Below are 111,384 nucleotides of genomic sequence, written 5' to 3'. Positions count from 1 at the left end.
GGGTGATCGACTCGGCGCCCGCCTTCACCGCGTACACGTCGATGTTGTCGGCGGCGATGCCGAGCAGCGCCTCGTCGAACGTCTTCGCGAACCCCTCCTCGTTCTGCCGGTTAAACAATGCCGCGACCGTCCATTCGGGGCGGATGATCGCCGTCGTGCCCAACTCGTAGGGGAGCATCGCGCGCGCGTCGGCATCCAGCGAACGGTAGCGTTCCCCGATGGCGGACACGCCCTTGCACCCCTCGAATTCCGGGAGCTTCCCAAGCTCGTGGAGCATCCTGTCGTTGAGATACTTGTACAGGAACGATTCGGTGATGATCTTGTATTCGCTGCTGTCGTTCGCCAAGCCGAAGTCGGCGCATACGGTCTTCAGCTTGTCGATCATGGCGAGGGTGCTGTTGAGGATCGCGGTGTTCATCCGAGGTGGTTCTTCCTTTCGTCGGAGTACTCATTGTAAAGCCTGTCGATGGTCGTGGCGACCACGGTCGGCGAGCAGGTCGCGCCGTTCTCCCTGAACGCGCCTATCACCTTCGGGCCCAATCCGCGTTTGAACGCCGCCGGCTGGTCGAGCGCCGCCGTATTGCTTTCCACCATCAGGTCGATCGACCGTTTCATGGCGGTCAGGATGTCGGCGAGCCTGCGGTCGCTGTCGACCGGCGTATCGGCGTCGCGCATCATGGCCTTGTGGATGCGCATGTATTTCTCGTCGCCGTCGTACTTGCCGGCGATCAGGTCGTTCCGGCGGTTGAGCTCGTCCATCTGCCGTTTGAGTTTCTCGAGTTCGGATATCAGATCGGTTATCTCGCCGGTGGTGATCTCCTCCATGTTGGCCCGGCGGAGTTTGTCTCCGAGCTTGTCCATGAGATTCACGAATTGGGGATCATGATTGTCCCTGTTGTTCCGGAACGAGCCGCCCGTGTTTCTGATCGCGGTCCTGAGCCTGTCGGCCACGACCAGCTCCTGCGTGTCGCGGCGTTCGAAACTGAACTCCAGGTTCTCCAGCAGGATGTTGAGCGCCCCGGTGGAGAGTCTGCCGGCGGCGAGCGCCTTCTTCCGGTTGATGCGGTCGATGCGCAGGTTCACTTCGTTGAGCAGGCTTTGGAACATGCCGATGTCGAAATGATCGCCGAGCTCGTCGTGCCCGTACAGCGAGGCGAGGTTGCGCAGCTCCTTGTAGCGTTCGAGGGCCTTGCGGATCCTGTGGAGTTCGTCCTCGTCCTCTATGGCGGCCATCTCCTTCGTGAAGGCGAGCATGTTGGTCGTGCTGTACGGCCACAGCGTCGTCTTGATGTCGTCGAGATCGGCCGCGATGGCCTTCGGATCGTCGAACATGCTCGCGTACCGTGAGGCGTCGTCTCCGAACTCGTCGTTGAGCTCGCGCAGATAATCGTGGTTCGCCTTGTCGAATTGCTTGGCGATGTCCACGAAGTCGACCACGAACCCATGGTCCATGTTCTTGTACGGGCGGTTCACGCGGGTGAGGGCCTGCAGGAGGTTGTGCGCTTCCAACGGCTGGCAGAGGTACATCTTCTTGAGCCTGGGCGCATCGAATCCCGTGAGCAGCATCTTGTACACCACGAGGATGTCGATCTCGCCGCGCTTGAACCGCAGCTGGGCATCGCGCTGATCCTCCTTGGATCCTTCGTCGTAGAGCACGAGCGCGGAGGAGACGTCGGTGTCGTAGCGTTGCAGCGCGGCGAAGATGTTCCTCGCCTGCCGTGACGTCCGTGCCACGACCATCGCGCCGATGTTGTCACATTCCCGTCCAAGCGCGATACGCGACTGCATGAGGTCGTCGACGATGTATTCCGTCAGCGGTTCGACGAAACGGGGATGTTCGCACACCGCGCTCGTCTTCACGAGCTTGTCGACCTCCCGCAGAGTCTCCATGATCTCCTTCATCCGCACCTTGAACCGGGGGCGGACGTCCTCGCGCAACAGGCGCAGCGTATAGCCGTCGGCGATGGAACGGTCGTAGAAGTACGTGTGGATGTAGTCGCCGAACACCTGCTTGGTGTCGGCGCCGTTCTTCTGCCTGATGAGCGGCGTGCCGGTCAGGGCGATGCGCACCGCGTCACGATCCGCGTTGACCAGCGCGGACAGGAAGCTTTTGCCGGGCTTGTAGTCGCGGTGCGCCTCGTCGATGAAGAACAGTCGTTGCGTGTCGAGCCCGTATTCGGTCTGCAGGGCGGTGGCGTCCTCGTTGAATTTCTGGATGTTCACCACGGCGATCTTCGCCGCGGCGGCGACATCCGTGTCGGAACGCCCCATCGCCCAGGCGGATGGTTCGCGCAGCAGTTTTACGAAAGCGTCCCTCGAATCGGCACGGAGCACCTGCGCGCCTCGCGCCGTGAACTCGTCGGCCGCCTGGTTCGCCAGATCGATGCGGTCCACGATGAAGAACGTGTGCAGGATGCGGCCGCGATGCTGATAGTAGTCGCGCAGGTAGCGGGCGAGCAGGAACGCCAGCTCCGTCTTGCCGCTGCCCTGCGTATGCCAGATCACGCCCTGCCTCGTTCCGGCGTCCAGCATGCGACGCACCGCCTGCGATGCGAAGAACTGCGGGTAGCGCATGATGTGCTTCTCGATCACGCGGATGCCGTCGTCGTTCGTGTACTCCTTGTAGCACAGGCCGTAGCGCAGCAGGAACATGAGACGGTCATGGGAGAACAGGGAGGCGATGATCGCGTTCGCGGGATTCTCCGGCGCGACCGATCCCTCCCATTCGGGAGTGCGCCATTGGCTGATGAGATTGTTGTCCCGGAGGATCGTCCTCTCCGTCTCGTCGTTCCGCGGCCCGAGCGAGGCGAGCGGACCGTCCCCGCCATGCTCCTCCTCGCGGAAACGGTTGAGTCTCACACCGCCGTATGCGGCCGTCGCATAGAACGACCCCTGCACCGGTTCGCGGTCGGAGTCGTCGTAGGGTTCATTGTTGCTGAACGCCATGATCTGCGTGATGTTCGCGAACCGTCGGAAGGCGGGATTGCGGAACCGCACGCGCATCCGATCCCGTTCGGCGAGGATGCCGTTGCGGTTGCCGATACGCTTGACCTCCATGAAGCACAACGGCATGCCGTTGATCAGGAAGGTGATGTCCGGACGGAACTCGTCGTCGCCGTTCGCATACGTGAGCTCGGTGACGACGGTGAAGTCGTTGCGGTCGACGTCGTCGAAATCGACGAGCCGATAGCCGTCCAATCCGGATCGGACGGCCGCGAGGAACGAGCGTCCCAGATCCTCCGCCGCGAGCATGACGGAGATCCTGCGGATCAGGGACCGTGCGCGCCCGTCATCGACGGGCTTGCCGGGATTCAGGCGACGGAGCGCGTCCGTGAACGGTTCGTAGAAGATGTTGGTGTCCGGATCGTAGTCGATGCCGGGCTTGTCGCGGCGGATGGAACGGTACCGCCATCCGAGCCGCGTGGCATGGGCCAGCGCCGGAACCTTCACATATCTATCCTCGGGACCATGCATCCTCGTCTCCATCCTCGTCGAAGCGCGCTCGTTCCATGATACCGTCACGTGTCGCGATGCAATGCGCGCATACCCGGCGATTGGGCGCGGGCATTGGACACCGCCGGGCCAGGGTGTTTCGATGGGGGATATGAGCCTGAACACCACCACCTGGCATACGATCCGCGAGGCGTCGCTCGCCTCCGGACTGCCGGAATCCACGTTGCGGTACTACGAGCAGATCGGCATCATTCCGCCGATCGCACGCGACCCGTCCGGGCGTCGCGCCTATTCGGACGACGACCTGACCCGACTCACGACGATCGCATGCCTGTCCGCCACGGGCATGCCGCTCGAATCGATGCGCGAATACCTGCGCAACTCGCAGGACGGCGCGGCGGGCGCGCGGCGGCAGATCGAACTGCTCGACGCACAGGCGCTGCGGCTCGCCGCACGTGCCGAGGCCATCCGCATGCAGCAGGCGTACGTCTCCTTGAAGACCCTCTACTGGCGGGCCATCGCGGAGGGGCGGGACGACGACGCGCAGGCGCTGCTCGACGAGCATCGCGACGTTATCACGCAGGTCAGGCGCCTCCAGACACAGGCCCAGACCGGCCGGTAGGACGACGCGGGGCGCATCCGGCGCGACGGGAGTACAGTATCGTTCCGTGATTCAGAAGCATGCAGGAATCGGAAGGGCCTCGGCCGACGCGAAATACCGGCAGATGACGCAAAGCCCCGTCAAGCCGCTGATTCTGCGGCTGTGCATCCCGGCGGTCGTGTCGAATCTGGTGACCACCGCATACAATCTGACCGACACGTTCTTCATCGGCCAATTGGGCACCTCGCAGTCGGGCGCGATCGGCATCGCGTTCTCCATCATGACCATCCTGCAGGCGCTCGGCTTCTTCTTCGGCAACGGTGCGGGCAATTCGATGAGCCGCGAACTCGGCAAACGCAACGACGAACGCGCCTCCAAGCTGCTCGCCATCGGATTCGCGGGCGCCGTGCTCTCCGGTCTCGTCGTGACCATCGTCTGCCTCGCCACGCTGCGACCGCTGGTCATGGCGTTGGGGTCGACCGCGACCATCGCCCCGTACGCGGTCACCTACCTGACGCCCATCCTCGTGGCCGCGCCGTGCGTGTGCGGCTCGTTCGCCCTGAACGGCCTGCTGCGCTATCAGGGCCAGTCCGCGTTCGGCATGATCGGCCTCGTCGCCGGAGCACTGCTCAACTTCCTGCTCGCCCCGTTGTTCATCTTCGTGGCCCACATGGGCATCTTCGGCGCGGGCCTCGCCACCGGCATCTGCCAGACGGTGAGCTTCATCATCCTCACCGTGATGAGCGCACGGTTCGGCGTGCTGAAGCTGTCGCTGCGCAACTGCCGTCCCGACCCGCTGCTCCTGCGCGAGATCGCGGGAGGCGGCCTGCCGTCGCTGGTCCGGCAGGGGGCCGGCTCGATCGCCACCACGTGCGTGAACATCGCCGCCAACCCGTTCGGAGACGCGGCCATCGCCGGCATGGCCATTGTCATGCGCATCATGCTCGGTGCGAACTCGGTCATCATCGGTCTCGGTCAGGGATTCCAGCCCGTCTGCGGCTATAACTACGGTGCCGGGAAGTTCGCGCGTGTGCGCGAGGCCTACTGGTTCTGCGTGAAGCTCGCCACCGGCGTGCTTCTCGTGCTCGCCGTGGCCATCTGGATCACGGCGCCGCAGCTGGTGGAGATCTTCCGCTCCGACCCGGCCGTGGTCGCGGTGGGCGTCGCCGCCCTGCACTTCGAATGTGTGACGGTCGTGCTCAACGGCGTCAACATGATGGGCAACATGATCTCCCAGACGCTGGGCAAGACCGGCATCGCCTCGTTCCTCGCCGTATGCCGCACGGGCCTCTATCTCGCGCCGATCGTGCTCATCCTGCCCCACTTCCTCGGCGTGACCGGCGTCGAGGTCGCCCAGTCGGTGGCGGACATTCTCACGTTCGCGACGACCATCCCGTTCATGCGCCACATCCTCGGCAAGGTGCTGCGCTGAGGCGGCCCCGTCGTCTGGCCGTCGCGTTCTCCGGCGGATGGCGGAGGTCAGCCTCGGGCGGAACGCGGCGGCGCGCATCCGTGCCGGCCGCTATCATGGCTGGGTATGTCGAAACGAGGTGAGAAGTAAGGTATGAGCCTGATCGAGATGATGATTCTCGGATTCCTGTCCGAGAAGACGATGTGCGGCTACGAACTGCGCAAGAAGATGGAGCAGCTGCAGGGCGACATGCGCCGGTTCAGCGACGGCGCCATCTACCCGGCGACCGGCCGTCTCGCCAAGGCCGGTCTCATCTCCGAGCAGACGGACGTGCGCGACGGCCGCCAGCGTCACCTGTTCACGTTGGAGCCGGCCGGCCGTGAGGCGCTCGTCGAGGCGTTGAAGACCGCGGACGGCTTCATCCTCACCGATTTCAACCGTTGGCGCGTCGTGCTCACCTTCCTGTCCGTCGTGCCTGACAAGGCCGACCGGGACGCGGTGCTGCGCCGCCGCTACGACCTGCTGTCCGGCGGCGACGTGCATTTCTTCTACTGTGACGCGGGCAGCGGGCCCGCGTCCACGGTCTTGAGGCCCGCGGCCTCGATGAACGCGGCGACGGACTTCTTGGCCGCGTCGTCGTCGGAGGCGAGCTGGACGACGGTCGGCGCGCCGTCGTTGACGCCGGTGGCCAGGGTCGCGGCGAAGGTCGTGTTGAAGCCCTTGACGACCTTGGACTGGGGCAGTTTGCCGGCCAGCCATTCGGCGGCGGACTTCGCGCCCTCCGGCAGCGCCAGGTCGAAGGTGGTGAAGTCGATCGGGTTGGACACGTCGACGATGGTCTTGCCGGCGAACTGGCCGGCGTAGGCGGCGAGCGTCTCCTCGTAGGCGGGGAACGGCAGGGCGAGCACGACGATGTCGCCGGTGACGGCCTCGCCGAACTTCGCGCCGGCGACGCCGTCGGCGGCCGCCGCGGCCTTGTCCGGGTTGCGGTCGATGACCTGCACGGACGCGCCGGCCTTGACGGCGATGCCCGCCACGGCGGATCCGATGTTGCCCGCGCCGAAAATGGTGATGTTGCTCATGATGGTTTCCTTCCGGTGGTGTTGTTCCGTTGTCGTTCTGCTCGTCGCTGCCGGCGGCGGTGCGGTTGCCGTTCCCGTCGCCCTCGCGTTGGTCATCACTCTATTCGAGGTATAGAGATATTTCAAGCTGAGATATATCGAATCAATGTATGGCTGGTTGTAGAACGGCGGAATTCCGCGGGTGGTGCGCGGGGTGATCGCCGTTCGCCGCCGGCGTGTCGTTTCGAGATATATCGAAGCGAGGTATCATGGTGGGCATGATGAACACGATAGAACTCATGACGTTGGGATTTCTTTCGGAAGGCCCCGCATGCGGCTACAGGCTGCGCAAGAAGATGGAGCAGCTCCAGGGCTACATGCAGGCGGTCTCCGACGGCACGCTGCACGCGGTCACCGGCCGCTTCGTCAAGGCCGGGTACATCGGCGAGACCCACACGGTCGTCAACGGGCGGCGCCTGCGTGAATTCCATCTCGAACCGGCCGGCCGCGAGGCGCTCATCGCCGAGCTCAAGGGCACGAGCGGGTACATGCTCACCAACATCACCAAATGGGCGGTTGTCATGTCGTTCCTGTCCGTCATCCCCGACGAGGCGGACAGGAACGCGGTGCTGCGCCGCCGGCTCGACTCGCTCGCCGAAGCCGACGTGCGCCGCCTCTACAGCGACGGCGAAGGAACCATCGACAACGACAAGGTCGAAGACAGGTACCGTCGCGCCATCATCGCCGTGCACGACGCCGAGATCGACGCCGAACGCGCGTGGCTGGAACGCGAGCTCGGCGTCCGCGGATGATCCGGACACCGAAGCCCATGCGACTCCACGTCACGCGACGAGCATGAACCCGGCGGCCGCGGCGAGCGGAGGGGCGACGACGCTCGCCAGCAGATAGCCGGCCGCGGTGGGGTAGCGGCGCTTGCGGAACAACGTCACCATCTCGTTGATCGCGGTGGAGAACGTCGAGAAACCGCCGAGGAAACCGGTGGCGAGCATCAGCCGCCACGACTCGTCCAGTCCGCCGACGAGCGCCGCCGCGGCGACGAGTCCGGCGAGCAGTCCCGCCAGCAGGTTGATGACGAACGTGGACATCGGGAACGCGCGCGTCCAATACGTCTTGACGGTCGTGTCGAGCAGGTAGCGGCAGGAGGCGCCCAGGCCGCCGGACAGGCAGACGAGCACGGGAAGGAACATGGCCATCGTCACGCCTCCTTCCGCGCGTCGGAGACGGAGCCGGAGGCGACGCCGGACGCGGCGAGACGCCCGCCCGCCCATGCCCCGATCACGGCGCACAGGATGCCGAGCGTGAACGTCACGACGAGATACAGGACGCCGACGCCCGTGTCGCCCGAACGGATCGCGGTGAAGCACTCCAACGCGAGCGTGGACATCGTGGACAGCCCGCCGCACAATCCCATGCCGAGCCCGCGGCTCGCGTACTCCCTGCCTTGCGCGCCGAACCGTGCGGTGAAGCGCGTGGAGCCGGCGAGGAACGCGGTCAGCCCCGCGTACAGGAGGCAGGCGAGCAGGTTGGCGGCCAGGGTACCGGTATGGAAGTCGCCGGCCGCGGGAATCAACGTGAACGTGTAGCGCAGTGTGGTGCCGATCGTGCCGCCGACGAAGACGACGGCGAGGATGTCGGGGTGGATCTGGGGTATGCGATGACCCATGTCGTTGCCTTTCCGGATGCCGCCGCGGTCCGCTGAAGACACGACGGCCCCTAAGGGAGGATCGTGTAGGAACTATCAGCGGTAATGCGGTTCGGAAAACGGGTTTCCGGGCGGGTTCCATCGCCTGCGTGCAAGCCTACTCCACGGCGCGACAATGCGGCGGCATATGCGCAGGGATACCATAAACGGACACCGTGTCGTCCGTTTCGCATAATCAAAACAGACGACACGGTGTCCGTTCAGCGGTTGGCGTCAGCCGAGGTCCCGATCAGCGGCGCCAATGGCGACGATGGCTGATGATGCGCTTGCCTCCGACGCCGGCCTTGCCGTTCGGGCCCCACGGACCGCGCGCCTCGGCCTGCAATTGCCTGAGATGGTGCTTCATGGCGAGGAGCATGATGTGCGTGTCCTCGAGGCCGAGGTGGCGTTCCGCGTCGTCCTCGCGCAGCGCGCCCTGGCGCTTCGCGTACGCGTCGAGGCGGTTGTCGCCGTCGGGATGCTCCTCGCTGGGGATGGAGCCCTCGTCCCACAGGCGGCTCATCGGCAGCGTGTCGATGATGGTCACGTGGCCGTTGCGGTACGCCTCCGCATAGCCCTTCACGTTGAGCATGAAGAAGCTGTGTTCGAACGTGGCCATGTGCGCGACGAACGGCTGCGCGGTCAGGCGCTTGAGCAGGTCGGCCTGCGCTTCGGCGTCCTCGTCGAACATCGGATAGCCGGCGCCGACGCGCTGCTTGATGTCGATGCCGGTCAGCTGGATGATGAACGGGTTGCCGTGGCGCGCCGCCTCGTCGGTCACGCCGAACGAGAACCGGTGCTGGTCGTAGGCGTCGCCGCCCTCGTAGTAGTCCTTGTCGTACTCGTAGCCGGTGGGGGCGTCCGCCGGGCGGGGGGACTTCATGTTCATGTATTCGAAGCCCACGTCGATGATGTACGCGCGGTACGGTTCGGTGCCGTTCGTCTCCAGGTCGATGCCCATCACCTTGTCCACGTCGCGGCCCGGCAGGAACACCTCGCGCCAATAGTCCTTCGGCCGCGCCGCCTCACGGGCCGCCACATGCTCGGCGGCCCGGTGGCGCGACTTCTCGAAGCGCGCCTCGGGCACGGCGGTCTCGTCGCGGTTCACCTGCTCGACCGTCGGCACGGCGGGATTGTCGTCGTTGATGACCGGCTGGCCCTCGATGAGATAGTCGTTGCTGCCCTGGTCGGAGCTCGACTCGATCGGCGCGGACTCGTCCGGGCCCGCCTCGACGGAGCCGTTCCTCACCTCGTCGGCCTCGAACAGCGCGTGCTCGCGGTGCGCCCGCGCCGCCTCGCGCTTGGCGCGGTCCGCCTTGCGGCGTTCGGCGCGCGTGTTGACGATCTCGGCCGTACGGTCCTGGATGTCGTCGACGACCACGCCCTCCCTCGCGGGCGTGAGCACCGGCACGGTGACGCGCTGGCGGTCCTCGTCCTCGACGGTCCACAGGCCTTCGGCGATGCCGCGGTCGCGCAGCAGCGCGATCTGGTCGTTGAGGCGACGGTCCGCGTAGGCGAGCGCGCGCGGCAGGTCGTACGTCTTGATTCTGCGGTCGAAGTCGCGCATGAACGTCATGCTCATCTTCGCGATGACGGCTTCGAGTCGGTCGCGAATCGCGAGATCCTCCTTGAGCAGGTCGTGCACGCTGGACGCGGCGCCCGCCTCGAGGTCCTCGGGGGAGGCCACGCCGATGCCGTGCTCCAGGTCGAGCGAACGCACCCAATCCCAATCGATGTCGTTGTCGTCCGCGTCCTTCAACATGATGTACGACCACTGGCTGATGCTGTCCTTCGCCTCGGTCAGCCACGAGCGGTCGATCGCATATCCACTGTTTTCCATTGTTTCTTTGCTGTTTTCTTCGCTACTCATACTCATTCATACCTGCGGGAGCCTTGTCCCGGCCCCTCCATGGTAGCGCTCACGGCGGTGCTTGTGCGGGAATCGCCGGAAACAATGGGCAAACGGCGGGTGGCGTGGACGGTTCCGTTCCCACCGCCCGCCGTCGCGTCCGTGGAGGATCCCCGCGCTCAGCGCACGCCGCGCATGTCCCGCGGGCGGAACTGGTCGGCCTCGGTGAAGCAGGTGCGATACGTCATCGCCATGATGAGCCCGTCGGCGACGAGCGTCAGCGCGGCGATGGCCGCGAACACGACGAACTGGTATTTCGCGGCCTCCAACGGGTCGCCGCCGGCGATGACCTGGCCGGCCATCATGCCCGGGATCGTGACGATGCCGCAGGAGGCGAGCGTCGCCATCGTCGGCAGCAGTCCGAGCCTGATCGACGAGACGATGGACGGCCGCGCCGCCTCCCACGCGGTCGCACCGAGGGCGAGCATCGTGTCGATCTCGTCGCGCCGCTCGTCCATGCTCTCGTAGAACCGGCTCAGGCCGACGGCGAGCGCGGAGACCGTGTTGCCGAGCAGCATGCCTGTCAGTGGCACGACGAGTTGCGGCGCGTACCACGGGTGGGGGCGCACGACGAGTTCGGTGACGAGCGCGATCATGAGCAGCATCGTGATGGTCAGGCTCAGCAGCACCGGGCCGGCGAGCCCCTTGGGCACGCCTTTGGCGCGCGACAGGGTGATCTGCACGGCGGCGACGAGCATCACGCCGATCGTCGCGAACACGAGGAACACGTTGTCCGCGCGGATCACGTAGCCGACGACGAATCCCATCGCGCACAGCTGCAGGAGCGCCCGGCAGGCGGACCACAGGAGGGAGCGGCCGATGCCCATGCGCATGAGCCCGCTCACGCCGGCTGCGACGGCCACCATCGCCATCGCCACGGCGAGACCCCAGATGTCGATGTCGTACGCGTTGCCGCTCATGCCGTCTCCTTCCCGTCCGTCGCTCCCGTCGCGCGTTCCGCCGCGTCCGCCCATGCGAGCGCGCCGTCGGCCAGCGTGGCGACGCGCGAGGCGCGCCCGTCCGGAGGCCGGTGCCGGATGCGCACGATCGCCATGCCGCGCCCGGCCGCATACGCCATGATCGACGCGACCTTGGCGGCGTTCCCGTCGTCCAGTCCGGCGTCCACCTCGTCGGCGAGCAGCACCTGCGGCCCGGTCAGCAGGGTGCGGGCGAGCGAGACGCGCGCCGCCTGACCGCCGGACAGGTCGTGCGGCCGCCGCGTCAGATCGATGTCCCCGCATCCCATCGCGTCGAGCGTCTCCCGGATGCGCGCGTCCGGCAGCATATCCCGTGCGGCCGCCGCGTCGTCGCGGAACAGGCGGGCGAACCGGCCGACAAGACCGCCCCGCCGGCCGTCGTCCCGCGCGTCGGCGCGCACGGCGAGCGTGAACGGCAGCCGGATCGCATCCGCCACCGTCTCTCCCGGCAGAATCGGCTTCTGCGGCAGGTAGGCGACCTCGCGCCGCCACCGTTGCGGCGTGAACGATCCGGCGTCGCGCCCATCCAGCGCGAACGAGCCCGACGCATGCGGATTGAGGCGCGCGAACGCCGTCAGCAGACTGCTTTTGCCCGAACCAGACGGGCCCACCAGATCGACGATCTCGCCGCGGCCGATCGCGAACGACAAGCCGGCGAAGACCGTCCGGTCGCCGTCCGGCGACGGCACCGTGCACGACACCCGTTCCGCGGTGAAGAGAGGGGAATCACATCGCATACCGCGCACGATAACGCCGCGGGCGCCGCCGGGCCAACCGCCGCCGCGTTTCTTAGCGGTTCCTAAGCCGGCCGGCGGTCTGATATAACCGTAAGAGAATCCCCGATTCCCTATGAGGTGAGATGCGCATGGACATGACGACGCACGCGACGGCGACACCGGAGACGCCAAGACCGGAGACGCCAAGACCGACGGCGGCCGCATCCCCGGAACGACTGCTCCTGCCCGCCGTCCTCCTCATCGAGGACGACCCGAACCTCGGCGCCATGACCGCCGAGATGCTCGCCGCCGACTACCGGACCGACTGGGCGCAATCGGTCGGCGAGGCGAACCGGCTCATGGCGGGCGCGCGATACGACGCGCTCATCGTCGACCGTCGGCTGCCCGACGGCGACGGGCTCGACCTCATCCGCATGCTGCGCGGCACCGGCGTCACCACGCCCGCGCTCATCCTCACCGCGCTCGCCGAAGTCGACGACATCGTCGAAGGCCTCGATGCCGGCGCCAACGACTACCTGACCAAACCGTTCCATTTCGTCGAACTCGAAGCGCGCCTGCGCGCCCTCCTGCGCGGCTTCCACGCGCAGGCCAACGGCGTGATGGTCGGCGACTGGCTGCTCAAACCCGATGCCAACGTCATCGAGGACCCGGACGGGCGGGCCGTGCCGCTCACCGACGTCGAGACGAAGCTGCTCGCCATGCTCGCCACCTCGCCCGACCACGTGTTCACCCGCGAGGAGCTGCTCGCCGGCGCGTTCTCGCCCGGCAGCGACCTCGGCGCCGTCGACGTGTACGTCTCCTACGTGCGCGGCAAGACCACGCGCCGCATCATCGACACCGTGCGCGGGCGCGGCTACCGCATCGGAACACCGGAAGGATGAGAACCATGCCATCGGACAAGGGACGCGCGCGGCTCATCAGCCTGCGCATGACCATCGCCATGGCCGCCATCACCGCGATCGGCGGCATCCTCTTCACGCTCGGCGTGCTGCTCGGCTCGCGCCACGAAATCACCGAACGGGGCCTCGACCCCGACGCCATGAGCGTCACCCGGCAGTTCGGCTCCGGCATGATGGTCATCGACACGAGGAAAGCCGTCGCGTTCACCCTCCTGTTCGTCGTCGGCGTGATCGCCGCGGTCGCCGTCGTCGGACGCTACTACGCGCGCAAGGAGGTCGAACCGCTCGAACGCGCGTTCGAACTCCAGAAGGACTTCGTCGCCGACGCCAGCCACGAGCTCAAGACGCCGCTCGCCGTGATCGCCACGCGCATCGACCTCATCGACTTCCGCCGCGCCCACGGTGGCGACATCGACGGGCCGATCGCAGCATTGCGCGGCGACGTCGACCGCATGACCGCCATCATCACCGACCTGCTCGTCGCCGCGCGCGGCGCCGTCAACGCCGAACCCGTCATGCTCGCCGACGTGGCCGACCAGTCCGTCGAGGAGGTGCGACCGCTCGCCGAGACGCGCGGCGTGAACCTCGACGTGCGCGTCGACGGGGAACGCGGCCGGCTCGTCGTGCGTGGCAACGCGATCGGACTGTCCCGATGCCTCGTCGCCGTGCTCGACAACGCCATCGCCCACTCGCCCGATGGCGCGAAGGTCACGATCTCGACCGGATACCTGCACGGCGGGCGGGCCGTCGTGCGCGTCACCGACCACGGTGGCGGCATCGGCGACGACCCGGAACGCCTGTTCCGCCGGTTCGCCCGCGACGACGACGGCACCGCGCACCAGGGCTACGGTCTGGGCCTCGCGCTCGCCCGCGACGTGGCGACCCGGTACGGCGGCGAACTCGACGTGGAATCCACGTCGCCAGCCGGCACCACGATGCGCCTCACCCTGCCGCTCCTGGACGGGGAGGAATGACGTCCGGCGGCCTTCCCGGTGTCACAGGTCGCGCACCGCGCCGATGAACAACGGCACGCCGTCCGGCGTGGCCAATTCGTAGAGGAACGGCCGGTCCACGTCGAACGTGACCTCGTCGTCGATGGGCGCCCCGGCCGTCTCCACCTGGATCTGCGTGAACGCGGCCGCTTTCGCGCCCTTCTCGTGCACATCGATGCGCGTGCCTTGGATGATCTCGCCGATGAACGGATTCCCCGGCAGCCCGTCCGGCTCCATCATCCCGGAGAAATCCGCCGTACTCGACGAGAACGCGTCCGTCACGCCCAACGTCCGGAGCGTCTTCTCGGCGCTCTCCGGGGAGAACGCGTTCTCGATGGAGAAGCGCGGCAGCTTCAGGTCCACGCTTGTCGTCGCGGCCGTCACCTCCGGGACGGCGTTCCCGGCGGCGTCGGTTCCGGCCTTCGCGCCGCAGGTGGGCGCGTCGCCGCCGGTCTCGCGCGCGGAGCACGTGGACATCGCCCATTCCAGCCGCGCCGAGTCGGAAGCGAACTCGTCGAACCGTCCCTCGGCGGGCAGCAGCACTGTCAGCGCGCCGCCGTTGTCGAACGGGATGGAGACGCGCCGCCACGAGCCGTCCGCCGCCTCCGCATAGCCCATCGAATCGAACGTATGCGCCATCATCGGCACCACATGCTCGCGGGATGCGCCGTGGAACGTCCGGTCCTTGGTGTTCGTCTCCTCGAACGGTGTCTCCCAGCGGCCGTCCGCGTAGACGGTGTCGATGAGCGTCATCATCGTGTCGGCGTTCAACCGGATGTCCGGTTTGAGCATGCCGTGGGTGTTGTCCTCGATCCATTCGGACATGCGCTTCTCGGCGCGCGCGTCGAACGTGAGGGATTCCACGTCGGCGTCGAACCTTTCCTGCGCGGCACGCCGGAACGAATCCTTGAGCGTGTAGCGGCCATCCACCCACATGGAGTCGTGCACGTCCATCACGGACCGCGCATCGTCGTACCGGCCGTTGACCGACGAGCGCAGCGACATGTAGTCCCCGTCGCCGAGACCCTTGGCCCCGAGCGTCTCGTCCAATTGCGTGCGCGTCGCGCCGCCGGCGCCCTGCGCGGCGAGCGCGAGCGCCATCCACATCGACGTGGGGGAGTAGTTGACGTTGCCGTCGTCGTCGCCGTTCGCCGCGTCGAGGAACCCGGGCGCGGAACGGTAGGCGAACCCGGTGACGGCGTCGATCGCGGTCTGCGTCGCCGGCGAGGCCGGTTTCCTGCGCATGAGCGCGACGGTTCGGGCGCCGTCTCCCAGCGTCCACCAGACGGTCCCGCCTCCGCCGATCGCGATGACCGCCGCCAGCAGCGCGGCGAGGATGATGCGGACGCGTTTCGCGCGGCGCGGGGACCGGGATGTGTGTGAGGCGCGTGACGAGCCTTCGACCGGCGCGGTCGGCGCGGACGTCGTGACGGTTGTTGATGGTGTCGTGTCATGGTCTCGCGTGGACATGGCGATCTCCCTCGATCCGTCGATGCTGCTCGCGTTACCTCCCGCGATACCGCCATCGTATCAGCGGGCGTCACCCGCTTCCGTCGTCTCCCGTGCGGATGCGTTTCGCTCCACGTCGGCGAGCTCGGCGATGCGGTCCACGAACGCGGCGACGGTTGGCGTGGGGTCGGTCGGGTAGAGCAGACCGTACTGCATGCCGACCGGTTCGGGCCAGTCCACGGCCACGTTGACGAGCTGCGGGTGCACGTCGGCCCACATCGGTTTGGAGATGAGCAGGTCGCCGGTCCGGGCGCACTCGTTGAACACGTCCAGATCGTAATGGTCGATGTCGGCCAGTTCGATGCCGCCGGCGCGTTCGAACAGGTCGCGTGCGACGTCGTCCGTGCCGTTGCCGCGCGGCAGCATGCGTATGCGCGTGCCGGCGAGGTCGTCGAGCGTCACCCTGGCGCGGCGGGCGAGCGCATGGCCGCGCGGCACGGCCAGACACAACGGTTCGTAGGACAATGCCAGCGTCCCGCATACGCCGGTCCAATGATCGGGTGCGAACGCGGTGGCGATCACGTCGATCGTGCCGCCGAGCCGGGCGATGATGTCGGTGATGGACGTGCTGCCGTCCGGCAGGGAGACGAGTTCGAGGCGGATGCCCGCGGTGCGGCCGGCGTCATGCTGCCACAGGTCGAGGATGCGTCTTCCCGGACGCAGCATGGAGATGCCGAGCCGCACCGGCACGGTGTCCGGGCTGGCGCGCCGCCGCGCCCTGCGGATGATCTCGTCCGACCGGCGGATCAGATCGCGCGCCCCCTCCACGAGCTCCGCACCGGCCGGCGTGGGGGTCACGCCGCCGTGCGAGCGGATGAACAAGGTGAGCCCGTATTCCGTTTCGAACGTGTTGACCTGTTTGGCGACCGCCGGCGTCGAGATGTGCAGGAGGCGCCCCGCCTTCGCGAAACTGCCCGTCTCCGCCGCCGCCACGATCGCGTCCAACCGTCTGTCGTACATCGTCGTCCTTTCCGTCCGTCCGGACGTTTCATCTGCGCCCCCTTCAGGGGGAGCTGCCGGCGAAGCCGGCTGAGGGGGTGGGCGTGAACCCATGGTTCATGCGATATGAACCATAATCACTCACATTCCAACGTTCCCAACATCCCACGCGCCGTACCATATCCTACGCGATAACCGATATGACATTCCGATCCATAGCGTAAGGAGAGCACGACGACCACTTCATCGACCGTTTCATCGGCCCCGGCGACGGCTTCGTCGTCGACGGTCCCGTCCGACCGCACGCGGGCCATCGTCCGTTCCGCGCCGTTCGCCACGGCGGCGGCGTCCATCGCCTCGTTCCTTGTCGGCATGGACGTGCTCATCGTCAACGTGGCGCTGCCCACCATCAGCCGTGACCTCGGCGGCGACATGGCCGTCCAGCAGTGGGTGGTCGACGGCTACAGCCTCCTATTCGCCGCGCTCCTCCTCCTGTGCGGCAACCTCGCCGACCGGTGGGGCGCCAGACGCGTGTTCGTCTGCGGGGCCGCGCTGTTCGCCGCCGCATCCCTGTTCAGCTCGTTCGCATGGTCGATGGGTGCGCTCGTCCTCGGCCGATGCCTGCTCGGCGTGGCGTCCGCCCTGATTCTGCCTGCCTCCATGGCGCTCATCAACGAGACGAACCCCGATCCGAAGCGGCGCGCCTGGGCGCTCGCCCTGTGGGGTGCGGGCGGCGCGAGCGCGTCCGCCGTGGGGCCGCTGCTCGGGGGACTCCTCACGCCAATCCACTGGAGCCTCGTGTTCGCGGTCAACGTGCCGTTCTGCCTGCTGGTCCTCGGCCTGTGCACGCGCGTCACGCCCTCGCCTCGCCGCGCCAAACGGTTCGACTGGGTGGGGCAGGCGCTCGCATTGTCCGGCCTCGTCGCCCTCATCGCCGGCGTCATCGAAATCGGCGCCCTCGGCATCGCCTCGCCAGCCGCGTGGACGCTCGTCGGCGTCGGCGCGATCCTGCTCGTCGCGTTCGTCCGCTCCCAGGCGAAGGTGCGCACGCCCATGATGCCGTTGGGACTGTTCCACGTGCGCGGCATGCAGGTCGCGCTGCTCATCGGATTCGTCATGATCTTCAACTGGTACGGCATGGTGTTCATCTGCACGCTGTTCCTGCAGAACGGGCTCGGCTTGGGCGCCTTCGCCGCCGGACTCGTGTTTGTGCCGTCCGCGTTCGTCACCATCGCCGGCAACCTCGCCGGCGGCCGCATCATCACCGCACGCGGATCGAAGTTCTCGATCACGCTGGGGCTCGCGATCATGATCGCCGGATTCCTGTTCGAATTCTGCTACCCGTCGCCGATTCCCGTATGGGCGATCGCCACGGGGCTGAGCGTCGTCGGATTCGGCGCGGCCATCACCACGCCGGCGGCTGCGGGCGTGGTGCTCAAGAGCGTCGACCCCGCGCAGGCCGGCATCGCCTCCGCCATGTTCAACACGTTCCGCCAGGTCGGCGGCGCGGTCGGCGTGGCCGTGTTCGGCGTCAACGCCACGTTCCTGCCCTCGCTCACCATGGCCCTGCGCGCCGTGTTCCTCGCCTCCGCCCTCCTGCTCGCCCTCATCCTCGCCTTCGAACTCCTACGCTGGCGCGACCGCTGACGCGCGTCAGGGGCGTCGCGCTGCACCGCGTCAGCGGGAACCGTCGAGCAGCCCCATAAGAGCGGTCGGGGTGATACAAATCTCCGGGAAGTGTTCGATGAGCTGCCGGTCCGATGTCACCACATGACGGCTTCCCGCATGCTGTGCGGCGGCGATAATGAGATCGTCCTCGAAATCGTCGTGCCGTGCGCGAAGAGCGAGGGCGGCGTCGCACGTCTCCCGACCGACGGCCGCGACATCGCATAGCGCACGAGCCTGCTCGACGCAATGCCATGGTATCCGCCGGATGAGCATGCGAATCGTCCCGTCCTCGAGCGGGGATTCCTCCGCACCCTCCTTGGATGGGGAGGAATCCTCTCCTGTATGCCGGATCGTCGCGAATTCCCGTCGAAGGGTCGCCTCGGCGACATAGGCGATGTCCTTCAATGATGTCGCCGCGCACCGCAGGACGACGTCATGCCGGACGCAGGCCCTGAGCATGGCCGTCGCCTGCTCGGACCTGTTCCGGCGCATGAGGTGATCCAGCAGCACGTTGGTGTCGAGAAAAACATCGCGCGGCGGGTCCGGTGTGACGGCATGTCCGGAGAGCCGGGTGTTTTCGATGGAAGCGGGGGAGGCCGACATCATTCACTCCTCTCCATGGCGAGATAGTCGTCAAGCATCTGGTCGTACATGGCGTCACGAATCTGCTTGGACGTCATACCGCCGAACGCGGATGCGAACGGGTCTGCGGGCCCGTCGGCCACGCCGGCCGCCGCCAGCTCCCGTTGCAGACATCCGGCGGAATCCTCGACGATCGTCATCCTCCGCCGGCGTTCCTCCTCGCGCGCCCGCTCCTCGGCCGAAGTCTCCAACCGGGGAACCTGCCGCCTATCGGCGATATACGCCCACAGCGACCGGACCACGTCGCTCGCCGAAACGCCGCTCCCGCGCAGCACGGCATCGACGTCGTCCTTCAGCTGTGCGTCGATGCGCACATTCATCTGCACCGTCGCCATGGGTGAGCTCCTTCCGTAGGCTCGCATGTTGCTATACAGTATAGCAATATGCGGTGAAGGGTCTTCGGAATGCTCATATCCACGTGTCATACGTCATACAATGGCGCATGAAATCCGTATGACTAGACATGCGTCCGCAAGGGACTCATGGAGGAGGTTCGACGATGAGCAAGGGGATCGACGACATCAGGACGGTGGCGAACGTGGGCACGGGCACGATGGGGCATGCCATCGCGCTCCAGTTCGCGCTCGCCGGATACGAGACGCGACTGGTCGGCCGCAGTGACAAGTCGCTGGACCGTGCGACGACGAACATCCGCCGGGACGCGACGGCGTTCGCCGACGCGGGACTGCTCAAGCCCGGTGAGACCGTCGACGACGTGCTCGCCCGCATCACGCCGGTCGTCGGCTACGAGCGGGGCGTCGCCGGCGCGGACTTCGTCATCGAATCCGTGGCCGAGAACCTCGACGTCAAGAAATCCGTGTGGGCCGAGGTGGAACGGTTCGCGCCCGAGGACGCGATCTTCGCGACCAACACGTCCGGCCTGAGCCCGACGGCCATCGCCTCGGCGCTGGCACGTCCCGAGCGTTTCGTCGTCGCCCACTTCTGGAACCCCGCCCAGCTCATGCCGCTCGTCGAGGTCGTGCCGGGGGAGAAGACCACGAAGGAAGTGGTCGACACGACATTCGACCTCATGACGCGCATCGGCAAGAAGCCGGCCCGGCTCAACAAGGAGTCGCTCGGCTTCATCGGCAACCGTCTCCAGATGGCCGTGCTGCGCGAGGAGTTCCACATCATCCAGGAGGGCATCGCCGACGCCGCCACCGTCGACGACGTGATGAAATACAGTCTCGGCCGCCGCTGGAACCTCGTCGGCCCGGTCGCCAGCATCGACCTGGGCGGGCTCGACGTGTTCTACAACATCAGCACCTACCTGTTCGACGACATGGACAACGGCACCGGGCCGAGCCCGCTGCTCGCCGAGAAGGTCAAGGCCGGCGACCTCGGCGCCAAGACCGGCAGGGGATTCTTCTCCTGGCAGGGCGAGGACGGCAGACGCGTCATCGCGCAACGCGACCAGGTGCTGCTGCGCGCGTTGAAGGACGACGCGGCGGAGGGCCGCTGAGAATAGCGCTCGGCTATCATCATGTTCGCGATGCGGACGCATCCGCGGACCGCATGCGTCCGCATCGCTAGCGTGAGTCGCATGGTCGTATGGGATTCGGAACAGTATCTGCGGTTCAAAACGGAACGCACGCAGCCGTCACGCGATCTGGCGATGCAACTGCCGCCGGACGACGGGACGGTCACGCGCCTCATCGACATCGGCTGCGGACCGGGCAACAGCACCGCCGTGCTGCGCGAACGCTACCCGCACGCCTCGATCCTCGGCGTGGACAGTTCGCCCGAGATGATCGCCGCCGCCCGCGAAGCACACCCGGACATCGACTTCGCCCTGTGCGACATGTCGAAACCGGGCCAGACCGCCGCCCTGCCGCACGATTTCGACGTGGTCTTCTCCAACGCGTGCATCCAATGGGTGCCCGACCATGCGCGCCTCATCCCCGCGATGCTCGGCCTGCTGAAGGAGGGTGGCACGCTCGCCGTGCAGACGCCGATGAACTACGAGGAGCCCATCCACCGCATCATCGGCGAACTCGTGCACTCGCCGGCGTACGCGGACCGGCTCCCGCAGGCACGCGAGTTCTTCAACCTCACGCCGCCCGAATACTGGGAGCTGCTGCACGCGCACGCCGCGCGCTTCCGCATGTGGACGACCACCTACATGCACACCCTGCCCTCGCACGAGGCCATCATGGACTGGTACCGCGGCACCGGACTGCGCCCCTACCTGCAGGCGCTCGCCGACGACGCGGCGCGCGAGGCCTTCGAGAACGAGGTGTTCGTTCGCGTGCGCGACGCCTATCCGACCCGATCCGATGGGAGCATCATCTTCCCGTTCCCCCGGTTCTTCTTCACCGCCGTCAGGTAAGCCGGGAACGCCGTCGACACAACATTTCGAGAGGAAAGGAGAACCGGCATCATGGTCACTTCGAACAGGAGCCGCGTGGTCGTCGTCGGCACGGGCAGCGTCGGCGCCGCGGTGGCGAGCGCCATCGTCCAACAGGGGTTGTGCAACGAGCTCGTGCTCGTCAACCATCATCCCGAGAAGGCGGAGGGGCTGGCCATGGATCTGGCCGACGGATCCGAGTTCCTCGGCAGGTTCGTGACGATCCGTGCCGGCGGCTGGGAGGACTGCCGTCGCGCCGACGTGGTCGTCGTCGCCGCCGGGCCGAAGCCGAAACCGGGGGAGACGCGCATGCAGGAGCTCGGCGCCGCCATCGACATCGTCGACCCGATTCTGCGCCATATCAGGGATTCCGGGTTCGACGGCATCCTCATCATGGTGTCGAACCCGGTCGACGTGCTCAGCTGGTTCGCGTGGAGGCGCACCGGACTGCCGCGCGCGCAGGTGTTCGGCTCCGGGGCGGCGCTCGACACGTCGCGCATGAAGACGATCATCGGCGAGACCACGCGCCTCGACCCGCGTCTCGTCTCCGGCTACGTGGTCGGCGAACACGGCGACAGCCAGTTCGTGCCCTGGTCCACGGTCTCGTTCATCGGCAAATCGTTCGCGCAGTATCTGGAGGACAACCGTTTGCGCTATCCGGGCGTCACGCTCGCCGGCATCGAGGAGGAGACGCGCCGCCGCGGACTCGACATCAAGGGGCTGCGCGGCGGCACCAGCTACGGCATCGCCGCCACGGTCGCGGGGCTCGTGCGCATGATCCTGTGGAACGAGCGCGGCGTCGTATCCGTGTCCACGCTCATCGACGGCGAATACGAGTACGGCGAACACGACGTGTTCCTCTCCCTGCCCGTCGCGCTCGACGGCGATGGCGTGGGCGACTTCGTCGACCTGCACCTGAGCGACGAGGAGCTCGCGAAGTTCCACAGGTCCGCCGCCGTGGTGCGCGACCACTGCCGTCTCATCGCCGACCGGCTGTAGACGTTCGTTGTCGGCGAACGTGGCTAACGTTCGGACTCATGTGTACCTTGCGCTGCGCCTCATCGCCGGACAACAACGCCCCGGTGTACGCGCCCGGCTTCATCTGACATACGGTCCCGGCACGCCGTCGCCGCACCGTCCATGACGGACGGTCGGCACGGTATGCCGGTTCGACCGTATGCATGCCATGCACGGTACGGAACGGACGACCGTGCGGAACGATGAAGTGAAGGAACACCCATATGTCCGATACCTCTGAACCGACCATGCCCTTCGAACCGGAGACCGATCCGCGGGAGTCCGGTTGGACGCGTCGCGTCGCCCTGCTGCTCACCGGACAGGCGTTCTCCCTGCTCGGCTCCAACATCGTGCAGTACGCCCTCTGGTGGTGGATCGTGCTGCAGGAGAGAAGCGGCTGGTCCATGCTGCTCGCCACCCTGTTCGGCGTCATGCCGCAATCCCTCGTGTCGATCTTCGGCGGATCGATGGCCGACCGCTACCGGCGCAAGCCGCTCATCATGCTGCCCGACCTCATCATCGCCGGCGTCACCGTCATGCTGTCGTTCGCCTTCGCGCACGGATGGGCGAACCTGGCCATCCTGTTCGTCGTCCTGTTCATCCGCTCGGCCGGCGGCGGCGTGCAGACGCCCGCCATCCAATCGTTCATCCCCGACATCACGCCGGCCGGCGGACTGCTGCGCGTCAACTCGATCTACGGCATGATCAACTCGGCCAACATGCTCGTCGCGCCCGCCATCGCCGCTGTGCTCATCAACGTGATGCCCCTATGGTCGATCCTGCTCATCGACGTGACGACCGCGGTCATCGGCGTCGGCTTCGTCGCCCTCATCCGCGTGCCGGAACGACGAGGGGAAACCGTTGCGTCGCCGACACCGGTCGCGGGCGTCGCGGCGGACAACGCGCTCGTCTCCGGCATCCGCCGCGCGTTCGCCGACCTCAAGGCCGGTCTCGTCTACACGATGCGGCAGCCCCGCCTCAAAGGCGTGGTGTTCGGCGATGCGCTCACCTGTTTCGTGGCGGTCGCGCCGATGAACCTGACGCTCCTGCTCATGACCCGCGAATACGATGGGCTGGACTTGGACCTCGGGTTCGTGAACCTCACGACCGCCTCCGACAAGCTCGCCGCCAACGAGCTGAGCTGGAGCGCCGGCATGCTGCTCGGCGGCCTCATCATGTCCACCATCGGCGTGAAGGTCATCCGCGACAACATGCGCGTGTCCGCATACGCCATCGCCGCGGTCGGCGTCACGATCGTCGGGCTCGGGCTCGCACCCGGACTGCTCGCCTACCTCGTCATCAACATCCTGTGCGGCGTCGCCTGGGGCATGTGCGCCGCGCCGATGCGCACCGTCATGCAATCCGAATCCGATCCGTCGATGGTCGGCCGCGTCTTCGGCCTCGACACGACGCTCGCCACGCTCGGCATGCCGCTCGGAATGCTGATCTTCGCGCCGCTCGCCGATCTGATCCCGATCGCGTGGGTGTTCGTGGCCAGCGGCCTGCTCGCCCTGCCCGTCGCCTGGTACGTGCTCGGACAGGCGCGCGTCCGGTGAACGGATGCAAGAATGGAACGTATACGTATGGATGATCCTGCGGACCGCATGATTCCCGCGGCTCCCGCGCCCCCAAGCGTCGGCGTGACGTTGCGGCCGCTGCGACGCGACGACCACCCGGCGCTCATCACGATGATGCGACGCATGTGGTACGCCGACCCCACGATGGGCGACGACTGCGCGCGCCGTCTCGCGACCATCGACCTGCATCACGGCCTATCATGCTCGACCATCGCGACCGTCGCCGTATACGGCGGCAGGGTCGTGGGCATGATCCTGGCACGCGTCGACGCGAAGGCGTCGCCCCTGCGATCCACACCGTTCAACCGGCGCGTCCGCCGCGTGATACGCGAATCGTTGCCGCTGCCGTTCACGGCGGACGGCAGGCGCGGCATCCGCGACGCGCTCGACCTGATCGCCGTAGACAGGCGGCTGATGCGCGGGCTCGGAAAACGCTACGACGCGGAAGTGGTGCTGTTCCTCGTCGACGAGCGGATGCGCGGCAAGGGAGTGGGACGCCTGCTGTTCGACCACGCGATCGGACGATTCCACGCGCAAGGCGCACGCCGGTACTTCCTGTTCACCGACACCACATGCGATGCGGGCTTCTACGACCATCGCGGCCTGACCCGCATCCGCGAGGAACGACAGGAACACCCCGACGGCACCGCAGACGCGTACTACCTCTACGAGGACGAGGTGCGGGAACCACGGAGTGGCGGACACCACCCCGGCCGGTAGAATCGTCGCATGAGGCTCAAGGCATGGAAGCGATGGACGGAATGGCCGCTGATGGCGCTGTCCGTCATGTTCCTCGTCGCCTACTCATGGGAGATCCTCGCCGGCACGCACATCCTCCTGTGCGAGACCGTCATCAACGCGATCTGGATCATGTTCGTCGTCGACTACGCCGTCTCGCTGTGGCTCGCCGAAGACCGGTGGCGATGGTTCACGCGCAACCTGTTCGCCCTCGCGACCATCGCGCTGCCCATGCTCAGACCGTTGCGCCTGCTGCGTCTGCTCACCGTGCTCCACGTGCTCAACCGCACCTCCGGCATGGCGGTGCGCGGACGCATCGCCGTCTACGCGTTCGGAGCCGTCGGCATGCTCATGTACGTGGGCGCGCTCGCCGTCTACTCGGTGGAACGCGGGGAGCCGGGCACGACGATCGACGGGTTCGGCACGGCCCTGTGGTGGGCGTTCGTCACCGTCACCACCGTCGGCTACGGCGACGTGTCGCCGGTCACGTTCCAAGGCAAGCTCATCGCCGTGGCATTGATGTTCGCCGGCATCGCATTGATCGGCATCGTCACCGCCACGCTCGCCTCGTGGATCGTCGACCAGGTCAGCTTCGAGGCGCACCGGCGAGAAACGGAAGGACGGAAAGCAGGGGAGATGCGTGCGGCGGCGGTGACGGATTCCCCAGTGGATTCCGCCGAGGAACTGCGCGCATTGCGCGAACAGGTGCGCGAGCTCACCGCGTCCGTCGCTTCTCTGCGCGAGGAGCTCGCGTCGCGGGACCGGTAGTCGCGCATGCCCCGTGGAATGGCCGGTAGACGTGCGAGTGCCGTTGACGGCGGATCGTCGCGCCGTCGTCACGGCATCCGGGCACGTGGATACGACCGATCTGGGCGCGTTCATGGCGTTGCTGGCTGAGGCCGCGACCGTGTGCGACCGTGTGAACGAGTATCGGACGAAAACAAGGAGGTAAATCATGGCATGCGTTGATGTGCGGTGCATTTCGGAGACGCTTACCGTCAGTGGCGGGGCCAGCAGACTGCCGGACGGGGGTGCCTCGTGGAAGTCGGGCAATCGGAAATCGTCGGTTACGACAACTTCCGGAATCTGCCGATGCCGATGTCGCGGGCGACCAATCATCTACCTTTTTGGTATATGATTTATACCATCTGATTACCGTTAGGAGGTTGTGATGGCTAAAGTGATTGCCAATGTCGACGACGACGTGAAGACGCGTGCCGCCGCCCTGTACGAGTCCATGGGCATGACATTAAGTACCGCGGTGAATATGTTCCTTCGCCAGTCGATTCTTGATGAAGGGATGCCGTTCACTCCGACACGTCGCGCGCCGGACGGATACCCGGTTCCGCCGAGACATTCCGCGTACCTGTTCGACAAGTCGAAAACCACCGGGCATGTGATCCTGCCCGCCGATTGGGACGACCCGGAGGATGCGGTCTATGACCGCTACGCAGACAAGTGAACCGCGCCTGTACGACGTGTGGCTGATGTGGGTGGAATTCCCCGACCATCCCGGCGTAGGCAAGCCGCGCCCCGTCGTCATCACCGACATAGACGGCGATTTGCTGTCCGGCATCGTCGCCAAGATTACCGGCAACATGTCGTGGGATGAAGCCGGTGACGTTCCGCTTCTGGATTGGAAGGCCGAGGGATTGGACAAGCCATCGCTCGTGCGATGCTCCCAGCGCTTCTATTTCAACCGAAGTGAGCTGTTGAGGCGTTTCGGTCGTCTGTCGCTAAGGGATGCGGAACATGTCAACGATGGTCTTGCGGCTTCGCCGGACGTTCCGCCGCATAGACGACGGGCGTAAGCCAAGTCTTATTATCCACCAAACCGCATCATGGGTGTGCCTGTGATGCCGTTTATGGCGGGTTTCATACATCAAACCGATGCTGTGGCGATCCTTCGTTTCACAATCGCCCATAATTCGCTGCCGCGCACGGCTTCCCACCATTCGCGCCCTTTCCATGTGAGAGGACCGATGGTGGCGCGGTATGCTTCGGCATCGCGAGGACGTCGCCGAAGCCTGACGAATGGGGAAGGCCGGTCCCGTCGTGGGAATCGGCCTTCCATGGTTCTCTTTTTCGCAGTGGTTCCGGGCGCTACTTGGTCAGGAACGCTTTGTAGTCTTCGACGGCCTTGGCCAGCGCCTCGTCGGTGATGCCGAAGGAGGCGAAGGTGACGAACGGCTTAACCCATGTGGCGTTGATGTGGTTGGCCGTGCCCTCGAACGGGACGAGCACCTGGTCGATGGTGAACTTGTTGTCGCCCTCCGGCTGATACTTCGACTCCGGGGAGCCGGTGGAGACGGCGACGGCGAACTCCTTGCCTTCGAACGCGTGGCCTTCGGAGCCGTACGCCCAGCCGTGCTCGAGCACCTCATCCTCCCACTCCTTGAGCAGGGCGGGGGAGGAGAACCAGTAGAGCGGGAACTGGAACACGATGCGGTCGGCGGCCTCGACCGCCGCCTGCTCGGCTTTCACGTCGATCCTGCCATCCGGGTAGAGCGCGTACTCGTCGCGCACGATCACGTTAGCCAGTTCGCCGGCGGCGTCGGCGAGCGCCTTGTTGACGTGGGACTGTCCGTTCAGGGACGGGTGGAACACGAGGACCAGGGTCTTCTTCATACGTTGTCTCCTTGCTGTGTGGTCTTGTCTCGCTCCAAGTCCTTCATATATCTCGAAACGAGAGGTTGTATCAATCAATACCATGTTCGTCCGTGACACGCCGCCGCGAGGTCGAATACGTTCTGGGCGAACAGGCCGATGCCCGAGCCGCACGGGCTGGGTGCGCCGATGACGCTCGTGACGGCATGTCCGCTCCGGCCAATATGGTTGGCGACCATGTGTTCATACTGCATGATGACGATGGCGCGTTTCGCGTCCAAGCCCGCGATCTGACGGAAGGTCGGAACCCGAAGCGGTCCCCGGCGTATCCCCATCGCGGGTACGCCGACATCGTCGTATGCATATTGAAGTCGCGCATCCCGGATTGGCGGCGTCTCCGCCGTCGGACCCCGCTCGCGCATGACAAGAGGAACACGTAATGTCTCAGAATCCCTCGGAACAACCAGGCCGAATCATCGCCGACCCCGTATTCCCGTCCCCTCCGACGGACGAGCCTGCCGAATATGGATGGGTACGCCGCGCCGCACTGCTGCTCACCGGACAGGCGTTCTCGCTGCTCGGCTCCAGCATCGTCCAGTTCGCCATCTGGTGGTGGATCGTCCTGCAGACCCGCACCGGCTCAGCCATGCTGCTGGCCACCCTGTTCGGCGTCCTGCCGCAGGCGCTCGTCTCCGTCTTCGGCGGACCGTTGGCCGACCGCTACAACCGCAAGGCCCTGATCGTCCTGCCCGACCTCGTCATCGCGGCCGTCACGGCCCTGCTGTCCATCGCGTTCGCGACCGGCTGGGCCAGCCTGTCGCTGATCTTCGTGGCGCTGCTCATCCGCGCCGCCGGAGCCGGCATCCAGCAACCCGCCGTGCAGTCGTTCATCCCGGACATCGTCCCGGAGAAGGGGCTCCTGCGCGTCAACTCGATCTTCGGCGTCATCGACTCCGCGAACCGCATCGCGGCGCCGGCGATCGCCGCCGTGCTCGTCAACGTGGCGCCGCTGTGGTCGATTCTGCTGGTCGACGTGACGACCGCGGTCATCGGCGTCGGCTTCGTCGCCCTGATCAGGATGCCCGCGACACCGAAGGGCATCAGGACCGCGACGGACACGGCCGGAACGGACGGCGGCGAGACCTCGGGCCGGTCGGCGGAGCCGCTGCCGCTCGCCGTGCTGCGCCGCACGTTCGCCGACCTCAGGGCCGGCTTCGCCTACACGATGCGCCACCCGTACCTGAAGGGCGCGGTACTGGGCGACGCGTTCACCTGCTTCCTGTCGGTCGCGCCGATGAACCTGACGTTGCTGCTCATGACCCGCGAATACGACGGATTGGACCTGGACCTCGGGTTCGTGAACCTCACGACCGCGTCGGACAAGCTCGCCGCCAACGAGCTGGGATTGAGCGTCGGCATGCTGCTCGGCGGCGCGCTCATGTCCGCAATCGGGCCCAGGCTGCTGAACGGCGCGCTGGTCCAGATGCGTGCGATCGCCCTCGGCATCGGCATGGTCGGTCTCACCGTCATCGGCCTCGGACTCGCGCCGAACCTGCTCGTCTATCTGGTCATCGACGTGTTGAACGGCGTCGCCTCCGCCGTCTGCGTCGGTCCGATGCGCACGGTCATGCAGTCCGAGTCCGACGAGTCGATGACCGGTCGCGTCTTCGGTCTCGACACGATGCTCTCCACGCTCGGCATGCCATTGGGCATGCTCGTGTTCGCGCCGCTCGCCGACGTGATCCCGATCGTGTGGGTGTTCGTCGCCGGCGGCCTGCTCACCCTGCCCGTCGCCTGGTACGTGCTCGCGCTGTCCCGTCGAAGCGTTCCCGGAAAGCAGCTGCCCGGCACGGCGTGATCGGGGGCGGCGGCCGTCGCGTTCGTGGACGCCGTCAGTCACGTACGGTGAGCCGGCAACCCGGCTCACCGCCCTCCGAACAATCGTCAGTCGGTAAGGAATGCTTGGTATTTCCGGCCCGTCGTGACCAACGCCTCGTCAGACAGTTCCATGGACTCGAAGACGACGAACGGTTCCTTCCACACGGCGTGCGTGTAGCGGGCCATCATCCGGTAGGGGGAGAGCACCTCGCGCATCGTGGCACCGCCGTCCTCCTCCACGTATTCGGATTCCGGACCGCCGGCAGTGGTGACGACCGCGATCTCCTTGCCGGCCAGCGCCTCGCCGCCGGGGCCGTACGCCCAGCCGAACGCCAGCACCTTGTCCTCCCACTCCTTGAGCAGGGCGGGCGCCGAATACCAGTAGAGCGGGAATTCCATCACGATGCGGTCATGCGCCTCGACGAGCCGCTGTTCGGCGGCCACGTCAATCACGCCGTCCGGGTACAGCGCATACACATCGCGCACGGTCACGGTATCATCGGGCAGTTCGCGCGCCGCCCGGACCAGCGCCTTGTTGGCGCGCGACGCGCCTTCGAGATCGGGATGGAACACCAGGACCAACGTCCTCATGACGGACACCTCCAACGGTTGATGATCGAATGGATGCTCCCTGTCGATGATACCGGGGTTTCGCGCATCGCTGTGGTTCTTGTGGGTTATGGAGGCCACTGGCAACCCAGTGTCCGATAAGACACAGGTGATGCGGCAATCGCGGTTATACCTCCGCGGCTGCCGTTCCCGATCTGATATGCGGCGGAACGGCAGCCGTCGCACCGATTGCGTGCTTCTCCTATTCGATCGCATGTTGCGGGCCTTCTTCACGGGTTTTCCGTGGTTTTCCGACATGTGTGCTCTCAGTGGATGCTGTCAGTGGATGCATGACCGGACTGGAACAGTGTTTCCCAATCCCATTGCAGACGGTTCATCCGGTCGAGATCAATTCACAGGACGAATCCAGACAGCCCGCTCCCATGCATGGTGTTGCACTGATACGCATGGAGGTCTGTCAGAGCGAAGACGACGTGCTTTTCGTATGTCGGCGTGTAGAGGTTGGTGGTGGGCTTGGGCTTGGAACGGCTCTGGTCTTGGGGCATGCCGGTATCTCACCGGCTCCCGCTGGCGGAGCGGTCATGCGGAGCATGACCGAGGGTGGTTGCGTAGCCGCAATGGTCGTATGGCTATGCGCTCGTCGCGTGGACCACCCCCACCCGGCTTCGCCGGGAGCCCCCGCCGGCGGGGACGAAACCGTCAACCACAAGGACGATGCGCACAACGTCGCCGGGACGCGCGCGAATCCGGACGGGCACGGTGAATGATGCGATCGTCCGACCGACGAAGACAATCATGCATGCTCCCCTCGTCAAGCCCATCCCGGCGAAACGGCACGGCGTCAACCATGCCCCGAGACATGCGTCAACTACCGCTGAGACTAGACGCGACCAAGACGGCAATCACTCACACGCCAAAACACGCAGAAAACCACGACGATTCCGTAACCATGGTGGGGTAAGCCGAGCGGCCGTAAGTCTTACGACTTGCGGCCGCTTCTGTCTACAGGGGGAGATAATACCATGAAACAGAGGCTTCTCAGACCCCAGAGCCAATAACGGGTTCGAGAGATAGAAAAGCCTTGGCGCTTTCAGTATATACGGACGTGTCTTATCGGACACTGACCTGCTATTTGGTCCGAACGTCAATCATACGTGCGAGCCGTGCCTTTCAGCTACCTTTAGCTTGCGTCTTCGTGTCGTGGGTATGAACCTATGGTGCGTTCCGAGGCATGCGGGATACACTGGAAACTACTAGTGGAAGGTGGTGTGTTATGACGATGGTTGAAAGCCTGCCGGCTTATGCCGCGGCTGCAGCTGTGGCCAAAAGCAGGGGCGACAACTTGCTTAGCATGATTAACGCTTACCTGGCCGGGTATGCGTCGGCCGGTGCGCCAGATCCGGTGTTTTCAGATCAGGTGTTCGATGTCGCACCGGCCGATCCAGTAAGCCGAACGTTTTCAATGAGTGCGGACGTGTCGGCGATATTGGATGCTGTGGCGAAGCGGCGTGGCGTTTCGGCTGACGCGCTTGTGCGCCACGCGTTAATGCGCGAGTTTGCTGCTGTCTGACTGCTTTCTGGCGGTGTGCCGTGACCTAGATGTGGCACACCAATTGCTCTACCTGATTAGACCTCAGGATGGGGAGAGGCTTCGCCGTCATACGTGGTCACTACCGGACGTCGCGCCCGCCACATCATGCCGATATGGGGGATGCCGTCCTCGAGGAACTCGTCCGAGACCTGCGTGAACCCGAGCTGCTCATACAATCCACGCGCGTACGTCTGCGCCTCGATATGCACGGCGTCCGCATGCATGCGCTCCCGCGCCATCCGAAGTCCCTCGCGCACGATACGCGTACCGAGTCCCTGATGGCGCCGCGTCGCCAGCACGCGGCCGATCGAGACCTCCGGGAATGTGATGCCCGGATCGATCACGCGGCAATAGGCAGCGATACCGTCCTCATCATGCAGGAACACATGCCAGCAGCGCCGGTCCGCCTCATCCACCTCCTGATAGGCGCACCGCTGCTCCACCACGAACACCGCCACGCGCACGCGGTAGATCTCGTAGAGTTCCGCCGCGCTCAATTCCTCGAACCGTTTCACCGTCAACTGCATACGCGCCATCGTATAGGCCGGCCGGGAGCGCGAACCCCATGCCCGTGACGCATGACAGGACATCGAACGACGCTATTGGCCGACATGATGAGGATGCGGTGTAATACGGAATAGAAGCTGCATGCGGTCCAAGACCCGTGGCACGTAGCCATGACCTTCACGGAAAGGAACCATCATGAGCAAGCGTATGCTCGTCACCTATTTCTCCGCCACCGGCACCACGCGCGGCGTGGCCGAACGCCTCGCGCACGCCATCGGCGCGGACCTGAAGGAGATTCGACCGGCACAGCCGTACACGGCCGCCGACATCGACTGGCGCGACGCGTCCAGCCGTTCCAGCGTGGAGCACACGCACCGCGACATACGCCCGGCGCTCGCCGGACCGATCGACGTCAGCGGCTACGACGTGGTGTTCGTCGGCTACCCGCTGTGGTGGGAGACCGCGCCGCGCGTGGTGCGCACGTTCCTCGAAAGCGAGGATTGGGCAGGCAGAACCATCGTGACGTTCGCCACGTCCGGTTCCAGCACGCGAGGCGCCGACGGCGTGCAATTGCACGACTCCGCGCCCGCCGCCCGTTGGGTGCCGGGACGCCGCGTCGCCGCCTCCGAAAGCGAGGCCAAGCTCGCCAAGTGGGTCGACGGTCTCGCCTTGTGAATCTGATCAGGCGCGCACGGTGAAGCCGGCGTCGGCGACGCACTCCCGCATGTCCTTGGCGATGGACAGGCAGCGGGCGCGCGGGATGCCGGCCTTGACGCCGATGCCTGCCAGGTCGGCGAGCGTGATGCCCCGCCCCTTGCCGTTGACCGCCGTGGTGTGCTCGCCGTTGATGCCGGGGTTCTCGGTCAGATCGTAGGCGGGGGAGAGCCGCCAGACGGCGTGCTCCCGGTCGTACAGGTAGGAGAAGTTCTTCGCGTGGTCGTCACGGTTGCCGATGAACATACCTTCCTGCAACGGCAGACTCAACGGGCTGATGGAGAATCCGTGCGTCAGCCACGTCCAATCGTAGGCGAATGCCAGGGTGCGGTTCGGGGACATGGTGAGCGTACCGACCGATTCCCCGACATATGTGACTCGAATCCGGTCAAGATCCGGCAATGGGTTGGTCATGCGCGGCCTCCGTTCCGTCGTGCGGCTGCGGTGACATCGTCGATGGTCGCATAGTACGGCTGTGCGAACAACGCGTCGAAATCCCGTTCGCAACGCAGTGCGAAGGCGATGTTCACCAGCGAGCCGAAGGAGATCTCATGCGATTGCTCGAACCTCCTGATTGATCCCAAGCTCACGCCGGACTTCTCCGCCAATGCGGACTGCGTCATGCCGTGCTCCTTGCGCCGTTTGACCATACGATCGGCGACACCGGCCATCACGTCGCCCGGCATGGGCTCATCCAACAAATCAAACATACTCATATATTAGTAATATTCGTTAAACAATGCCATATTTACTACTATGTGAGTAGTTTCTGCACATGTATCTGTGTCGGTCAACCGGATCGCAGGCCGCTTTGCTGCTCGTCAGTGGTTGGTGAGGGCCTCCTGCGTGGGCTGGTAACGGGCGCCCTCGATGGTGATGGAGTCGAGCGTGCGGTCGATGGCGGCGAGTTCGTCGGACGTGAACGTGACGGCCGCGCCGCCCAGGTTCTGACGCAGACGGTCCACATGCTTGGTGCCTGGGATCGGCGCGATCCACGGCTTCCGCGCGAGCAGCCAGCCGAGCGCGATCTGCGCGGGCGCCACGCCTTTGGCCCGAGCCAGGGATTCGACGTAGTCGCCCATCGCGATGTTGTGCGCCATATGGTCGGGGGAGAAGCGGGGGATGCGGCTGCGATAGTCGTCGGCGGCGAAGCGCGTGGACGCGGTGAACCGTCCGGCCAGCATCGCCTTGCCGAGCGGACTGAACGGCACCAGTCCGATGCCCAGCTCCTCCAACGTGGGGATCAGCTCCTCCTCGGGTTTCCTCCACCACATCGAATACTCGTTCTGCACGGCTGTCACCGGCGTCACCGCATGCGCCCGACGCACGGTCGCGGGCGCCGCCTCCGACAGGCCCCAGTGCAGGATCTTGCCTTCGGCCATGAGCTCGCCCATCACGTCGGCCACATCCTCGATCGGCACCTTCGTATCGACGCGATGCTGGTAGTAGAGATCGATGTGGTCGGTGCGCAGACGCTTCAGCGACCCTTCGACGGCCTTGCGGATCGTCTCGGGACGCGAATCGGTCTGCTGCACGCGGCCCGAGGAATCCAACTGCGCCTCGCCCTCGCTGCCACCGAACCCGCCGTGCAGGGCGAATCCGAACTTGGTGGCGATGACCACGTCATCACGGAACGGCTCCAACGCCTCGCCGACCAGCTCCTCGTTCGCGAACGGGCCATACACCTCGGCCGTGTCGAAGAACCGTTCACCCATCCCATAGGCGGCACGGATCACACGGATCGACTCGTCGTGCGGCAGGAACGGCGGCCAACTCATCGTGAACCCCATGCAACCGAGGCCTATCGCCGAAACCTCGAGCGCCGCGGGACCCGTGCCGAGCGTGCGCTTCGGCAGATCGACCGGCGTAATGTCGCCGTAGTCGTCGTTAGCGGACCTGACTGTATTGGTGGACATAACTGTTTCCTTTCCTGAATGATCCCTAATCGCATGTTCCGCCGCAACGTCGCAACGTCACGGCACCGGAACGTCACACGTGGCCGATGATCTTGGCAGGTACCCCGGCGACGATCGCACCCGCCGGCACGTCATGCGTGACGACCGCCCCGGCCCCGACGATCGCGCCGTCGCCGATCGTCACATCCTGCAGCACGATTGCGCCCGCGCCGATCCACACGTGCGCGCCGATACGGATCGGCTTCGAGACGGTCGTCGCCCGCCGCAGCGGATCGCGCATGTGGTTGATGGTGATGAGCTGCACGTTCGGCCCCAGGAACGAACCATCCCCAATCGAGATGCCGCCGCGATCCACCAGCGTGCACCCCCAATTGACGAACACGTCCCTGCCGACCTCGATGTTCCGGCCGAAATCCGTGTAGAACGGCGGATTAAGACGGAACGACGGGTCAACCGGATGCCCCACGATCCGCTCGAACATCGCATGGACCTCGCCCGGCTCGTGATAGCCGCCCGTATTGAGTTCCACGCACAGCCGCTTCGTCTCCGTGATGGTCGCACCGATGACGGCATACCCCGGTTCGGCGGGGTCGACGGGCTCGCCGCCTCTGTCTCGGGCGAGGATGTCGATTGTAGGGTCGGCCATGACGACACTCATGATTACGGTCCTTTCCACAAGTCGGTCCCATTGAACCGCGGTCGGAAAGAACCAGCCAATAGTGTCGTTCGATACACCCCCATGCCCGCCGGCTATACGGGACGCACCTCACGCGATGAACCGCAGATACGTGCGGTCATCGAACGACTCCAGCCCCGCCGTGAACCCCTTCGTACTCCGAAACTCACGCACAAGCCCCGGATCCTCACGACGCAGACGCCCCAACTCCGCCTCCGATCCTGCCAACGTGGAGCGCAGCAACGGATACCCATCCGATGCAAGCACCACCTCGGCACCCGGCTCCACCGGCACGACACGAATCGGATACTCCGGATCCGTAAACCCATCGAACACGAAATACCCATACTCCCCACGCCGATTAGCGAACTCCGACTGCAACCGCAGAAACGGCATGATCATGTCACGCGCCGGATCTCCGGAACCGTCGACATGGGAGGAGCGTGCTGAGCCATCCGTCGCCACGGTCTCCGGACCGTCGGAGCATCGCATCTCCGCATCCGCCCGCAACGCCAACGCCCGCGCGGCGAACGAACGCAACTCCCCAAGCAACTCATCCACACGCTTCAACGTCGGCGTCCGCACCCCATCCACCATGACCTGACAATCACCAAACAGCCACACCTCACGCCGAAACACGCTATAGACCACCGCATTCGCCTGAAGACGCTCCCACGGCTCCACCTCGAACACGCGCGAAGACACGTCGCCTGAGGACACATCGCATGAGGACACATCGCCATGCACGGCCGCGAATCGCGCATACTCATCACGCAAACGGCCATCAAGCACCCGCTGCACCTCACGCATCGAAGCCTCGCGAGGCAATACGGCGATCGCGCTCGCCAGCAGGTCCTTCGCGACCACGCCGCCGCTGGGTCGCCACAGATGCCGCAGACTCTTGCCCGTCACCCCGTCCACCACGGCGGCGAAATCCTCCGTGACGACGAGACCGTCCTCGTTCAACGACTGGTCGGCGTGCTTGCCCCGGCAGAACCGTTCGATGATGCGCATGCCTCCACCATACGCCCGGGGCATGGCCGTGCATGAGGCGACGCTATTGGCGGGAACGCGATGACGGGCGTGTAATGGACATCGACAACGACAAGAAAGAAAGACACGAAAGGACGAAACATCATGGAGAACCCGAGCGCCTTCCCGATGGGGGAGCCGAACGACGCGTACGCGCGGTACTTCGAAGGCCGGAGCTACCTCGCGCCCCTCGCCGGCGACGACCAGGTCAACGTCGCGAACGTGACGTTCGAACCGGGCTGCACGAACCACTGGCACATCCACCACGGCGTATGCCAGATCCTTCTCGCCGTGGGCGGACGCGGCTACTACCAGATCGAAGGCCGGGAGCCGGTCGAGCTCAAGCCCGGCGACGTGGCCTACATCCCGCCGGAAACCAAGCACTGGCATGGCGCGGCCCCCGACGAGGCGTTCGCGCACGTCGCCATCATGCCGAAGAAGGAGGGTGCGAGCAACGAATGGCTCGAACCGGTCGACGAGGAGACGTACCGCAACCTCGCCTGAACCGGCACCTCTCCGTCATGCGCCGTCATGCGCGCAGGAACCGGGCGAACGCGCCGGCTGCGGGGGAGGAGACGCCCTGTTTCTTCCACACGAGCACGGAGCTGCTTTCGAACATGGGCGTGAGCGGCACCGCGCGCACGCCCGGATACGAGGCGCCGTAGTCGAGACACAGGTACAGGCCCAACCCATTCGCCGCCATCGCCGCGCCGTTCGCCGGCAGGTTGCACGTGCCGGCGATGACGGCCTGCGGGGCGAGCGAGCCGAACCAGTGCATCACCACGCGCCGCACCGGTTCGCGCGACGGCAGCAGCAGCGGCTCGGTCACGAGGTCGGACGGCGCCAGCGATTCACGAGTCTGCAATGGATGCCCGTCGGGCACCATCGCAGACCAATGGTCGCTGATGCCCGTATGCAGGTATTCGTAGCGTTCGGTATCCACCGGATCGGCGAGCAGACCGAAATCCATGAGCCCCTGTTCGAGCTGGTCCTGGATCACGTCGGCCGTCGTGCTGACCACATGGAACCGCACCGCCGGGTGGGCTTTACGGAATTCGGCCATGCGCCGCGCCAGATACGACATGCCGCCCACTTCGCCACACCCGGCCGTGATGTCGCCGGAGAGATCCCCGGTGGAACGCTTCAGATCGACCTCGGTCTTGTCCGCAAGTGAGACGATGGTCTGCGCACGGTTGCGCAGCAGGCGTCCCTCCTCGGTGAGCGTGATCGCATGCGGCCCGCGTTCGAACAGTGTGACGCCCAACTCCTCCTCCAGCTGCTTCAACTGGCGTGACAACGTCGGCTGGGAGATGCGCAGCAATTGCGCCGCCCACGTGATGTTGCCCTCCTCGGCCACCGCGAGGAAATACTTGAGCACGCGCAGTTCCATGGTTCCGCCCTCCGGCATGGGGATTCGTCCGTGATGCCACCAATTGTAGAGGTGCCACGGGCGGCTGCGGTTCAGCGCCGGTCGCGCACGAACAGCGACAACACGAACGCCATGCACGCCACGACGGTCGCCGTGACGAACACCGCATCCACACCGTGCGCGAGACCCGCGGCAGCGGAGCCGGCGACGGATGCGGGACGCGTGTTCGTGGTCATGATGGTGAAGTTGACGGCGATGCCGATCGCCGCGCATGTCTGGCGCAGCGTATTGTTCATCGCCGTGCCGTGCGGCAGCATCGGGCCGGTCAGCTGGTTGAGCGCGGTGGTGGTCAACGGCATCAGGCAGAATGCAACGCCCGCCATCATCAGCGTGAAGAACACGGCCGGCCACCATGCGGGCGTGTCCGCGCCCATGCGGGAGAGCGCGAACGCGGCGACGGCGACCACGGCGATCGCAGGCGGCGCGATGCGGTGGATGCCCACGCGGTCGAACAGGCGGCCGGCGACCGGGTTGAACACGCCTTCGGCCACGCCGCCGCCCATGAGCAGCAGTCCGGACTGCAACGCGGTCATCCCCAGCGAATCCTGGATGAACATGGGCAGGATGTTCATCGTCGAGATGAACGTGACGAACACGAGCACGATGACGAGCATCGACAGGGCGAACATCGGCTTGGCGAACACGCGGAAGTCGAGCATGGGCCGCGCCAGGTGCAGCTGGCGGTGGATGAACGCGCACAGGGCGACCGTGCCCACGGCGAGCGGGCCGAGCGTCTGCGGCGACGTCCAGCCCTCCTGGCCGGCGAGGCTGAACCCGAGCAGCAGTCCGCCGAAGCCGAGCGTCGACAAGGCGATCGAGAACACGTCGATGGTCGGGTCGGTGCGCGTGGTCACGTTCCTCACGGTCGGGATTGCGGCGGCGAGCACGACGACGGCGATGACGATCAGCGGCACGAACAGGAAGCGCCACGGCAGGAAGTCGATGATGAGACCGGACAGGGTGGGGCCCAGGGCCGGGGCGAACGCGATGACCAGGCCGAACCAGCCCATCGCCGCGCCGCGCTTCTCCGGCGGGAACGTGATGAACAGCACGGTCTGCAGGAGCGGCATGAGGATGCCCGCGCCCGTCGCCTGCAGCACGCGGCCGGCGAGCAGCACCCAGAATCCGGGAGCGAACGTGCATACGAGCGTGCCGAACAGGAACATGCCGATCGCGTAGAAGAACAGCTGGCGCGTCGTGAACTTCTGGATGAGGAACGCGGTGACCGGGATCATGATGCCGTTGGTGAGCATGAACCCGGTGCTCAGCCATTGCGCCGTGTTGCTCGTCACCCCGAACTCGCGCATGAGATGCGGCAGGGCGGAGGTCATCAGCGTCTGGTTGAGGATGGCGGTGAAGCTGCCGACCATCATCACGATGATCGGGATGATGGAACGCTTCGACGACGTGCGTCCGGGCATGACGGAATCCATGGGAACCTCGAATCTGTCGGAAAACGGATCCGGCTGATTTCGGTCGTCGCCGCGCGGGAAACGTGGATGCGCGACGCCGTAGCCCCTGCCGGCGTGACAGCCTTAGTGTACCGTCGCGCGGGACATGCGTCGGATTCGTCGCATTCCATTGGCGTCGCCGATCCCGTCAGTTCCGATGATCGTCCTTCAGCGAGTTGATGAGCTGGGCGATGGTGTCCGGCAGGGCGGAGTCCGCGAGCCATGCGACGCTTTCCGGCGTGAACAGCGTCCGCGCCTTGCCAAGCACGCCGAGGATGCCGCTCGTCGCGAACTCCAGCACGACCCGCTGCCCGGGATTGAGCCGCGACTCGTCCAGCCCGAGCACGGACAGCCATACGCCGCCGACGTATGTCTTGAGCTGCGCGGCCAGTCCCGTGGAGCCGTGCGGTCCGGCGATGAGCGACAGATGGCGGATGCTTGCGAGATGTTCGGGCGAGCCGACGAACTCCAGCGCGTAGTCGCGCAGCATACTGATATCGCCGTCCTGCCGGATGATGTGGGCGATGAATCCGGTCACGCCCGGCTCCTCGTAGATCGCGGCGATCGCATCGTCGGCGAGCTCGGGGATGTTGGCGTAGTGGTAGTAGAACGCGCTGCGGTTTAATCCGCTTTCGCGCGTGATGTCGCTGATGGTGATCTGCGCGTACGGCTTGCGCTCCAGCAGCGTCCAGAACGCCTCCTGCATCTTTTCCGGCGCCGATCGTTCGGTGGCCTTCGGTCGTGCCATGCGATCCTCCTTCGATCCCCGTTCGTTGTTCCGACCCAATAACCCCACACTGTATCGGGATATGGGGATTTAACCCTACGCCGTGATGGGTTACGCTCTCAGGTGCCCGGTGAAGAATGGAAGACAGCACCGGTGCCGACCAGAGAGGTGAAAAACGATGAGCTTCCTTGAATTCCATGACGTGATTCGTCAGTACGGCAGCGGCGAATCGGCCGTGCTGGCCCTTGACCATGCGACCTTCGACATCGAGCAGGGCGAACTGGCCGTGATCCTCGGCGCGTCCGGCGCCGGCAAATCCACGGCGTTGAACATCCTCGGCGGCATGGACCGCGCCACGTCCGGCAGCGTCAGGCTGGGTGATCGCGACGTCACGAAGGCGTCCGACGCAGAACTGACCGACTACCGCCGCTTCGACGTGGGCTTCGTGTTCCAGTTCTACAACCTCGTGCCCAACCTCACGGCCCTCGAGAACGTGGAGCTCGCCTCGCAGATCTGCCCCGACGCGCTCGATGCCCGCGAAACCCTGGAGAAGGTGGGGCTGGGGGAGCGCCTCAACAACTTCCCCGCACAGCTTTCCGGCGGCGAGCAGCAGCGCGTGTCCATCGCGCGCGCCCTCGCCAAGAACCCGAAGCTGCTGCTGTGCGACGAGCCGACCGGCGCCCTCGACTACAACACCGGCAAGGAGGTGCTCCAGCTGCTGCAGGACTCCTGCCGTCAGCGCGGCATCACCGTCGCGCTCGTCACGCACAACTCCGCGCTCGCGCCGATGGGCGACCGTCTAATCCGCTTCCGTTCCGGCAAGGTCACCGAGATCGCCGTGAACGCGCATCCGACGCCCATCGCCGACATCGAATGGTAGGTGGTGCCGTTGCGTAGGACCGCACTCTGGAAGGACGCGTGGCGCACGATCGCCGGCAACGGACGACGGTTCGCCGCGATCGCGATCATCGTGGCGGTCGGCGTGATGATGCTCGGCGGCCTCAACACCGTCGGCAAGGACATCCGCGCCGGCCTCGACGACTTCTTCGATTCGACCGGCATGCACGACATATCCGTCGTCTCCACGCGCGGATTCGACGACGCCGACATCGCCGCGCTGCGCAAAGCGGACGGCGTCGCCGACGCGGCGGGCATCCGCTCGCAAAGCGTCACGACGAAGATCGACGGCAAGCGCGCCGCGGCCACCGTCTCGACTCTCGACGACCGCGGCATCGACGACCCGTACCTGAGCGAGGGGCGCCTGCCGAAGGCCGGCCACGAGATCGCCGTCACGCGGCAGTACCTCGACGACTCCGGCAAGCAGGTCGGTGATACGGTGACGTTCTCCGCTGACGGTTCCGCGACGGCGACGGTCGCCGCGACCCGCACACCCGCCATGTTCGACGACGGCATGTACCGGATCGTCGGCGTCGTCATCGACCCGAACGACATCGTGAACCCGACCGGCCCGCTCGCCCTCGTGACCGCCTCGAAAACCGTCTACCCGATGTTCGTCAGTGGGGACGCGGTCGTGCGCGACGCCATGCCGTACACGTCCGCCGTCGTCACCGTCACCGGCGCGAAAGCGCTGAACACGTATGACGACGACTATCTGGACAAGGTCGACGCCGCGAAGACCGCCATCGAAGACGTCACCCCCGCGAACGTGAAATGGATCATCAACGACCGCAGCGCCGTCACCAGCTATGAGGACGTGAAGACGCAAAGCGAGATGATCGCCCGGCTCGGCACGTTGTTCCCCGTGCTGTTCCTCGTCATCGCGCTGTTGGTGAGTCTGACGGCCATCACGCGCATGGTCGAGGAGGACCGACAGCTCATCGGCACGTACAAGGCACTTGGGTACGGCCGCCGCGAGACCATGCTCAAATTCCTCGTCTACTCGGCCGCGGCCTGTCTGCTGGGCGGCGTGCTCGGCGACCTGCTGGGGCTCATCGGGCTGCCGTTCGTGTTCACCCGAAAGATGCTGGCGAACCTGTATCTGCTGCCGCACTATCCGCTGCTCGTCGACTGGCGGCTTGCCGTCGGCGGCGTGCTCCTGTTCGTCGTCGTCATCACCGGCGCGGCGATGGTCGCCTGCACGGGGTCGCTGCGGCTGGAGCCCGCCGAGCTCATGCGCCCCAAGGCGCCGAAAGCCGGCAGGACGATCATGCTGCAGCGCATCGGATTCATCTGGAACCATCTGGGATTCCTGGACAAGGTGACCGCCCGTAACCTGTTCCGCTACAAGTCGCGCGCGCTCATGGTCATCATCGGCGTGCTCGGATGCACCGCGCTCATGACCGCAGGCTTCGGCATGGGCTCCTCCGCGCTGACCCTCATGCCGCGCCAGCATGGCGAGATCTCCGTCTACGACGTGATGGCCGTCACCTCCGCCGCCGATCACGACGAGGCGCAGCAGGCGCTCGACAAGGACAAGGACGTGGAGTCCGCGCTGCCGTTGCAGCTCGGTTCCGTCACCCTGGCCTCCCCGGACGCGGACGCCGGCGACCATGACGCGAAGCTCACCGCCCAGCTCATGGTCATTCCGGACGGCGAAGCGACCGATGGTCATATCAACATCCAGACGCCGTCCGGCACGCCAATCGAACTGTATAGTTCGGACGGCGACGACCTGACCGGCGGCGGCATCGTCGTCACCGCGAACGCCGCGAAGAAGCTCTCGCTCGTCGAGGGTTCCAAGGTCGACGTGACCGACGCGATGGCGAACACCGCCGGACTGCCCGTGCTCGTGATCGCGCAGTACTACACCGGCAACGTCGTGTTCATGACGCAATCCGCCTACGAGAAGGCGTTCGACGCCGACTACGCGCCCAACGCCGACCTCGTCGACGTGAAGGGCGACGGCGACGCGCAAATCGCGTTCGCCGACCGGCTCGCCTCGCAGGACGAGTACCTGTCCGTGACGAGTTCGGCGAAGCAGGAGCGTGACTTCGCGAAGAGCTTCTCCATATTCTTCGCGATGATCGGCTTCATCGTCGCCATGGCCGCGATTCTCGCCGTCGTCGTGCTGTACACGCTCGCCTCCACGAACATCTCCGAACGCGAACGCGAGCTCGCCACCATCAAGGTGCTGGGCTTCCGCCGCGGCGAGGTGCACGGCTATGTGAACAAGGAGATGCTGCTGCTCGCCGCCATCGGCATCGCGGTCGGCCTGCCGTGCGGCCGCGGGCTGCTCGGCTTCCTCGTGGGCCGGCTCGACCTGCCCGGCATGAACATCGTGCCCAACGTGCTGTGGTACTGCTATGCGGCGGCGGCCGTGCTGGCGTTCCTGTTCACGCTGCTGGTGAGCCGCGCCACGAACCATGCACTCGACCGCATCGACATGGTCGGCGCGTTGAAGAGCCCCGAGTGACGCGGACGACGATCCGATTCGCGTGTTCGCGCGCGCAATGCGTGTGGGCCCCGCATCCTGCGGCAAGGATGCGGGGCCCACACGCGTGTTGAGACAAGGTACGCCGCCGGCGGGAATACGGAAGCCGACGGCGTTGTGTACGAGTGTACGCAACAGTATGTACGAACGTACATTACGGCGTGTATGCTGGACGACATCGACATCACGCCCGGACATCACGACAGCGAGGAGGTGCGCCATGGGGGAGTCGGCCCGCCGCTTCGACCCGGAACGCAAGGACCGCATCATCGAGGCGTGCCTCGACGTCATCGCGGCCAAAGGGGTGGCGGGTGCGTCGCACCGTGTCATCGCCGCCGCCGCGAACGTGCCGCTCGGATCGATGACCTACCATTTCGACGGCATGGCCGACCTGCTGCATCAGGCGTTCGACCGGTACGCGGACCGTTGCATCGCCTCGTTCGCCTCGCGTATGGACGAGGCGACGGACGAAGCCGGGGCGTGCGAGGCCGTCGCCCGGCACATCGAGACCGATCTGGTGAGCACGCAGCGCGACCTCGTCATCAACATGGAGCTGTACACGATCGCCGCCCGAGACCCCGCCTACCGCGACATCACCGAACGCTGGATGGCCGCCAGCCGCGCACAGCTGGAACGGTTCTTCGATGCCCCGACCGCCGCGATTCTCGATTCGCTCATCGAGGGGCTGACCCTGCACCGGGCGCTCGGTGACGGCACGCTGGACGTGGCCGCCATCCGCCAGGCGATCCGCCGCGCCGTCCCAAAATGAACGCCCGCCGTCACGCCGCGTCCGATGCGTGATAGCATGTCCGCCGCAATCAATCCGGAAAAAGAGAGACGAAGGAGAGACGCGGCATGACACGGGAGGAACGGCGCGGCATGCGCCTTGAGGCGTTGAAGGCGGCGTTCCCACTCACCGTGCCGATCGCACTCGGATTCCTGTTCCTCGGCTGCTCCTACGGCATGCTCATGGGCACGAAGGGATTCTCGTTCGTCTGGCCGATGTGCATGAGCGCGTTCATCTTCGCCGGCTCGATGGAGTTCGTCACCGTGAACCTGCTGCTTTCCGCGTTCAACCCCGTGGCCGCGTTCCTGCTCGCGCTCATGGTCAACGCACGCCACCTGTTCTACGGTCTGTCCATGCTCGGACGGTTCCGCGGACTCGGCTGGAAGCGCCTGTACCTGATCTTCGGCATGTGCGACGAGACGTTCGCCATCAACTCCGCGACGCGGATTCCCGAAGGCGTGGACCGCGGCTGGTTCTACCTGTGGGTCACCGTGCTCAACCAGGCGTACTGGGTGACGGGCGCGACGCTCGGCGGCGTGATCGGCTCCAACCTGCCGTTCGACACGGACGGTCTCGAATTCGTGCTCACCGCCCTGTTCCTCGTCATCTTCCTCGACCAGTGGCTTGGTGCCGGCACGGGCCGCCGCGGACGCGTCAGCGCAGTCGTCGGCGTGCTCGCGTCCCTCGCCTGCCTCGTCGCGTTCGGTCCGGACGACTTCATGATCCCCTCGCTGATCGCGATGATCGTGCTGTTCGTCCTACTGCGCCCGCGGCTCGACGACCTGCATGAGGGTGATACGGGAGATGCCGCCGCCACGGCAGGCGACGGCGACGAAGAAAAGGAGACGACGCGATGACGATGACCATGATCCAGGGGGTGATCACCGTCGCCGTGGTGGCGGCGGGCACGATGCTCACCCGGTTCCTGCCGTTCCTCGTGTTCCCCGAGTCGAAGCAGCCGCCGCGCATCATCGAATACTTCGGCAAGGTGCTGCCCTATGCGATGACCGGACTGCTCGTCGTCTACTCGCTGCGCAACACGCCCATCCTGACCGGCAGCCACGGCGTTCCCGAGCTCATCGCGTGCCTCGCGATCGTCGCGCTGCACCTGTGGCGGCGCAGCATGCTGCTCTCCATCGCGGGCGGCACCATCGTGTACATGCTGCTCGTGCAGCTCGTGTTCTGAGGATTTCCGTAAGGAAGGGAAAACCCGTGCAGCAGTTCGGCATCGTGCTCGGCCAGATGATCGGCATGGCCGTGATGATGGTCGTCGGCTATATCTGCGTCAAATCGAAGGTGCTCGGCGAGACCGCATTGGACGGCATCTGCGCGTTCATCCTCAAGGCGGGCATCCCGCTGCTCGTCTTCTCGAACGCCGTATCCGGCACGACGCGCGCCGACCTCATCGGATCGGACGCGATCATCGCGATGACGCTCGTCATGTACGCGCTGCTCATCGGCCTGTTCACGCTGCTCTCCCACGTGCTGCGGCTGAAGCGCGAACGCGGGCGCATGTTCCGCGGCTGCTTCGCGTTCGGCAACGCCGGGTTCATCGGTCTGCCGCTCATCCTCGCCCTGTTCCCCGGCAAGGGCGCGCTCTACTTCGCGCTCATGTCCATCGTCGACCAGTTCCTCCTGTGGACGTACGGCGTATGGACGTGCAAGAAGGTCGACGACCGGCAGTCCATCGCCGACGAACGCCCCGCACACGGCTGGCTCGACCGTCTCACGCCGCTCGTCAGCCCCGCGCTCATCGCCGTGGTGCTCGCCGTCGCGCTGATCCTCGCCGGCGTGACCATCCCCGACGTCGTGCTCACCCCGTTGAAGACGCTCGGCTCCACCGCCTCGCCCCTGTCCATGGTGTATCTGGGCGGGCTGTTCGCCATCCGCGACTGGACGGGCATCCTCGCGAAATACGAACTGTACGTGGGCATCGTCGTCAAGATGCTCCTCGTGCCCGTCGGCTTCTACGCGCTGCTCACCGCCGTGCCGCCGATGCTCGGCCTCGGCACCGCCAACCCGGACATGGTGCATATGATGACCCTCGTCTCGGGACTGCCGACCATGAGCACCATGGTCATGTTCGCCGAACGAGAACACAACCAGCCCGAATACGCGATCGGCATGGTGCTCGTCACCACCGTCGCCAGCCTGTTCACGCTCACCGCGGTCTCGTTCCTCGTGTTCTGACGGGAGGGATACGCCGCGGCGCGGGTCGCCGTAATCAGGTATCATCAAGAGGAATTACGGCGGACGCACGGATTGCCGTGCCCGCCGGCGCATCATCGGAAACACACATGGGGGACACGCATGGCTGGACGTCGATCGGCATATGTCGGGCTGCATCGCAAGCGCACCGACTGGCTGTTGATGGGGGAGACCGTGCTGTGCGCGGTGCTCGCCGTCGTCCTGTGCGGCACAATCGCATTATGGCAGGCCCGTGCGGCCGAACGCGACTCCGCGATCGTCGCAGCGCAGGCCAAGGCCGGAGCCGCGAGCGTCGAATCCGTCTCCTCGAACGCCCTCAAGCGCAGAAGCGTGCCGCAGGTCAACGAGACGCTCGCCAAGCAGCGCGAGGCCGAAGAGCAGCGCGCCCGTTGGACGAACCCCACCGGCGGCACCCAGCCCGACCTCGCCCAGTACACGGGCATCAGCGTGGACGTCGATCTCGCCGCGCAACGCGCCTACGTCAAGTCCAACGGCCAGACCATCTACACGATGATCACCAGCTCCGGCATGGACGACTCCACGCCGCGCGGCACCTACACGGTGGACGCGCGAGGCCTCCACTTCTTCAACGCGTCCGAAGGCATGGGCGCCGACTACTGGGTGCGCTTCTACGGCCCCTACCTGTTCCACTCCGTGCCCACCGGGCAGAACTTCGGCGAATACCTTGAGGACGAGGGCGCGAAGCTCGGCCAGCCCGCCTCGCACGGCTGCGTGCGTCTCAGCATCGCCGACGCGAAATGGCTGTACGAGCAGCTGCCCGACGGCACGCCCGTCACCATCGCATGAAACCCATCGTCGCCTGAATTCTCGGTGAACTTTCCGCCGCCGCGCGTATGACCCCCATACGCGCGGCGGCGTTTTCGATTAAGCTGGAAATCCGCGCGTTCCGGCGGTCCCGGAATGTGACTGACGACGCAACGACGACAAGGAGACGCCCATGAGCATGCCGCTCGACCTGTATGTGATCCGACACGGCGAATCCGAGGCGAACATCATCGTCCAGGCGGGGGACCGGGGCGACAATTCGCTGTACACGCAGGACAACGTGACCGTGCCCGACCGCTCCTGGCGACTGACCGGCACGGGACGCAAGCAGGCCGACTGCATCGGCCGCTGGCTCGTCGGCCAGCAGCAGCTGTTCGACCGTTATCTCGTCTCCCCGTACGTGCGCACGCGCGAAACCGCCGCCACGATGGCCCTGCCCAAGGCGAAATGGGAGGAGAACCGCGTCATCCGCGAACGCTCCTGGGGCGAGATCAACACGATCACCAAGGACGAGTTCAAGACCAACTACGCGCGCAACTGGATGTTCAAGAACACGGACCCGCTGTACTGGCGTCCGCCGGCGGGCGAATCCGTGGCCGACGTGGCCGAGGACCGCGTGCACAACGTGCTGAGCTCCCTGTCGCGCAAATCCGATCTGGGCAGCGTGGTCATGGTCACGCACGGCGACTTCATGCTCGCGCTCATGCTCACATTGGAGGATCTCTCGGACGAGGAGTTCCTGCACCGCGCCGCCTCGCCTGACTGGGCGATCACCAACTGCACATGCCTGCACTACACGCGCCGCGACCCGGAGACCGGACGCACCTCCAAGCGCATGCACTGGGAGCAGACCGCCCGGCCCGTCCTCAACGAGGAGACCGGCAAATGGGAGGTGAAGGTGGACCCGTGGCGCGAGTTCAAGCGCCCGTATCTTTCGAACGGCGACCTGGTGGACGTGGTGCACGCCGTCGACCCGCACCTGCTCGACTACTACGGCAAGTGACGGCGACGCATAGGGCGGCTACAATGGCTTCGAATCGCGGGGATGAGGTACACCCCGCAAGAGAGAAGCTAAGGAGAGCCCTATGAGCGAACCCAAAGGCAACATCTTCCAGTGGAAGCTGCACGGCGACGGCAAGACACTCGCGCCCGGCGAAGTCGTCGAACCCGATGAGCGCCTGACCTGGACGCGCACCGCCGGCATCGGCGCGCAGCACGTGATCGCCATGTTCGGCGCCACGTTCCTCGTGCCGATCCTCACCGGATTCGACCCGTCCACCACGCTGTTCTTCACCGCCATGTCGACCGCGCTGTTCCTGCTCATCAACAGGAACGTGCTGCCCAGCTACCTGGGTTCCAGCTTCGGCTTCATCGCGCCGATCACCGCCGTCACCACCGCGCACAAGGGCATCGCCGTCGCCAGCTTCGGCATCATGGTCACCGGCATCCTGCTCGCCCTGATCGGCATCGCCGTGCACTACGCGGGCGCCAAGTGGATCGACATCATCATGCCGCCGGTCGTCAACGGCGCCATCGTCGCGATCATCGGCTTCAACCTCGCGCCCAGCGTGTGGAACAACTTCCAGGCCGCGCCGGACACGGCCATCGTCACGCTGCTTGCGGTGCTGCTCATCGCCGTGCTGTTCAAGGGGCTGCTCGGCCGTCTCAACATCCTGCTCGGCGTGATCGTCGGCTACGCGTACGCGTGCTTCCGCGGCCAGGTGGACTTCTCCGCCATCTCCGGTGCCGCATGGGTGGGTCTGCCGAAGTTCCACATGCCGCAGGCCGACTTCACGATCCTGCCGATGTTCCTGCCGGTCGTGCTCGTGCTCGTCGCCGAGAACGTCGGCCACGTCAAGTCCGTGGCGCAGATGACCGGCCGCGACTACGACGACCAGATGGGCACCGCCCTGCTCGCCGACGGTCTCGGCACCACGCTCGCCGGCTTCGGTGGCGGTTCCGGCACCACCACGTACGGCGAGAACATCGGCGTGATGGCCGCCACCAAGGTGTATTCGACCGCCGCCTACTGGTGCGCCGCCGGATTCGCGCTGATCCTGTCGCTGTGCCCGAAGTTCGGCGCCGTCATCAACACGATCCCCGCCGGCGTGCTCGGCGGCGTCACCACGCTGCTCTACGGCATGATCGGCATGATCGGCATTCGCATCTGGGTGGAGAACAAGGTCAACTTCGACAAGCCGCTCAACATCATGGTCGCCGCCATCACGATGATCATCGCGATCGGCCAGTTCGCGTTCACCGTGAACGGCATCTCGTTCAACGGCATCGCCATCGGCACGATCGTGATCCTCGTCGCCTACCACGGTCTCAAGGCCGTCGGCAAGATGACCGGCACCATCGAAAAGAACGACCCCGACATCCTCTAACCCATCGCCCAGTGTTGTCGCCCCCGCCGGTGTATCGCATGCCGGCGTGCGGCACTTTTCGCCCCCCGCTGGCGGGGGCTGTCAGCGAAGCTGACTGGGGGTGGTGCGGCCGGCCCAATCGGGCCCTTGCCGGACACCACCCCCAGTCCCGCGATGCGGGACAGCCCCCGCCAGCGGGGGCATTCGTATGTGGCGCCGCATGTCGCCCGTCATAGCCCCCGCCCGCGGGGCATCCTCATATATGGTGCCGCATCCCGCCGGCGGGGGCGTTCGTATGAGGCGTTACCTCGTGCCGCGGTAGGCGTTGGGGGTGAGGCCGAAACGGCGGCGGAACACGCTGATGAAGTAGCTCGACGACGAGAATCCGCAGGCGCGCGCCGTCTCCGCCACGGAGGCGCTCGTGCCGGCGAGCATGCGCTTCGCCTCCTCCAGTCGCCGTTCGGTGAGGAACTCGTTGGGCGTGCGCCGCACGTACCGGCGGAACAGGATGCAGCATTGGCTGCGGCTCACCCCGCCGGCGGCCGCGATGTCGTCCAGGTTCAGTGGTTCCGCGAACCGCTGCTGGACGAGTCCGGTCATGTTGAGCACGGTCATCAGGTCGCGCCGGTTGGCGCCCCGCGCGCCGCCGTTACCGGAGACCGCGCCCGCGACGCCCGCCATGCCGGCACCGTTGCCGTCCATCCTGCCGCCGTTCCCGGTTTCCGCGTCATCGGCACTGTTGATTTCGTCGCCGTCGCCGTCGACGCGGGGCGCGAACCGGTCGAGCACCATGTCGCACAGACGGATCGACGCGGCGACGGCCGGCAGCGGGTCCGCTGCGGCCACGTCGTCGTCTGCCGGCGCCACGCCCGCCGCCCGCGTGATGCGCGTGGGGGAGTCGCGTCTCACGCCGCCTCCCGGCATGAGACGGATGACCTCCTCGACGCCCATCAGCAGGTCGCGCTGCCAGTCGACATCCGGCGACAGCGTCAGGAAGTCGTCCATGTCCTGCGAGAACGCGCGTGCGCACCGCGCGTTCGTCGCCGGCGTGAGATCCTCGAACAAGGTCGGGCTGACGACCGCGCAGGAGAACCATGATTCGCGCCGGTCCGGCGAGAAGCCGTAGTGGAGCCGGCTGGAGTTGACGACCATGCCATCGCCCGGATGCAGCACGGTGACGGTGCCGTTGACGAAATAGTGTAGATCCCCGCTCACTACGCGGATGAATTCGAGGTCGCGATGCCAATGGCAGGGGCAGCGGTAGTCGGCGAACGTGGACAACGGGTCGCACCGCGCGTAGATCGGCAGACCGGGGACGTTGTAGTAGATGTGTTCGGACATGTCCGAGAACACGGTGATCTTCTTCGACGGCATCGCTGCCGACCTCCATCCGACGATATCAGTCATATACGATTTTGATATTATCATCGCCGTTGACTCGATGACGGCGCCGTGGCGGCGCGTTTCGAAGCCATATGATTGAGGCATCTTCGCACTGCAGTGGAAGAACGGAACAAGGAATGTGACCCGCCGGGATGTGGACGATTACGCCATGTCCCGGCCCGTCGGAACCAAAGGAGTGATTCCCATGCGAACCATCATCGACACCGAAATGAACGTCAAGGCCGTCTCCATGCTCACGCGGTTCTTCGCCGCCTGCCGCGGATGGGTGGCGGAGCGTCTCGCCGCCCCGTACGAGGACGACTGGCTGTCCATCTGGTACCCGAAGAACGTCGCGCAGATGGCGTGACGCTCCGGCAGCGGACCGCCGATGGCATGCCGGAACGTGACCGGGTCGGCGCGCCGCCGGGCGAAACGCGACACCGCGTCGGAACGGTTCGATAGCCTGAACCATGACCCAAGAACCCATCCTCGTGAGGGAGAACCGGATATGGCAATGCAATCGAACGGGAAGAACATCGCGATCGTCACCGGCAGCGCGCTCGGCCTCGGCTACGAACTGGCCAGGCAGCTCATCGCCGAAGGCTGGTTCGTGGCGGGCGTCGACTTCAACGCCGAACGCCAGACCGAACTCGAAGGGGAGTTCGGCGCCGAATCCTACAAGGCGTTCGTCGGCGACGTGTCCGACGAGGCGTTCGTGAACGCCTCCATCGCCGAGATCGCCGAACTCGGCCACGTCGACCTGCTCATCAACAACGCCGGGCAGCCCTCGTTCAAGACGCCCACCGCCTACGAGGCCGCCGACGTCGACAAGTGCCTCAAAGGCCTGAAGGGCATGATCCTGTGGTCGGTCGCCACGCTCAAGGCGGACGGCGAGGCCGACCTCAAGATCGCGAACGTGATGAGCACCGCCGCCACGCGCGGCAACGCCAACGAATCCGTCTACTGCGCGACCAAGTGGGGTGAGAAGGGCTACACGCAGAGCCTCAAGGCCGCCTACAAGGGCACGAGTGTGAAGATTGTGGGCGTCTACCCGGGCGGCATCGACACCGCGTTCTACCGTGACAGCCACGACTACGTGTCCGAGGAGAAGCAGCACACGTTCATGGACCCGGCCCAGCTCGCCGGCGTGATCCTGTTCAACCTCGTCAACGACGCGAACCTCACCGTCTCCGACATCCTCATCGAACGCAACTACGTGTGACGCGCGCGTCGCGCGGCGGACATGGCGTCTTCACCGTCTCCGCCGCGCGGACGGCACCCTTGCGTGCGGCGCCGCACGCAAAGTATCGGCCTTACGCTACTGTCGTATGGTTTGCGCAAACCGCGCATGATCCCATATGACATGAAAGGCCGTTGTGCCAGATACAACCTTCCCTACGCCCGTCGTCGAGACGCGCGCCAAGACCTTCTTCGAGCTCGGCGTTCCCGAGCCGCTGTGCCGCGTGCTCGACGCGGACGGCAAGACCGATGCGTTCCCCATCCAGGAGGACACCCTTCCCGATTCCCTCGCCGGCCGTGACATCCTCGGCCGCGGCCGTACCGGCTCGGGCAAGACGCTCGCCTTCTGCATCCCGCTCGCCGCGCGCCTGTGCGAGGCCGCGTGGGAGCCGGGCATGGCGATGTCCGAATTCCGCCGCAACGTCAAGTTCATCCGCCGCGAGCGTCTCGCGGAACGAGAGGAACGCGGCTTCCTGCCGCATCCGCACGGGCTCGTGCTCGCGCCGACGCGTGAGCTCGCCAACCAGATCAACGACGTGCTCGAACCGCTCGCCCGCATGATGGGCATGACCACGACCACCGTGTACGGCGGCGTCAAGCAGAACCGTCAGGTGCGCGACCTCAAGTCCGGCGCGGACATCGTCGTCGCCTGCCCGGGGCGTCTTGAGGACTTGCTGCGTCAGAAGCTGCTCACCCTGTCTGATGTGCGCGTCATCGTCATGGACGAGGCGGACGAGATGGCGGACATGGGCTTCCTGCCGCCGGTGCGGCGCATTCTCGGCCAGATTCGCCCCGATGCGCAGCACATGCTGTTCTCCGCGACGCTCGACCATGGCGTCGACGGTCTGGTGCGCGAGTTCCTGCGCGAGCCGAAGACGCATAGCGTGGACGAGCCGGCCGCCGTGGTCGACACGATGACCCAGCACGTGTTCGAGGTGGCGAAGGACGACAAGTTCGAAGTGGTGCGCCAGCTGGCCGCCGGAACCGGCAAGCGCATCCTGTTCACGCGCACCAAGTTCCAGGCGAAGAAGCTCGCGAAGAGCCTGACGAACAGCGGCGTGCCCGCCGCGCAGCTGCACGGCAACCTCAACCAGAACCAGCGCGACCGCAATCTCGCCGCGTTCGAGGACGGCGACGTGAACGTGCTGGTCGCCACCGACGTGGCGGCCCGCGGCATCGACGTGAGCGACGTGGAGCTCGTCGTGCAGATCGACCCGCCGGACGATCCGAAATCGTTCGTGCACCGTTCCGGTCGCACCGCGCGCGCCGGCCATACGGGCGACGTGGTGACGCTCGTGCTCCCGTTCCAGCGCCGAGAGGCGAAGCGCATGCTCAAGGCCGCCGGCATCGACGTGAAGCCGGTCGCCGTGCGCCATGATTCGCCGGAAGTGCAGGAGCTCGTGGGGGAGCGCGCCCCGATCGTCAAGGATTGGAACCTCGACGACACGCAGCCCGCCGGCAATCCGCGCAAACGCAAGAACCGCAAGACGCAGGACGACGAGGGCCGCAACGGCAGGTCTCGGGGCGGCAGGCGCGGCGACGGCGGCGACGGCAGGTCGCGTACGCCCGCGAACATCGCGTTCGTCGACGATTTCGATGCGGTCGACGGGACCGGATTCGACGATCCGTTCGCGGACGACGGAGACGATTCGCGTCGGAACCGTCGTGGCGAGCATGGTGGTCGTGACGACCGCCGTACGGACCGTTCGACGCGACGTTCCTCCCGTGACGAGCGCGGCCGCGACCGCAGCGAGAAGCCGGCTGGCCGGAAGAACCGCGCCGAGCGTCGCGCCGGCATGCGCGACGCCGAGGCGGAACGCCGCGACCGTCGTTTCGAGACCGGCGACTCGCATCGTTCCAAGCGCGGCGGCTACCGCGACGACGCGCGTTCGGACCGCAACGCGAAGGGTGACAAGGGCAAGGGCGGCAAGCGTATCCATCGCAGGGACGAGAACCGCGTCGTGCAGGACGAGCGCGGCGAGGCCGCGAAGCGTCACGACCGCCGCATGATCGCCAAATACGGTTCCACCGACGGTCCGCGCCGTCGCCACTCCAAGCGCAAGACCGTCCCCTTCCGCAACCGCTGACCCCTTATCATGCTCCCCCTGAAGGGGGAGCTGGCGGCGCAGCCGTCTGAGGGGGTGCAGCCGAAGCTAATACCGGTACATCACACGCCCATCCGCGTCCACAATCGTGAATGTCGGCTCATCCTCGACGCTCAGTTCCACGCGGATGTGCGTGTTCCCGTCGGCGGCGACCGCCCGGTACACGTAGCGCTTGTTCTCCAACACATCCTTCTCGACGCGCGCGTCCTGCAGCCACGGGTTGCGCCGGCGCAGCGCGATCAGCGCCTGATGCAGGCGGTATACGGGCTCGCCGAGCTTCGACAACTGTTCCGGCGAGTCCGGGAATTTGGGCCGCACATCGTCGTCGCCGCCGAACCGCTGCTCCTTGACGCCCACGTAGCCTTGTTCGTCGCCGTAGTAGATGCTGGGCACGCCGCCGACCGTCATCAGTACCGCCAATGCGAGCGCGGCCTTCTTCGGTCCGATCTCGGAGGCGATGCGCGTCACGTCGTGGTTGCCGATGAACGTCTGCGGGATGAACGTGCCGAGGAACGCGTTATGCCGGGTGAGATTCCAGTCGAGTTCGAAGAAGTTGTCGGTTTCGAGCGCGTGGCGGATTGACTTCCACAGCTCGTACTGCGTGATCGAATCCATCGTGGATTCCAGTGCGATGCGCGGGTAGTCGCCGTGGATGACTTCGCCGAAAATCCACGTGTACGGGTGCGCGGCTTTCACCTGCGGCAGCACCTTCGCCCAGAATCCGGTCGGCACCGCGTAGGCGGCGTCGAGCCGCCAGCCGGATGTGCCCCGGTCGAGCCAATGGTTCATCACGCGCGTCACGTAGGCGACCGTCTCGTCGCTGCCGTGGTCGAGGTCGACGAGGTCGCCGTGGCCTTCGAACACGTCGAGCGTCGGTGCGCCGTCCGCGCCGGTCGTGGTCTTGACGAGTCCATGCCACGGGTTTTCCGCAGGGGGGAGCGTGCAGGCGGCCTCGTCGAGCGCCGCCTGCACGGCCGGATGGCGGCGCGACACATGGTTGAAGACGCCGTCGAGGATGATGGACATGCCCATGCCGCGGCATGCTTCGGCGAGCCGGTCGAACGCCGCGTCGCCGCCGAGCCGCACGTCGACGTGCATGTGATCGAGCGTGTCGTAGCCGTGCGTGGCGGATTCGAAGATCGGGCCGAGCAGCAGACCGGACGCGCCCAGATCGCGCACGTACGGCAGCCAGGGAATCAGCGCGTCGAGTCCTCGGCCGCGGAATTCGCGCGGTCCCTGCGGGCGGATGTCCGCGCCGCAGAATCCGAGCGGATACACCTGCCAGAACACGCCGTAACGCACCCAGTCCGGCAGCTCGCTCGCCTTGTTCGCAACCATCAGGCACCTCCTGTCCTGTTCGGACGGTCCATGACCCCGTCCGCTTTGACACTGTGTCTATTTTCGCACGGCGGAAGGTCCGGCAGCGCATGACGCGCCGTGCGCATGGAAGAGCATGCCCGCGATTCCGTGAACGTTCCGGATACTGGTCATCCACTCATATGTTGTCGGGGGGGGGGGCTCGCATTATTAGCGTGTCGAGATGATTCACCCGGCTTGGAGAACTCGGTGGAATTGCTAACGCGACACGCCTCGAACGACGGTGTTTCTGGCAGTTTTCACGGGATTGTCCGGTTGTAGTGGATGTCAGGTGATTCGGAAGGGATGTACATCCGATCGCCTGAACGCTTGGACGAGCGCATAGGGGTGCGGTCGTCCGAGCGCCGGACAAGTCACCCCTGACGAGTGGAAGGACTCGAGATGAGGAACGGTTCGAAGGCGGCCCTTGCGGTCGCGGTGACGGCGGGTACCTTGTTGGCACCGCAGGTGGCGTTGGCTGATGGTACGGCGCAGGATGCGCAGGTGCCGGACGCGGTGGCGTCGGTGGATGCGGCGGCCGAGGCGAAGCAGGCGGTCGATGACGCGCAGGCGGATGTCGCGGCGAAGCAGCAGGCGTTGCAGGAGGCGCAGCAGCAGGCGCCGTCGGCCGAGCAGTACGCGCAGGCCCAGCAGGCGCAGCAGCAGGCGGCCGCGGACGTGGCGGCGAAGCAGCAGGCCGCGGATCAGGCGGCCGCCGAGCGGCAGGCCGCGGCGGACGCGCTCGCGCAGGCGCAGGCGAACGCGAAGCCGGACGCGACGCAGGAGCAGCTGGCGGCCGGCCAGGCGCAGGTCGACCAGGCGCAGCGGCAGGCGGACGAGACGGCGCGGCAGCAGGCGCAGGCGCAGGCGTCGAAGGACGCGGCGCAGCAGGCGGCCGACGGGGCGCAGGCGTCGAAGGACGCCGCCGAGTCGGACGCGCGGGCGGCCGCCGGGGCGGAGGATACGGCGAAGACGGGTCTGGACAAGGCGTCCTCGGATGCGGCCGAGGCGACGCCGGAGAACATCGCGAAGGCGCAGCAGGCCGTGACGGACGCGCAGGCGGACGTGGCGGCGAAGCAGCAGGCCGCGTCGGACGCGAAGCAGGCCGTGACGGACGCGGCGGCGAGGAAGGACGAGGCCGCGGACGCGAAGCGGGACGCGACGGCGAAGGCGTCGGACGCGAAGAAGGCGTTGGACGCGGCGCAGTCGAAGGTCGACGACCTGCAGCGGCGGTTGGACGCGGCCACGGGCGACCAGAAGGCGTTGAAGGACAAGCTCGACAAGGCGAAGGCGGATTTGAAGACCGCCGAGGACCAGTACGCGCAGGCGAAGGAGGACGCGGGCAAGGCGAAGTCGGACGCGAAGCAGGCGTCGGACGAGGCCGCGGCCGCCAAGCAGGCGTACGAGGACGCGCAGGCGAAGGCCGACGGGTTGAAGGCCGCGTCGGACGACGCGTCGAAGGCGTTGTCGGCGGGCATGGTCGGCTTCCTGTACGAGAACGGGCCGAAGGCGGTGCGCGACCTGTTCGAGGACGACTCGCCGAACACGGGCATGTTCCGCGAATGGTGGGAGAAGGGGTTCATCGACCCGTCCGACACGAACGACGCGTTCAACATGGCGAACCTGAAGAAGGCCCTCGCGTACATCGACCGGATCAACGAGCTGCGCGCCACGCAGGGTCACGCGCCCCTGAAGGTGTCGGACTACGCGATGGCGGTCGCGCTGGCGAGCACCGAGGGCATCAAGGACGACGGCTTCTACCACCACGGCCTGGGCCGTCTGGACTCGGAGACCATCGCCGCGGGCGCGATCGGCTACGTGAACGCGCCGGACGACTGGTGGAGCGAGAAGGCGGAATGGGACAAGGCCGTGGCCGCGGACCCGAGCCTGAAGAAGTACGAGCAGAACCCGTACGCGCTCTCCCAGAACGATTTCGTCCTGTACACGAAGGTCGGCCACTACCTCGCCCTCATCAACGACTCCTACCACATCACCGGCATCGGCGTGGGCTACAAGGACGGCTGGGAGTACAACGCCGGCGAGTACGGCCTGTACGAGGACATGGACGGCGAACCCGACGCGTACACGACCGCGCAGTACCTCAAGCGCGTGGAGGACTGGCAGGCGTCGGTCGCCGCGGCGAAGCAGGCGTACGACCAGGCGGTGAAGGACGCGGACGCGAAGAAGGCCGCGTACGACAGGCTCCAGGCGAACGCGGACAAGCTCGTCAAGGCTGCCGCGGACGCGCAGGCCAAGGCCGACGCGCTCGACGGGACCGTGGCCACGCTCCAGAAGGCCGTCGACCAGGCACAGAAGGACTACGACGCGGCCACGGACCAAGGGCTGGCCGCCGAGCTCAAGGCCCAGCTGAAGGACGCCATCGCGGCCCGCGACCAGGCCAAGGCGGACAACGAGACCGCCCAGCAGGCCCTCGAATCCGCGACCCGCGCGTTGGACGAGGCGACCGCCACGCTCGACGGGAAGACCCAGGCGTCCGTGGACGCGGACAAGGCCGCCGACCAGGCCGGCAGGACCCTCGCGGCCGCGAACGCGCGTCTCGACGACCTGAACAACGCGAGCGAGAACCTCCAGAAGGCGAAGGACGCGTACGCGAAGGCCAAGGCCGCGCGCGAAAGCGCGGACGCGAAGCTCCAGGCCGCCCAGAAGACCCTCACGGACGCGAAGGCCACTTTGGAGGAGAAGACCGACGCGCTCGACCAGGCGTCCAAGAGCGCGAAGGACGCCGCCCAGGCGCTCGAACAGGCGCGGAAGGACCTCGCCGCGTTGGAGACGCAGGGCCAGGACTCGCGCGACGCGATCGCGAAGGCGGAGAAGACCCTCGAAGCCAAGGAACAGGCGCTCACGGACGCGGCCAAGGCGTTGGACGAGGCGAAGGACAAGCTCGCGTCCGCGGACGCGACCGCCAGCGACATGGCCGCCGCCCTCGCGAAGGTCAGGGACGCGCGCAAGGCGTTGGAGGACGCGCAGACCGCCCTCAAGCAGGCGCAGGACGCCTACGACCGGATCATCCACCCCGACACCGGCAAGACCACGCCCACCACGCCCACCGGCCTCACCCAACCCGCCAGCCACAAGACCGGCAAGACCGGCACCACCGGCAAACTCCCGGCCGGCACGACGGACTCCGGTACCAACTCCCTGTCCGCCACGGGCAGTGACACCACCGCGATGCTGACGCTTATGGCCATCATGGCCGTCGCCGGCGCGGGCTGCGTGCTCATCCGCAAGCGTGCCGCCAAGCACGCCGACCACTGGACCGACTGACCGGCATAATCCAGCCCCGGCGATTGTGCTCCCCGCACGTAATACGCGAGGGGAGCACGATCGCCCCCAACCGTAAGCAGGTGAATTCTCGAGCCTGCAAAGAACAAGATTGTGATTCGGCATTCGGCGGCACTCACGTAGACGTGTTCCCGTCGCGACGATTACAATCGACTTGCGCCAAACGAACAGGCGTGTATATTTCGGAGACATCACACATAGTTAATTCGATCGAACCGCGTGGGCGGATCATCGAAGGAGACATGATGGACGGCAACGACATGACGATGCACGGCTATATGAGGGCCGCGCTGAAACGGTTCTTCGGATTCGACGGGTTCCGTCCCGGCCAGGAGGCCATGGCCCTCGCGGCCATCGAGGGACGCGACGCGTTGGGGATCATGCCCACGGGCGGCGGCAAGAGCGTGTGCTACCAGCTGCCGGCCACCCGTCCCGGCACGTTCACGCTGGTCATCTCCCCGTTGCGCGCGCTCATGCGCGACCAGGTCGCCCATCTCGACGCGATCGGCCTGCCGGCCGCGTCCGTCGATTCGGACATGACCGCCGACGAGGTGGGGGCCGTGTACGCGCGGGCGCGTTCCGGCGGCCTGCGGATCCTCTACGTGGCTCCCGAACGGCTCGCCAACCCGGACTTCCTGGACTTCATCGCGCCCATGCGCATCAGCCTGATTGCCGTGGACGAGGCGCACTGCGTGCTCAAGTGGGGCGCCGACTTCCGCGACTCGTATCTGCATATCGGCGATTTCATCGACGGGCTGTCCGAACGTCCGCCGGTCATGGCGTTGACCGCCACCGCCACGGAATCCCAGGCGGGCGGCATCGCCCGGCTCCTGCGCCTTGAGGACCCCGTGCGCGTGCGCACCGGCGCCGACCGCCCCAATCTCAGGCTCGCCGTCGTCGAGGCGATCCCACGGGAGCGCCGCCGCCGTATCCGGGACTGGGCCGCGACCCACCCCGGCAGCGGCATCGTCTATCTGGAGAGCTGCGACGGCTGCGAGAGGCTCGCCGCCGGACTCCGCGACGCCGGCGTCGACGCGGCGGCGTTCCACGGCAAATTGGCGGACGGAAGGAAGCGGCGCATCCAGGACGGGTTCCTCGCCGGCTCGCCGCGCGTGATCGTCGCGACCAGCGCGTTCGGCATGGGCGTCGACAAGCCCGACGTGCGCTGGGTGCTGAACGACGGGCCCTGCAAGAGCCTGGAGGCGTTCTGGCAGGAGGCGGGACGCGCCGGCCGCGACGGTCTGCCCGCCGACAGCGTCCTCTACTGGAGTCCCGGCGACTTCCGCCGGCAGCGCGGCATGATCCGCGAGGCCGTGCGCGACGCCGAGGAATCCGGTAATCCGGACCGCATCGCCGCCGCGCACGGCCTCATTCCCAGTCTCGACGCGATGAGCCGCTACTGCGCGGCCGACCGGTGCCTGCGCGCCGTCGTCCTCGACACGCTCGACGGGCCCGCTCCGTACCGCCGCGCATGCGGCCGCTGCGGCGCATGCCTGCACACGCCAGGAACGACGCACGCCGCCATGGGCGGACGACACGGGGAACCCCGCCGCCGTACACGCGAGGAACGCCGCCAAGCACGGGCGCGTCTCGACCCGAGGGAACGCGCCCATGTGCGCGCCCGCGTCATCGCCTACGTGGACAGGCTCGTCGACACGTACGGGCACAGCGTCGGCGCCGACGCCATCGCGTCCGCGCTCATCGGCTCCACCAGGCGGAGCGTACGCGAACAGCACCTCGACCGCATCGAGGGATACGGCGGCCTGCCCGGATTCCGGAAGGCCGCGATCCGCGCGGTCATCGACCAGCTCATCGCCGAACGCACGTTCGCGGTGGGCGAATACAAAACCATCATCCCCGCCTGGATGGCGGGGACCGTGACCACGGAAACAGAGGAGGAGGAACGATGAGCAGGATCAAAGCCACCATGGGCACGCCGCTCATGCGCACGGTGCTGGTGGACGGGCCGCAGCTGCGGCGCATCCGCTTGGACGCGCGTCTGACGATGAAGACCATCGCCGAGATGATCGGCGTGCAGGAGTCCACCGTCAGCCGCATCGAACGCGGCGAGCATCCCATCGAAAGCATCGGCGACGACAAGACCGCCCAGTGGGCGGAGATCCTCGGCATCAACCCGGCGCGCATGCCCCGCCGCGAGACCCGTCCCGACCCGGACAACATCCTCGTGCGCATGAGCCACGAGCGCGGTTGGACCGTCAAGGACCTCGGCGAACAGGCGGGCGTCAACCCCAGTTCGCTGCAACGCTACTGGTACGAGGACAGTCCGGTCACATCCATGACCGCTGGATACCTGTACGCGATCGCCCGCGTGCTCGGCACGAGCATGGAACGGCTCGCCGGCCGTCCCGAACCGGACCCCGGGGCCGTGCCGGAACCTCCCGAGGACTGGGACGGGGAGCCGCTCCGATGGTACCGCGGCCAGGCCGGACTGCCGCAGGTCAACCTGGCCGTCAAGAGCGGCCAGCCGCAGAACGTGATCAGCGGCATCGAGACCGGCCGCCGCTCCACCGGCCGCGTACGCGCCGGCACGCTCCTCGACCTCGCCGCCGCACTGGGCGTCCCCGCCGAACGGCTCATCGCCGGCGCCGCGCCGCTCGTCCATACGCCGCGCGATCCGCGACCGGACCCGGAGGAGACCGGCGCGGAATCCGACGCCGGGACGCTCGACGACGACGAGGCGTTCCGCCTGTTCAGGGAAGGCGTCGAAGCCCATCGGGCCGCCGGCGCCGACCCCCGGCCGGAGGACGCGGAGACCCTGTGGGAACGGTGGCTCGCCCGCCACGACCGGCAGGTCCTCGAAGGCCGTCAGTCCGCATAGCCGCCCGGACGCGCGTGGACCCCACCCCGGATCTCCGGAGTGGGGGCCACGCGCATGTCCCGAACGACTCCTATTCGGGCAGGTGCGCCCAATCCATCACATACGTGCGGTCGGGGTTCTCCCGACGCAGGCGCATCAGCGCCTCGACGACCCCATGGTTCCACAGCGAGCACGGCAACGGCGCCAGATTCGGGAACACCCTGTGGAACGCCGCGTCGTTGCGGTACGCGGTCAGATGCGCCACGCCGTCCGGGCCCGCGCCCACCTTCGCGCACAACGCGTACGCGCTGTCGTCGATCCGCTCCGCCAGCATGTCCAGACGGTCGAACCACATGCGGATCGTCTCCGCCGACACGTAGATGAACGCGCCGCCCTTGTCATGCTCCCAACGCGTCACCGTGCTCTCCGAGATCGGCGCCGTGACCTTGCCCTGGGACACGACCATGATCGCCGCCCCCAGATCCGTGCGGTTCAACCCCAAACGCCTGCGCCGCCACGTCACCTCGGCACCAGTCAACACCTTGCCCATGGTAGAAATCCTTTCCTTGAATGACCCCGGCAGGCCCATCCCGCCGATCGTCATACACGACACCATACCCGACAAGCAGATAGGAAACGTCGAAGCTCTGGGTGTATGCGATTTCTTCCGGGTTTTCGATTCCATACCACCTTTTTTCGTTTCCACACCACCCTCAGTCTCGCTTCGCGAGCCAGCTCCCGCCAGCGGGAGCGAGCATCCGCTTCGGTCATTGTGGCCGGCTCTCCGGCATTGGGGAGCCGGCCACGGTCAGCCGAGCTTCTTCAGCAACGAGTCCACGTGGCCTTTGGCGCGTACGTTGTAGCGGGCGAGCGTGATCGTGCCGTCCGCATCGATGGCGAACGTGGAGCGAATCACGCCCACGTGCATCTTGCCGTACAGCTTCTTCTCCCCGTAGGCGGCGTACGATTTGTGCACCGTCAGGTCAGGGTCGCTCAACAGCGGGAACGACAGGTGGTCGCGTTCGCGGAACCGCTGCAGTTTGGCGAGCGGGTCCTTCGAGACGCCGAGCACCGTGTAGCCGAGCGAGCCGAGACGCGCCATGTTGTCGCGGAAGTCGCAGGCTTCGGTGGTGCATCCGGGCGTCATCGCCGCCGGATAGAAGTAGAGCAGTACTTTCCTGCCGTCCGCGGTGAGCGAGGACAGGGTGACGGTGGTCTCATCGCCGTCCGGATTCACTGCGGGGAGCGTGAAGTCCGGGGCCGGTTGTCCGGCTTCGAGACGGGATGGAAGCGGTTCGGTTTCGTTGGGCATATTGTCGTTCCCCTTCGTTGTGTGAATTGTTGCGTTTCGGTATGACTACCCCTCAGTCGGCTTCGCCGACAGCTCCCCTGACAAGGGGAGCCGAGGGCGAATGGTCGGCTTCGCTTGGCAAGGGGAACCGAAGACGAATAGGCTTCGGCTGACTAGGGGAGCCGAGAACGAAACTACTTTACGGCGAGGGTCTGGGAGAGGGTGTGGGATTCGCCGGGGTTGAGCGTGATCATGCGGTCGCGGTTCGCGGCGGCCTCCACGCAGGCGAATCCGCGCCATTCGCCGGTTTCCAGATCGCCGATCGCATTGCCTGCCTTTTCGCCCGGATTCCACACGACCGTCGCCGTCGCGCCTTGGGAGGAGCTCAGAATCGTGCGGCCTGTCGTGTCGTCATGCAGTTCGAGCGGCGTATTCGTCAGGTAGATGCGGTCGACCATCGTGCCATCGAACGTCACGTCGCCGGACTGCGTGCGCACCGGGAAGCCGGGCAGCGTCGTGTCCAGGTAATCCGCGCCGTCCAATCCGACGACGCGGGCGCGCGTCACATCGCCTACCGCCAGATACGTGTGCAGCGCCGCCTCGTAGGAGAACGCGGCGTCGCCGTCGTTCGTCACCGTCAACGCCATCGTGAGCGACTCGCCCGCATCCACCGTGTAGGACGCGTGGAAGCGCGGGGCGTCGTTGCCGACGAACTGCGCGAGCGTCGCCGCATCGATCTCACCGGAATCCAGCACGTACTCCGCATGGCGATCCGTGATCGAACCGTCCACCGGATGCCAGAAGCTCGAACGCGCGAACCCGTGCTTGGGCGTCTTCGCGGCGTCATTGGCCGGATCGAACCCGGAATTGAACCATGGGAAGATGATCGGCACGCCGCCGCGGATCGCCTTCCCCTCAAGCAGATGAATCGCGCGCGGACGCCAGACCACGTCCGACTGGCCGCGCGGTGCCCAACGCAGCACGTGCGCGCCATAATCGCTGATCGAAGTGGAGCCGTCGGCGTTGACGAGATCGCGAATCGTGAACGATGCAGAACCCATGTTTCCTCCAAACCACAAATGAATGGGCGGTCCGTTCCATTATGCCAGTTGTCCAGCGGATGTGGGGTGATGGGGAGCATGGCAAGACAGGCAGGCAAGGCACCGGTCATCGTGGTGTACGGGGGAGACCTGTATCTCAACGGCGAAACCGTGCGCGAACAATGCGAGGCGGCGTTGAAACGACGCCCGGACGCGGAACTCGTCGAACTCGACGCCGCCACGGCGGACCGGTACGCGTTCGACGAGGCCGTAAGCCCCTCCCTGCTCGCCGACGTGGCCGTCGTGCGCGTCGACGACCTGCAATCCGCGGACGAGAAACTCGGCGACAGCATCGTCGACTACTGCACGCAGGCGGCCGCCGACCCGAACAATGCCAGCATCGTCATCTGCCGGCACGAGGGCGGCAACAAAGGCAAGCGTCTGCTCGACCGGCTCATCCAAGCCGGTGCGCGCAAGGTCGAGGTACCGGACCTGAAGAAGCCGGAAGCGAAACTCAACTACGTGATGCAGTGTTTCGAGAAGCAGGGCAGGCGCGTCGAACCGATCGCCGCGCAGCAGCTCGTCGACGTGCTCGGCGGCAGCATCGGCGAACTCACCGCCATGTGCGGGCAGTTGTGCTTCGACTTCGACGACGATCCGATCGGCTTGGATCGGGTCAACCAGTATCTGACCGCCAATGCGCAGGTCACCGGATTCAACGTGGCCGACGCCGCCATGGCCGGCCATACGGCCGACGCGATCGTCAAGATGCGTTCCGCCGTCGAGCAGGGCGTCGAACCGGTCGCGCTCATCGGCGCGTTGGCGTCGAAGCTCAGGGCCGTGGCGAAGGTGTCCGCGTTCAACGCGGGCAGGATCAGCGCCGCCGAACTCGGCATGAACCCGTGGGCGCGCAAGTACGTGAAGCTCGGCGGCTGGACGTCCGCCGGCATGGCCACGTGCATCCGCACGCTCGCCTGGGCGGATGAGGAGTGCAAGACCAACGGGGGAGACCCTATGTATGCGCTGGAGCGCAGCATCGAGACGATCGCGACGAAAGGACGGGCATGAGCGGGGAGATCAACGAGATGCGGGACGACGGGACGATCGTCATCGAGGCTCCCACGGGCGACGACATGCGCGCATTGGGCCGCCGTATCGCGGCGCGTGTGCGCGGCGGCGACGTGCTGCTCCTGTCCGGCCCGCTGGGCGCCGGCAAGACGACGCTCGCGCAGGGATTCGGCGAAGGACTCGGCATCGGCGAGCCGATCGTCTCGCCCACGTTCACCATTGCCCGCGAACTGGACGGCCGATTCGCCGACGGTAGTCCCGCACACCTCGTACACGTGGACGCGTACCGTCTCGGCGGCGCCGACTACGCGCCCGGACAGGCCGCCGTGAACCGTCTGCTCGACGAACTCGAATCGCTCGGACTCGACGAGGAGCTCGAAGACACCAGCGACGACACGGTCGTGCTCATGGAATGGGGCGAGCAGATGGCCGCCGCGCTCGCGCCGGAACGGCTCGAAATCCACATCGCGCGTCCGCTGGACGGCGCTGATGCCAATGCCGTGGACGCTGACGGCGAACTCACCAGCGACGGCACGCGCATCGTCACGCTGGTGCCGGTCGGCGCGCGCTGGAGTGGGTTCACGCTCTGAACGGGCGGCCCGCACGCGGCGGTGTACACTCTCTACAGGTCTGACTACAGATCCGAAGAATCATGTCGGAAAATCACGAGCACACGTCGGGAGGATGCATGGGCTGCACATTGGTGATCGACACGTCATACGGTTCCACCGTAGGCGTCGTGGGACATGAGCCGATCGTCGAGACCGACTCGCGCACCCATGTCGAAAAGCTGCAGGTGAACATCGCGCGTGCGGTCAAGGAGGCCGGATACGCGCCGCGCGACATCGAGACGGTGATCGTCGGCACCGGTCCGGCGCCGTTCACCGGACTGCGCGCCGGCATCGTCGCCGCCAAGGCGCTGGCGTTCGCCACCGGCGCGGAACTCATCGGGCATGACGTGCTCGCACCGCAGGCGCAATGGAATCTCATCAGGCGAGGCAAGGCCGGCACACTCGGCGACCAGAAGACGCGTCGCGTGCTCACGCTCGCCGTCAACGACGCGCGACGCAAGCAACTCTATTTCGCGCTGTACGAGAGTCCGCTCGGCAGCGACGGAACCGATGATGCCGGGAACGCCGGAACCGCCGCACGCGCGCTCATCGCCATGGACATCGACTATCCGGCGTCGATCGCCGAGCGCGTGAACGCCGCCGTACGCGAGGTCGCGGCGATGACGAACGGCGAGATCGTCGTCGACGTCGTCGGCCACGGCGCCGCCAAATACGCGGACGCGCTGCACGGCATCGAATGTCTCGGCGACGTGACCGACGAATCCGTGTTCGACCAAGGGCGGCAGGGCGTCGAGATCTTCGCCGCCGACGCGACGCTCGCGCATGCGCACGACCCGCAGGCACCCGTCGAACCGTTGTATCTGCGCCGACCGGACGCGGAGGTGCCGGCGCCGCTCAAGCACGTGCTCGGCCATGAGGGAGCGGGGAGGAAGGACTGATGCTCGTCGCATTGGACGAACTCGACCGCGGGACCGCCGTCGCCGCGGTGCGTGCGCTGGAGGTCGAACTGTTCGGCAACCACGCGTGGAGCGAGAACGCGGTAAGGCAGGAACTCGACGCGCCCGCACGCGTCTACGTGTTCGACTGCGAACGCGAACAAGGTGACGGCGAATACGGCGACGGGGGAGACGGCCATGTGCCGGGACCTGACGGCTGCGTGCCGGGCGTCGTGCGCGGATTCGCCGGATACTGGTACGACGGCGAAGACGCGGAGATCATGGACATCGGCGTCGGCCGACGCTACCAGCGCCGCGGACTCGCCGCACGCATGCTCACCTGGCTGATCGGCCACGCGCGCGAACAAGGAGCGCGGCGCATGCTGCTCGAAGTCGCCGTCAACAACGAGCCCGCCATCGCGCTGTACCGGCGATTCGGATTCGAACGCATCGGACTGCGCAGACGCTACTACCAGCCGGAAGGCATCGACGCGTACGTGATGGCGCTGGAACTGAAACCGCGCGTCGTCGGATTCACGGGAGCGACGAGCCACGAGGCGAGCGAGGCGGACACGACGAATACGACGACGGACGGAACGAACATGAACGGAGAAACGGAGAAGACGCGATGAGCGAACCGATCGTACTGGGCATCGAATCCACCTGCGACGAGACGGCGGCCGCCATCGTCCAAGGGCGCACGCTGCGTTCCAACGTGGTCGCCTCCTCGATGGAGGAGCACGCGCGCTACGGTGGCGTCATCCCCGAGATCGCCTCGCGCGCGCACGCCGAGGCGTTCGTGCCGTGCGTGTCCAAGGCGTTGGCGGACGCCGGCCTCGAACTCGCCGACGTGGACGCGATCGCCGTGTCCGCGGGCCCCGGACTCGCCGGATGCCTCGCCGTCGGCGTCTCCGGCGCGAAGGCGCTCGCCTGGGCGAGCGGCAAACCGCTGTACGGCATCAACCACGTGATCGGGCACATCGCCGTCACCCAGCTCCAGTTCGGGCCGTTCCCCAAGGACACGCTCGCACTCATCGTCTCCGGCGGGCACACGTCACTGCTGCACGTCGAGGACGTGGCGCGGCACATCGACGTGGTCGGCACGACGCTCGACGACGCTGCGGGGGAGTGCTTCGACAAGGTGGCGCGTCTGCTCGGCTTCCCCTACCCGGGAGGCCCGCACATCGACCGGCACGCGCAACACGGCGACCCGCATGCGATCCGCGTGCCGCAGGGGCTCACGCAGGGCAAGGCCGGCGCGAAGCACCCGTACGACTTCAGCTTCTCCGGCGTGAAGACCGCCGTCGCCCGCTGGGTGGAAGGGGAGCAGGCCGCAGGGCGCGAGATCCCCGTCGACGACGTATGCGCCTCGCTCGCCGACTCGGTGGCCACCGTGCTCGCGAAGAAAGCGATGCGCGGCTGCCGCCAGTACGATTCCGACACGCTGATCGTGGGCGGCGGATTCTCCGCCAACTCGCAGCTCAGAGCGAAGCTGCTCGAATACGGGCGCTCCAACGGCGTCGACGTGCGCATTCCGGAACTGAAGCTGTGCACCGACAACGGCGCGATGGTGGCGATGCTGGGTGTGAACCTCGTCGAGGCCGGGGTCGCGCCCAGCGCGCCCGATTTCGCCGTCGACTCGGCCATGCCGCTGACCAAAGTGGTGATGTAGGGGATTGTGACGACGCGTGCCGACCGGCCGTTTCACACGTATTCGTTTCGTCTCTCATGTGCGGGGCCGCCGGCCAGCGAGGAAACCGATGACGTCGTCCATCGTGATCGGCCCCTGAGGATGAACGGTCTCGCCGATGATGTCGGGCGTGTGCGCGGCGTATTCATCGGAAAGCCGGTCCCAATAGGTTTCGTCGGTCATTCATCCTCCCTGCTGGTTTCTCGAATTGTGGGGTTTGAATGACAGTCTATCCGGTCATCCGGCTCTATCCAGTCTCTTCCCGCTCCCGCCAGCGGGAGCAGTCAATGACCGGACTGGTCGGGCAGCACCCTTTTGCTCCCGCTGGCGGGAGCTGTCGGCCGGAGGCCGACTGAGGGTGGTGCCGGATTCCGCGCGTGTATGGGCCGTAGAAGCGCATGCGGCCGGTGAGCGTAACCTGCGTGCTCGCGTCCAGCTGTCCGCCGTTGCCGACGGCGGTCCAGTTGATGGCGATGGGGCCGTTGCCGGTGACGCCGGTCGGGTTGTCGACCTTGACCAGCTTGCTGTCGTATTCGACGGTGTAGGGCACGCCGCTCACGTAGTTGCCGTTGCCGTCCAACGGGATTGTCCAGTTCCTGTTCGAGCACGTTGTCTCATGCCGGCGAGATGTCGCGACAGATGCGACAATTGGTTGAAGTGTCGAGGCTCGACAAGGCCCTTCACGCAGATCGACGAAGACACATTACGGAGGGCGAGGCGATGACGACGAAGACGCGGACAACCACGGGAGACGGGATGATGACCGTGGACGAGGTGGCCTGCCTTCTCCGCATCTCGCAGAGGACCGTCGGCCGCATCCTCGACTCCGGCGCAATCCCGTTTGAGATGGTCGGGCGCACCGGACGCCGGATGGTCGCGGCCGACGACGTGCTCAGGTTCAAGCGGGAGTCCGAGCGCCGGCGCAGGATCGCGTTGGAGGGCATGAGGGAGGCCGCGGAGGAGATCGGCATGTACGACACTCCCGATTCGCGCATACCGACCCGGACGAGATGAGTCGGACGGCCGGCGGCGGAACCCGGGAAAACGCACGGCGGCAAACTGCCCATCTGCGACACGCCGAGTTGCGTTATGGGAGACCGGCGCGTATATTCATCACTCGTTGCGAACGCGCCCGGTTGCGGTCGGGGGCGGTTGATAACTGAATATTCCTGCGTAGCTCAGTTGGCAGAGCATCCGACTGTTAATCGGACGGTCACTGGTTCAAGCCCAGTCGCAGGAGCTTCACCCCGGAGGAACTTCGGTTCGGAAGGGACGTGATAATTGAATATTCCTGCGTAGCTCAGTTGGCAGAGCATCCGACTGTTAATCGGACGGTCACTGGTTCAAGCCCAGTCGCAGGAGCTTTGACGGAAAGCCTCAGGTTCATGCCTGAGGCTTTCTGCATGTCGAAACCGAGGTGACAACGTAGCCGCAACCTTGGCACAACGGATTCGGCGCGTCAGCCACGGCACAGCCGCGGATGGCGGTACCATCGAAGACGAACGGGAACGATCACGGCGAGGAGGCCGTCATCATGGACGTGAGGATACTGAGAATCGAACGAGGCGTATTCGCCGTACTCCACAACGGAAGCGGAGCCGGAACCGTGCGCAAGCAGACCGTCGGCCTGAAACGCATGTGGCTGGCGGACGGCGCCAACGGCGCCCAAGGCGTGTTCCCCTCGAAGAAGACCGCGGCCCAGTGGCTCGTGCAGCGCGCCTGACGACGTCGGCCCGCATACACCTTCCATACGGCTTCGGTTCACCCATGCGTTCGCTTGGTGAACGCGGCTTGCGCATGTCCTCTCGCCGCCCTACAGTGTGCAACTGTTGATTACACGTCCAGGCCTGCACATTGGTAACGCGGACCCAGATAGCAAAGGACACCATCATGGCGCAAAGCTCCATCTCCATCACAGTCAACGGCGAAGCGAAGGAGGTGGAAGCAACCACCACCGGCGTCGAACTCTTCGCGGACGACAAGAACATCATCGCCGTGCGTCTCAACGGCGAACTGCGTGACCTGTACACGCCGCTCAACGACGGCGACACCGTCGAGTCCGTCGCGCTCGACTCCGAGGACGGCCTCGGCATCATGCGCCACTCCGCCACGCACGTCATGGCGCAGGCGGTGCAGGAACTGTTCCCGAACGCCAAGCTCGGCGTCGGCCCGATCATCAAGGACGGCTTCTACTACGACTTCCAGGTCGATCAGCCGTTCACGCCGGACGATCTCAAGCAGATCGAAAAGCACATGCAGCGCATCATCAAGTCGTCCCAGTCCTTCCGCCGCCGCGTCGTGAGCGAGGAGGAGGCCCTCGCCGAGGAGGCCGACCAGCCGTTCAAGATCGAGCTGATCCAGGACAAGGAAGCGCACCTCGACCCGTCCACCGCCACCGAGATCTCCGGCAAGGAGCTCAGCTTCTACGACAACGTCGACCGTGACGGCAACGTCGTGTGGAAGGACCTGTGCCGCGGACCGCACCTGCCGAACACCCGCTTCATCAAGGCGTTCAAGATCGAACGTTCCGCCGCCGCCTACTGGCGCGGCAGCGAGAAGAACCCGACCATGCAGCGCATCTACGGCACCGCCTGGGCCACCAAGGAGGATCTCAAGGCCTACCAGACGCGTCTCGAGGAGGCCGCCAAGCGCGACCACCGCAAGCTGGGCGCTGAGATGGACCTGTTCTCCTTCCCGGAGGAGATCGGACCGGGCCTCGCCGTGTTCCACCCGAAGGGCGCCGCCGTCATCAACGCGATGGAGGACTACTCCCGCGAGATGCACCGCAAGCACCACTACAGCTTCGTGCAGACCCCGCACATCACCAAGGGCGGCCTGTACGAGACCTCCGGCCACCTGCACTGGTACAAGGACGGTATGTACCCGCCGATGCACCTCGACGAGGAGCGCGACGCGGACGGCAACATCACCAAGCCCGGCTTCGACTACTACCTCAAGCCGATGAACTGCCCGATGCACAACCTGATCTTCAAGTCGCGCCAGCGCTCCTACCGCGAGCTGCCGCTGCGCCTCTTCGAGTTCGGCACCGTGTACCGCTACGAGAAGTCCGGCGAGGTCCACGGCCTGACCCGCGTGCGCGGCCTCACCCAGGACGACTCCCACATCTACTGCACCCGCGAGCAGATGAAGGACGAGCTGACCAGCCTGCTCACCTTCGTGCTGAACCTGCTCAAGGACTTCGGCCTGTCCGACTTCTACCTGGAGCTGTCCACCAAGGATCCGGACAAGTACGTCGGCTCCGACGAGATCTGGGAGGAGGCGACCAACACGCTGCGCGAGGTCGCCGAAGCGTCCCACCTCGACCTCGTGGCCGATCCGGGCGGCGCCGCCTTCTACGGCCCGAAGATCTCCGTGCAGGCGCGCGACGCGATCGGCCGCACCTGGCAGGTGTCGACCATCCAGCTCGACTTCAACCTGCCCGAGCGCTTCAAGCTCGAGTACATCGCGAAGGACGGTACGCACCAGCGTCCGGTGATGATCCACCGCGCACTGTTCGGCTCCATCGAGCGCTTCTTCGCCGTGCTGCTCGAGCACTACGCTGGCGCGTTCCCGGCGTGGCTCGCCCCGGTGCAGGTGCTCGGCGTGCCCGTCGCCGACGAGTTCGCCCCGCATCTCGCCGGCTTCGTCAAGAGCCTTGAGGACGAGATGGTCCGCTGCGAGATCGACTACTCCGACGATCGTTTCGGCAAGAAGATCCGCAACGCCTCCAAGTCCAAGGTGCCGTTCATCCTCATCGTCGGCGAGGAGGACATGAACAACAACGCGGTAAGCTTCCGCTTCCGCGACGGCAGCCAGCTCAACGGCGTCCCGGTCGACGAGGCACGCGCCCAGATCCTCAAGGTGATCGCCAAGCGCGTCCAGGTCAACTCCGCCGACGACTTCAAGGCCGCCGTGGCCGACGAGTCCGTCGAAGCCGAGTGATTCGCCGCCGATCCGCCGCGGGCCGGCCGGGATGCGGACGCCACGTCCCGGCCGGCCCGCGTTGTCGGCTTAACGCCATACAATCGTTTCGTTTGTCAGATATCCGTCTCATAACCTGCTAGGAGCATTATGTCAGGTCATTCCAAGTGGGCGACCACCAAGCACAAGAAGGCCGCCATCGACGCCAAGCGCGGCAAGCTCTTCGCCAAGCTCATCAAGAACATCGAGATCGCGGCCCGCATGGGCGGCGGCGACCCGGACGGCAACCCGTCCCTGTACGACGCCATCTACAAGGCCAAGAAGGCCTCCATGCCTGCCGACAACATCAAGCGCGCCGTCAAGCGCGGCTCCGGTGAAGAGGCCGGCGGCGCCAACTACGAGGACATCGTCTACGAGGGCTACGCCCCCGCCGGCGTCGGCCTCATCATCGAGTGCCTGACCGACAACCGCAACCGCGCGGCCGCCGAGGTCCGTTCCACCCTGACCAAGGGCAACGGCTCCCTGGCCACCTCCGGCTCCGTGTCCTTCAACTTCGAGCGCAAGGGCCAGATCGTGGTCCCGTCCGAGGGCGTGGACTTCGACAAGCTGTTCGAGGCCGCCGCCGAGGCCGGTGCCGAGGACGTCCAGGATGACGGCGAGGTCTTCACCGTCGTCACCGATCCGTCCGACGTGCACACCGTGCGCCAGGCCCTGGTCGACGCCGGTTTCGAGTACGATTCCGCCGATCTGGTCATGGCCCCGAAGAACGAGGTCGAGCTCTCCCTGGAGGACGCCCGCAAGGTCTCCAACCTCATCGACAAGCTCGATGACCTCGACGACGTGCAGAACATCTACTCCAACTGGACCGCCTCCGACGAGGTCATGGCCCAGCTGGACGAGGAGTAGTCCGCACGTGATCATCCTTGGCGTCGACCCCGGGCTCACGCGCTGCGGGGTCGGCGTGATCGAAGCCGGCGCCCACCGCCGGCTTTCGTTTATCCACGTGGACGTCGTACGCTCCTCGCCGGACGTGTCGCAGGACCTGCGCCTGCTCGCCATCTACAACGGCCTGGTCGAGAAGATCGAGACGTACGCGCCCGACACCGTGTCCATCGAACGCGTGTTCGCCCAGTCGAACCGCAATACGGTGCTCGGCACCGCGCAGGCGGCGGGGCTCGCCATGCTCGCCGCCGCCCAGCGCAACATCCCCGTGGCACTCCATACGCCGACCGAGGCGAAGCTCGCCATCACCGGCAACGGCCACGCGCAGAAGATCCAGATCGAGCGCATGGTGACGCGCATCCTCAACCTCAACACGATGCCGACGCCGGCCGACGCCGCCGACGCGCTGGCGCTGGCGATCTGCCACGCCCTGCGCCCGGCCGGCGCGCTGCAGGGCGGCGAACGCGAGGAACATCTCACCCCGGCGCAACGCCAATGGGCGGAGGCATCCAAGAAGGCGACGAAACGCCGGTTCAACGCCGACCGCGGCATGTGACCGGGTCGCGTTATCCCGCATGATGGTGTACACTGTCGAACAGCTGTTCGAAAGGAGTCGCCGTGATTGGTTCGTTGACAGGCATGGTCGAGACGGTCGACGCCTCGTCCGCGCTCATCGAGGTCGGGGGAGTCGGGTACGAGGTGCGCATGCCCTCCGCCGACCTGTCGCGTGTGCATGGCGGCATGGAGACGCGCGTGTACACGTATCTCAACGTCTCGCAGGACGCCATCACCCTGTACGGGTTCCTCGAACCGGCGGCGAAACGCACGTTCCTGCAGCTGCTCAAGGTCTCCGGCATCGGGCCGAAGGTGGCATTGTCGTTGCTGTCCACGCTGAACCCAAACCAGCTCGCCAAGGCCGTGGCCGACAACGACGCCGCAGCCCTCGCCAAAGCCCCCGGACTGGGCAAGAAGGGCGCGCAGAAGATCATCCTCGAACTCAAGGGATCGATCAATCTCGAAGACATCGAATCCGGGGCCGCCGCCGTCACCACGGCCCAGCCAGAGGACAAGGGCTCGCTGCAGGTCGTCGAAGGTCTCATCTCGCTCGGCTGGCGGCAGCAGGACGCCGAACACGCCGTGCGGGCGGCGTGCGCGGCCAACGGCATCGCCACGCCGCTCGCCGCGGAGGACGTGCCGCGCGTGCTCAAGCTCGCGTTGAACTCCTTGGACCGCGGCATCTGACATGACGACACTTGACGAAGGACCGGAGGTGAACGGATGAACGAACCCTACATCAGCGGAACGGTTACGGAAGGCAACGAGAACATCGGCGCGAACGAGGAGTCGCTGCGCATGGTCTCCTCCCAGCCGGTCGGCAACGAGCCGGTGAGCGACGAGGAGCTGCGACCGCACGTCCTCGACGGGTTCATCGGCCAGCCCAGGCTCAAGGCGCAGCTCCAGCTGTTCCTCGACGCGGCGCGCAAACGCGAGGTTCCGCCGGATCATATCCTGCTTGCTGGCCCTCCCGGCCTCGGCAAGACCACGTTGGCGATGATCGTCGCCAATGAGCTCGGCGTGCCGATCCGCATCACGTCGGGCCCCGCCATCCAGCATGCGGGCGATCTCGCCTCCATCCTCAGCTCGCTCGACGCGGGGGAGGTGCTGTTCGTCGACGAGGTGCATCGTCTGCCGCGCGCCGCCGAGGAGCTGCTGTACATCGCGATGGAGGACTTCCGCGTCGACGTGATGGTCGGCAAAGGCCCCGGCGCGTCCTCCATCCCGCTCACCTTGCCGCGGTTCACGATGATCGGCGCGACCACGCGCGAAGGCATGCTGCCCTCGCCGTTGCGCGCGCGTTTCGGCTTCACCGCGCATCTCGACTTCTATCCCGTCGACGAGCTGGAGAAGCTCGTCGAACGCTCCGCCACCGTACTCGGCCTCGCCTTGGAGGAGGGGGCGGCGCACCAGCTCGCCCTGCGCTCCCGAGGCACGCCGCGTATCGCGAACCGCCTGCTGCGCCGCGTACGCGACTGGGTAATCGTCCACGACCTGCCGTCGGCGGGGCCAGACGACGTCAAGGAGGCGCTGGCACTCTACCAGATCGACGCCGAAGGATTGGACCGTCTCGACATCGCCGTGCTCAACGCCATCGTACGCAACTTCAACGGCGGGCCGGTCGGCCTCAACACGCTGTCCGCCATGGTCGGCGAGGAGTCGGAGACCGTGGAGACCGTGTGCGAGCCGTATCTCGTGCGCGAGGGCTTCCTCGTGCGCACGCCGAAGGGCCGCGTGGCCACGCAGAAGGCTTGGGACCATCTCGGCATACGGCCGAAAGATGATGTTGTCAACAAGCTTTTCTAGACTTCAGAAGTTGGACTAGTCGTTTCCGATCGGAAGGAATTCCCCTCAATGGATGCCAATATGCTTTTCATCGTCGTGCTCGTCGTGGTCATGGGCGGCATGATGTGGTTCCAGTCCAAGAAGAACAAGGAACGCCAGCAGCAGGTCAAGGACTTCCGCGCCAACCTCCAGCCCGGCACCGAGGTCATCACCATCGGCCAGATCATCGGCAAGGTCGTGTCCGTGGACGAACAGTACGAGGAGATCGTCATCGACTCCGAAGGATCCCTGCTGCGCTTCTCCTACAGCGGCATCGCCAAGGCGTACGAGCGTCCAGCCTTCGTCTCCGACGACGAGGTGGATGAGAACGGCAACCCGCTGCCCCAGGACGATGCCGCCGAGAACGCCTCCGGCGACGAGGCCCAGGTGGACGTCGACGCGTCCGTCGAGCAGAACAACGCCGAGGCCGAGACCGCCGAAGCCAAGAAGGCCGACGACGAGAAGAAGGTCGAGTGATCATGGCCGGCAACGACATCACCACCCGCGATCTCGACAAGGTGGGCTCCGAGGACGCCGCGTACCTCGTGTCCCTGATTCGTTCGGTTCCCGGCTTCCCGAAGGAAGGCATCATCTTCCGCGACTTCATGCCGGTGCTCGCCGACCCGCGCGGCCTCGACATCCTGTTGCGCGCGCTCGAAGCCGCGCTGCCGGTCCCGGCCAATTCGTTCGATGCGGTCGCCGGCCTCGAATCCCGCGGATTCCTGTTCGGCCCGTCCCTCGCCCATCATCTCGGCAAGGGCTTCATCGCGATCCGCAAGGCGGGCAAGCTGCCGCCGGAGACCATCGGCGAATCCTATGATCTCGAATACGGCACCGCCAGCGTCGAGATCGAGACGTCCGCCGTCAAGCCGGGGGAGCGCGTGCTCATCGTCGACGACCTGATCGCCACCGGTGGCACGGCCAAGGCCGGCGCCGACCTCATCGAGAAGGCGGGCGGCGCGATCGCCGGATTCAGCTTCGTCATGGGCCTCGAAGGCCTCGACGGCCTCGACAAGCTCGGCGACGTCCCCACCTCGACGCTCATCTCCATGCCGGCCTGAAAACCGGCGTAATGGTTTTCGGCCGTCACCACAGCCCATCACGGGCATGGTGGCGGCCATGTCAATAGTCAACAGTCACAAGCAGACGGAAGAGTCATGGATCTTTACGAATACCAGGCGCGAGAGCTGCTCGAGGAGCAGGGCATCCCCACTCCGAAGGCCATCTACGCGCAGAACTCCCATGAGGTCGCCGAAGCCGCCGAACGGCTCGGCTACCCCTGCGTCGTCAAGGCGCAGGTCAAAATCGGCCATCGCGGCCAGGCCGGCGGCGTCAAGCTCGCCAAGACGCGCGACGAGGCGATCCTCGAAGCCGAGGACATCCTGCCGATGACCATCCACAAGCACAAGGTGAACGGCGTGCTCGTGGCCGAAGGCAAGAACATCCTCCACGAGTACTACGTGTCCATCTCCGTGGACCGCACCTCCCGCGACTACGACGTGCTCGCCACCGCCAACGGCGGCACCGAGGTCGAGGAGATCGCCAAGGAGCATCCGGAGGCGGTCAAGCGCCTGCACATCGAGGCCCTCGACGACTTCGATCTCGCCGCGGCCACGAAGATGGCCGAAAGCATCGGCTTCTACCATGCGGACGTCGACCAGGCCGCGCAGATCCTGCTCAAGATGTGGAAGTGCTTCAAGGAGAATGACGCGACGCTCGTCGAGATCAACCCGCTCGCCAAAATCGGCGACCCGGACGACGAATCCTCGAAGAGCCTGTGCGCGCTCGACGCGAAGATCTCCCTCGACGACAACGCCGCCTTCCGTCACGACGGCTGGAAGCGTTTCGCCGACCCGCTCGCCAACGACGAGTTCGAACGCCGAGCCAAGGACCACGGCCTGCACTACGTGCACCTCAACGGCCAGGTCGGCGTGATCGGCAACGGCGCGGGCCTCGTCATGAGCTCCCTCGACGCCGTCTCCGGCGCCGGCGAGGAGCAGGGCACCGGCATCAAGCCCGCCAACTTCCTCGACATCGGCGGCGGCGCCTCGGCCGAGGTGATGGCCGCCAGCCTTGAGATCGTCGTCTCCGACCCGCAGGTCGAATCCGTGTTCATCAACGTCTACGGCGGCATCACCTCCTGCGAGCAGGTCGCTAAGGGCATCCTCGAGGCGATCGACACGCTCGGCGGCACCAAGCCGATTGTCGTCCGCTTCGATGGCAATGCGGCTGCCGAGGGTCTCGCCATCCTCGCCGAATCCAACAATCCGAACGTTCACGTCGCCAAGACGATGGAGGAGGCGGCGCATCAGGCCGCCCGCATCGCGGCCGACGCCATCGCAGCCAAGGAGGCCAACTGATATGACGCTCTTCATCGAAGACGACGCGCCCGTCATCGTGCAGGGCATGACCGGCCATCAGGGCATGACGCACACCGCGCGCATGCTCAAGGCCGGCACCAACATCGTCGGCGGCGTCAACGCCCGCAAGGCCGGTCTCGACGTCACCTTCCCCGCCGCGCGCGACGGCGAGGACGCCACCATCCACGTCTACGCCTCCTGCGCCGAGGCGCGTGAGGCGACCGGTGCCGAGGCGTCGGTCGTGTTCGTGCCGCCGCGTTTCGCCAAGGACGCGGTCGTCGAGGCGATCGAGGCGGGTATCAAGCTCATCGTCGTGATCACCGAAGGCATCCCGGTCGCGGATTCCGCCTACTTCGTCGAACTCGCGCTGCGCCACGGCGTGCGCATCGTCGGACCGAACTGCCCGGGCCTCATGACGCTCGCCTCCTCCGATGAGACGCACGGCGTGAACCTCGGCATCATCCCCGACGGCATCGTCGGACGCGGCCCGCTCGGCCTCGTCTCCAAGTCCGGCACGCTCACCTACCAGCTGATGGGCGAGCTGAGCGACATCGGCTTCACCTCGTGCCTCGGCGCCGGCGGCGACCCGATCGTCGGCACCACGCTGCTCGAAGCGCTGCAGGCGTTCGAAGCGGATCCGAACACGAAGGCCGTGATGATGATCGGCGAGATCGGCGGCAATGCCGAGCAGGATGCCGCCCAGTGGGCGGCCGAGCACATGACCAAGCCGGTCGTCGCCTACATCGCCGGTTTCACCGCCCCCGAAGGCAAGCAGATGGGCCATGCCGGCGCCATCGTCTCCGGCGGCAAGGGCACCGCGAAGGACAAGAAGGAGGCGCTGGAGGCGGTCGGCATCCGTGTCGGTCGCACGCCCGGTCAGGCCGCCGACATCATGCGTGAGGTGCTTGCGGGTATCGAACGGTGAATCGTCCCGTAGTAACCTCGAAACGCATCTCCGCGCTGCTCAAGGGCGGGCTCACCGCCCTTGGGGCGATGGCCCTGTACGCCGTTTCGCTCGGCTGCTTCATCGCGTTGATGCTGTTGGTCATATCCATGGAGGAGGGCGGCGAAAGCCTGCCCTCCTCGGCGTTGCCCCTGACCGAGACCATCGTGCTGCTCAGCCAGGGGACCGGTTTCACCGCCGGTTCCATCGTCGTGGGTGTCATGCCGCTGCTGCTCACCCTGCTGCTCGTCGCGTTGGTCGCGCAATGCGCGTCACGTGCCGACGCGGGGGCGTTGGGTTGGGTGAGCGGTCTGGTCGTATGGGTCGCGCTCAATCTGATGCTTTCCGGCGGCACCGGTGTGGAGCTGCATGATACGCCGGCGGTCATAGCCGCGAAAACGGCATGCGTGTGGACGATCGGCTATGCGTTCGCGGCCGTCCCCGGCTCATCCGTCATGGCGAACGTCCGAAGCCGGTTGAACGAACGGATCTCGCCGCGGGCGCGCCGCATGGCGACGCTCGTCGGCGCCGTCACCGGCATGCTGTCCGCCGTGTTCCTCGTGACGGCCCTCATCGTCACGATCGTATGGGTCGTGCGTGGCTGGAGCGCCATGACGGCTCTGTTCGAATATGACGGGATGGAGAACGGGTCCCGCATCCTCACCACCATCTCCTCGCTCGCATGGCTGCCGAACCTCGCTGTGTGGGCGCTTTCCTGGGTCGCCGGCGCCGGCTTCCATATCGGCGAACTCGGGTCGTTCACCATGTGGGTGGGTCAGTCGGCCGGTCTGCCGCCGCTGCCGGTGTTCGGCCTCATGCCCGAGGCGATTGCGGACGACCGTGTCCGCATCGTCCTGCAATGCCTGATACCCGCGTTCGCATCCGTCATCGCACTGCTCGTCATGCTGGTGCCGGGGCCGATGCGGGTTCGTCCCGTCAGGCCGGCGGACGGCTCCGACGCCGCGAAACATGCGGTCGTCACCATGGCCTGCCATCTGGTCGTTCTGGTTCTCGCGGGAATCGTGACGGTCGGCGTCTGGTGCGGCTGCTTCGCCCTGTCGGACGGCGCGCTCGGCGCGCACAGGCTCTCCCATGTGGGCGTCGACATCCCGCAGTCCACGCTGCTCGTCGCCCGTTCCATCGCGTTCGGATTCGGCGCGGCATGGCTTGCCGTGGCGGTGGTGTTGTCCGCCGTCTACGGGATACACTGGATTGTCGGACGTCATGCGGCCCGCGTCGCGCAAACCGCGTCGGAGACGGTGGAACGGGTCTCCTCATCCTCGGATGGCGACGCGGACCATGCCGTGCCCGCGGCTCCGGGTGACGAGGAACCCAAGGCCCGTGACGACGACGCGTCGGCTCGCGGCCGTGGAGGCGCCAAGCCCCGATCCATCCGGTCCGAACGGGCCGTGCGCTCGGAGACGTTCGAACGCACCGCCGCCGTGCGGCGCGCACCGCGCACCGTACGCTCAGACAAGCTTGACCAACCAACCAAGGAGGAATCCGATGACAACAACGAATCGTCCGATTAAGCGGGCGCTGGTCTCCGTCTTCCACAAGGAAGGCATCGAGGTGCTCGCCGAGGCCTTCGTCAAGGCCGGCACCGAAGTGGTGTCCACCGGCTCGACCGCAAAGCGTCTCGCCGAACTCGGCGTGCCCGTCACCGAAGTGAGCGAGGTCACCGGATTCCCCGAGTGCCTCGACGGCCGCGTCAAGACCCTCGACCCGCATATCCATGCAGGCATCCTCGCCGACATGACCAACCCCGACCACGCCGCCCAGCTGGAGAAGTTCGGCATCAAGCCGTTCGACCTGGTCGTCGTGAACCTGTACCCGTTCGCCGACACCGTGCGCTCCGGCGCCGACGAGGCGGCCACCATCGAGAAGATCGACATCGGCGGCCCGTCCATGGTGCGCGGCGCGGCGAAGAACAGCGCCACAGTCGCCATCGTCACCGATCCGGCCGACTACGCGCTCGTCGCCGCCCGTGTGGAGAACGGCGAGGGCTTCAGCCTCGAGGAGCGTCGCTGGCTGGCCGGCAAGGCGTTCGCGCACACCGCCGCCTACGACGCGACGATCAACGAGTGGACCGCGAAGCACTGGCCGAAGCCCGCCACCATCGACGAGACCGACCATGACGACGAGGGCCAGCCGGTCGACGACGCGAAGTTCCCGGCCGCGTTCACCCGCACCTGGGACCGCTCGCACACGCTGCGCTACGGCGAGAACTCGCACCAGCAGGCCGCGCTCTACCTCGACCCGCTCGACCAGACCGGCTTCGCGCACGCCGAGCAGCTCGGCGGCAAGCCGATGAGCTACAACAACTACGTGGACGCGGACGCCGCCTGGCGCGCCGTGTGGGATCTCGCCCCGTCCATCGCCGTGGCCGTCGTCAAGCACAACAACCCGTGCGGCCTCGCCATCGGCGCCACCGCGGCCGAGGCGCACCGCAAGGCCCACGCCTGCGATCCGGTGAGCGCGTACGGCGGCGTCATCGCCTGCAACACGACCGTCACCCTGGAGATGGCGGAGAGCGTGCGCCCGATCTTCACCGAGGTGATCGTCGCCCCAGCCTACGAGGATGCGGCGCTCGAACTGCTGAAGACCAAGAAGAAGAACCTGCGCATCCTCAAGGTGGCCGAGCCGCCGAAGGGTCACACGCAGTTCCGCCAGATCGACGGCGGCCTGCTCGTGCAGGACATGGACCTCATCAACGCCACGGGCGACGATCCGGACGCGTGGAAGCTCGTCTCCGGCGAGCCGGCCGACGCCGACACGCTCAAGGACCTCGTCTTCGCGTGGCGCGCCATCCGTTGCGTCAAGTCCAATGCGATCCTGCTCGCGCACGACCAGGCGACCGTCGGCATCGGCATGGGTCAGGTCAACCGCGTCGATTCCTGCCATCTGGCCGTCGAACGCGCCAACACGCTGGCGGACGGCGCCGACCGCGCCACCGGTTCCGTGGCCGCGTCCGACGCGTTCTTCCCGTTCGCGGACGGTGCCGAGACGCTGATGAACGCCGGTGTGAAGGCCATCGTGCAGCCCGGCGGCTCCATCCGCGACGAGGAGGTCATCGAGGCCGCGAAGAAGGCCGGCGTGACCATGTACCTGACCGGCACCCGCCACTTCTTCCACTGATCGACGGACAGGCATGAAGAACCATCCCTTCGTCTCCGAAGCCCATGAGGGCAAGCCGTGGTTCGAGTGGATCGTCGCCGCGCTGGTGGTCGTTTCCGGCGTGCTCGCGGTCCTCGGATACACGATGGCCGCCACGGTGCTGATCTCCGTGACGGCCATCGTGACCGGGCTCGTCCGCCTCATCATGCGCGAACGCAGCCCCTGGAAGGTGCGGTCAGTCGCGTTCGACTCCTTCATCGGCATCTGCCTTGGCGTCGGACTGCTTGCCACCTACTTCAGCGTGTACGGCATTCCACTGTGACGTGGCGGATTCGTCCGCCTCGTCGTCCTCGTCGGCCGTCGTCTCCTGCGCATCCTGCGCGGAGTCGGCGGCCTCGTTGTATGTGGTGAGCTGCGCCGGATCGTCGCCCTTCGCCTTCGGGGCGGCGATCATCTGCTGGAGCACCATCACGAGAGAGACGAGCGCGGCGGCGAGGATCGGGCAGATCCAGAACACCCACAGCTGGCTGAGCGGCTCGACCTGGAGCTTCTGGTTCTGGGCGAACAGCGCGATGCCGGTGGCGCGCGCCGGATTCAGCGCGGCGCCGGTGACCGGGAAGGCGACGGCGGCGCCCACCGTGTAGGACACGCCGGTGGCCAGCGCGTAACGTCGCGTGCCGTAGGTAGCCATGGCGGCGCCCACGATGAGCAGCCCGGCGACGAGTTCGACGGCGATCGCCTGGGTGATGGAGAAGTTGAGACCGTACTGGGTGAGCGTGCTGTAGGCGACCGAACCCTTGTCGAAGCCGTTGACGGTGGTGGTCAGCCACTGGGCGAGCGTGACGTTCTCGGAGGTGGGCAGCAGGAATTTGACGAGCATGCCGGCGAGCGTCGCGCCGACCACTTGGAAGACGATGTAGAGGATGCCGTCCACGAGCTTCGTGCGGCCGGTCACCATGGCCGCGACCGTCACCGCCGGGTTGAACTGGCCGCCGGAGACGCCGCCGAGCGCGAACACCGCGGCCGCGTAGACGAGGCCCGTGCCGAGCGCGATGTACGCGAGGTTCAGCTGGAAGACGATCGAGCCGAATGTGCTGAACACGTAGATGGCGAAGCAGATCAGGAAGGTGCCGACCAGCTCGGCCCCCACGCGAAGCGGCCACGGCTGTTCCTTCGTGATGTTCTGTTCAGATGTCATGTGTTTTCCTTCGATTCTTGTTCGGAGTTGTTCCGGGGGCGCGGCCCGTCGGAGCACTGACAGTCTAGCAGTAGCACATCGGGCCGTATCCGGGGGGTACGGTACCATATTCAGGTTGGAAATACCCCTAGGCCACGTTGGGAGAACGATGCCAAACGCATATTCCCGCGCCATGAAAGCGCACGAAAGCAACAACGAAGGAATCCGACTGCAGAAGATCCTCGCACAGGCCGGATTCGGTTCCCGCCGCAAGTGCGAGGAGATGATCACCGAAGGACGCGTCGAAGTGGACGGCGAGCTCGTCACCGAGCTCGGCACCCGCGTCGACATGTCGCGCCAGCAGATCCGCGTCGACGGATCGCGTGTGCGCATCAACCCGAACCACGTCACGCTCGCGCTCAACAAGCCGCGCCGCGTGCTCTCCGCCATGGACGATCCGAAGGGCCGCTACACGCTGGCCGACATCGTCGGCGACAAGTACGAACGCATCTTCCACATGGGACGTCTCGACTACGATTCCGAGGGTCTCATCCTCATGACGAACGACGGCGAGCTGAGCCAGCACGTCATGCACCCCAAGTACGAGGTCGAGAAGACCTACATCGCCACGGTCGAAGGCAAGCTGTCCGGCACCGTGTGCCGCCGTCTCGTCAAGACCGGCGTGCAGCTGGACGACGGCTGGATCAAGCTCGACCACTGCGCGATCATCGACCAGAAGCGCGACGCGACGATCGTCAAGGTCGTGCTGCACTCCGGCAAGAACCGCATCGTGCGCCGCATCTTCGGCTCGATCGGCTTCCCCGTCAAGCGCCTCGTGCGCACGCAGATCGGCCCGATCAAGCTGGGCGAGCTCAAGTCCGGTTCCTACCGCGTGCTCAGCCAGACCGAGGTCCGTTCCCTGTCGAAGGCGGTGGGTCTGTGATTCGCGTCGCCATCGACGGGCCCGCCGGCGTCGGCAAGTCGTCGACGTCGAAGGCGCTGGCCAAGTACTACGGTTTCGCCTACCTCGACACGGGTGCCATGTACCGCGCCTGCGCGTGGTGGTGCCTGAAGCAGGGCATCGACCTCGACGCCGAGCAGGTCGACGAGCGTGTCGTCACCGAAGCGGTGGGCGAGTTCTTCACCGGCGACCATTTCGACATCTCCGTCGATCCGGACGCCCCGGCCGTGAGCGCCGACGGCGAGGACATCTCCGAGGCGATTCGCTCCTCCGAGGTCTCCACGCACGTGTCCAAGGTGTCGAACATCATTCCGGTGCGCAACGTGCTCATCGCCGCCCAGCGCGCGTACATCGCGCGAGAGGCGGACAAGGAGTCGTTCTCCGGCGGGCTCGGCATCGTCGCGGAGGGCCGCGACATCACGACCGTGGTCGCGCCGGACGCGGAGGTGCGCGTGCTGCTCACCGCCCGCGAGGAGGTGCGCCAGGCGCGCCGCACCGGCCAGGCGGCCGGCGGCGTGGGCGCGGAGGACGTGGCAGTGCGCGACCGTATGGATTCGCGTGTCACGAACTTCACGACCGCCGCGGACGGCGTCGTCACCGTCGACAATTCCGACATGGACTTCGCGCACACGCTCGACACGCTGATCGGGCTCGTCGACGAGGCCATCGAGGAGCAGGAGTACGCGCGCTACGCCGCGAACCTCGAAGGCTACGAGCTGGACGAGGGCGACGAGGCGCTGATCGAGGGCCGAGGCGCCGGCGAGACGTCCGGCAGGCCCGGTCCGAAGCAGGTGGGCGTGCTCGCCGTCGTGGGGCGCCCGAACGTCGGCAAGTCGTCGCTCGTCAACCGCATCCTCGGCCGTCGCGTCGCCGTCGTGGAGGACACTCCCGGCGTGACGCGTGACCGCGTGAGCTACGACGCGGAATGGTCCGGCACCGATTTCAAGCTCGTCGACACGGGCGGCTGGGAGGTGGATGTCGAGGGCATCGACTCCGCCATCGCCTCGCAGGCCGAGGTCGCCGTGAACCTCGCCGATGCGGTCGTGCTCGTCGTCGACGGGCAGGTCGGTATGACCGACACGGACGAGCGCATCGTGAAGATGCTGCGTGCCTCCGGCAAGCCGGTCACGCTCGCCGTGAACAAGGTCGACGATCGTGAGAGCGAGTATCTCGCCGCCGAATTCTGGAAGCTGGGACTCGGCGAGCCGTATGCGATCTCCGCGATGCACGGCAGGGGAGTGGGCGACCTGCTCGACGCGGCGCTCGACTCGCTGCGCAAGGCGGAGAAGACGTCCGGCTATCTCACGCCGTCCGGCCTGCGCCGCGTGGCGCTCGTGGGACGCCCGAACGTGGGCAAGTCGTCGCTGCTCAACCAGCTGGCCCGCGAGGAGCGCACGGTCGTCAACGATCTGGCCGGCACCACGCGTGATCCGGTCGACGAGGTCATCGACATCGACGGCGAGGACTGGCTGTTCATCGACACGGCCGGCATCAAGCGCCGCCAGCACAAGCTCAAGGGCGCGGAATACTATTCGTCGCTGCGCACGCAGGCGGCGATCGAACGCTCCGAGCTGGCGCTCGTGCTGTTCGACGCGTCCGTGCCGATCTCCGATCAGGATCTCAAGGTGATGAGCTCCGCCGTGGACGCGGGCCGCGCCATCGTGCTCGTGTTCAACAAGTGGGACGCGATGGACGAGTTCGACAAGCAGCGTCTCGAACGCCTGTGGGTCACCGAGTTCGACCGCGTCACCTGGGCGCAGCGCGTGAACCTGTCGGCGAAGACCGGCTGGCATACGAACCGTCTCGCCAAGGCGATGCGCGAGGCTCTGGAATCGTGGGACAAGCGCGTGCCGACCGGCAAGCTCAACGCGTTCCTCGGCCAGTTGCAGGCCGCTCACCCGCATCCGCTACGTGGCGGCAAGCAGCCGCGCATCCTGTTCGCCACGCAGGCTTCGACGCGCCCGCCGCGTTTCGTGATCTTCGCGACCGGCTTCCTCGAGCATGGCTACCGCCGCTACATCGAGCGTTCGCTGCGTGAGGAGTTCGGTTTCGAGGGTTCGCCGATCCAGATCTCGGTGAACATCCGCGAGAAGAAGAAGCGTAAGTAGGCAGGTCGTCATGGTCCGGTGGCTCCCTTATAGGAGGTGCCCGGCCCATGTGCGCCAATGTAACGGGGCCCGCACGGTATCTGAACCGTGCGGGCCCCGTTACATTGCATCGGCCATGGTGTGCGGAGGGGGACGACCCGTATCCGTGATACGGTGTACCCATGTGCACGCTACGTTGCGCCTCGTCTCCGGACAACAACGCTCCGGTGTATGCGCCCGGGTTCGTTTGACGGACCGATGAACGAACGACCCCGGTCATCGTGACCGGCCATCAAGGATGATTACAGGCGAACAGGAGCGACATGAATCGAATCAGGATGTATATCGACGGGGAATGGCTGGAGTCCGAATCCGGCAGGACGACGGACATCATCAACCCGGCCAACGGACGAAAAGCGGCGGAGATGACGAGAGGGACCGCCGACGACGTGGCCGGAGCCGTCGCCGCGGCGAAGGGGGCGTTCGAGCCGGGGTCCCCGTGGCGAAGCCTCTCCGCCGACGAACGGGCGGAACTGATGGTCAAGGCCGCCGAGCTCATCGAGAAGCGGGCCGAAGAACTGGCGGTCGCGGAGACCAACAGCATGGGCAGGGTGTATCGGGAGACCCGCTACGACGACGTGTACGCCGCGAGCGGCGCGTTCCGCTATTACGCGGGTCTAATCCACGAGCTGCAGGGCGCGGCCTCGGTCGAGAACGGCGACATGATGACCGTGACGGTCCGCGAGCCTCTGGGCGTGTGTGCGGTGCTCGCGCCGTGGAACTATTCGATGGGCACCATGGCCGCCGGCATGGCGCCCGCATTGGCCGCCGGCAATACGGTGGTGATCAAGCCGTCCTCCCTATCGCCCGTCGCCACGGCGATGATGGTCGAGGCCATGGCGAAGGCGGGATTCCCCGCCGGTAGCGTCAACATGGTGCTCGGTTCCGGATCGGAGGTCGGCACGGCGCTGTCGGAAAGCGTGGACGTGGCCAAAATCACCTTCACCGGAGGCACCGCGACGGGACGGGACATCATCGCGCGGTCCGCGACGAGCGTGAAACGCTACGCGATGGAGCTTGGCGGCAAATCGCCGTTCATCATCTTCGATGATGCGGATCTGGATGTGGCGGTGGACCGGCTCATGTTCGGCATCTTCCTGAGTCAAGGCCAGGTCTGCATCGCCGGATCCCGTCTGCTCGTGCAGGACACCGCCTATGAGCGTGTGACAGCCATGCTGAAGGAGAGAATCCCGAAAATCCGCATCGGCATGCCGCTTGATGAGAACACGGAGTTCGGTCCGATGGTGTCCAAGCGGCATATGGAGCGTGTACTGGACTACATCAGGATCGGCCGGGAAGAGGGTGCCAAGGTGCTTGTCGGCGGCCGTCGGATCACCGAAGGCGCGTTCGGCGACGGCTATTTCGTCGAGCCGACGGTGCTCGTCGACTGCGATGAGCATATGCGTGTCGTCAACGAGGAGATCTTCGGCCCGGTGCTCACCGTGCAGACCTTCACGGACGAGCAGGAGGCCATCCGTCTCGCCAACTCGACCGGCTACGGTCTCGCCGGTGGAGTGTTCACGCGGGATATGGGACGTGCCCTGCGCGTGTGCTCCGCCGTGGACACGGGCATCATGTGGGCGAATACGTATATGGAGGAGACGCCCGGCATGCCGGTAAGCCCGCATAGGCAGAGCGGCACGACCGTGGACGGCGGCCTCGACGGGCTCAAGGAATACACCGTGCTCAAGCAGATCAATCTTGCGATGACGCCGACGAAATCCGACTGGTTCACCGGCATGGTTTCCGAGGGAAAGGACAACCGATGACGAACCGGCGCCGCATCTTCCATGACATCATCAACCGTAAATCCGACGCTCCCTACCTCGTCAGTGCATGGCAGCATCTCGTCGACCATGAATACGGTGCCGAGGAGTTCGCTTCGGCGGAAATCGACTTCGTACGCCGTTGGGATTGGGATTGGGTGAAGATCAATCCGCGTGCCATCTACTGTGCGGAGGCGTGGGGGTCCGAATACGATTCCGACGATTACGAGGGCTTCATCGTGCCCAAGCGGATCCGTTCGGCGGTCGTCGTACCCGACGACCTGCGCGGCATCAAGGAGTTCAACGCCGCCGACAACGAGGTGCTCGCCGAGATGATCGCCGCATGCGCGCTCATCCGCGGGGAGTTCGAGGATCGCGCCGTGCTGCAGACCGTCTTCTCCCCGTTGAGCGCGCTTCTGGATATCGCCGACATGCCGGTGTATCCGGGTGATGACTATGCCTCCAGCACGATGACCATCAAGGAGCTGTTCTTCGATCAGCCTGATGTGGCCAAGCTCGCTCTCGCCAACATCGCCCACACGTTCGCCTCCTACGCCCGGGCATTGGTTCTGCCGACCAGTGAAGGAGGCGCCGGACTCGACGGCATCTTCTACGCGGTCAGCGGCACGGTCAGCAACGATTATTTCGATGCGGGCCGCTATCAGGAGTTCTCCGCCCCGTTCGACCGCATTGTTCTCGATGCGGTGCATCGCGCCAACCCCGACGCGGTCGTCGTCCTGCACACGTGTCTCGACCACTCGCATCCGAACTGGTTCGATGTGCCCGGCGTCGATGCGGTGCAATGGGATCAGTATCTGCCGGGCAACCCGAAAGCGGACGCCGGCTTCACCGCGATACCGGTCGCCGGGCCAAGCGATGTGTTGTTCGCACCGGACGGCGACATCGATCAGTTGCGTCGTGAACTTGCTGAGACGCTGACCCTGCGTCAGGGGCGGCCGTTCCTGCTGGCTCCCAGCTGCACGGTCCTGACGCCGGCATCCGACGAGGCCCTCGGAATCATGGCCGCCGCCCGATCCGTCTGAGCCTGTTCGTCTCGAATCTGGTGCGGCTCGTTCCCGCCGCCGACATCATGGCCGATTCGTGCCTGACGATTCCGTCACAATGCGAATCGGCCATGATGTCGGCGTGCATGATTCCCGCACCGGTAGGGGAGCGGCCACGGTGATCACCGTATGGGAATGGCGACCGGCGCATCGTCCGTCAAGTATCCTCATCCATTTGACAGACCGACCGACGGTCTGTATGCTGTCGGAAGACGGAGAACGAAAGGTGGACCACATGGCACGCAATGCACATCCCGAGGAAACGGAACGACGGATTCTGGACTCCGCCCGCAGGCTCTTCGCTGAGAAGGGCTACGAGAAGACGTCCATCCAGGACATCCTGAACGACCTGGGTCTTTCCAAGGGCGGCCTCTACCATCATTTCAAATCGAAGGAGGCGATTCTCGACCAGCTGAACGCCGACGAGTGGGCCGTCACCTCGCGTCTCCTTGGCGAGCTCATCGGGCGCAAGGACATGAGTGCGCTCGAGAAGCTGCGCGCGCTCATCGCCTCCGCCGTGGACGATCCCGAACATCTGGATCTCGTCCGCTCCCAGCTGGCGCTTCTCAAGGATCCCGCGTTCTTCACCGCGAACATGCGTTTCTGGGCGATGAAGCTACCGCAGTCCTTCCGTTCGCTCATCGACATGGGCGTGCAGGACGGTTCCATTCCCACGGAGTATCCCGAAGAGGCGGCGCAACTGCTCTCGCTTCTCTGCAATTACTGGCTCATGCCCTGCTTCTATCCCGTCGGAGGCGACGACATGGAACGACGCATCCGCTGCCTCGACACCATGCTCGACGCCATCGGCGTGCCGGTGTTCGACGAGGAGCTCGTCTCCCGGGCAGTCAAGGGCCTCACGGCCCTGACGGAGGAGAGGGGAGCGGAGTCCGTATAGGCGGCGTACCCGAGTGTGCCATCTCGGCCACTCTGCTGACTCAAGTGGCGGGACATTCCCACGTTCTTATGTCTTGGTGACATTTTCATCATCACAACAGACCGACGGTCGGTTTGAATAGATGGCCGTAATCAATCAACAATCAACGGAAAGGAATCCACGATGACGAACGCATCCGAACATACGACCCAACTGCAAAGGGGACAGGTCGCGGATCCTCTTCACGCACGCGACTTCTACCTGCTCGTCGCCGGCCTCGGCATCTCGCTCTTCGCCAATCTCATGCTGCGGTTCGCCATGTCCATGTGGGTGCTCGACGAGACCGGATCGGCGGCAGCGTTCGCCTCCATCCTCACCGCGAGCATCCTGCCCACGATCCTGCTTTCGCCTCTCGGAGGCGTGGTGGCGGACCGCACGAATCGTAGGACCGTCATGGTGATGCTCGACGCACTCTCCGCCGTGACAGTGATCGCCTGCGCAACGGTCTTCTCGACCATCGGCTTCAATCTGGCGGCGATAGCCGTGATGCAGGTGGTGCTCGCCGTGCTCGACGCCATGGAGACGCCCACGGTGCAGGCGGCGTTGCCGCAGATGTTCCGCTCACACGGTGAGGACGTGATGCGCCGCGCCATGGCCGTGGTGAACGTGGTGAACCAGACGAGCACGCTCGTGCCGGCCGTGCTCGGCGGTGTACTCTACGCGGCGGTGGGCGCCATGCCCATGATGGGCGTCACGGTCGTGGGATTCGGCACGGCCGCTGTCGTGGAGTGCTTCATCCGTCTTGACGCGCCTGAGCGCTGTGATGATGGACGGGCCTCCGCTCTGGACGATCTGCGCGCGGCCGGATGTTTCCTCACGCACGAACGTCCCTACGTGCTGCATCTGGTGTTGATCTGCGCCGCGCTCAACTTCCTGTTGACGGGCTATGCGGAGGTCGGTTTCCCGTATATGGTGCGGACCGTGCTGGGATTCGGTTCCACGACGTACGGTCTGGCATATGGTCTCGTGGGAGCGTCGGGCCTGCTCGGCGCGCTCGTCGGCGGACGGATTGCGAAGTCGCTTGCCATGCGGCGATTCCCAACGTCGATCGCCGCGTTCGCGCTCACCATCCTGCCCCAGGCGCTCGTCATGGCGCTTCCCGCCGGCGATGGAGTGCGACTCGCGGTGCTCACGGCGAGCACCTGCGGAACCATGGTCGCCATCACGTGTGCGAACCTCATCGCCGTGCCGGCGATCCAGATGGACTGCCCGGAGACCATGACCGGCAAAGTGATGTCGCTCGCGCTCTCCGCGAGCATGTGCGCCCAGCCTCTCGGACAGATCGCATACGGCTGGGCGTACAGCGCCTTCCCGGCGGGAGCGGTCCTGGCGATGACGTTCGTGCTGGCCGCTGCGATGCTGCCACTGGTCGCACGCGTGACGTGGCGGTTCTGAGCCCAGCTCGTTCATCGGGATCAATCATGGGCGTCTTCGCGCCGCTCACTCGGCCGTGGTGGGCGTTCCTCCGTTGACCACGCACCAAAGGCCGTACACGACAATATCACGGATATTGTCGTGTACGTCTTCTTCCGAACGACGCCCCGTGGCGAATTCGATGACAACCGGTGCTTACGGAAGCCATCGGATAATAATCGGATAATTCTGCGTCAGGCGTCCTGCATGCTGCGGTAGCGGTTTTCGAGGCCTTCGCGCAGGACTTCGCTGTAGTTGATGCCGTGCTGTTCGCCGAACGTGTCGAGCCACGCGGGGATGGTGACGTTCTTGCGGACGCTTTTCTTGCCGTATTTGGCCGCGTAGGCGTCCATGTCCAGCGAGATGAGGGTGACGATGCCGTCGGGCTGGTCGGGTTTGACGTCGGCGATGTTGGTGGCATGGGGTTCGTGGCGGCCTTCCTCGAGTTCTCCGAGGACCCAGCCGCTGGCGGCGTCCACGGCCATATCGAGGGCTTCCGGGAGGTTACGGCCTTCGGTGACGAGGCCGGGCATGTCGGGACAGAGCACGGTGTATCCGCCGGGGATTCCGGACGGGTAGAGGACCACCGGGTAGACGAGTTTCATTTGATCCTTCTTTCGTTGATGCCGGCTTGTTCCCATATGGATTTGACGGTGAACGGCGCAAGGTCTCCGTTGTGCTTGGGGACGGTCACTCTTCCGGGTTTGTCCGGGTGCGTGTACTGGCAGTGGCTTCCGCTTTGCGAGTAGAGCCGCCATCCGTCCTTGCGGAGAATCTTCTCGATTTCCTTGAACCTCATACCCCCATCACTATACGCATTATGCGTATTGTTGTCAATGGTCGGAACTGATCGACATGACAAGCGTCAACACCTCACGGATGCCGAACTCCCCGGCATCCAGACGCCGCGACGGCCCATGGCTCATCGCCGACGAACTCAATCACCGCCAAGACCGTCCATGGATGACCGGCCACCCGGCGACGGATCGAAAACTAAGGAGACCGACATGGCACACGTGTTCATCACGGATCGATGGCTGAAGAATGACGACAAAGGAAATCCACCCACAGCCGCCATGCGGCGGAGTCTCGCGAACTCACGCGACCCGATGAAGGCGAAGGTGCCGGAAAAGCACCGCACCACCGTGTACGGAAGGTTCGGCCGGTGGCGGTGCCGCTGGTACGTGACTGACCAGACGGGACGGCGCAAGGAGAGGTCTCGCACGTTCGCCAGACTGGCGGACGCGGAATCGTTCCAGGCCGCCATGGAGGACGACATCCGGCGCGGCCGCTACCACGATCCACGGCTCGGACGACGCACGTTCGCGCAACTCGCGGCCGAGTGGGTCGCGTCGAAGGTGAACGTGAAGGCCAGCACCCTCAAGCGCTACAGGAGGGAATTGCGCGTGTACGTGCTGCCGAAATGGGGCGGCATGGCGGTCTGCGACATCACCACGCGAGACATACAGAAGTGGGTGTCGCTCCTGCCGAAGGGCGGCTACCCGGCCGAACTGCCGAGCGGCCGCAAGCCGCGAGCGTTGAAGCCGCGCACCATCCGCAGCGTCGTACGCATCGTCATGGGCGGCGTACTCGACCATGCTGTGGACGAGGGATGCATCACCGCGAATCCCATGGGCAAGGTCGTCACTCCGAGAACCGCGGACGAGGACGACGACATGGTGTTCCTCACCATCCCGGAAGTTGAGAAGCTGGCCGACGCGGCCGGCGAGCGCAACCCGCTGGACGCGCTCATCATCCGCTGGCAGGCGTATACGGGGATGCGCATCGGGGAGACGTTCGCGTTGCAGGTGCGGGACCTGGATCTGCAGCGGCACAGGGCGCGCGTGCGGCACACGTGGACGGACGGGGAGGATGGACTCACGTTGGGCACGCCGAAGAGCGGGAAGGCGCGCACGATCGTATTCCCGCAATTCCTCCTCGAGGAAGTGAAGGCGTTGTGCCATGGGATGGATGGGGAGCGGTTCGTGTTCCGCGCGCCACGCGGGGGAGCGTTGTCGATGAACAACTGGCGGTCACGCTCGTGGACGCCGGCGTTGCGACACGCTGGCATGGAGAACGATGGCGTCCGTATCCATGACCTGCGACACACGTATGCGAGCATAGTCATCGCGGCGGGTTGCGACGTGAAGACGCTGCAGTCGCAGCTGGGGCACGCGTCGGCGACGATCACATTGGACACGTACGCCCGGTTGTGGCCGGAACGGCTGGATGAGATCGCGGACGCGGTGGGACGCGCGAGGTCGACGGGATTGGCCGCGGATAGGAGAGGTGATGCGGTCATCGGATAAAATCGGATAAACCGGACTCCGGCCGGAAAACGAAAAAGCCCGGAATCGTTGAGATTCCGGGCTTTCTGGTCGGACCAGCGGGATTTGAACCCGCGACCCCTTGACCCCCAGTCAAGTGCGCTACCAAACTGCGCTATGGTCCGATGCTGCATTTGCAACAGTCGAATAATTTACCAGATGATTCCGGAAACGCAACTCGGCGTGTCTCCTTCGCTCCGGACCATGCACCGGACCGCCAAGAGACAAGAGAGAACCATGCACGCCCCGCGCCTTCGAGCACCTTCGAACGCCTTCGAACGCTTGCGTCATCCATGGCATGGGGAATATCCTTAGACAAAAGAAGGGAGGCTGTCATGTCAGAACCCAACCCGACAGCACCTCAGGCGCCGTTGCCTGAATCATCGATTCCCCAATCGTCTCCGGCTACGCCGGCCGCACCGGCGCCGGAACCATACAACGCATACGCGCAACAGCCCTATGGCACTCCGGCACCGGAACCGCAGCCGTATCCGATGGGGGAGTACGGCCAACCCGCATACCCGCCGCAACCGCAACCACAGGCCGTATATCCGTACCCGCCGCAGCAGCCCGTCCCGCAATACGGCGCACCCTACGGCTATCCGCAGCCGGGGTATGTGAATCCGGCGGACAGCGGATCGTTCGGATGGGCGGTCCTCGGTTTCTTCGTTCCGGTCGCCGGACTCATCCTGTGGCTGGTGTGGAAGGATCAACGCCCACGCGACGCCACGATGGCAGGCAAAGGCGCACTCGTTTCGGTCATCGTCTGGGCGGCGTTCGTCGTACTGTACATCATCTTCGTCATCGTGATCATCGTCATCGGCATATCCGCGGCCTCCGCCGCGGCGATAATCGCCTGACCGCCGTCGACGTACGGACGTTCAGGGCGCGACCGGAACGCAGGTCTGCGGAAAACCTGACGCGAAAGCGTGCGTATCAGCCGACCGGTCACCATCGTTCACCGTATTTACATGCCATGTTTCCACACATGGGCGTCACACCCTTCCGCCATCCGGTAGACTGGTCGTCTATCGAACAAGTCATGAAGGAGAGGCAGTTGTCAGACGTATTCGACAAGTCCGCCGCGAAGATGCGCGAGCACGGCATGAGTGAGGTGGCCATCAGCCAGTTCAAGCACCTGTACGACGTGTGGCGCAACGACGAGGGCTCCACATGCATCCGGGAGCGCGACGTCGAACCGCTCACCGGCGTGCAGAGCTTCCATGACATCTACGAGACGATCGACCATGACAAGGCCGTGGACGCGTTCGCCAAGACCGCGTTCCTGAAGCTCAACGGCGGCCTCGGCACGTCGATGGGTCTCGACTGCGCGAAGTCCCTGCTGCCGGTGCGCCGCCACAAGGCGAAGCAGATGCGGTTCATCGACATCATCATCGGCCAGGTGTTGACCGCCCGCACGCGTCTCGGCGTCGAGCTGCCGCTCACGTTGATGAACTCGTTCCGCACCTCGAAGGACACGATGAAGGTGCTGCATCACAACCGCAAGTTCCATCAGGAGAGCATCCCGATGGAGATCGTGCAGCATGTGGAGCCGAAGATCGACCTAGCCACCGGTGAGCCGGTCTCGTTCCCGCAGAACCCGGATCTCGAATGGTGCCCGCCGGGGCACGGCGACCTGTACTCCACCATCTGGGAGTCCGGACTGCTCGACAAGCTGGAGGAGCATGGGTTCAAGTACCTGTTCATCTCCAACTCGGACAATCTCGGTGCGCGTCCCTCCCGCACGCTCGCGCAGTACTTCGAGAACTCGGGGGCGCCGTTCATGGTCGAGGTGGCCCGCCGAACCGAGGCCGACCGCAAGGGCGGCCACATCGTGCGCGACCGCAGGACGGGCCGTCTCATGCTGCGCGAGATGAGCCAGGTGGCACCGGAGGACAAGAAGGACGCGCAGAACATCGACAAGCACCCGTATTTCAACACGAATTCGATCTGGGTGCGCGTCGACGCGTTGAAGGCCCTGCTCGCGGAGCATGACGGCGTGCTGCCGCTGCCGGTGATCCTCAACCATAAGACCGTCGATCCGACCGATTCGTCCACGACGCCGGTCCTGCAGCTGGAGACCGCCATGGGTGCCGCCATCGGCCTGTTCGAAGGCGCCATCTGCGTGCAGGTCGACCGCATGCGGTTCCTGCCGGTGAAGACCACCGACGACCTGTTCATCATGCGGTCGGACCGTTTCCACCTCACGGACTCCTATGAGATGGAGGACGGCAACTACATCTTCCCGAACGTCACACTCGATCCGCGCTACTACAAGAACATCCACGACTTCGACGAACGGTTCCCGTACAACGTGCCGTCTCTGGCGGCCGCGAACTCGGTGACCATCGAGGGAGACTGGACGTTCGGCCGCGACGTCGTCCTGTTCGCCGACGCGAAGCTGGAGGACACTGGGGAGGCGCGCTACGTGCCCAACGGCGAATACGTGGGACCGCAGGGCGTCGAACCCGACGATTGGATCTGAAACGGAAAAAACGGGGACATTTTTGGCGAAAAGCCGACGTCCCCGGAAAAAACACCGTAATATAGATGGAGGTTGCGCTCACAAAGCGCAGTTGAGAATTAACCTTAACGATACGTGAGGACTAATGGCAGAGGGTAGCACCGGGAGGCGGCGTTTTTCCGACAAGTGGGGCAAGCATGAGCTTGACGTGTTGGCCGTGTTGTCATCCGCGTTCCCCCAATGGCTCACCTCGCGCCAGATCGCGCAACGCGTGAAGGCGTACGCCGATTCGTATGGCGAGCTGGCGGATCAGGCCGCGAAGGCCGCGTTCGCCAAGCAGTTCCAGCGTGACCGAGCGAAGCTCGCGGCCATGGGCATCGCCATCGAGTCACGTCAGCCGGAATACTCCTCCAAGTCGGAGGGGCAGGATTTCGCCTCGTACCGTCTGCAGCTCGGCGACGAGCCCCGCATCCGCCTGAGGTTCGAGCCCGAGGACATGTCGGTGCTCGCGGCGGCGAACTATCTCGCCCGCTCCATGTCCATGTCGAACGACCATGAGCAGCAGGCGACCTCGACTTCCCATGCCTCCCGCACGGCGCCGCGCGTGCCGCAGACGCCGATTCCCGGTCTCGGTCTCGATTCGATCGCGCCGGGTCTCGGCACGCAGACCATTCCGGACGCCTTGGTGAAGGTCATCGACTCGCGCCGGTTCGCCGCCACCATCGACGTGGACGGCGAGCACATCAACGTCGCATACACGGATTCCGACGATCTGGCGATGTACGTGCTCGAGCATCCCGGCGCGTCCATCGTCAGCCCGCAGGAGGCGGCGGACGCGTTCCATCGCCGTCTCAAGGCCGCGGAGAACCTTCGTTCCGTCGAGGACGTGCTCGGCGCCGGTTCCGCATCGCTTCCCGCGAAGGAGGCCGATGCCGCCGATCCCGACGAGGCCGAGAACGGCAAGGCCCATGGCAAGAAATCGTCGTTCCAGACGGGCAGTGAGGTGGATCGCCGTCTGAGGCTCATGCTGTTCCTGTCCGCCCATCTCGGCGAGGAGTTCTCGCTCGAGGAGCTGGCCATCCGGTTCATCGGCAAGGCGAAGACCCCCGAGGAGCTCAAGAAGTCGGTGAACGTGATCCACAAGGACATCAACACGCTCACCACGGTCTCCGATGACGGCGAAATGGCGGGAAGCCAGTTCTTCGACATCGACTGGTCACTGCTGGATGCCGAAGGCATCGTCTCCGCCACGAATTCCCTCGGATTGGAGCGTCTCGCGGGCATCTCGCCGCAGTACCTGAGCATGCTGACCGCGTCGGTCAGCTACTTGGCCCATTCGCCGTTGCTGCCCGATGCGCAACGCGCCCAGGCGGAGAACCTGTACCATCGTCTGCACCAGCACGTCAAACCGGGGCAGACGCCGTGGCTGAGCCTGACGGGCTATGAGCTCGAACCCCATAACTTCGGCACCGTCAAACGCGCCATCAACGCGGGATCGCTGTTGGACATGACCTACACGGACGGTGCCGGCAACACGCGCCGCCGTCTGGTCGCACCGGTCAAGATCTACGTGGACGAAGGCGTGTACTACGTGGCCGTCTGGACCGATGTGGCCAAGGCCGCGCCTGAGGACAAGCTCAATCTGGTCCTCAGGAACCCCGCCGTCAACAAGGCGAACGGGAAACCGCGCACATGGCAGGTGCTCCGCATCGCGCGCATCGAGCAGGCCAGGCTGGTCGAGCCGACCACCACGCTCGACATTCCGGACATGCCGTTGAGCGAGCTACGCAAGTGGAGCTTCGACAACGGCACCGCCGCCACGTTCATCACCGACGCCAAGGACTCCGTATTCGTCAAAAACCTGCCCGGCGCCACGGTGGAACCGTATGGCGACGGCGAGAAGGTCGACCTCATCGTGTCCTCCGATTCGTGGTTCGTGGCGTTCTGCATCGCCCATGCGCGGCATATCGTGGCCGTGGCACCGGAGACGCTGCGATCGATGATCGTCGCGCGGGCGCAGCGGGAACTGAGCGTCGTCGCGCATGACGACGATACGGACTGAGCCGGAGGGCGCGGCTGTTACGATGGCATGACGGAAGGAAGGAGTCTTCATGCCCTGGTGGATTTGGCTGCTGCTGGCGCTGTTCATGTTCGCGATGATCGTCATCGGCGGCATCTACGCATTCAGACGAGCCATGGCGGCGTTGCGCGTCGTCTCCGATACGGGGGAGCAGGTGTCCGATCGTCTTGCCGCCATGGGCGAACCCGCCGAGGATTCCGCCGAGGACGATAGCCCCATCTTCACCCAGCCGCTGCGGGTCGCGGCCGAACGATACGAACACGCCCACATCGAGGTCGTCAAACGTCGTCAGGCGACGCGTGACCGTCATGTGCAGGCGTGGAAGCGCTGGAAGGACGCTCTGTAATCACGATCATGGCATCGAAGCACCATACGAACCGGGTCGACCGCAACGCGGATGCGGGGAAGTCGTCGCCGTCCGCCCGGTATGCGGCGTTCCGCAAGCGACAGCAGCGACAGGCGAGCATCGCAGCACGGTTCGCCGGCACCTTGCCGTTCGAACTGGATGATTTCCAGACACGGGCGAACGAGGCCCTCGAAGCCGGCCGCAACGTGCTCGTGGCCGCGCCCACCGGAGCCGGCAAGACCGTCGTCGCGGACTTCGCCGTCTTCCTCGCGCAGGAGCATAACGTCAAGGCGTTCTACACCACGCCGATCAAGGCGCTGAGCAACCAGAAATACCATGACCTCGTCGACGTCTACGGCGCGGATCGGGTCGGATTGCTCACCGGCGACACCTCCATCAACTCGGAGGCGGACATCGTGGTGATGACCACCGAGGTCCTGCGCAACATGCTGTACGAGCGGTCCACGACGCTCGACGCGCTCCGCTACGTCATCCTCGATGAGGTGCATTATCTCGCCGACCGGTTCCGCGGCCCCGTGTGGGAGGAGGTCATCATCCACCTGCCGGAACGGGTCCGCATCGTGGCGTTGTCCGCGACGGTGTCCAATGTGGAGGATTTCAGTCAGTGGATCTCCTCGGTGCGCGGCGACACCGAACTCGTCGTGTCCGAGAAGAGGCCGGTGCCGCTGGAGCAGCATGTGATCGTGCAGAAGGATGACCGCACCGAACCCGAGATCATCGATCTGTACCGTCGCGGAGGAGATGGGGGCCAGACCCCCAAACTCAACCCGGAACTCGCCAACAGGCTCGACCAGTTCGACCGTATCGCGGCGCGACGCCAAGGTGAGGAGCGTTCGCGCAAACGCGGCCGTAGGGCGGAGGCGCGCGGCGGACGCGGCCGGAACGGCGCGCCCGCGCGCAAGCCGGAACGCCATGTGCCGCGACGCTGGGCGGTCGTGGACGAGCTCAACTATCTCGACATGCTGCCGGGCATCTACTTCATCTTCTCCCGCAACGGATGCGACCAAGCGGTCGAACAGTGCATCAACGCCGGTCTGGAACTCACCACGGACGAGGAGATGCACCGCATCCGCCGCATCGTGGACGAGATGGTCGAGGGGCAGCTCTCCCAGGCCGATCTCAAGGCTCTGGGCTTCTCCCGGTTCCGGTTCGCCCTCGAAGAAGGGTTCGCGTCGCATCATGCGGGCATGATCGCCCTGTTCCGCCAGATCGTCGAACGGCTCTTCGAGGAGGGACTCGTCAAGATGGTGTTCGCCACGGAGACGCTGGCCTTGGGCATCAACATGCCCGCCCGCTGCGTCGTCGTGGAGAAGCTGGAGAAGTTCAACGGAACCGGGCACGTCGCGCTGACGCCGGGGGAGTTCACCCAGCTGACCGGCCGTGCCGGACGACGCGGCATCGACACCATCGGGCACGCCATCGTCGTCGACCATCACGGGTTCGTGCCGGCGACGGCGGCCGCGCTGTCCAGCAAGCGCGTCTACCCGCTGCACTCCAGTTTCAAGGCCACGTTCAACATGGCGGTGAACCTGCTCAATTCCAGCGACTATGAGACCTCGCGCGTGACGCTCGACCATTCGTTCGCGCAGTGGGAGGCGAACGCCTCCGCATGGCAGTTGGAATCGCATATGGGAACGTTGCGTCAGGCCATCGACGGGTACGAGAAGGCGTTCGCCTGCGACCACGGCGACTTCCGGGAGCTCATGGAACTGCGCATGCGACTGAGCGACTTGGAGAAGAACGAACGCAACCGGCTGAAGCATACCGTGTTCCGTTCCGACGAGGAACGGTCCGCGGCGTTCCGCAATCTCGACCGTCGCATCGGCGAACTGCGCAAGGCCGACCAGCATCACCCGTGCCGCGAATGCCCCGACCTACAGCAGCATCTCAAATGGGGGCATCGTTGGATGCGCGAGATGCGCGAACTGAAACGCGTCAGGGAACGTTACGATTCACGCACCGGTTCCGTCGCACGTCAGTTCGACCGCATCTGCGATATCCTCACCGGACTCGGTTATCTCGAGGAGGTCGACGCCGGTTCGACGCATGGCCGTGATCTGAGGCTCACCGAAAGCGGTCAGCTGCTGCGTCACCTGTACAGCGAACTCGACGTGGTGCTCGCCCAGGCGATCCTCACCGGCGCGCTGGACCTGCTGCCGCCCGCGGGGCTCGCGGCGGTCCTGTCGTCGCTCGTCTACGAGGCCCGGCGCGGAGGCGGGGGAGAACCACGGTACTATCCCGGTTCCGTCCACGGCCCGATCGCCGTCGCGGCGGGCGAGCTCAAGGCGTTGCGCGACCAGATCGACATGTCGTGCGAGGATCATGGACTCGACCCGTTGCCCGATGTCGACGCCGGAATCCTGGATGTCATGTACGAATGGGCCGACGGCCGTGATCTCGCCGACGTGCTGCACGGCACCGAACTCACCGGCGGCGATTTCGTGCGCAACGCGAAACGACTGGTGGACATCCTTCACCAGATCGCATCCGCCGAACCGTACATCGGTGCGGGCCATGCCGATCTCGCGCACCGGGCGCGTCTCGCGGCGGACATGGTCAACCGCGGCGTCGTCGCCTATTCGGGCGTCGACTGACGCGCACGGCCCGATGCATGTCGATTGGCTTGCGTTCTACGCACGCGCATGGAATAACCGCCACGTCCGAACTGTTGCGTAATGTGGATATGTCGAAAAACAAGGAGGAACCCGTACTATGGCCGAACGCAGTCTGCGTGGTATGAGCATCGGTGCGAAATCGCTGGAATCCGACAGCAACGTCGATTTCGCCGCACGTGAGGAAGTCGCCTACGTCTGTCCGAACGGGCATCGCACGATTCTGCCGTTCGCGGAAGGCGCAGAGATTCCCGACGAGTGGGAGTGCCGCTGCGGTTCCACCGCTCACCGTGAAGGCGAGGACGCCTCCGCCAACGAGATCGCCAAGCCCACCCGCACCCACTGGGACATGCTGCTCGAACGCCGCAGCGAGGAGGAGCTCAAGGAGCTGCTGGAGAAGCGGCTCAAGATGCACCGTGAGGGTTGGATTCCCGACTACGAGTGATGCATAGGTGAACGACACCTGAACGCCATGCCCGGTCAACTCGACCGGGCATAATACTACCCGTAAGAAAACACAGAGAAGACAAGGGGAGTGGCATCCAATGGCCGAACATCCCAGGAACGTGGTCCTGCTCGATTTGGACGGCACGCTCACCGATTCCGCACCGGGCATCATCGCATCCGTCACCGAAACATTCAGGAAGATCGGCATGGCCGTTCCCGATGACGACGAGCTGCACCGTTTCGTCGGCCCGGCCATCATCGAATCGTTGCGCCGCAACCATGTGCCGGAGGAACGGCTGGACGAGGCGGTCGACATCTACCGCGACTACTACGCCAACCAGGACATCTTCGACGACCCGAACAACCCCGGAGGCCCCAAGGTCGCCGGACGGTATGTGAACAAGCTGTTCGACGGCATCGCCGACCAACTCAACGGACTGACCGCCGACGGCTATTATCTCGCCGTCGCCACCTGCAAGCCCGAATATCAGGCGAAGCCGATCTGCGAACGCTTCGGCGTCACGCCGCTGGTATCCGGCATCTACGGTGCCAGCAAGGACAATTCGCGCCTCGACAAGGACCAGGTCATCCGGTATTGCTTCGAACACATCGGATTCGACGCCGCCGCCGGCGATCGTGCGCTGATGGTCGGCGACCGTTGGACCGACGCGGACGGCGCCAAGGCATGCGGACTCGACTGTTTGGGCTGCGGCTGGGGCTACGCCGAACCCGGCGAGCTGACCGGCCACGGATGCTACCGCATCATCGACCACGTGTCCGAATTGCGGGCCGCGGTGAACGAATACTTCGCGAAGTAGGTCCATCGTTCGGATGGCGGACGGCGTGGTGTGCATTCAGTGAACCAACCGAATACACACCACGCCGTTTCTTATATCCATCGTCATCCCCGTTTAGCCGATAATGTACGTTATGTCAGATTGGCAATATGCACGTATACCTCGGCACGCATCCGTCACTCTACATTCACCGCATCGGCGTGATCTCGCCTGCGCCGGACGCTCCCCGATCACTTCCGCTTCGCACGGTTCAGCCGCGCGTCCATCTCGCTCATCATCGCACGCTTCGCCTGCAGGTACAGGCATACGAGCTGTACGAGAATCAGCAGGATTACCACGGCCGCGGACGGCCAACCGTACCGGACGTAGAAATCACGCACGTCGGGATCGAATCCGCCGTCGGCGAACCAGGTGAACGCCAGATACGGCGTCAATCCCAACAGCGCCGACGCCACGTGCGCGATCGTCACCGGCCAGCTCACCCGCGCCACGCCGCCCGCATACCGTTTCAGCAGGCCGCCTCGGCGCAGGCAAATCACGATGATGTTGAGCGAGAGCACCACGTCGACGCACCATAACGCCGCCGGAAGGATGTCCACCATAATGGCCTCCTTGGATGCCGTAACGAATACCGTTGATGCCGGGTGTCGGCTCGGAAATACAACGAATCTGACATAACGTAATTATGTCAGGGCAAACCGCCCTACGCATGACGCATTAACGCCGTCTTAGGCCCGTCGCAATCAGCGTCGCGCGGACTCCTGCTCCCGCTGGAGACGCCGCTCCTGAATCTTCCTGCGCATACGCGCGGCGGTCAGATCGTCGATGGGACGACCGGTGGAGCGCTTCGCCGGGGATTTCGTCAGATCGACGTAGTCCTCCCCCTCCAGCGCGACTCTGATCTGGTGCCACAGCGATCCGACCGACACCGCGAACACCGCCTTGCCGCTTTGCAGCAAGTCGAGCATCTGCTCGCTGGTGGTGCATTCATGCACGTGCTGTCCGTCGCACATGATGGTGATGTGCTCGAGCTGTCCGACGGACCGCTGCGTGAGGAAACTGATCGCCGTGGTCACGTTCTGCAGGTTCACGCCGGCATCGAGCAGACGTTTGGACACGGCGAGGATGACGACGTCCTTGAACGAGTAGAGACGCCGCGAGCCGGAACCGTGCGACGGCGTGATCGACGGTTCCAGAATCTGCTTGCGCGCCCAATAGTCAAGCTGGCGGTAGGTGATGCCGGCGATCTTGGATGCGATGGAACCACGGTAGCCACGCATGATGTCCTCGTCGTCGGGGGTGGCGAACAACTCACCCTGCACGGCGTCCCCGTTGAGATCGGTGCGATCTTCGAGGCGCACGTGCAGATGCAGCCGACGATCGTCCTCGTCCATCGCCACTCCCCTCGCTCGTTTCCGTGTCCGGCTATGCCCTGCGAACCATCGTCAGGAGATGACGGCCGACTTCGTGAAGAAGACGAGACGGAACTTGCCGATCATGATCTCGTCGCCGTTCTTCAGCGTGGCCTGGTCGACGCGCTGGCGGTTCACATACGTGCCGTTCAGCGAGCCGGCGTCCACGACGGTGAACTCTCCCCCGTTGCGACGGAACACGGCGTGCGAACGCGAGACCGTGGAGTCGTCGAGCAGGATGTCGGCACGCGGGTCGCGTCCCACCGTCACCTCGTCCTCGTCGAGCAGGTAACGGGAGCCGGACACCGCGCCTCGCGTGGAGATCAGCAGCGCCGTCCCCTCGGACAGCCGGGCGATGGTGTCGAGATCCTCCGTGGTGAGCGGACGGTCGCCCGTCGCGGTTACGGGAATGGTGATTGCGGGCAGACCGATGATGGTCGTCTCGCCTGCGCTGGGAATTGGTTCTGTCATAATTTCCTATTCTACCGTCCTTGCGTACTTATATTGCTTTTCGCCGCGCACGGCGTTGACGACGACATCGTCGGATTGTTCGACGGTGACGCGCGAACCGTACATGACCTTGAGTCTGGAGCCGATGCCGCCGGCGATGTTCACCGCGTTCTGCAGGTCGCCCGGATTGCCGATGGCGCGCACCACGTACGGCGTGTCGAGCGTGACGCCGTCACACTGGAGCTTGCCGTCGGAGCCTTTGACGATCGAGGTGGACGTGACGACGCGCACGTTCCCGACGGAGATGACCTCGGCGCCGGCGTTGCGCAGCTCCTCGATGAGGGTGAACAACGTGGCCGCGTCGATGTTCTGCTTCGTGCCCTTGGTGATGCGGATGACCACGCCCTGCCCCTGCGCGGGCAGCCTGCCGGAGATGATGCCGCTGGCCTCCTCGTTCTGCTTGGCGATCTTCTCGGCCTGTTCGCGCTGGTCGGCGGCGGCCTTGAGACTGGTCAGCTGGCTGGTGAGCTCGTTCTTGCGCTGTTCGAGGTTGTTGGCCTGCGTGCTGGTCTCGTTGATGAGTCGCACGAGTTCGTCCTCGCTCATCGTCTCATAGGTGGACTGCGTGTTGTTGATCTGCGTCATGTAGCCGAAGCCGAGGAGGGCGCACATGAGCACGACGAGCAGCGTCGAGGCGAGTTTGGTCTTCAGTCCGGCACCGCCGAGTTCGCGTCTGCCGGTTCCACGCTTGGAGACCTGGGGGAACGATCCCGTCTCCAGCGAGTCGTTGCGTTTCTCGGCGGCGTCCCGCGCCTCCATCTCGCCGATGGTGTCGCCACCGCCTCTCGTGGTGTTCCTGCCTCGTCTCGCCATCGTCTCAGCCTCGGAAGATGAATCGACGGATGGCGGACACGTTGGAGAAGATGCGGATGCCGAGCACGACGATGACGGCGGTCTGCAGCTGCGAGCCGACGCCGAGCTGGTTGCCGAGCAGAACGAGCAGCGTGGCGGTGATGACGTTCGCGAAGAACGAGATGATGAACACGCGGTCGGAGAAGCGACGTTCGAAGTAGGCGCGCACGGCGCCGAGCAGCGCGTCGAGCGCCGCCACCACCATGATCGGCAGATACGGTTGTATCCATACGGGGATGTCCGGCTGGACGAACACGCCGATCACCACGCCGATGATCAGTCCGAGCACTGCTGCCATTACTTCGCCTTCCTCGCGTAGCTGATGTCTCCGACTACGGCCGCTTCCAGTGTAATCGACTTCGACCGTTTCATCTGCAAGGTGATGCCCGCGTCCTTGTACGCGTCGTACAGGGTTCCGAGCCTGTCGGGATTGGCGATCTGGGACAGTGCGGTCCCGTCCCCGATGGCTTCGATGCGGTACGGGCTGTCGACCGCGTCCAATCCGATGAGGATCGTGCCGCCCGCCGTACGGATCGAGGTCTGGATGCCGAGCCTATGCCCGTTCACGGCGATCGCCTCGGCCCCGGACTGCCAGAGCAGGGAGACGAGCTGCTGCAGGTCGGAGTCGGTGACGACGCGCAGATGGCCGCCGGCGGATTCACGCGGTGTGGCGCCGTTCGTGGATCCGTTGGATGCGGCGATGGGATTGGAGACGGTGAGCGTGACGCCTTCCCCGGTCACCTTTACCTGTCCGCTGGCCATCTCGTCGTCACGGACGGTTTCGGACGCTCCGGCGACGTCGAGTCGCTTCGACTGGTTTTCGATCTTGCCGCGCAGCGTGTTCACCTCTCCGGTGAGCTTGTCGACGTTCTTCTGCGAGGATTCGAGTTCGGCGGCGAGCGATGCCCTCACCGCTTTGCGCGGATCGGAATGGAGCTGCTGCACGAACAGGCTGCCGAGGAATCCGACGCCGATGCAGACGATGAAGCAGACCACGCGCGTCGCCCACATCATCGCCTTCGATTCACGATGGACGGAGAGGCTCGCATCAAGATAGATCGGATCGAGCGGACGGTTGGTGAGATCGTCGATGAGTCTCAGCGAATCGTCCTGACGGATTCGCCGACGACGCTCGCGCTCGCTCAACGGCGTCGACGATCGGGCGGTGTGGTGGGACAACAGGCCGCCGTATGCGCGCGAGAACGCGGAACGGCGTCGCCTCGTCCCCTCCGCGGTCGGTTCCTCCCCCGCTGGGTAGGATGCCGGCATCGGCTCGTCCGCGCTCATGCGCGGGCCTTCTCGCGCCGCTCCCGTTCACGCTGTTCATGGCGTTGCGGCAGCTCCTGGCGCAACACGGTGACGCCCTGCCGGAAATAGATGTATCCGGCGAGCCAGTACATGGCGACGCCCCAGATGCCGGTGGCCAGCGCCGCGAGATGCAGCAGACGGAACAACGATCCGGTGCCGAGGTCGGCGATGGTGAGCGCGACGATCGCCATCATGAGCAGGGCCGTGCCCGCCTTGCCGACGAAGTGGACCGGCAGCGGCCCGTAGCCGTATTGGGCGAGCCACAGCACCTGGATGGCCATGAACAGGTCGCGTACGCCGATGACGATGAGCATCCACCATGGGATGATGCCGGCGACGCCGAGCGCGATGATCGAGCAAAGGATGAGCAGACGGTCGGCCAGGGGGTCGAGAATCTGGCCGATCTTGCTCACCTGATTGAGTTTGCGGGCGAGGATGCCGTCCAACCCGTCGGAGAGGGAGGAGACCGCCAGCACGATCAGCGCGTTCACCATTTCATGGTTCGACATCAGCCATGCGATGAACGGAATCGAGATGATCCTGAACAGGCTGAGCAGGTTCGGAATCGTGAGATAGATGTCCCGCGGTTCCGGGCTGTAGGTCGACTTGGTGTTGCGTTCGGTCATGCTGTCGGTTTCGTTTGCCTCTGGTCGGATGGATTGCGTCGTCCGCGCGGGTCAGATGCGGGATGCGGTCAGCGCGGTCACGATGATGCCACGCGCGCCCACATCGTACAGCTTGTCCATGAGCTGGTTGACCTTCGCCTTGGGCACCATGACGCGCACCGCATTCCACTGCTTGTCGTGCAGCGGCGAGATGGTGGGGCTTTCGAAGCCGGGGGTCACGTCGATGGCGGCGGCGACCTTGGACACGGGGATGTCGTAGTCCATGAGCACGTAGCGCTGCGCGGTGATCACGCCTTCGAGACGACGGCTCAGGATGGTCAGGCGCTCGTCCTTCTCGTCCAGTCGCGGCGAGCGGATGAGGCACGCCTCCGAGTGCATGATCGGGTCGGCGAAGATGCGCAGGCCGGCGTTCCTCAGCGTGGTGCCGGTGGACACGACGTCGGCGATGAGGTCGGCGACGCCCAGCTGCACGGACGATTCGACGGCGCCGTCCAGGTGGATGGTCTCCGCGTTGATGCCGTGGTCGACGAGGTAGTCGTGCACGAGCTTGTCGAAGGAGGTGGCGACGCGCTTGCCGTCGATGTCCTCCAGCTTGGAGAAGGAGGATTCGTTCGGCGCGGCGAAACGGAACGTGGAGGCTCCGAAGCCGAGCGGCATGTGCTCGAGCGCAGCGGTGCCGGAGTTCTTGAGCAGGTCCTGGCCGGTGATGCCGCAGTCGATGGTGCCGCGGCCCACGTATACGGCGATGTCGAGCGGACGCAGATAGAACAGTTCGATGTCGTTGTCCGGATCCTCGACGACGAGCTGGCGCGAGTTGGTGCGCAGACGGTAGCCCGCCTCCGCCAGCATGTTCCAGGCGGGTTCGGACAGCATGCCCTTGTTGGGCACGGCGATTCTCAGCATGGTTTTCCCCTTGATCGATGTGCGGCGCGGACGGTGCCGCCCGCGCCGCGAACGTGACGCCCCTGTGCGGGGCGCCGCGTCACAGGTGCTTGTAGACGTCCTCGAGGCTCAGACCGTGCTTGATCATCATGACCTGCACGTGATAAAGCAGCTGGCTCATCTCCTCGGCGGTGCGGTCCGCGCCCTCGTATTCGGCGGCGATCCAGGTCTCGGAGGCCTCCTCGACGATCTTCTTGCCGATGAAGTGGGTGCCCTTGTCGAGCTCATCGACGGTCAGGGAGCCTTCCGGACGGGTCTTGGCCTTCTCGCTCAGTTCGGCGAACAGCGATTCGAACGTCTTCATGTGTCTGTGATGCTTTCTTCTTGGTTTCGGAATATGGAATCCCGCGGGGAAACCGTGCGTGTCGACGCTCAGTCGCGGTACGCGGCGGCGGCCTTCTCGCGGATGGAGTCGATGGCGGCCGCGCGGTCGTCGGCGCCGTACACGGCGGAGCCGGCCACGAGCACGTCGGCTCCGGCCTCGGCCACGATGTGCGCGGTCTTCGGGCTGACGCCGCCGTCCACCTGGATCTTGGTGTCGAGGCCGCGGCGGGTGATCTCGTCACGCAGGCGACGGACCTTGGCCATCTGGTTGTCGAGGAACTTCTGGCCGCCGAAGCCGGGCTCGACGGTCATGATGAGGATCATGTCGAACTCGTCGAGGATGTCGAAGATCGGCTCGACCGGCTCGGCGGGGCGCACGGCGAAGCAGGCCTTGCAGCCCATGTCGCGCAGCTGGCGGGCGAGACGGACCGGGGCGTGGGTGGCGCCCATGTGGAAGGACACGGAGGAGGCGCCGAGACGCGCGTATTCGGGGGCCCAGCGGTCCGGGTCCTCGATCATGAGGTGCACGTCGACCGGCAGGTCGGTGACCTCGCAGATGCGCTTGACGATCGGCTCTCCGAGCGTCAGGTTCGGGACGAAGTGATGGTCCATCACATCGACGTGGACGAGGTCCGCGTTGGCGATCGCCTTGAGGTCGCGCTCAAGGTTGCAGAAGTCGGCGGACAGGATGCTGGGGGCGATTTCAATCTTCTTCATGGTTCCATACCTTATCCATCAAATGGGACTATGGCCGGCGTCCGGGAGCGTTGCGCCGCCGGACGGGGCGGATGTTCAGTCGTCGTTCCTCGCGTGTTCGTCTTCGGAACGCTCCTCGGCCTGGCGCTGCCGTTCGAGCTCGTCCGCGGTGACCGCGGTGAGACGGGCGGCGAGCGTCGACGTCTCCCGTCCGACGCGGTGCAGCGCGGCGAACAGGACGCATCCGGCGAGGAAGACGAGGATGGCGGTCCACACGTTGGTCCTGAGGCCCAGGATCACGGTGGAGTAGTTGATGCGCACATTCTCGATCCATGTGCGGCCGAGGCCGTACCAGATCATGTACATGGCAAACTGCTGGCCGGCCTTGAGCCGGTCGGCGAACCTGCGTCCGATCCATACGATGAGCGCGGCCCCGATGAGGTTCCAGATCATCTCGTACAGGAACGTGGGGTGGAACAGCGTGCCGGAAGGGCATGCGGTCCCCTGGTAGCACACTTCGGTGCTGCCGATCGCGTCCGCCGAATCGTTGAGCTTCAGTCCCCACGGCAGGGTGGTGGGCCAGCCGAACAGCTCCTGGTTGAACCAGTTGCCGAGGCGTCCGATGGCCTGCGCCACGAGGAGTCCCGGGGCGAGGCAGTCGGCGAGCAGGGCGAACGGGTAGCGCTTGTGGCGGCACCAGAGGAACGCGGCCAGCGCGCCCACGCCGATGCCGCCGAAGATGGCCATGCCGCCCTCCCACACCTTGAGGATATTGACGAGGCTGCCGGTGGGCGGGAAGTACGCGGACGGCGTGGTGATGCAGTGGTACAGGCGCGCGCCGACGAGCCCCGAGGGCACGGCGACGAGCGTGGTGTCGAGCACTTGGTCGAAGGTGCCGCCCACGCGCTTCCAACGGCGGGTGAGGATCCACACGGCGAAGCACACGCCGATGAGGATGCATACCGCGTACATGCGGATGGTCACCGGTCCGATCTGGAACTTCGAGAACGTCGGCGAGGGAATGTATGCGAGATTCATGGGTTTCATCGCTCTCATCCTACGACGGGCGCGCCGTGGATCCGACGCGCCCGTGCGGAACGGCGGACGTCAGGCGCGCGCCCCGTGGATGCCCGCGGCGAGTTCCTCGCTCTTGGCGGCGAGCAGCTTCAGGCCTTCGGCGGTGTCGCGCGGCGAACGGTTGTCGTCGGCGAGCAGCGTGTGCACAAGCGCCGAGCCGACGATCACGCCGTCCGCGTAGGAGCCGACCTTCGCGCCCTGTTCGGCAGTGGACACGCCGATGCCGACGCACACGTTCTTCGCGCCCGCCTTGCGGGTGCGTGCGACGAGCGTCTCGGGGGACGCGTCGATGCTCGCGCGTTCGCCGGTGACGCCCATGCGGGCGGCCGCGTAGACGAAGCCACGCGCGTTCCTCGCGACGACTTCGAGACGCTCGTCGGCGGAGTCGGGCGACACGAGGAAGATGCGGTCGAGCCCGTGACGGTCGGACGCCTCGATCCACTCCCCCGCCTCGTCCGGGATGAGGTCCGGGGTGATGAGGCCGGCGCCGCCCGCGTTCTCGAAGTCGCGGGCGAACTTCTCGACGCCGTAGTGGTAGATGAGGTTCCAGTAGCTCATGATGAGCGGCACGCCGCCGGCGTTGGCCACGGTCTCCACGGCCTCGAAGACGCGTCGGATGGTCTCGCCGTTGTTCAGGGCGATGGAGGACGCGGCCTGGATGACCGGGCCGTCCATGACCGGGTCGGAGTACGGCAGGCCGATCTCGACCGCGTCGACGCCGTGCTCGACCATCGTGCGGAAGGCGTCGAGCGAGACCTCGGGGTCCGGGAAGCCGTACGGCAGGTAGCCGATGAAGGCCGGCTTGTCCTCGGCCTTGAACTTCGCGAACATGGCCTCGGTGGGGCTGGGCCGGTGGCTGATGCCCAGCGGCTGGCCGGAGGGCGTGGTTGCTGCGTTTGTCATATCGAAAATCTCCTCCTGATGCTGTGCATCCGTCGCCGTTCAGGCGACCGTGTTCCCGTGCGCGCCGGTCACTTCGAGCGCGGCGGTCTGGTCGTCGGTCAGGTAGCCGAACCACTTGCCGGCGGTGGCCATGTCCTTGTCGCCTCGGCCGGAGATGTTGATGATCATCACGGCCTTGTCGTAGCCCTTCGCCTTGAGGTCGGCGGCGGCCTTGAAGGAGCCGGCGACCGCGTGCGAGCTTTCGATGGCGGGAATGATGCCTTCGGTCTGGCTCAGGTCGCGGAACGCGTTCATCGCCTCCTCGTCGGTGGCCCACGAGTAGTTGACGCGGCCGATGTCCTTGAGCCACGCGTGCTCGGGGCCGACGGACGCATAGTCGAGGCCGGCGGAGATGGAGTACGTGTCGAGCGTCTGGCCCTCGTCGGTCTCCAGCAGGTAGCTCTTGGCGCCCTGGAACATGCCGAGCTGGCCGGTGCCAGGGGCGAAGCGGATGGCGTGCCTGCCGGATTCGGGGCCGTTGCCGCCGGCCTCGTAGCCGTACAGGTTGACACGTTCGTCGTCGAGGAACGCGTTCATCACGCCGATGGCATTGGAGCCGCCACCCACGCACGCGCACACCGCGTCCGGATGGTCGATGCCGTACCAGTCCTTGAGCTGCTGCTTGGCCTCCTCGCCGATGATCTTCTGGAAGTCGCGCACCATCTCGGGGAACGGATGCGGGCCCGCGACCGTGCCGAGCAGGTAGTGCGTGTCCTTGACGTTGGTGACCCAGTCGCGCAACGCCTCGTTGATGGCGTCCTTGAGGATCTTGTCGCCGAGCGTGACCTCGACGACCTCGGCACCGAGCATGCGCATGCGCGCCACGTTGAGGGCCTGGCGGCGAGCGTCGATCTGCCCC

The 111,384-nt window shown here is 65.6% G+C and carries 113 protein-coding genes, 3 tRNA genes, 3 pseudogenes and 1 riboswitch (2 of these 120 only partly in view); of the genes and pseudogenes, 70 read left to right on the top strand and 49 right to left on the bottom strand.

Annotation, left to right across the window (positions count from 1 at the left end):
• Together BSTEL_RS06390 and BSTEL_RS06385 are read right to left on the bottom strand one after the other, a co-directional pair.
• A protein-coding gene (locus tag BSTEL_RS06390) for an HsdM family class I SAM-dependent methyltransferase (RefSeq protein WP_034528404.1) crosses the window boundary here: on the bottom strand, positions 1–418 show its beginning. The gene continues 1,208 nt to the left of window position 1, outside the view; the window shows 418 of its 1,626 coding nt (coding positions 1–418); it begins with the start codon at positions 416–418; its stop codon lies off the left edge, out of view.
• Positions 415–3,450, bottom strand: a complete 3,036-nt coding sequence (locus BSTEL_RS06385; protein WP_162178985.1) for a DEAD/DEAH box helicase family protein — start codon at positions 3,448–3,450, stop codon at positions 415–417. Before BSTEL_RS06385 ends, BSTEL_RS06390 begins: the two co-directional genes overlap by 4 nt.
• A 154-nt stretch (positions 3,451–3,604) precedes the next feature.
• Between BSTEL_RS06385 and BSTEL_RS06380 the strand changes: the two genes are divergently transcribed.
• The 3 genes and pseudogenes from BSTEL_RS06380 to BSTEL_RS12950 form a co-directional block, all read left to right on the top strand.
• A complete protein-coding gene (locus BSTEL_RS06380; RefSeq protein WP_051922900.1) occupies positions 3,605–4,075 on the top strand; it encodes a MerR family transcriptional regulator in 471 nt (156 codons plus the stop codon).
• 46 nt (positions 4,076–4,121) lie between these two features.
• On the top strand, positions 4,122–5,486 hold the full coding sequence (locus BSTEL_RS06375) for an MATE family efflux transporter (protein ID WP_034528402.1): 1,365 nt from the start codon (positions 4,122–4,124) through the stop codon (positions 5,484–5,486).
• A 132-nt stretch (positions 5,487–5,618) separates the two neighbouring features.
• A pseudogene (locus tag BSTEL_RS12950) lies at positions 5,619–5,795 on the top strand (PadR family transcriptional regulator); the annotation flags it as partial.
• A gap of 218 nt (positions 5,796–6,013) precedes the next feature.
• Here BSTEL_RS12950 and BSTEL_RS12730 read toward each other — a convergent pair.
• Positions 6,014–6,643, bottom strand: a complete 630-nt coding sequence (locus BSTEL_RS12730; protein ID WP_084686145.1) for an NADPH-dependent F420 reductase — start codon at positions 6,641–6,643, stop codon at positions 6,014–6,016.
• Between the two features lie 161 nt (positions 6,644–6,804).
• Between BSTEL_RS12730 and BSTEL_RS06360 the strand changes: the two genes are divergently transcribed.
• Entirely contained in the window at positions 6,805–7,338 is a 534-nt protein-coding gene (locus tag BSTEL_RS06360) for a PadR family transcriptional regulator (protein WP_238567641.1), read from the top strand.
• 30 nt (positions 7,339–7,368) lie between these two features.
• Here the strand turns inward: BSTEL_RS06360 and BSTEL_RS06355 are convergent, their stop codons facing one another.
• The 5 genes from BSTEL_RS06355 to BSTEL_RS06335 all read right to left on the bottom strand — a co-directional run bounded on the left by BSTEL_RS06355 (position 7,369) and on the right by BSTEL_RS06335 (position 11,851).
• Positions 7,369–7,740 (bottom strand): fluoride efflux transporter FluC, encoded by a 372-nt coding sequence (locus tag BSTEL_RS06355; RefSeq protein ID WP_034528399.1) that lies wholly within the window; start codon positions 7,738–7,740, stop codon positions 7,369–7,371.
• A 2-nt stretch (positions 7,741–7,742) separates the two neighbouring features.
• Positions 7,743–8,210 (bottom strand): CrcB family protein, encoded by a 468-nt coding sequence (locus tag BSTEL_RS06350; protein ID WP_051922899.1) that lies wholly within the window; start codon positions 8,208–8,210, stop codon positions 7,743–7,745.
• A 59-nt stretch (positions 8,211–8,269) separates the two neighbouring features.
• A riboswitch (Fluoride riboswitch) is annotated at positions 8,270–8,344 on the bottom strand.
• 134 nt (positions 8,345–8,478) lie between these two features.
• Positions 8,479–10,068 carry a PolC-type DNA polymerase III domain-containing protein gene (locus BSTEL_RS06345; RefSeq protein WP_034528397.1) on the bottom strand — a complete coding sequence of 530 codons (1,590 nt, stop codon included), beginning with the start codon at positions 10,066–10,068 and terminating at the stop codon, positions 8,479–8,481.
• Between the two features lie 188 nt (positions 10,069–10,256).
• Positions 10,257–11,057: an ABC transporter permease gene (locus tag BSTEL_RS06340; protein WP_034528395.1), complete on the bottom strand. Its 801-nt coding sequence runs from the start codon at positions 11,055–11,057 to the stop codon at positions 10,257–10,259.
• Complete coding sequence (locus tag BSTEL_RS06335) at positions 11,054–11,851, bottom strand: ABC transporter ATP-binding protein (RefSeq protein WP_034528393.1); 798 nt, start codon at positions 11,849–11,851, stop codon at positions 11,054–11,056. The genes BSTEL_RS06340 and BSTEL_RS06335 overlap by 4 nt, the downstream gene beginning before the upstream one ends.
• A gap of 128 nt (positions 11,852–11,979) precedes the next feature.
• Between BSTEL_RS06335 and BSTEL_RS06330 the strand changes: the two genes are divergently transcribed.
• Positions 11,980–12,732: a response regulator transcription factor gene (locus BSTEL_RS06330; protein ID WP_202962073.1), complete on the top strand. Its 753-nt coding sequence runs from the start codon at positions 11,980–11,982 to the stop codon at positions 12,730–12,732.
• Positions 12,733–12,737: 5 nt separating this feature from the next.
• The gene (locus BSTEL_RS06325; RefSeq protein WP_051922898.1) at positions 12,738–13,724 is read left to right on the top strand and encodes a sensor histidine kinase; all 987 of its coding nucleotides are present in this window, start codon (positions 12,738–12,740) and stop codon (positions 13,722–13,724) included.
• Positions 13,725–13,745: 21 nt separating this feature from the next.
• Here the strand turns inward: BSTEL_RS06325 and BSTEL_RS06320 are convergent, their stop codons facing one another.
• The 3 genes from BSTEL_RS06320 to BSTEL_RS06310 all read right to left on the bottom strand — a co-directional run bounded on the left by BSTEL_RS06320 (position 13,746) and on the right by BSTEL_RS06310 (position 16,543).
• The gene (locus BSTEL_RS06320) at positions 13,746–15,212 is read right to left on the bottom strand and encodes a serpin family protein (RefSeq protein WP_051922897.1); all 1,467 of its coding nucleotides are present in this window, start codon (positions 15,210–15,212) and stop codon (positions 13,746–13,748) included.
• A gap of 60 nt (positions 15,213–15,272) precedes the next feature.
• Positions 15,273–16,211, bottom strand: coding sequence for a LysR family transcriptional regulator (locus tag BSTEL_RS11425; protein WP_051922896.1), 939 nt, complete (start codon positions 16,209–16,211; stop codon positions 15,273–15,275).
• A 116-nt stretch (positions 16,212–16,327) separates the two neighbouring features.
• On the bottom strand, positions 16,328–16,543 hold the full coding sequence (locus BSTEL_RS06310; RefSeq protein WP_034528391.1) for a hypothetical protein: 216 nt from the start codon (positions 16,541–16,543) through the stop codon (positions 16,328–16,330).
• On the opposite strand from BSTEL_RS06310, the gene BSTEL_RS06305 reads away from it, so the two are divergent.
• Entirely contained in the window at positions 16,503–17,837 is a 1,335-nt protein-coding gene (locus BSTEL_RS06305; RefSeq protein ID WP_156963190.1) for an MFS transporter, read from the top strand. The genes BSTEL_RS06310 and BSTEL_RS06305 overlap by 41 nt on opposite strands.
• Before the next feature lie 30 nt (positions 17,838–17,867).
• Here BSTEL_RS06305 and BSTEL_RS06300 read toward each other — a convergent pair whose 3' ends face one another.
• Together BSTEL_RS06300 and BSTEL_RS06295 are read right to left on the bottom strand one after the other, a co-directional pair.
• Positions 17,868–18,464: a PIN domain-containing protein gene (locus BSTEL_RS06300; RefSeq protein ID WP_051922894.1), complete on the bottom strand. Its 597-nt coding sequence runs from the start codon at positions 18,462–18,464 to the stop codon at positions 17,868–17,870.
• Positions 18,461–18,835, bottom strand: coding sequence for a type II toxin-antitoxin system RelB/DinJ family antitoxin (locus BSTEL_RS06295; protein WP_034528389.1), 375 nt, complete (start codon positions 18,833–18,835; stop codon positions 18,461–18,463). The genes BSTEL_RS06300 and BSTEL_RS06295 overlap by 4 nt, the downstream gene beginning before the upstream one ends.
• A gap of 164 nt (positions 18,836–18,999) precedes the next feature.
• Between BSTEL_RS06295 and BSTEL_RS06290 the strand changes: the two genes are divergently transcribed.
• The 8 genes from BSTEL_RS06290 (at position 19,000) to BSTEL_RS06255 (ending at position 25,990) form a co-directional block, all read left to right on the top strand.
• Positions 19,000–19,962: a 3-hydroxyacyl-CoA dehydrogenase family protein gene (locus BSTEL_RS06290; protein WP_034528382.1), complete on the top strand. Its 963-nt coding sequence runs from the start codon at positions 19,000–19,002 to the stop codon at positions 19,960–19,962.
• 81 nt (positions 19,963–20,043) lie between these two features.
• A complete protein-coding gene (locus BSTEL_RS06285; RefSeq protein ID WP_034528510.1) occupies positions 20,044–20,829 on the top strand; it encodes a methyltransferase domain-containing protein in 786 nt (261 codons plus the stop codon).
• A 51-nt stretch (positions 20,830–20,880) separates the two neighbouring features.
• On the top strand, positions 20,881–21,846 hold the full coding sequence (locus tag BSTEL_RS06280) for an L-lactate dehydrogenase (RefSeq protein ID WP_034528380.1): 966 nt from the start codon (positions 20,881–20,883) through the stop codon (positions 21,844–21,846).
• Between the two features lie 242 nt (positions 21,847–22,088).
• Positions 22,089–23,420, top strand: coding sequence for an MFS transporter (locus BSTEL_RS06275; protein ID WP_034528378.1), 1,332 nt, complete (start codon positions 22,089–22,091; stop codon positions 23,418–23,420).
• Positions 23,421–23,447: 27 nt separating this feature from the next.
• The gene (locus BSTEL_RS06270; protein WP_051922893.1) at positions 23,448–24,161 is read left to right on the top strand and encodes a GNAT family N-acetyltransferase; all 714 of its coding nucleotides are present in this window, start codon (positions 23,448–23,450) and stop codon (positions 24,159–24,161) included.
• Between the two features lie 9 nt (positions 24,162–24,170).
• Positions 24,171–24,947, top strand: coding sequence for an ion channel (locus tag BSTEL_RS06265; protein WP_034528376.1), 777 nt, complete (start codon positions 24,171–24,173; stop codon positions 24,945–24,947).
• A 403-nt stretch (positions 24,948–25,350) separates the two neighbouring features.
• Positions 25,351–25,641, top strand: a complete 291-nt coding sequence (locus tag BSTEL_RS06260; RefSeq protein WP_034528374.1) for a type II toxin-antitoxin system RelB/DinJ family antitoxin — start codon at positions 25,351–25,353, stop codon at positions 25,639–25,641.
• Complete coding sequence (locus tag BSTEL_RS06255) at positions 25,619–25,990, top strand: type II toxin-antitoxin system PemK/MazF family toxin (RefSeq protein ID WP_034528372.1); 372 nt, start codon at positions 25,619–25,621, stop codon at positions 25,988–25,990. The genes BSTEL_RS06260 and BSTEL_RS06255 overlap by 23 nt, the downstream gene beginning before the upstream one ends.
• A 292-nt stretch (positions 25,991–26,282) precedes the next feature.
• Here BSTEL_RS06255 and BSTEL_RS06250 read toward each other — a convergent pair whose 3' ends face one another.
• Positions 26,283–26,807, bottom strand: coding sequence for an NAD(P)H-dependent oxidoreductase (locus BSTEL_RS06250; protein ID WP_034528370.1), 525 nt, complete (start codon positions 26,805–26,807; stop codon positions 26,283–26,285).
• A gap of 74 nt (positions 26,808–26,881) precedes the next feature.
• Positions 26,882–27,067 carry a hypothetical protein gene (locus BSTEL_RS06245; RefSeq protein ID WP_034528368.1) on the bottom strand — a complete coding sequence of 62 codons (186 nt, stop codon included), beginning with the start codon at positions 27,065–27,067 and terminating at the stop codon, positions 26,882–26,884.
• A gap of 158 nt (positions 27,068–27,225) precedes the next feature.
• On the opposite strand from BSTEL_RS06245, the gene BSTEL_RS06240 reads away from it, so the two are divergent.
• The gene (locus tag BSTEL_RS06240; RefSeq protein ID WP_084686142.1) at positions 27,226–28,644 is read left to right on the top strand and encodes an MFS transporter; all 1,419 of its coding nucleotides are present in this window, start codon (positions 27,226–27,228) and stop codon (positions 28,642–28,644) included.
• 86 nt (positions 28,645–28,730) lie between these two features.
• Here the strand turns inward: BSTEL_RS06240 and BSTEL_RS06235 are convergent, their stop codons facing one another.
• Positions 28,731–29,255 (bottom strand): NAD(P)H-dependent oxidoreductase, encoded by a 525-nt coding sequence (locus tag BSTEL_RS06235; RefSeq protein ID WP_034528365.1) that lies wholly within the window; start codon positions 29,253–29,255, stop codon positions 28,731–28,733.
• 1,252 nt (positions 29,256–30,507) lie between these two features.
• Here BSTEL_RS06235 and BSTEL_RS06230 point away from each other — a divergent pair.
• Positions 30,508–30,804: a ribbon-helix-helix domain-containing protein gene (locus tag BSTEL_RS06230; protein ID WP_034528363.1), complete on the top strand. Its 297-nt coding sequence runs from the start codon at positions 30,508–30,510 to the stop codon at positions 30,802–30,804.
• A gap of 56 nt (positions 30,805–30,860) precedes the next feature.
• Here BSTEL_RS06230 and BSTEL_RS06225 read toward each other — a convergent pair whose 3' ends face one another.
• Positions 30,861–31,352, bottom strand: coding sequence for a GNAT family N-acetyltransferase (locus BSTEL_RS06225; protein ID WP_051922892.1), 492 nt, complete (start codon positions 31,350–31,352; stop codon positions 30,861–30,863).
• Between the two features lie 175 nt (positions 31,353–31,527).
• On the opposite strand from BSTEL_RS06225, the gene BSTEL_RS06220 reads away from it, so the two are divergent.
• The gene (locus BSTEL_RS06220; RefSeq protein ID WP_034528361.1) at positions 31,528–32,007 is read left to right on the top strand and encodes a flavodoxin; all 480 of its coding nucleotides are present in this window, start codon (positions 31,528–31,530) and stop codon (positions 32,005–32,007) included.
• A 6-nt stretch (positions 32,008–32,013) separates the two neighbouring features.
• Here BSTEL_RS06220 and BSTEL_RS06215 read toward each other — a convergent pair whose 3' ends face one another.
• The 5 genes from BSTEL_RS06215 to BSTEL_RS06195 form a co-directional block, all read right to left on the bottom strand.
• Positions 32,014–32,460, bottom strand: a complete 447-nt coding sequence (locus BSTEL_RS06215; protein WP_051922891.1) for a HipA domain-containing protein — start codon at positions 32,458–32,460, stop codon at positions 32,014–32,016.
• Entirely contained in the window at positions 32,457–32,762 is a 306-nt protein-coding gene (locus BSTEL_RS06210) for a helix-turn-helix domain-containing protein (protein WP_238567639.1), read from the bottom strand. Before BSTEL_RS06210 ends, BSTEL_RS06215 begins: the two co-directional genes overlap by 4 nt.
• 105 nt (positions 32,763–32,867) lie before the next feature.
• Positions 32,868–33,962, bottom strand: a complete 1,095-nt coding sequence (locus tag BSTEL_RS06205; RefSeq protein WP_202962072.1) for an aldo/keto reductase — start codon at positions 33,960–33,962, stop codon at positions 32,868–32,870.
• 73 nt (positions 33,963–34,035) lie between these two features.
• Positions 34,036–34,620, bottom strand: a complete 585-nt coding sequence (locus BSTEL_RS06200; protein WP_202962071.1) for a sugar O-acetyltransferase — start codon at positions 34,618–34,620, stop codon at positions 34,036–34,038.
• A 108-nt stretch (positions 34,621–34,728) separates the two neighbouring features.
• Positions 34,729–35,652, bottom strand: coding sequence for a hypothetical protein (locus tag BSTEL_RS06195; RefSeq protein ID WP_034528359.1), 924 nt, complete (start codon positions 35,650–35,652; stop codon positions 34,729–34,731).
• A gap of 123 nt (positions 35,653–35,775) precedes the next feature.
• Between BSTEL_RS06195 and BSTEL_RS06190 the strand changes: the two genes are divergently transcribed.
• Complete coding sequence (locus BSTEL_RS06190; protein WP_034528357.1) at positions 35,776–36,174, top strand: cupin domain-containing protein; 399 nt, start codon at positions 35,776–35,778, stop codon at positions 36,172–36,174.
• Positions 36,175–36,199: 25 nt separating this feature from the next.
• Here the strand turns inward: BSTEL_RS06190 and BSTEL_RS06185 are convergent, their stop codons facing one another.
• From BSTEL_RS06185 to BSTEL_RS06175, 3 genes are all read right to left on the bottom strand, one after another.
• The gene (locus tag BSTEL_RS06185; RefSeq protein WP_238567638.1) at positions 36,200–37,078 is read right to left on the bottom strand and encodes a LysR family transcriptional regulator; all 879 of its coding nucleotides are present in this window, start codon (positions 37,076–37,078) and stop codon (positions 36,200–36,202) included.
• Positions 37,079–37,131: 53 nt separating this feature from the next.
• Positions 37,132–38,520 carry an MDR family MFS transporter gene (locus tag BSTEL_RS06180; RefSeq protein WP_051922911.1) on the bottom strand — a complete coding sequence of 463 codons (1,389 nt, stop codon included), beginning with the start codon at positions 38,518–38,520 and terminating at the stop codon, positions 37,132–37,134.
• Between the two features lie 178 nt (positions 38,521–38,698).
• Positions 38,699–39,298, bottom strand: coding sequence for a TetR/AcrR family transcriptional regulator (locus BSTEL_RS06175; RefSeq protein WP_034528353.1), 600 nt, complete (start codon positions 39,296–39,298; stop codon positions 38,699–38,701).
• 157 nt (positions 39,299–39,455) lie between these two features.
• On the opposite strand from BSTEL_RS06175, the gene BSTEL_RS06170 reads away from it, so the two are divergent.
• The 9 genes from BSTEL_RS06170 to BSTEL_RS06130 all read left to right on the top strand — a co-directional run bounded on the left by BSTEL_RS06170 (position 39,456) and on the right by BSTEL_RS06130 (position 48,836).
• Positions 39,456–40,157 (top strand): ABC transporter ATP-binding protein, encoded by a 702-nt coding sequence (locus tag BSTEL_RS06170; protein ID WP_034528351.1) that lies wholly within the window; start codon positions 39,456–39,458, stop codon positions 40,155–40,157.
• A 3-nt stretch (positions 40,158–40,160) separates the two neighbouring features.
• Positions 40,161–42,650, top strand: a complete 2,490-nt coding sequence (locus BSTEL_RS06165; protein ID WP_156963189.1) for an ABC transporter permease — start codon at positions 40,161–40,163, stop codon at positions 42,648–42,650.
• A gap of 238 nt (positions 42,651–42,888) precedes the next feature.
• Positions 42,889–43,437: a TetR/AcrR family transcriptional regulator gene (locus BSTEL_RS06160; RefSeq protein WP_034528349.1), complete on the top strand. Its 549-nt coding sequence runs from the start codon at positions 42,889–42,891 to the stop codon at positions 43,435–43,437.
• Between the two features lie 86 nt (positions 43,438–43,523).
• The gene (locus BSTEL_RS06155; RefSeq protein ID WP_051922889.1) at positions 43,524–44,312 is read left to right on the top strand and encodes an AzlC family ABC transporter permease; all 789 of its coding nucleotides are present in this window, start codon (positions 43,524–43,526) and stop codon (positions 44,310–44,312) included.
• Complete coding sequence (locus BSTEL_RS06150) at positions 44,309–44,641, top strand: branched-chain amino acid transporter permease (protein WP_034528347.1); 333 nt, start codon at positions 44,309–44,311, stop codon at positions 44,639–44,641. Before BSTEL_RS06155 ends, BSTEL_RS06150 begins: the two co-directional genes overlap by 4 nt.
• A gap of 26 nt (positions 44,642–44,667) precedes the next feature.
• Positions 44,668–45,645: an AEC family transporter gene (locus BSTEL_RS06145; RefSeq protein ID WP_034528345.1), complete on the top strand. Its 978-nt coding sequence runs from the start codon at positions 44,668–44,670 to the stop codon at positions 45,643–45,645.
• Between the two features lie 120 nt (positions 45,646–45,765).
• Positions 45,766–46,470, top strand: a complete 705-nt coding sequence (locus tag BSTEL_RS06140) for a L,D-transpeptidase (protein ID WP_034528343.1) — start codon at positions 45,766–45,768, stop codon at positions 46,468–46,470.
• Between the two features lie 151 nt (positions 46,471–46,621).
• Positions 46,622–47,452 (top strand): histidine phosphatase family protein, encoded by an 831-nt coding sequence (locus BSTEL_RS06135; RefSeq protein ID WP_034528342.1) that lies wholly within the window; start codon positions 46,622–46,624, stop codon positions 47,450–47,452.
• Between the two features lie 82 nt (positions 47,453–47,534).
• A complete protein-coding gene (locus BSTEL_RS06130; protein ID WP_034528340.1) occupies positions 47,535–48,836 on the top strand; it encodes a uracil-xanthine permease family protein in 1,302 nt (433 codons plus the stop codon).
• A 282-nt stretch (positions 48,837–49,118) separates the two neighbouring features.
• Here the strand turns inward: BSTEL_RS06130 and BSTEL_RS12725 are convergent, their stop codons facing one another.
• Complete coding sequence (locus BSTEL_RS12725; protein ID WP_238567637.1) at positions 49,119–50,222, bottom strand: AraC family transcriptional regulator; 1,104 nt, start codon at positions 50,220–50,222, stop codon at positions 49,119–49,121.
• Positions 50,223–50,403: 181 nt separating this feature from the next.
• On the opposite strand from BSTEL_RS12725, the gene BSTEL_RS12145 reads away from it, so the two are divergent.
• From BSTEL_RS12145 to BSTEL_RS06115, 3 genes are all read left to right on the top strand, one after another.
• Positions 50,404–50,565, top strand: coding sequence for a hypothetical protein (locus tag BSTEL_RS12145; RefSeq protein ID WP_156963188.1), 162 nt, complete (start codon positions 50,404–50,406; stop codon positions 50,563–50,565).
• A gap of 147 nt (positions 50,566–50,712) precedes the next feature.
• On the top strand, positions 50,713–51,420 hold the full coding sequence (locus tag BSTEL_RS06120; RefSeq protein ID WP_420796394.1) for an SDR family oxidoreductase: 708 nt from the start codon (positions 50,713–50,715) through the stop codon (positions 51,418–51,420).
• 154 nt (positions 51,421–51,574) lie between these two features.
• Positions 51,575–53,524 (top strand): DEAD/DEAH box helicase, encoded by a 1,950-nt coding sequence (locus BSTEL_RS06115; RefSeq protein WP_034528334.1) that lies wholly within the window; start codon positions 51,575–51,577, stop codon positions 53,522–53,524.
• A gap of 66 nt (positions 53,525–53,590) precedes the next feature.
• Here BSTEL_RS06115 and BSTEL_RS06110 read toward each other — a convergent pair whose 3' ends face one another.
• Positions 53,591–54,880: an alpha-amylase family protein gene (locus BSTEL_RS06110; protein ID WP_034528332.1), complete on the bottom strand. Its 1,290-nt coding sequence runs from the start codon at positions 54,878–54,880 to the stop codon at positions 53,591–53,593.
• Between the two features lie 420 nt (positions 54,881–55,300).
• Here BSTEL_RS06110 and BSTEL_RS06105 point away from each other — a divergent pair, with 420 nt between their 5' ends.
• The 3 genes from BSTEL_RS06105 to BSTEL_RS06095 all read left to right on the top strand — a co-directional run bounded on the left by BSTEL_RS06105 (position 55,301) and on the right by BSTEL_RS06095 (position 61,040).
• Positions 55,301–58,183: a CAP domain-containing protein gene (locus tag BSTEL_RS06105; RefSeq protein ID WP_034528330.1), complete on the top strand. Its 2,883-nt coding sequence runs from the start codon at positions 55,301–55,303 to the stop codon at positions 58,181–58,183.
• Between the two features lie 260 nt (positions 58,184–58,443).
• A complete protein-coding gene (locus BSTEL_RS11420) occupies positions 58,444–60,111 on the top strand; it encodes a RecQ family ATP-dependent DNA helicase (protein ID WP_084686140.1) in 1,668 nt (555 codons plus the stop codon).
• On the top strand, positions 60,108–61,040 hold the full coding sequence (locus BSTEL_RS06095) for a helix-turn-helix transcriptional regulator (RefSeq protein WP_051922887.1): 933 nt from the start codon (positions 60,108–60,110) through the stop codon (positions 61,038–61,040). Before BSTEL_RS11420 ends, BSTEL_RS06095 begins: the two co-directional genes overlap by 4 nt.
• A 70-nt stretch (positions 61,041–61,110) precedes the next feature.
• Here the strand turns inward: BSTEL_RS06095 and BSTEL_RS06090 are convergent, their stop codons facing one another.
• The 3 genes from BSTEL_RS06090 to BSTEL_RS06080 form a co-directional block, all read right to left on the bottom strand.
• Positions 61,111–61,569, bottom strand: a complete 459-nt coding sequence (locus BSTEL_RS06090; RefSeq protein WP_034528328.1) for a hypothetical protein — start codon at positions 61,567–61,569, stop codon at positions 61,111–61,113.
• Between the two features lie 258 nt (positions 61,570–61,827).
• Positions 61,828–62,331 carry a thioredoxin-dependent thiol peroxidase gene (gene bcp, locus BSTEL_RS06085; protein ID WP_034528326.1) on the bottom strand — a complete coding sequence of 168 codons (504 nt, stop codon included), beginning with the start codon at positions 62,329–62,331 and terminating at the stop codon, positions 61,828–61,830.
• Between the two features lie 173 nt (positions 62,332–62,504).
• On the bottom strand, positions 62,505–63,371 hold the full coding sequence (locus BSTEL_RS06080) for a D-hexose-6-phosphate mutarotase (RefSeq protein ID WP_034528324.1): 867 nt from the start codon (positions 63,369–63,371) through the stop codon (positions 62,505–62,507).
• 78 nt (positions 63,372–63,449) lie between these two features.
• On the opposite strand from BSTEL_RS06080, the gene holA reads away from it, so the two are divergent.
• The 5 genes from holA to tsaD all read left to right on the top strand — a co-directional run bounded on the left by holA (position 63,450) and on the right by tsaD (position 67,597).
• Complete coding sequence (gene holA, locus BSTEL_RS06075; protein WP_034528322.1) at positions 63,450–64,418, top strand: DNA polymerase III subunit delta; 969 nt, start codon at positions 63,450–63,452, stop codon at positions 64,416–64,418.
• Positions 64,419–64,435: 17 nt separating this feature from the next.
• Entirely contained in the window at positions 64,436–65,008 is a 573-nt protein-coding gene (gene tsaE / locus BSTEL_RS06070) for a tRNA (adenosine(37)-N6)-threonylcarbamoyltransferase complex ATPase subunit type 1 TsaE (protein WP_034528491.1), read from the top strand.
• Positions 65,009–65,106: 98 nt separating this feature from the next.
• Positions 65,107–65,928: a tRNA (adenosine(37)-N6)-threonylcarbamoyltransferase complex dimerization subunit type 1 TsaB gene (tsaB, locus tag BSTEL_RS06065; protein WP_034528320.1), complete on the top strand. Its 822-nt coding sequence runs from the start codon at positions 65,107–65,109 to the stop codon at positions 65,926–65,928.
• Entirely contained in the window at positions 65,928–66,557 is a 630-nt protein-coding gene (locus tag BSTEL_RS06060) for a GNAT family N-acetyltransferase (protein WP_034528318.1), read from the top strand. The genes tsaB and BSTEL_RS06060 overlap by 1 nt, the downstream gene beginning before the upstream one ends.
• Complete coding sequence (gene tsaD, locus BSTEL_RS06055; RefSeq protein ID WP_034528311.1) at positions 66,554–67,597, top strand: tRNA (adenosine(37)-N6)-threonylcarbamoyltransferase complex transferase subunit TsaD; 1,044 nt, start codon at positions 66,554–66,556, stop codon at positions 67,595–67,597. Before BSTEL_RS06060 ends, tsaD begins: the two co-directional genes overlap by 4 nt.
• 54 nt (positions 67,598–67,651) lie before the next feature.
• Here tsaD and BSTEL_RS12140 read toward each other — a convergent pair whose 3' ends face one another.
• Together BSTEL_RS12140 and BSTEL_RS06050 are read right to left on the bottom strand one after the other, a co-directional pair.
• On the bottom strand, positions 67,652–67,798 hold the full coding sequence (locus tag BSTEL_RS12140; RefSeq protein WP_156963187.1) for a hypothetical protein: 147 nt from the start codon (positions 67,796–67,798) through the stop codon (positions 67,652–67,654).
• 64 nt (positions 67,799–67,862) lie between these two features.
• Positions 67,863–68,195: a hypothetical protein gene (locus tag BSTEL_RS06050; RefSeq protein ID WP_034528309.1), complete on the bottom strand. Its 333-nt coding sequence runs from the start codon at positions 68,193–68,195 to the stop codon at positions 67,863–67,865.
• 140 nt (positions 68,196–68,335) lie between these two features.
• Between BSTEL_RS06050 and BSTEL_RS06045 the strand changes: the two genes are divergently transcribed.
• From BSTEL_RS06045 to BSTEL_RS11760, 16 genes are all read left to right on the top strand, one after another.
• Positions 68,336–68,629, top strand: coding sequence for a helix-turn-helix domain-containing protein (locus BSTEL_RS06045; RefSeq protein ID WP_051922886.1), 294 nt, complete (start codon positions 68,336–68,338; stop codon positions 68,627–68,629).
• A 153-nt stretch (positions 68,630–68,782) separates the two neighbouring features.
• Positions 68,783–68,855: transfer RNA gene (locus tag BSTEL_RS06040), tRNA-Asn, on the top strand.
• A gap of 49 nt (positions 68,856–68,904) precedes the next feature.
• Positions 68,905–68,977: transfer RNA gene (locus tag BSTEL_RS06035), tRNA-Asn, on the top strand.
• Between the two features lie 118 nt (positions 68,978–69,095).
• Entirely contained in the window at positions 69,096–69,338 is a 243-nt protein-coding gene (locus BSTEL_RS06030) for a hypothetical protein (protein ID WP_051922885.1), read from the top strand.
• A 167-nt stretch (positions 69,339–69,505) separates the two neighbouring features.
• Positions 69,506–71,557 carry a threonine--tRNA ligase gene (gene thrS, locus BSTEL_RS06025; RefSeq protein ID WP_034528306.1) on the top strand — a complete coding sequence of 684 codons (2,052 nt, stop codon included), beginning with the start codon at positions 69,506–69,508 and terminating at the stop codon, positions 71,555–71,557.
• Positions 71,558–71,686: 129 nt separating this feature from the next.
• A complete protein-coding gene (locus BSTEL_RS06020; protein WP_034528304.1) occupies positions 71,687–72,442 on the top strand; it encodes a YebC/PmpR family DNA-binding transcriptional regulator in 756 nt (251 codons plus the stop codon).
• Between the two features lie 7 nt (positions 72,443–72,449).
• On the top strand, positions 72,450–73,034 hold the full coding sequence (ruvC, locus tag BSTEL_RS06015) for a crossover junction endodeoxyribonuclease RuvC (protein WP_034528302.1): 585 nt from the start codon (positions 72,450–72,452) through the stop codon (positions 73,032–73,034).
• A gap of 62 nt (positions 73,035–73,096) precedes the next feature.
• Positions 73,097–73,720, top strand: a complete 624-nt coding sequence (ruvA, locus tag BSTEL_RS06010) for a Holliday junction branch migration protein RuvA (protein ID WP_034528300.1) — start codon at positions 73,097–73,099, stop codon at positions 73,718–73,720.
• Positions 73,721–73,756: 36 nt separating this feature from the next.
• Positions 73,757–74,839 (top strand): Holliday junction branch migration DNA helicase RuvB, encoded by a 1,083-nt coding sequence (gene ruvB / locus BSTEL_RS06005; RefSeq protein WP_034528298.1) that lies wholly within the window; start codon positions 73,757–73,759, stop codon positions 74,837–74,839.
• A gap of 48 nt (positions 74,840–74,887) precedes the next feature.
• Positions 74,888–75,334, top strand: coding sequence for a preprotein translocase subunit YajC (locus BSTEL_RS06000; protein ID WP_034528296.1), 447 nt, complete (start codon positions 74,888–74,890; stop codon positions 75,332–75,334).
• A 2-nt stretch (positions 75,335–75,336) separates the two neighbouring features.
• Positions 75,337–75,918 carry an adenine phosphoribosyltransferase gene (locus BSTEL_RS05995; protein ID WP_034528485.1) on the top strand — a complete coding sequence of 194 codons (582 nt, stop codon included), beginning with the start codon at positions 75,337–75,339 and terminating at the stop codon, positions 75,916–75,918.
• 96 nt (positions 75,919–76,014) lie between these two features.
• Complete coding sequence (sucC, locus tag BSTEL_RS05990) at positions 76,015–77,217, top strand: ADP-forming succinate--CoA ligase subunit beta (protein WP_034528294.1); 1,203 nt, start codon at positions 76,015–76,017, stop codon at positions 77,215–77,217.
• A gap of 1 nt (position 77,218) precedes the next feature.
• Positions 77,219–78,142 carry a succinate--CoA ligase subunit alpha gene (gene sucD / locus BSTEL_RS05985; RefSeq protein ID WP_034528292.1) on the top strand — a complete coding sequence of 308 codons (924 nt, stop codon included), beginning with the start codon at positions 77,219–77,221 and terminating at the stop codon, positions 78,140–78,142.
• Positions 78,139–79,692, top strand: a complete 1,554-nt coding sequence (locus tag BSTEL_RS05980; RefSeq protein WP_051922884.1) for a cell division protein PerM — start codon at positions 78,139–78,141, stop codon at positions 79,690–79,692. Before sucD ends, BSTEL_RS05980 begins: the two co-directional genes overlap by 4 nt.
• Complete coding sequence (purH, locus tag BSTEL_RS05975) at positions 79,667–81,298, top strand: bifunctional phosphoribosylaminoimidazolecarboxamide formyltransferase/IMP cyclohydrolase (protein WP_034528290.1); 1,632 nt, start codon at positions 79,667–79,669, stop codon at positions 81,296–81,298. Before BSTEL_RS05980 ends, purH begins: the two co-directional genes overlap by 26 nt.
• 13 nt (positions 81,299–81,311) lie before the next feature.
• Complete coding sequence (locus BSTEL_RS11760) at positions 81,312–81,599, top strand: DUF3017 domain-containing protein (protein ID WP_084686138.1); 288 nt, start codon at positions 81,312–81,314, stop codon at positions 81,597–81,599.
• On the opposite strand, the gene BSTEL_RS05970 is transcribed toward BSTEL_RS11760, so the two are convergent.
• Entirely contained in the window at positions 81,513–82,475 is a 963-nt protein-coding gene (locus tag BSTEL_RS05970) for an MIP/aquaporin family protein (RefSeq protein WP_034528287.1), read from the bottom strand. The genes BSTEL_RS11760 and BSTEL_RS05970 overlap by 87 nt on opposite strands.
• A gap of 148 nt (positions 82,476–82,623) precedes the next feature.
• Between BSTEL_RS05970 and BSTEL_RS05965 the strand changes: the two genes are divergently transcribed.
• From BSTEL_RS05965 to BSTEL_RS05940, 6 genes are all read left to right on the top strand, one after another.
• On the top strand, positions 82,624–83,397 hold the full coding sequence (locus BSTEL_RS05965) for a pseudouridine synthase (protein WP_034528286.1): 774 nt from the start codon (positions 82,624–82,626) through the stop codon (positions 83,395–83,397).
• A complete protein-coding gene (der, locus tag BSTEL_RS05960; protein WP_034528284.1) occupies positions 83,394–85,523 on the top strand; it encodes a bifunctional cytidylate kinase/GTPase Der in 2,130 nt (709 codons plus the stop codon). The genes BSTEL_RS05965 and der overlap by 4 nt, the downstream gene beginning before the upstream one ends.
• A gap of 302 nt (positions 85,524–85,825) precedes the next feature.
• Positions 85,826–87,331 carry an aldehyde dehydrogenase family protein gene (locus BSTEL_RS05955; protein ID WP_034528283.1) on the top strand — a complete coding sequence of 502 codons (1,506 nt, stop codon included), beginning with the start codon at positions 85,826–85,828 and terminating at the stop codon, positions 87,329–87,331.
• A complete protein-coding gene (locus tag BSTEL_RS05950) occupies positions 87,328–88,371 on the top strand; it encodes a uroporphyrinogen decarboxylase family protein (RefSeq protein WP_034528282.1) in 1,044 nt (347 codons plus the stop codon). The genes BSTEL_RS05955 and BSTEL_RS05950 overlap by 4 nt, the downstream gene beginning before the upstream one ends.
• Before the next feature lie 256 nt (positions 88,372–88,627).
• Entirely contained in the window at positions 88,628–89,290 is a 663-nt protein-coding gene (locus tag BSTEL_RS05945; RefSeq protein ID WP_034528281.1) for a TetR/AcrR family transcriptional regulator, read from the top strand.
• Positions 89,291–89,452: 162 nt separating this feature from the next.
• Positions 89,453–90,724 (top strand): MFS transporter, encoded by a 1,272-nt coding sequence (locus BSTEL_RS05940; RefSeq protein WP_034528280.1) that lies wholly within the window; start codon positions 89,453–89,455, stop codon positions 90,722–90,724.
• A gap of 212 nt (positions 90,725–90,936) precedes the next feature.
• Here the strand turns inward: BSTEL_RS05940 and BSTEL_RS05935 are convergent, their stop codons facing one another.
• Both BSTEL_RS05935 and BSTEL_RS05930 read right to left on the bottom strand, forming a co-directional pair.
• Positions 90,937–91,347, bottom strand: coding sequence for a type II toxin-antitoxin system HicB family antitoxin (locus tag BSTEL_RS05935; RefSeq protein WP_034528278.1), 411 nt, complete (start codon positions 91,345–91,347; stop codon positions 90,937–90,939).
• A complete protein-coding gene (locus tag BSTEL_RS05930) occupies positions 91,344–91,541 on the bottom strand; it encodes a type II toxin-antitoxin system HicA family toxin (protein ID WP_034528276.1) in 198 nt (65 codons plus the stop codon). The genes BSTEL_RS05935 and BSTEL_RS05930 overlap by 4 nt, the downstream gene beginning before the upstream one ends.
• 208 nt (positions 91,542–91,749) lie before the next feature.
• Here BSTEL_RS05930 and BSTEL_RS11755 point away from each other — a divergent pair, with 208 nt between their 5' ends.
• On the top strand, positions 91,750–93,051 hold the full coding sequence (locus tag BSTEL_RS11755) for a tyrosine-type recombinase/integrase (protein WP_162178984.1): 1,302 nt from the start codon (positions 91,750–91,752) through the stop codon (positions 93,049–93,051).
• Positions 93,052–93,117: 66 nt separating this feature from the next.
• On the opposite strand, the gene BSTEL_RS05920 is transcribed toward BSTEL_RS11755, so the two are convergent.
• Positions 93,118–93,194: transfer RNA gene (locus BSTEL_RS05920), tRNA-Pro, on the bottom strand.
• Positions 93,195–93,404: 210 nt separating this feature from the next.
• Here BSTEL_RS05920 and BSTEL_RS12565 point away from each other — a divergent pair.
• From BSTEL_RS12565 to BSTEL_RS05885, 8 genes and pseudogenes are all read left to right on the top strand, one after another.
• Positions 93,405–93,929, top strand: coding sequence for a hypothetical protein (locus BSTEL_RS12565; protein WP_202962070.1), 525 nt, complete (start codon positions 93,405–93,407; stop codon positions 93,927–93,929).
• Between the two features lie 230 nt (positions 93,930–94,159).
• Complete coding sequence (locus BSTEL_RS05910; protein WP_420796393.1) at positions 94,160–95,554, top strand: UTP--glucose-1-phosphate uridylyltransferase; 1,395 nt, start codon at positions 94,160–94,162, stop codon at positions 95,552–95,554.
• A gap of 124 nt (positions 95,555–95,678) precedes the next feature.
• Positions 95,679–96,396 (top strand): annotated as a pseudogene (locus tag BSTEL_RS13005) (helix-turn-helix transcriptional regulator); the annotation flags it as partial.
• Between the two features lie 89 nt (positions 96,397–96,485).
• Positions 96,486–97,595 (top strand): annotated as a pseudogene (locus tag BSTEL_RS13000) (helix-turn-helix transcriptional regulator); the annotation flags it as partial.
• A 49-nt stretch (positions 97,596–97,644) separates the two neighbouring features.
• Entirely contained in the window at positions 97,645–97,959 is a 315-nt protein-coding gene (locus BSTEL_RS05900) for an ABC transporter permease (protein WP_034528270.1), read from the top strand.
• 8 nt (positions 97,960–97,967) lie between these two features.
• Positions 97,968–100,574 (top strand): DEAD/DEAH box helicase, encoded by a 2,607-nt coding sequence (locus BSTEL_RS05895; protein ID WP_034528261.1) that lies wholly within the window; start codon positions 97,968–97,970, stop codon positions 100,572–100,574.
• Between the two features lie 118 nt (positions 100,575–100,692).
• Positions 100,693–101,037: an RNA polymerase-binding protein RbpA gene (locus tag BSTEL_RS05890; protein ID WP_034528258.1), complete on the top strand. Its 345-nt coding sequence runs from the start codon at positions 100,693–100,695 to the stop codon at positions 101,035–101,037.
• Positions 101,038–101,137: 100 nt separating this feature from the next.
• Positions 101,138–101,857: an HAD hydrolase-like protein gene (locus tag BSTEL_RS05885; protein ID WP_034528256.1), complete on the top strand. Its 720-nt coding sequence runs from the start codon at positions 101,138–101,140 to the stop codon at positions 101,855–101,857.
• A 209-nt stretch (positions 101,858–102,066) separates the two neighbouring features.
• On the opposite strand, the gene BSTEL_RS05880 is transcribed toward BSTEL_RS05885, so the two are convergent.
• From BSTEL_RS05880 to BSTEL_RS05820, 13 genes are all read right to left on the bottom strand, one after another.
• Positions 102,067–102,438, bottom strand: coding sequence for a hypothetical protein (locus tag BSTEL_RS05880; RefSeq protein WP_034528254.1), 372 nt, complete (start codon positions 102,436–102,438; stop codon positions 102,067–102,069).
• Between the two features lie 141 nt (positions 102,439–102,579).
• The gene (locus BSTEL_RS05875) at positions 102,580–103,230 is read right to left on the bottom strand and encodes a MerR family transcriptional regulator (RefSeq protein WP_034528252.1); all 651 of its coding nucleotides are present in this window, start codon (positions 103,228–103,230) and stop codon (positions 102,580–102,582) included.
• A gap of 51 nt (positions 103,231–103,281) precedes the next feature.
• Entirely contained in the window at positions 103,282–103,719 is a 438-nt protein-coding gene (locus BSTEL_RS05870; RefSeq protein WP_034528250.1) for an FHA domain-containing protein, read from the bottom strand.
• Positions 103,720–103,725: 6 nt separating this feature from the next.
• A complete protein-coding gene (locus tag BSTEL_RS05865) occupies positions 103,726–104,571 on the bottom strand; it encodes a DUF881 domain-containing protein (protein ID WP_051922882.1) in 846 nt (281 codons plus the stop codon).
• A gap of 4 nt (positions 104,572–104,575) precedes the next feature.
• The gene (locus BSTEL_RS05860) at positions 104,576–104,908 is read right to left on the bottom strand and encodes a small basic family protein (RefSeq protein ID WP_034528242.1); all 333 of its coding nucleotides are present in this window, start codon (positions 104,906–104,908) and stop codon (positions 104,576–104,578) included.
• A complete protein-coding gene (locus BSTEL_RS05855; RefSeq protein ID WP_034528240.1) occupies positions 104,908–105,897 on the bottom strand; it encodes a DUF881 domain-containing protein in 990 nt (329 codons plus the stop codon). The genes BSTEL_RS05860 and BSTEL_RS05855 overlap by 1 nt, the downstream gene beginning before the upstream one ends.
• Entirely contained in the window at positions 105,894–106,544 is a 651-nt protein-coding gene (locus tag BSTEL_RS05850; protein WP_034528238.1) for a CDP-alcohol phosphatidyltransferase family protein, read from the bottom strand. The genes BSTEL_RS05855 and BSTEL_RS05850 overlap by 4 nt, the downstream gene beginning before the upstream one ends.
• Before the next feature lie 51 nt (positions 106,545–106,595).
• On the bottom strand, positions 106,596–107,447 hold the full coding sequence (hisG, locus tag BSTEL_RS05845; protein WP_034528237.1) for an ATP phosphoribosyltransferase: 852 nt from the start codon (positions 107,445–107,447) through the stop codon (positions 106,596–106,598).
• Between the two features lie 79 nt (positions 107,448–107,526).
• The gene (locus tag BSTEL_RS05840; protein WP_034528235.1) at positions 107,527–107,790 is read right to left on the bottom strand and encodes a phosphoribosyl-ATP diphosphatase; all 264 of its coding nucleotides are present in this window, start codon (positions 107,788–107,790) and stop codon (positions 107,527–107,529) included.
• Between the two features lie 68 nt (positions 107,791–107,858).
• Positions 107,859–108,527, bottom strand: a complete 669-nt coding sequence (gene rpe / locus BSTEL_RS05835) for a ribulose-phosphate 3-epimerase (RefSeq protein ID WP_034528233.1) — start codon at positions 108,525–108,527, stop codon at positions 107,859–107,861.
• Between the two features lie 75 nt (positions 108,528–108,602).
• Positions 108,603–109,544, bottom strand: coding sequence for a prolipoprotein diacylglyceryl transferase (gene lgt, locus BSTEL_RS05830; RefSeq protein ID WP_034528231.1), 942 nt, complete (start codon positions 109,542–109,544; stop codon positions 108,603–108,605).
• 69 nt (positions 109,545–109,613) lie between these two features.
• Positions 109,614–110,486 carry a tryptophan synthase subunit alpha gene (gene trpA / locus BSTEL_RS05825; protein ID WP_034528229.1) on the bottom strand — a complete coding sequence of 291 codons (873 nt, stop codon included), beginning with the start codon at positions 110,484–110,486 and terminating at the stop codon, positions 109,614–109,616.
• Positions 110,487–110,525: 39 nt separating this feature from the next.
• Positions 110,526–111,384, bottom strand: partial view of a bifunctional indole-3-glycerol phosphate synthase/tryptophan synthase subunit beta gene (locus BSTEL_RS05820; RefSeq protein WP_034528227.1) — the final stretch only. The gene runs 1,229 nt beyond the window's last position; 859 of the gene's 2,088 nt are visible here — the last part of the coding sequence; the start codon falls outside the window, past its right edge; the stop codon is at positions 110,526–110,528.

Origin of the sequence: Bifidobacterium stellenboschense (assembly GCF_000741785.1) — a bacterium.
GTDB classification, from domain to species: Bacteria; Actinomycetota; Actinomycetes; order Actinomycetales; family Bifidobacteriaceae; genus Bifidobacterium; species Bifidobacterium stellenboschense.
The sequence above is the reverse complement of the archived record's forward strand: the minus strand, read 5'-3'. Positions and strand labels throughout refer to the sequence as shown.

Excerpts from the sequence above, each read along its gene's own strand:
- BSTEL_RS06380 (WP_051922900.1), top strand. The coding sequence starts at position 3,605 with ATGAGCCTGAACACCACCACCTGGCATACGATCCGCGAGGCGTCGCTC.
- BSTEL_RS12730 (WP_084686145.1), bottom strand. The coding sequence starts at position 6,643 with ATGACCAACGCGAGGGCGACGGGAACGGCAACCGCACCGCCGCCGGCA.
- BSTEL_RS06360 (WP_238567641.1), top strand. The coding sequence starts at position 6,805 with ATGATGAACACGATAGAACTCATGACGTTGGGATTTCTTTCGGAAGGC.
- BSTEL_RS06355 (WP_034528399.1), bottom strand. The coding sequence starts at position 7,740 with ATGGCCATGTTCCTTCCCGTGCTCGTCTGCCTGTCCGGCGGCCTGGGC.
- BSTEL_RS06350 (WP_051922899.1), bottom strand. The coding sequence starts at position 8,210 with ATGGGTCATCGCATACCCCAGATCCACCCCGACATCCTCGCCGTCGTC.
- BSTEL_RS06345 (WP_034528397.1), bottom strand. The coding sequence starts at position 10,068 with ATGGAAAACAGTGGATATGCGATCGACCGCTCGTGGCTGACCGAGGCG.
- BSTEL_RS06340 (WP_034528395.1), bottom strand. The coding sequence starts at position 11,057 with ATGAGCGGCAACGCGTACGACATCGACATCTGGGGTCTCGCCGTGGCG.
- BSTEL_RS06335 (WP_034528393.1), bottom strand. The coding sequence starts at position 11,851 with ATGCGATGTGATTCCCCTCTCTTCACCGCGGAACGGGTGTCGTGCACG.
- BSTEL_RS06330 (WP_202962073.1), top strand. The coding sequence starts at position 11,980 with ATGGACATGACGACGCACGCGACGGCGACACCGGAGACGCCAAGACCG.
- BSTEL_RS06325 (WP_051922898.1), top strand. The coding sequence starts at position 12,738 with ATGCCATCGGACAAGGGACGCGCGCGGCTCATCAGCCTGCGCATGACC.
- BSTEL_RS06320 (WP_051922897.1), bottom strand. The coding sequence starts at position 15,212 with ATGTCCACGCGAGACCATGACACGACACCATCAACAACCGTCACGACG.
- BSTEL_RS11425 (WP_051922896.1), bottom strand. The coding sequence starts at position 16,211 with ATGTACGACAGACGGTTGGACGCGATCGTGGCGGCGGCGGAGACGGGC.
- BSTEL_RS06310 (WP_034528391.1), bottom strand. The coding sequence starts at position 16,543 with ATGGACGCCGCCGCCGTGGCGAACGGCGCGGAACGGACGATGGCCCGC.
- BSTEL_RS06300 (WP_051922894.1), bottom strand. The coding sequence starts at position 18,464 with ATGATGTCGGCCTCCCCCGCTTCCATCGAAAACACCCGGCTCTCCGGA.
- BSTEL_RS06295 (WP_034528389.1), bottom strand. The coding sequence starts at position 18,835 with ATGGCGACGGTGCAGATGAATGTGCGCATCGACGCACAGCTGAAGGAC.
- BSTEL_RS06290 (WP_034528382.1), top strand. The coding sequence starts at position 19,000 with ATGAGCAAGGGGATCGACGACATCAGGACGGTGGCGAACGTGGGCACG.
- BSTEL_RS06285 (WP_034528510.1), top strand. The coding sequence starts at position 20,044 with ATGGTCGTATGGGATTCGGAACAGTATCTGCGGTTCAAAACGGAACGC.
- BSTEL_RS06280 (WP_034528380.1), top strand. The coding sequence starts at position 20,881 with ATGGTCACTTCGAACAGGAGCCGCGTGGTCGTCGTCGGCACGGGCAGC.
- BSTEL_RS06275 (WP_034528378.1), top strand. The coding sequence starts at position 22,089 with ATGTCCGATACCTCTGAACCGACCATGCCCTTCGAACCGGAGACCGAT.
- BSTEL_RS06270 (WP_051922893.1), top strand. The coding sequence starts at position 23,448 with ATGGATGATCCTGCGGACCGCATGATTCCCGCGGCTCCCGCGCCCCCA.
- BSTEL_RS06265 (WP_034528376.1), top strand. The coding sequence starts at position 24,171 with ATGAGGCTCAAGGCATGGAAGCGATGGACGGAATGGCCGCTGATGGCG.
- BSTEL_RS06260 (WP_034528374.1), top strand. The coding sequence starts at position 25,351 with ATGGCTAAAGTGATTGCCAATGTCGACGACGACGTGAAGACGCGTGCC.
- BSTEL_RS06255 (WP_034528372.1), top strand. The coding sequence starts at position 25,619 with ATGACCGCTACGCAGACAAGTGAACCGCGCCTGTACGACGTGTGGCTG.
- BSTEL_RS06250 (WP_034528370.1), bottom strand. The coding sequence starts at position 26,807 with ATGAAGAAGACCCTGGTCCTCGTGTTCCACCCGTCCCTGAACGGACAG.
- BSTEL_RS06240 (WP_084686142.1), top strand. The coding sequence starts at position 27,226 with ATGTCTCAGAATCCCTCGGAACAACCAGGCCGAATCATCGCCGACCCC.
- BSTEL_RS06235 (WP_034528365.1), bottom strand. The coding sequence starts at position 29,255 with ATGAGGACGTTGGTCCTGGTGTTCCATCCCGATCTCGAAGGCGCGTCG.
- BSTEL_RS06230 (WP_034528363.1), top strand. The coding sequence starts at position 30,508 with ATGACGATGGTTGAAAGCCTGCCGGCTTATGCCGCGGCTGCAGCTGTG.
- BSTEL_RS06225 (WP_051922892.1), bottom strand. The coding sequence starts at position 31,352 with ATGCAGTTGACGGTGAAACGGTTCGAGGAATTGAGCGCGGCGGAACTC.
- BSTEL_RS06220 (WP_034528361.1), top strand. The coding sequence starts at position 31,528 with ATGAGCAAGCGTATGCTCGTCACCTATTTCTCCGCCACCGGCACCACG.
- BSTEL_RS06215 (WP_051922891.1), bottom strand. The coding sequence starts at position 32,460 with ATGACCAACCCATTGCCGGATCTTGACCGGATTCGAGTCACATATGTC.
- BSTEL_RS06210 (WP_238567639.1), bottom strand. The coding sequence starts at position 32,762 with ATGAGTATGTTTGATTTGTTGGATGAGCCCATGCCGGGCGACGTGATG.
- BSTEL_RS06205 (WP_202962072.1), bottom strand. The coding sequence starts at position 33,962 with ATGTCCACCAATACAGTCAGGTCCGCTAACGACGACTACGGCGACATT.
- BSTEL_RS06200 (WP_202962071.1), bottom strand. The coding sequence starts at position 34,620 with ATGAGTGTCGTCATGGCCGACCCTACAATCGACATCCTCGCCCGAGAC.
- BSTEL_RS06195 (WP_034528359.1), bottom strand. The coding sequence starts at position 35,652 with ATGCGCATCATCGAACGGTTCTGCCGGGGCAAGCACGCCGACCAGTCG.
- BSTEL_RS06190 (WP_034528357.1), top strand. The coding sequence starts at position 35,776 with ATGGAGAACCCGAGCGCCTTCCCGATGGGGGAGCCGAACGACGCGTAC.
- BSTEL_RS06185 (WP_238567638.1), bottom strand. The coding sequence starts at position 37,078 with ATGCCGGAGGGCGGAACCATGGAACTGCGCGTGCTCAAGTATTTCCTC.
- BSTEL_RS06180 (WP_051922911.1), bottom strand. The coding sequence starts at position 38,520 with ATGCCCGGACGCACGTCGTCGAAGCGTTCCATCATCCCGATCATCGTG.
- BSTEL_RS06175 (WP_034528353.1), bottom strand. The coding sequence starts at position 39,298 with ATGGCACGACCGAAGGCCACCGAACGATCGGCGCCGGAAAAGATGCAG.
- BSTEL_RS06170 (WP_034528351.1), top strand. The coding sequence starts at position 39,456 with ATGAGCTTCCTTGAATTCCATGACGTGATTCGTCAGTACGGCAGCGGC.
- BSTEL_RS06160 (WP_034528349.1), top strand. The coding sequence starts at position 42,889 with ATGGGGGAGTCGGCCCGCCGCTTCGACCCGGAACGCAAGGACCGCATC.
- BSTEL_RS06155 (WP_051922889.1), top strand. The coding sequence starts at position 43,524 with ATGACACGGGAGGAACGGCGCGGCATGCGCCTTGAGGCGTTGAAGGCG.
- BSTEL_RS06150 (WP_034528347.1), top strand. The coding sequence starts at position 44,309 with ATGACGATGACCATGATCCAGGGGGTGATCACCGTCGCCGTGGTGGCG.
- BSTEL_RS06140 (WP_034528343.1), top strand. The coding sequence starts at position 45,766 with ATGGCTGGACGTCGATCGGCATATGTCGGGCTGCATCGCAAGCGCACC.
- BSTEL_RS06135 (WP_034528342.1), top strand. The coding sequence starts at position 46,622 with ATGAGCATGCCGCTCGACCTGTATGTGATCCGACACGGCGAATCCGAG.
- BSTEL_RS06130 (WP_034528340.1), top strand. The coding sequence starts at position 47,535 with ATGAGCGAACCCAAAGGCAACATCTTCCAGTGGAAGCTGCACGGCGAC.
- BSTEL_RS12725 (WP_238567637.1), bottom strand. The coding sequence starts at position 50,222 with ATGACTGATATCGTCGGATGGAGGTCGGCAGCGATGCCGTCGAAGAAG.
- BSTEL_RS12145 (WP_156963188.1), top strand. The coding sequence starts at position 50,404 with ATGCGAACCATCATCGACACCGAAATGAACGTCAAGGCCGTCTCCATG.
- BSTEL_RS06120 (WP_420796394.1), top strand. The coding sequence starts at position 50,713 with ATGCAATCGAACGGGAAGAACATCGCGATCGTCACCGGCAGCGCGCTC.
- BSTEL_RS06110 (WP_034528332.1), bottom strand. The coding sequence starts at position 54,880 with ATGGTTGCGAACAAGGCGAGCGAGCTGCCGGACTGGGTGCGTTACGGC.
- BSTEL_RS06105 (WP_034528330.1), top strand. The coding sequence starts at position 55,301 with ATGAGGAACGGTTCGAAGGCGGCCCTTGCGGTCGCGGTGACGGCGGGT.
- BSTEL_RS11420 (WP_084686140.1), top strand. The coding sequence starts at position 58,444 with ATGATGGACGGCAACGACATGACGATGCACGGCTATATGAGGGCCGCG.
- BSTEL_RS06095 (WP_051922887.1), top strand. The coding sequence starts at position 60,108 with ATGAGCAGGATCAAAGCCACCATGGGCACGCCGCTCATGCGCACGGTG.
- BSTEL_RS06090 (WP_034528328.1), bottom strand. The coding sequence starts at position 61,569 with ATGGGCAAGGTGTTGACTGGTGCCGAGGTGACGTGGCGGCGCAGGCGT.
- bcp (WP_034528326.1), bottom strand. The coding sequence starts at position 62,331 with ATGCCCAACGAAACCGAACCGCTTCCATCCCGTCTCGAAGCCGGACAA.
- BSTEL_RS06080 (WP_034528324.1), bottom strand. The coding sequence starts at position 63,371 with ATGGGTTCTGCATCGTTCACGATTCGCGATCTCGTCAACGCCGACGGC.
- holA (WP_034528322.1), top strand. The coding sequence starts at position 63,450 with ATGGCAAGACAGGCAGGCAAGGCACCGGTCATCGTGGTGTACGGGGGA.
- tsaE (WP_034528491.1), top strand. The coding sequence starts at position 64,436 with ATGCGGGACGACGGGACGATCGTCATCGAGGCTCCCACGGGCGACGAC.
- tsaB (WP_034528320.1), top strand. The coding sequence starts at position 65,107 with ATGGGCTGCACATTGGTGATCGACACGTCATACGGTTCCACCGTAGGC.
- BSTEL_RS06060 (WP_034528318.1), top strand. The coding sequence starts at position 65,928 with ATGCTCGTCGCATTGGACGAACTCGACCGCGGGACCGCCGTCGCCGCG.
- tsaD (WP_034528311.1), top strand. The coding sequence starts at position 66,554 with ATGAGCGAACCGATCGTACTGGGCATCGAATCCACCTGCGACGAGACG.
- BSTEL_RS12140 (WP_156963187.1), bottom strand. The coding sequence starts at position 67,798 with ATGACCGACGAAACCTATTGGGACCGGCTTTCCGATGAATACGCCGCG.
- BSTEL_RS06045 (WP_051922886.1), top strand. The coding sequence starts at position 68,336 with ATGACGACGAAGACGCGGACAACCACGGGAGACGGGATGATGACCGTG.
- BSTEL_RS06030 (WP_051922885.1), top strand. The coding sequence starts at position 69,096 with ATGGCGGTACCATCGAAGACGAACGGGAACGATCACGGCGAGGAGGCC.
- thrS (WP_034528306.1), top strand. The coding sequence starts at position 69,506 with ATGGCGCAAAGCTCCATCTCCATCACAGTCAACGGCGAAGCGAAGGAG.
- BSTEL_RS06020 (WP_034528304.1), top strand. The coding sequence starts at position 71,687 with ATGTCAGGTCATTCCAAGTGGGCGACCACCAAGCACAAGAAGGCCGCC.
- ruvB (WP_034528298.1), top strand. The coding sequence starts at position 73,757 with ATGAACGAACCCTACATCAGCGGAACGGTTACGGAAGGCAACGAGAAC.
- BSTEL_RS06000 (WP_034528296.1), top strand. The coding sequence starts at position 74,888 with ATGGATGCCAATATGCTTTTCATCGTCGTGCTCGTCGTGGTCATGGGC.
- BSTEL_RS05995 (WP_034528485.1), top strand. The coding sequence starts at position 75,337 with ATGGCCGGCAACGACATCACCACCCGCGATCTCGACAAGGTGGGCTCC.
- sucC (WP_034528294.1), top strand. The coding sequence starts at position 76,015 with ATGGATCTTTACGAATACCAGGCGCGAGAGCTGCTCGAGGAGCAGGGC.
- sucD (WP_034528292.1), top strand. The coding sequence starts at position 77,219 with ATGACGCTCTTCATCGAAGACGACGCGCCCGTCATCGTGCAGGGCATG.
- purH (WP_034528290.1), top strand. The coding sequence starts at position 79,667 with ATGACAACAACGAATCGTCCGATTAAGCGGGCGCTGGTCTCCGTCTTC.
- BSTEL_RS11760 (WP_084686138.1), top strand. The coding sequence starts at position 81,312 with ATGAAGAACCATCCCTTCGTCTCCGAAGCCCATGAGGGCAAGCCGTGG.
- BSTEL_RS05970 (WP_034528287.1), bottom strand. The coding sequence starts at position 82,475 with ATGACATCTGAACAGAACATCACGAAGGAACAGCCGTGGCCGCTTCGC.
- BSTEL_RS05965 (WP_034528286.1), top strand. The coding sequence starts at position 82,624 with ATGCCAAACGCATATTCCCGCGCCATGAAAGCGCACGAAAGCAACAAC.
- BSTEL_RS05955 (WP_034528283.1), top strand. The coding sequence starts at position 85,826 with ATGAATCGAATCAGGATGTATATCGACGGGGAATGGCTGGAGTCCGAA.
- BSTEL_RS05950 (WP_034528282.1), top strand. The coding sequence starts at position 87,328 with ATGACGAACCGGCGCCGCATCTTCCATGACATCATCAACCGTAAATCC.
- BSTEL_RS05945 (WP_034528281.1), top strand. The coding sequence starts at position 88,628 with ATGGCACGCAATGCACATCCCGAGGAAACGGAACGACGGATTCTGGAC.
- BSTEL_RS05940 (WP_034528280.1), top strand. The coding sequence starts at position 89,453 with ATGACGAACGCATCCGAACATACGACCCAACTGCAAAGGGGACAGGTC.
- BSTEL_RS05935 (WP_034528278.1), bottom strand. The coding sequence starts at position 91,347 with ATGAAACTCGTCTACCCGGTGGTCCTCTACCCGTCCGGAATCCCCGGC.
- BSTEL_RS05930 (WP_034528276.1), bottom strand. The coding sequence starts at position 91,541 with ATGAGGTTCAAGGAAATCGAGAAGATTCTCCGCAAGGACGGATGGCGG.
- BSTEL_RS11755 (WP_162178984.1), top strand. The coding sequence starts at position 91,750 with ATGGCACACGTGTTCATCACGGATCGATGGCTGAAGAATGACGACAAA.
- BSTEL_RS12565 (WP_202962070.1), top strand. The coding sequence starts at position 93,405 with ATGTCAGAACCCAACCCGACAGCACCTCAGGCGCCGTTGCCTGAATCA.
- BSTEL_RS05910 (WP_420796393.1), top strand. The coding sequence starts at position 94,160 with ATGCGCGAGCACGGCATGAGTGAGGTGGCCATCAGCCAGTTCAAGCAC.
- BSTEL_RS05900 (WP_034528270.1), top strand. The coding sequence starts at position 97,645 with ATGCCCTGGTGGATTTGGCTGCTGCTGGCGCTGTTCATGTTCGCGATG.
- BSTEL_RS05895 (WP_034528261.1), top strand. The coding sequence starts at position 97,968 with ATGGCATCGAAGCACCATACGAACCGGGTCGACCGCAACGCGGATGCG.
- BSTEL_RS05890 (WP_034528258.1), top strand. The coding sequence starts at position 100,693 with ATGGCCGAACGCAGTCTGCGTGGTATGAGCATCGGTGCGAAATCGCTG.
- BSTEL_RS05885 (WP_034528256.1), top strand. The coding sequence starts at position 101,138 with ATGGCCGAACATCCCAGGAACGTGGTCCTGCTCGATTTGGACGGCACG.
- BSTEL_RS05880 (WP_034528254.1), bottom strand. The coding sequence starts at position 102,438 with ATGGTGGACATCCTTCCGGCGGCGTTATGGTGCGTCGACGTGGTGCTC.
- BSTEL_RS05875 (WP_034528252.1), bottom strand. The coding sequence starts at position 103,230 with ATGGACGAGGACGATCGTCGGCTGCATCTGCACGTGCGCCTCGAAGAT.
- BSTEL_RS05870 (WP_034528250.1), bottom strand. The coding sequence starts at position 103,719 with ATGACAGAACCAATTCCCAGCGCAGGCGAGACGACCATCATCGGTCTG.
- BSTEL_RS05865 (WP_051922882.1), bottom strand. The coding sequence starts at position 104,571 with ATGGCGAGACGAGGCAGGAACACCACGAGAGGCGGTGGCGACACCATC.
- BSTEL_RS05860 (WP_034528242.1), bottom strand. The coding sequence starts at position 104,908 with ATGGCAGCAGTGCTCGGACTGATCATCGGCGTGGTGATCGGCGTGTTC.
- BSTEL_RS05855 (WP_034528240.1), bottom strand. The coding sequence starts at position 105,897 with ATGAGCGCGGACGAGCCGATGCCGGCATCCTACCCAGCGGGGGAGGAA.
- BSTEL_RS05850 (WP_034528238.1), bottom strand. The coding sequence starts at position 106,544 with ATGACCGAACGCAACACCAAGTCGACCTACAGCCCGGAACCGCGGGAC.
- hisG (WP_034528237.1), bottom strand. The coding sequence starts at position 107,447 with ATGCTGAGAATCGCCGTGCCCAACAAGGGCATGCTGTCCGAACCCGCC.
- BSTEL_RS05840 (WP_034528235.1), bottom strand. The coding sequence starts at position 107,790 with ATGAAGACGTTCGAATCGCTGTTCGCCGAACTGAGCGAGAAGGCCAAG.
- rpe (WP_034528233.1), bottom strand. The coding sequence starts at position 108,527 with ATGAAGAAGATTGAAATCGCCCCCAGCATCCTGTCCGCCGACTTCTGC.
- lgt (WP_034528231.1), bottom strand. The coding sequence starts at position 109,544 with ATGAATCTCGCATACATTCCCTCGCCGACGTTCTCGAAGTTCCAGATC.
- trpA (WP_034528229.1), bottom strand. The coding sequence starts at position 110,486 with ATGACAAACGCAGCAACCACGCCCTCCGGCCAGCCGCTGGGCATCAGC.